The 112,905-nt window shown below is 70.4% G+C and carries 110 protein-coding genes, 1 pseudogene and 1 riboswitch (1 of these 112 cut by a window edge); of the genes and pseudogenes, 32 read left to right on the top strand and 79 right to left on the bottom strand.

Annotated features, from left to right (window positions below):
- Positions 1–177 precede the first annotated feature (177 nt).
- Positions 178–1,017, top strand: a complete 840-nt coding sequence (locus ACIOHP_RS34240; protein WP_401893575.1) for a phosphatase PAP2 family protein — start codon at positions 178–180, stop codon at positions 1,015–1,017.
- Here the strand turns inward: ACIOHP_RS34240 and ACIOHP_RS34235 are convergent.
- From ACIOHP_RS34235 to dnaA, 3 genes and pseudogenes are all read right to left on the bottom strand, one after another.
- The gene (locus ACIOHP_RS34235) at positions 956–2,749 is read right to left on the bottom strand and encodes a chitinase (RefSeq protein ID WP_401893516.1); all 1,794 of its coding nucleotides are present in this window, start codon (positions 2,747–2,749) and stop codon (positions 956–958) included. The genes ACIOHP_RS34240 and ACIOHP_RS34235 overlap by 62 nt on opposite strands.
- A gap of 89 nt (positions 2,750–2,838) precedes the next feature.
- A complete protein-coding gene (locus tag ACIOHP_RS34230; protein WP_361490282.1) occupies positions 2,839–3,291 on the bottom strand; it encodes a hypothetical protein in 453 nt (150 codons plus the stop codon).
- Positions 3,292–3,398: 107 nt separating this feature from the next.
- Positions 3,399–4,637 (bottom strand): annotated as a pseudogene (gene dnaA / locus ACIOHP_RS34225) (chromosomal replication initiator protein DnaA); the annotation flags it as partial.
- 717 nt (positions 4,638–5,354) lie between these two features.
- Here dnaA and ACIOHP_RS34220 point away from each other — a divergent pair.
- Positions 5,355–5,579, top strand: coding sequence for a hypothetical protein (locus ACIOHP_RS34220; protein ID WP_266887408.1), 225 nt, complete (start codon positions 5,355–5,357; stop codon positions 5,577–5,579).
- Here the strand turns inward: ACIOHP_RS34220 and ACIOHP_RS34215 are convergent, their stop codons facing one another.
- From ACIOHP_RS34215 to ACIOHP_RS34190, 6 genes are read right to left on the bottom strand one after another with little or no spacing between them, the layout of a single operon-like run.
- Positions 5,580–7,007, bottom strand: a complete 1,428-nt coding sequence (locus tag ACIOHP_RS34215; protein ID WP_401893515.1) for an NAD(P)/FAD-dependent oxidoreductase — start codon at positions 7,005–7,007, stop codon at positions 5,580–5,582.
- Positions 7,008–7,036: 29 nt separating this feature from the next.
- The gene (locus ACIOHP_RS34210; RefSeq protein WP_361490294.1) at positions 7,037–7,837 is read right to left on the bottom strand and encodes an ABC transporter permease; all 801 of its coding nucleotides are present in this window, start codon (positions 7,835–7,837) and stop codon (positions 7,037–7,039) included.
- Complete coding sequence (locus ACIOHP_RS34205; protein WP_361545878.1) at positions 7,838–8,767, bottom strand: ABC transporter permease; 930 nt, start codon at positions 8,765–8,767, stop codon at positions 7,838–7,840.
- Complete coding sequence (locus tag ACIOHP_RS34200; RefSeq protein ID WP_361545875.1) at positions 8,767–9,930, bottom strand: ABC transporter ATP-binding protein; 1,164 nt, start codon at positions 9,928–9,930, stop codon at positions 8,767–8,769. Before ACIOHP_RS34200 ends, ACIOHP_RS34205 begins: the two co-directional genes overlap by 1 nt.
- Positions 9,927–11,174 (bottom strand): spermidine/putrescine ABC transporter substrate-binding protein, encoded by a 1,248-nt coding sequence (locus ACIOHP_RS34195; RefSeq protein WP_361545872.1) that lies wholly within the window; start codon positions 11,172–11,174, stop codon positions 9,927–9,929. The genes ACIOHP_RS34200 and ACIOHP_RS34195 overlap by 4 nt, the downstream gene beginning before the upstream one ends.
- A gap of 54 nt (positions 11,175–11,228) precedes the next feature.
- Complete coding sequence (locus ACIOHP_RS34190) at positions 11,229–12,764, bottom strand: gamma-aminobutyraldehyde dehydrogenase (RefSeq protein WP_267014762.1); 1,536 nt, start codon at positions 12,762–12,764, stop codon at positions 11,229–11,231.
- Between the two features lie 208 nt (positions 12,765–12,972).
- Here ACIOHP_RS34190 and ACIOHP_RS34185 point away from each other — a divergent pair, with 208 nt between their 5' ends.
- A complete protein-coding gene (locus tag ACIOHP_RS34185) occupies positions 12,973–13,539 on the top strand; it encodes an NADAR family protein (protein WP_401893512.1) in 567 nt (188 codons plus the stop codon).
- Positions 13,540–14,025: 486 nt separating this feature from the next.
- On the opposite strand, the gene ACIOHP_RS34180 is transcribed toward ACIOHP_RS34185, so the two are convergent.
- Positions 14,026–14,622, bottom strand: coding sequence for a DUF4190 domain-containing protein (locus ACIOHP_RS34180; RefSeq protein WP_401893510.1), 597 nt, complete (start codon positions 14,620–14,622; stop codon positions 14,026–14,028).
- A gap of 1,499 nt (positions 14,623–16,121) precedes the next feature.
- Here ACIOHP_RS34180 and ACIOHP_RS34175 point away from each other — a divergent pair.
- Together ACIOHP_RS34175 and ACIOHP_RS34170 are read left to right on the top strand one after the other, a co-directional pair.
- Entirely contained in the window at positions 16,122–17,183 is a 1,062-nt protein-coding gene (locus ACIOHP_RS34175; RefSeq protein ID WP_361545862.1) for an adenosine deaminase, read from the top strand.
- 41 nt (positions 17,184–17,224) lie between these two features.
- Positions 17,225–17,911, top strand: a complete 687-nt coding sequence (locus tag ACIOHP_RS34170; protein ID WP_401893509.1) for a glycerophosphodiester phosphodiesterase — start codon at positions 17,225–17,227, stop codon at positions 17,909–17,911.
- Between the two features lie 8 nt (positions 17,912–17,919).
- Here the strand turns inward: ACIOHP_RS34170 and ACIOHP_RS34165 are convergent, their stop codons facing one another.
- Positions 17,920–18,513 carry an NADPH-dependent F420 reductase gene (locus ACIOHP_RS34165; protein ID WP_401893507.1) on the bottom strand — a complete coding sequence of 198 codons (594 nt, stop codon included), beginning with the start codon at positions 18,511–18,513 and terminating at the stop codon, positions 17,920–17,922.
- Between ACIOHP_RS34165 and ACIOHP_RS34160 the strand changes: the two genes are divergently transcribed.
- Complete coding sequence (locus ACIOHP_RS34160; protein WP_401893505.1) at positions 18,512–18,895, top strand: winged helix-turn-helix transcriptional regulator; 384 nt, start codon at positions 18,512–18,514, stop codon at positions 18,893–18,895. The genes ACIOHP_RS34165 and ACIOHP_RS34160 overlap by 2 nt on opposite strands.
- Here the strand turns inward: ACIOHP_RS34160 and ACIOHP_RS34155 are convergent.
- Positions 18,877–20,535, bottom strand: coding sequence for an RNA polymerase sigma factor (locus ACIOHP_RS34155; RefSeq protein ID WP_401893504.1), 1,659 nt, complete (start codon positions 20,533–20,535; stop codon positions 18,877–18,879). The two genes, ACIOHP_RS34160 and ACIOHP_RS34155, sit on opposite strands and share 19 nt — an antisense overlap.
- A gap of 278 nt (positions 20,536–20,813) precedes the next feature.
- On the opposite strand from ACIOHP_RS34155, the gene ACIOHP_RS34150 reads away from it, so the two are divergent.
- Entirely contained in the window at positions 20,814–21,965 is a 1,152-nt protein-coding gene (locus ACIOHP_RS34150; RefSeq protein ID WP_401893502.1) for a serine hydrolase domain-containing protein, read from the top strand.
- Here the strand turns inward: ACIOHP_RS34150 and ACIOHP_RS34145 are convergent.
- The 8 genes from ACIOHP_RS34145 to ACIOHP_RS34110 form a co-directional block, all read right to left on the bottom strand.
- On the bottom strand, positions 21,958–22,473 hold the full coding sequence (locus ACIOHP_RS34145) for a hypothetical protein (protein ID WP_401893500.1): 516 nt from the start codon (positions 22,471–22,473) through the stop codon (positions 21,958–21,960). The two genes, ACIOHP_RS34150 and ACIOHP_RS34145, sit on opposite strands and share 8 nt — an antisense overlap.
- 56 nt (positions 22,474–22,529) lie before the next feature.
- Complete coding sequence (locus ACIOHP_RS34140; RefSeq protein ID WP_401893499.1) at positions 22,530–22,994, bottom strand: hypothetical protein; 465 nt, start codon at positions 22,992–22,994, stop codon at positions 22,530–22,532.
- The gene (locus ACIOHP_RS34135; RefSeq protein WP_046261921.1) at positions 22,978–23,469 is read right to left on the bottom strand and encodes an RNA polymerase sigma factor; all 492 of its coding nucleotides are present in this window, start codon (positions 23,467–23,469) and stop codon (positions 22,978–22,980) included. Before ACIOHP_RS34135 ends, ACIOHP_RS34140 begins: the two co-directional genes overlap by 17 nt.
- A complete protein-coding gene (locus tag ACIOHP_RS34130; protein WP_361545838.1) occupies positions 23,466–24,077 on the bottom strand; it encodes a class F sortase in 612 nt (203 codons plus the stop codon). Before ACIOHP_RS34130 ends, ACIOHP_RS34135 begins: the two co-directional genes overlap by 4 nt.
- Entirely contained in the window at positions 24,074–24,430 is a 357-nt protein-coding gene (locus ACIOHP_RS34125) for a sortase-dependent protein (RefSeq protein WP_401893497.1), read from the bottom strand. The genes ACIOHP_RS34130 and ACIOHP_RS34125 overlap by 4 nt, the downstream gene beginning before the upstream one ends.
- A 110-nt stretch (positions 24,431–24,540) precedes the next feature.
- Positions 24,541–25,731: a spermidine/putrescine ABC transporter substrate-binding protein gene (locus tag ACIOHP_RS34120; RefSeq protein WP_401893495.1), complete on the bottom strand. Its 1,191-nt coding sequence runs from the start codon at positions 25,729–25,731 to the stop codon at positions 24,541–24,543.
- A gap of 82 nt (positions 25,732–25,813) precedes the next feature.
- On the bottom strand, positions 25,814–27,010 hold the full coding sequence (locus tag ACIOHP_RS34115) for a sensor histidine kinase (RefSeq protein WP_401893493.1): 1,197 nt from the start codon (positions 27,008–27,010) through the stop codon (positions 25,814–25,816).
- Positions 27,010–27,663, bottom strand: coding sequence for a response regulator transcription factor (locus tag ACIOHP_RS34110; protein ID WP_401893491.1), 654 nt, complete (start codon positions 27,661–27,663; stop codon positions 27,010–27,012). The genes ACIOHP_RS34115 and ACIOHP_RS34110 overlap by 1 nt, the downstream gene beginning before the upstream one ends.
- Positions 27,664–27,782: 119 nt before the next feature.
- Here ACIOHP_RS34110 and ACIOHP_RS34105 point away from each other — a divergent pair, with 119 nt between their 5' ends.
- A complete protein-coding gene (locus tag ACIOHP_RS34105) occupies positions 27,783–28,244 on the top strand; it encodes a hypothetical protein (RefSeq protein ID WP_401893490.1) in 462 nt (153 codons plus the stop codon).
- 124 nt (positions 28,245–28,368) lie between these two features.
- Here the strand turns inward: ACIOHP_RS34105 and ACIOHP_RS34100 are convergent, their stop codons facing one another.
- Positions 28,369–29,808, bottom strand: a complete 1,440-nt coding sequence (locus ACIOHP_RS34100) for a gamma-aminobutyraldehyde dehydrogenase (protein WP_351683475.1) — start codon at positions 29,806–29,808, stop codon at positions 28,369–28,371.
- Positions 29,809–29,978: 170 nt separating this feature from the next.
- Here ACIOHP_RS34100 and ACIOHP_RS34095 point away from each other — a divergent pair, with 170 nt between their 5' ends.
- The 7 genes from ACIOHP_RS34095 (at position 29,979) to ACIOHP_RS34065 (ending at position 36,731) form a co-directional block, all read left to right on the top strand.
- Positions 29,979–30,494: an Lrp/AsnC family transcriptional regulator gene (locus ACIOHP_RS34095; protein ID WP_046261928.1), complete on the top strand. Its 516-nt coding sequence runs from the start codon at positions 29,979–29,981 to the stop codon at positions 30,492–30,494.
- A gap of 19 nt (positions 30,495–30,513) precedes the next feature.
- Positions 30,514–31,878 (top strand): aspartate aminotransferase family protein, encoded by a 1,365-nt coding sequence (locus ACIOHP_RS34090; protein WP_351683478.1) that lies wholly within the window; start codon positions 30,514–30,516, stop codon positions 31,876–31,878.
- A gap of 206 nt (positions 31,879–32,084) precedes the next feature.
- A complete protein-coding gene (locus tag ACIOHP_RS34085) occupies positions 32,085–32,825 on the top strand; it encodes an ATP-binding cassette domain-containing protein (RefSeq protein WP_361545818.1) in 741 nt (246 codons plus the stop codon).
- On the top strand, positions 32,807–34,210 hold the full coding sequence (locus tag ACIOHP_RS34080; protein WP_401893488.1) for a hypothetical protein: 1,404 nt from the start codon (positions 32,807–32,809) through the stop codon (positions 34,208–34,210). Before ACIOHP_RS34085 ends, ACIOHP_RS34080 begins: the two co-directional genes overlap by 19 nt.
- A 95-nt stretch (positions 34,211–34,305) precedes the next feature.
- Positions 34,306–34,725: a VOC family protein gene (locus tag ACIOHP_RS34075; protein WP_401893486.1), complete on the top strand. Its 420-nt coding sequence runs from the start codon at positions 34,306–34,308 to the stop codon at positions 34,723–34,725.
- Positions 34,726–34,760: 35 nt separating this feature from the next.
- Positions 34,761–35,882, top strand: a complete 1,122-nt coding sequence (locus ACIOHP_RS34070; RefSeq protein WP_401893485.1) for an LOG family protein — start codon at positions 34,761–34,763, stop codon at positions 35,880–35,882.
- A 147-nt stretch (positions 35,883–36,029) separates the two neighbouring features.
- Positions 36,030–36,731, top strand: a complete 702-nt coding sequence (locus tag ACIOHP_RS34065) for an LAETG motif-containing sortase-dependent surface protein (RefSeq protein ID WP_361545806.1) — start codon at positions 36,030–36,032, stop codon at positions 36,729–36,731.
- A gap of 141 nt (positions 36,732–36,872) precedes the next feature.
- On the opposite strand, the gene ACIOHP_RS34060 is transcribed toward ACIOHP_RS34065, so the two are convergent.
- The 5 genes from ACIOHP_RS34060 to ACIOHP_RS34040 all read right to left on the bottom strand — a co-directional run bounded on the left by ACIOHP_RS34060 (position 36,873) and on the right by ACIOHP_RS34040 (position 42,512).
- Positions 36,873–37,895 (bottom strand): ABC transporter ATP-binding protein, encoded by a 1,023-nt coding sequence (locus ACIOHP_RS34060; RefSeq protein ID WP_401893483.1) that lies wholly within the window; start codon positions 37,893–37,895, stop codon positions 36,873–36,875.
- The gene (locus tag ACIOHP_RS34055; protein ID WP_401893574.1) at positions 37,895–39,496 is read right to left on the bottom strand and encodes an ABC transporter permease; all 1,602 of its coding nucleotides are present in this window, start codon (positions 39,494–39,496) and stop codon (positions 37,895–37,897) included. Before ACIOHP_RS34055 ends, ACIOHP_RS34060 begins: the two co-directional genes overlap by 1 nt.
- Positions 39,497–39,540: 44 nt before the next feature.
- Entirely contained in the window at positions 39,541–40,626 is a 1,086-nt protein-coding gene (locus tag ACIOHP_RS34050) for a thiamine ABC transporter substrate binding subunit (protein ID WP_401893481.1), read from the bottom strand.
- Between the two features lie 78 nt (positions 40,627–40,704).
- A riboswitch (TPP riboswitch) is annotated at positions 40,705–40,812 on the bottom strand.
- A gap of 23 nt (positions 40,813–40,835) precedes the next feature.
- Entirely contained in the window at positions 40,836–41,942 is a 1,107-nt protein-coding gene (rlmN, locus tag ACIOHP_RS34045) for a 23S rRNA (adenine(2503)-C(2))-methyltransferase RlmN (RefSeq protein ID WP_171146340.1), read from the bottom strand.
- 42 nt (positions 41,943–41,984) lie between these two features.
- The gene (locus ACIOHP_RS34040) at positions 41,985–42,512 is read right to left on the bottom strand and encodes an NUDIX domain-containing protein (protein WP_401893479.1); all 528 of its coding nucleotides are present in this window, start codon (positions 42,510–42,512) and stop codon (positions 41,985–41,987) included.
- 147 nt (positions 42,513–42,659) lie between these two features.
- On the opposite strand from ACIOHP_RS34040, the gene ACIOHP_RS34035 reads away from it, so the two are divergent.
- A complete protein-coding gene (locus ACIOHP_RS34035) occupies positions 42,660–43,064 on the top strand; it encodes a hypothetical protein (protein ID WP_401893477.1) in 405 nt (134 codons plus the stop codon).
- On the opposite strand, the gene ACIOHP_RS34030 is transcribed toward ACIOHP_RS34035, so the two are convergent.
- From ACIOHP_RS34030 to rpsB, 6 genes are all read right to left on the bottom strand, one after another.
- Positions 43,061–43,510, bottom strand: coding sequence for an SRPBCC family protein (locus tag ACIOHP_RS34030; RefSeq protein WP_401893476.1), 450 nt, complete (start codon positions 43,508–43,510; stop codon positions 43,061–43,063). The genes ACIOHP_RS34035 and ACIOHP_RS34030 overlap by 4 nt on opposite strands.
- A gap of 162 nt (positions 43,511–43,672) precedes the next feature.
- The gene (locus tag ACIOHP_RS34025; RefSeq protein WP_361545787.1) at positions 43,673–44,806 is read right to left on the bottom strand and encodes a phosphatidate cytidylyltransferase; all 1,134 of its coding nucleotides are present in this window, start codon (positions 44,804–44,806) and stop codon (positions 43,673–43,675) included.
- Entirely contained in the window at positions 44,806–45,363 is a 558-nt protein-coding gene (gene frr, locus ACIOHP_RS34020) for a ribosome recycling factor (RefSeq protein ID WP_266821475.1), read from the bottom strand. Before frr ends, ACIOHP_RS34025 begins: the two co-directional genes overlap by 1 nt.
- Positions 45,364–45,533: 170 nt before the next feature.
- Positions 45,534–46,292, bottom strand: a complete 759-nt coding sequence (pyrH, locus tag ACIOHP_RS34015; RefSeq protein WP_361490379.1) for a UMP kinase — start codon at positions 46,290–46,292, stop codon at positions 45,534–45,536.
- A 180-nt stretch (positions 46,293–46,472) separates the two neighbouring features.
- Positions 46,473–47,309 carry a translation elongation factor Ts gene (tsf, locus tag ACIOHP_RS34010; protein ID WP_361545783.1) on the bottom strand — a complete coding sequence of 279 codons (837 nt, stop codon included), beginning with the start codon at positions 47,307–47,309 and terminating at the stop codon, positions 46,473–46,475.
- A 96-nt stretch (positions 47,310–47,405) separates the two neighbouring features.
- Entirely contained in the window at positions 47,406–48,347 is a 942-nt protein-coding gene (gene rpsB, locus ACIOHP_RS34005; protein WP_361545780.1) for a 30S ribosomal protein S2, read from the bottom strand.
- Positions 48,348–48,591: 244 nt separating this feature from the next.
- Between rpsB and ACIOHP_RS34000 the strand changes: the two genes are divergently transcribed.
- A complete protein-coding gene (locus ACIOHP_RS34000) occupies positions 48,592–49,182 on the top strand; it encodes a murein hydrolase activator EnvC family protein (protein WP_401893474.1) in 591 nt (196 codons plus the stop codon).
- A gap of 92 nt (positions 49,183–49,274) precedes the next feature.
- Here ACIOHP_RS34000 and ACIOHP_RS33995 read toward each other — a convergent pair whose 3' ends face one another.
- The 17 genes from ACIOHP_RS33995 to ACIOHP_RS33915 all read right to left on the bottom strand — a co-directional run bounded on the left by ACIOHP_RS33995 (position 49,275) and on the right by ACIOHP_RS33915 (position 62,235).
- Positions 49,275–49,832 carry a TetR/AcrR family transcriptional regulator gene (locus ACIOHP_RS33995; RefSeq protein WP_384166414.1) on the bottom strand — a complete coding sequence of 186 codons (558 nt, stop codon included), beginning with the start codon at positions 49,830–49,832 and terminating at the stop codon, positions 49,275–49,277.
- A 93-nt stretch (positions 49,833–49,925) separates the two neighbouring features.
- Positions 49,926–50,765, bottom strand: a complete 840-nt coding sequence (gene whiG / locus ACIOHP_RS33990; protein WP_361490389.1) for an RNA polymerase sigma factor WhiG — start codon at positions 50,763–50,765, stop codon at positions 49,926–49,928.
- A gap of 283 nt (positions 50,766–51,048) precedes the next feature.
- Positions 51,049–52,212, bottom strand: coding sequence for a DNA-processing protein DprA (gene dprA, locus ACIOHP_RS33985; protein ID WP_401893472.1), 1,164 nt, complete (start codon positions 52,210–52,212; stop codon positions 51,049–51,051).
- Entirely contained in the window at positions 52,209–53,834 is a 1,626-nt protein-coding gene (locus tag ACIOHP_RS33980; protein WP_401893470.1) for a YifB family Mg chelatase-like AAA ATPase, read from the bottom strand. The genes dprA and ACIOHP_RS33980 overlap by 4 nt, the downstream gene beginning before the upstream one ends.
- Position 53,835: 1 nt before the next feature.
- The gene (locus ACIOHP_RS33975; protein WP_401893469.1) at positions 53,836–54,207 is read right to left on the bottom strand and encodes a YraN family protein; all 372 of its coding nucleotides are present in this window, start codon (positions 54,205–54,207) and stop codon (positions 53,836–53,838) included.
- Between the two features lie 107 nt (positions 54,208–54,314).
- Complete coding sequence (locus ACIOHP_RS33970; protein WP_005311352.1) at positions 54,315–54,623, bottom strand: DUF2469 domain-containing protein; 309 nt, start codon at positions 54,621–54,623, stop codon at positions 54,315–54,317.
- A 56-nt stretch (positions 54,624–54,679) separates the two neighbouring features.
- On the bottom strand, positions 54,680–55,204 hold the full coding sequence (locus ACIOHP_RS33965) for an NUDIX hydrolase (RefSeq protein ID WP_361545768.1): 525 nt from the start codon (positions 55,202–55,204) through the stop codon (positions 54,680–54,682).
- A complete protein-coding gene (gene lepB / locus ACIOHP_RS33960) occupies positions 55,194–55,973 on the bottom strand; it encodes a signal peptidase I (protein ID WP_361545766.1) in 780 nt (259 codons plus the stop codon). The genes ACIOHP_RS33965 and lepB (ACIOHP_RS33960) overlap by 11 nt, the downstream gene beginning before the upstream one ends.
- Before the next feature lie 95 nt (positions 55,974–56,068).
- Positions 56,069–57,028, bottom strand: coding sequence for a signal peptidase I (gene lepB, locus ACIOHP_RS33955; RefSeq protein WP_361545763.1), 960 nt, complete (start codon positions 57,026–57,028; stop codon positions 56,069–56,071).
- Positions 56,916–58,010: a signal peptidase I gene (gene lepB, locus ACIOHP_RS33950; protein ID WP_361545760.1), complete on the bottom strand. Its 1,095-nt coding sequence runs from the start codon at positions 58,008–58,010 to the stop codon at positions 56,916–56,918. The genes lepB (ACIOHP_RS33955) and lepB (ACIOHP_RS33950) overlap by 113 nt, the downstream gene beginning before the upstream one ends.
- Positions 58,003–58,719, bottom strand: coding sequence for a signal peptidase I (gene lepB / locus ACIOHP_RS33945; protein WP_401893466.1), 717 nt, complete (start codon positions 58,717–58,719; stop codon positions 58,003–58,005). Before lepB (ACIOHP_RS33945) ends, lepB (ACIOHP_RS33950) begins: the two co-directional genes overlap by 8 nt.
- 47 nt (positions 58,720–58,766) lie before the next feature.
- On the bottom strand, positions 58,767–59,117 hold the full coding sequence (gene rplS, locus ACIOHP_RS33940; protein WP_046258836.1) for a 50S ribosomal protein L19: 351 nt from the start codon (positions 59,115–59,117) through the stop codon (positions 58,767–58,769).
- A 133-nt stretch (positions 59,118–59,250) separates the two neighbouring features.
- Complete coding sequence (gene trmD, locus ACIOHP_RS33935; RefSeq protein ID WP_361545754.1) at positions 59,251–60,084, bottom strand: tRNA (guanosine(37)-N1)-methyltransferase TrmD; 834 nt, start codon at positions 60,082–60,084, stop codon at positions 59,251–59,253.
- Positions 60,081–60,626 (bottom strand): ribosome maturation factor RimM, encoded by a 546-nt coding sequence (gene rimM, locus ACIOHP_RS33930; RefSeq protein ID WP_361545751.1) that lies wholly within the window; start codon positions 60,624–60,626, stop codon positions 60,081–60,083. The genes trmD and rimM overlap by 4 nt, the downstream gene beginning before the upstream one ends.
- An 84-nt stretch (positions 60,627–60,710) precedes the next feature.
- Positions 60,711–60,950: an RNA-binding protein gene (locus tag ACIOHP_RS33925; RefSeq protein ID WP_005479813.1), complete on the bottom strand. Its 240-nt coding sequence runs from the start codon at positions 60,948–60,950 to the stop codon at positions 60,711–60,713.
- Between the two features lie 2 nt (positions 60,951–60,952).
- Positions 60,953–61,372 (bottom strand): 30S ribosomal protein S16, encoded by a 420-nt coding sequence (rpsP, locus tag ACIOHP_RS33920; protein ID WP_046258839.1) that lies wholly within the window; start codon positions 61,370–61,372, stop codon positions 60,953–60,955.
- A 266-nt stretch (positions 61,373–61,638) separates the two neighbouring features.
- A complete protein-coding gene (locus ACIOHP_RS33915) occupies positions 61,639–62,235 on the bottom strand; it encodes a hypothetical protein (RefSeq protein WP_046258840.1) in 597 nt (198 codons plus the stop codon).
- Positions 62,236–63,002: 767 nt separating this feature from the next.
- Here ACIOHP_RS33915 and ACIOHP_RS33910 point away from each other — a divergent pair.
- Positions 63,003–63,860: a class I SAM-dependent methyltransferase gene (locus ACIOHP_RS33910; RefSeq protein WP_401893463.1), complete on the top strand. Its 858-nt coding sequence runs from the start codon at positions 63,003–63,005 to the stop codon at positions 63,858–63,860.
- A gap of 39 nt (positions 63,861–63,899) precedes the next feature.
- On the opposite strand, the gene ftsH is transcribed toward ACIOHP_RS33910, so the two are convergent.
- The 6 genes from ftsH to ACIOHP_RS33880 form a co-directional block, all read right to left on the bottom strand.
- On the bottom strand, positions 63,900–65,837 hold the full coding sequence (gene ftsH, locus ACIOHP_RS33905) for an ATP-dependent zinc metalloprotease FtsH (RefSeq protein ID WP_401893461.1): 1,938 nt from the start codon (positions 65,835–65,837) through the stop codon (positions 63,900–63,902).
- 86 nt (positions 65,838–65,923) lie between these two features.
- Positions 65,924–67,477: a signal recognition particle protein gene (ffh, locus tag ACIOHP_RS33900; protein WP_307025387.1), complete on the bottom strand. Its 1,554-nt coding sequence runs from the start codon at positions 67,475–67,477 to the stop codon at positions 65,924–65,926.
- A 217-nt stretch (positions 67,478–67,694) separates the two neighbouring features.
- Positions 67,695–70,148 (bottom strand): [protein-PII] uridylyltransferase, encoded by a 2,454-nt coding sequence (locus ACIOHP_RS33895; protein WP_361545739.1) that lies wholly within the window; start codon positions 70,146–70,148, stop codon positions 67,695–67,697.
- Between the two features lie 25 nt (positions 70,149–70,173).
- Positions 70,174–70,512: a P-II family nitrogen regulator gene (locus ACIOHP_RS33890; protein ID WP_003997576.1), complete on the bottom strand. Its 339-nt coding sequence runs from the start codon at positions 70,510–70,512 to the stop codon at positions 70,174–70,176.
- The gene (locus ACIOHP_RS33885; RefSeq protein ID WP_401893459.1) at positions 70,509–71,846 is read right to left on the bottom strand and encodes an ammonium transporter; all 1,338 of its coding nucleotides are present in this window, start codon (positions 71,844–71,846) and stop codon (positions 70,509–70,511) included. Before ACIOHP_RS33885 ends, ACIOHP_RS33890 begins: the two co-directional genes overlap by 4 nt.
- A 313-nt stretch (positions 71,847–72,159) precedes the next feature.
- The gene (locus ACIOHP_RS33880) at positions 72,160–73,653 is read right to left on the bottom strand and encodes a hypothetical protein (RefSeq protein ID WP_361545733.1); all 1,494 of its coding nucleotides are present in this window, start codon (positions 73,651–73,653) and stop codon (positions 72,160–72,162) included.
- A gap of 434 nt (positions 73,654–74,087) precedes the next feature.
- On the opposite strand from ACIOHP_RS33880, the gene ACIOHP_RS33875 reads away from it, so the two are divergent.
- Positions 74,088–74,753, top strand: coding sequence for a bifunctional DNA primase/polymerase (locus ACIOHP_RS33875; RefSeq protein WP_266887535.1), 666 nt, complete (start codon positions 74,088–74,090; stop codon positions 74,751–74,753).
- A 104-nt stretch (positions 74,754–74,857) separates the two neighbouring features.
- Here the strand turns inward: ACIOHP_RS33875 and ftsY are convergent, their stop codons facing one another.
- Positions 74,858–76,060 carry a signal recognition particle-docking protein FtsY gene (gene ftsY / locus ACIOHP_RS33870; RefSeq protein ID WP_401893457.1) on the bottom strand — a complete coding sequence of 401 codons (1,203 nt, stop codon included), beginning with the start codon at positions 76,058–76,060 and terminating at the stop codon, positions 74,858–74,860.
- Positions 76,061–76,213: 153 nt separating this feature from the next.
- Here ftsY and ACIOHP_RS33865 point away from each other — a divergent pair, with 153 nt between their 5' ends.
- Positions 76,214–77,185, top strand: coding sequence for an LLM class flavin-dependent oxidoreductase (locus ACIOHP_RS33865; protein WP_401893455.1), 972 nt, complete (start codon positions 76,214–76,216; stop codon positions 77,183–77,185).
- Positions 77,186–77,222: 37 nt separating this feature from the next.
- A complete protein-coding gene (locus tag ACIOHP_RS33860) occupies positions 77,223–77,600 on the top strand; it encodes a hypothetical protein (RefSeq protein ID WP_401893454.1) in 378 nt (125 codons plus the stop codon).
- A gap of 108 nt (positions 77,601–77,708) precedes the next feature.
- Here the strand turns inward: ACIOHP_RS33860 and ACIOHP_RS33855 are convergent, their stop codons facing one another.
- From ACIOHP_RS33855 to ACIOHP_RS33840, 4 genes are all read right to left on the bottom strand, one after another.
- Entirely contained in the window at positions 77,709–79,124 is a 1,416-nt protein-coding gene (locus ACIOHP_RS33855; RefSeq protein ID WP_361545718.1) for a sugar porter family MFS transporter, read from the bottom strand.
- A gap of 239 nt (positions 79,125–79,363) precedes the next feature.
- Complete coding sequence (gene smc, locus ACIOHP_RS33850; protein ID WP_401893453.1) at positions 79,364–82,948, bottom strand: chromosome segregation protein SMC; 3,585 nt, start codon at positions 82,946–82,948, stop codon at positions 79,364–79,366.
- A 231-nt stretch (positions 82,949–83,179) separates the two neighbouring features.
- Positions 83,180–83,383 (bottom strand): hypothetical protein, encoded by a 204-nt coding sequence (locus tag ACIOHP_RS33845; protein ID WP_037649730.1) that lies wholly within the window; start codon positions 83,381–83,383, stop codon positions 83,180–83,182.
- Between the two features lie 382 nt (positions 83,384–83,765).
- Entirely contained in the window at positions 83,766–84,047 is a 282-nt protein-coding gene (locus ACIOHP_RS33840) for an acylphosphatase (protein ID WP_401893451.1), read from the bottom strand.
- Between the two features lie 173 nt (positions 84,048–84,220).
- Between ACIOHP_RS33840 and ACIOHP_RS33835 the strand changes: the two genes are divergently transcribed.
- Entirely contained in the window at positions 84,221–85,393 is a 1,173-nt protein-coding gene (locus tag ACIOHP_RS33835; RefSeq protein ID WP_401893450.1) for a CAP domain-containing protein, read from the top strand.
- A 73-nt stretch (positions 85,394–85,466) separates the two neighbouring features.
- On the top strand, positions 85,467–85,850 hold the full coding sequence (locus tag ACIOHP_RS33830; RefSeq protein WP_361545708.1) for a helix-turn-helix domain-containing protein: 384 nt from the start codon (positions 85,467–85,469) through the stop codon (positions 85,848–85,850).
- On the opposite strand, the gene mutM is transcribed toward ACIOHP_RS33830, so the two are convergent.
- The 8 genes from mutM to recG form a co-directional block, all read right to left on the bottom strand.
- The gene (gene mutM / locus ACIOHP_RS33825) at positions 85,823–86,683 is read right to left on the bottom strand and encodes a bifunctional DNA-formamidopyrimidine glycosylase/DNA-(apurinic or apyrimidinic site) lyase (RefSeq protein WP_361490455.1); all 861 of its coding nucleotides are present in this window, start codon (positions 86,681–86,683) and stop codon (positions 85,823–85,825) included. The genes ACIOHP_RS33830 and mutM overlap by 28 nt on opposite strands.
- A gap of 72 nt (positions 86,684–86,755) precedes the next feature.
- Positions 86,756–87,550: a ribonuclease III gene (gene rnc, locus ACIOHP_RS33820; protein WP_361490459.1), complete on the bottom strand. Its 795-nt coding sequence runs from the start codon at positions 87,548–87,550 to the stop codon at positions 86,756–86,758.
- A 19-nt stretch (positions 87,551–87,569) separates the two neighbouring features.
- The gene (gene rpmF, locus ACIOHP_RS33815) at positions 87,570–87,743 is read right to left on the bottom strand and encodes a 50S ribosomal protein L32 (protein WP_015657589.1); all 174 of its coding nucleotides are present in this window, start codon (positions 87,741–87,743) and stop codon (positions 87,570–87,572) included.
- Between the two features lie 2 nt (positions 87,744–87,745).
- On the bottom strand, positions 87,746–88,399 hold the full coding sequence (locus tag ACIOHP_RS33810) for a YceD family protein (protein WP_361490462.1): 654 nt from the start codon (positions 88,397–88,399) through the stop codon (positions 87,746–87,748).
- 132 nt (positions 88,400–88,531) lie between these two features.
- Positions 88,532–89,593, bottom strand: coding sequence for an ATP synthase F0 subunit B (locus ACIOHP_RS33805; RefSeq protein ID WP_401893447.1), 1,062 nt, complete (start codon positions 89,591–89,593; stop codon positions 88,532–88,534).
- Between the two features lie 57 nt (positions 89,594–89,650).
- On the bottom strand, positions 89,651–90,130 hold the full coding sequence (coaD, locus tag ACIOHP_RS33800) for a pantetheine-phosphate adenylyltransferase (RefSeq protein WP_361546020.1): 480 nt from the start codon (positions 90,128–90,130) through the stop codon (positions 89,651–89,653).
- Between the two features lie 26 nt (positions 90,131–90,156).
- Positions 90,157–90,747, bottom strand: coding sequence for a 16S rRNA (guanine(966)-N(2))-methyltransferase RsmD (rsmD, locus tag ACIOHP_RS33795; RefSeq protein ID WP_401893445.1), 591 nt, complete (start codon positions 90,745–90,747; stop codon positions 90,157–90,159).
- Between the two features lie 106 nt (positions 90,748–90,853).
- The gene (gene recG / locus ACIOHP_RS33790; RefSeq protein WP_401893444.1) at positions 90,854–93,052 is read right to left on the bottom strand and encodes an ATP-dependent DNA helicase RecG; all 2,199 of its coding nucleotides are present in this window, start codon (positions 93,050–93,052) and stop codon (positions 90,854–90,856) included.
- 163 nt (positions 93,053–93,215) lie between these two features.
- Here recG and ACIOHP_RS33785 point away from each other — a divergent pair, with 163 nt between their 5' ends.
- Positions 93,216–95,054 carry an HSP90 family protein gene (locus ACIOHP_RS33785; protein ID WP_401893442.1) on the top strand — a complete coding sequence of 613 codons (1,839 nt, stop codon included), beginning with the start codon at positions 93,216–93,218 and terminating at the stop codon, positions 95,052–95,054.
- Positions 95,054–98,053, top strand: coding sequence for a tetratricopeptide repeat protein (locus ACIOHP_RS33780; protein WP_401893441.1), 3,000 nt, complete (start codon positions 95,054–95,056; stop codon positions 98,051–98,053). The genes ACIOHP_RS33785 and ACIOHP_RS33780 overlap by 1 nt, the downstream gene beginning before the upstream one ends.
- A gap of 3 nt (positions 98,054–98,056) precedes the next feature.
- On the opposite strand, the gene ACIOHP_RS33775 is transcribed toward ACIOHP_RS33780, so the two are convergent.
- Entirely contained in the window at positions 98,057–99,925 is a 1,869-nt protein-coding gene (locus tag ACIOHP_RS33775; RefSeq protein ID WP_401893439.1) for a DAK2 domain-containing protein, read from the bottom strand.
- A 259-nt stretch (positions 99,926–100,184) separates the two neighbouring features.
- Here ACIOHP_RS33775 and rpmB point away from each other — a divergent pair, with 259 nt between their 5' ends.
- Positions 100,185–100,370, top strand: a complete 186-nt coding sequence (gene rpmB, locus ACIOHP_RS33770; RefSeq protein WP_003973430.1) for a 50S ribosomal protein L28 — start codon at positions 100,185–100,187, stop codon at positions 100,368–100,370.
- Positions 100,371–100,485: 115 nt separating this feature from the next.
- Here the strand turns inward: rpmB and thiD are convergent, their stop codons facing one another.
- Together thiD and ACIOHP_RS33760 are read right to left on the bottom strand one after the other, a co-directional pair.
- Positions 100,486–101,304 carry a bifunctional hydroxymethylpyrimidine kinase/phosphomethylpyrimidine kinase gene (gene thiD / locus ACIOHP_RS33765; protein ID WP_401893437.1) on the bottom strand — a complete coding sequence of 273 codons (819 nt, stop codon included), beginning with the start codon at positions 101,302–101,304 and terminating at the stop codon, positions 100,486–100,488.
- Positions 101,301–102,266: a thiamine-phosphate kinase gene (locus ACIOHP_RS33760; RefSeq protein ID WP_266887579.1), complete on the bottom strand. Its 966-nt coding sequence runs from the start codon at positions 102,264–102,266 to the stop codon at positions 101,301–101,303. The genes thiD and ACIOHP_RS33760 overlap by 4 nt, the downstream gene beginning before the upstream one ends.
- A gap of 205 nt (positions 102,267–102,471) precedes the next feature.
- Here ACIOHP_RS33760 and ACIOHP_RS33755 point away from each other — a divergent pair, with 205 nt between their 5' ends.
- Together ACIOHP_RS33755 and ACIOHP_RS33750 are read left to right on the top strand one after the other, a co-directional pair.
- The gene (locus ACIOHP_RS33755) at positions 102,472–102,705 is read left to right on the top strand and encodes an Lrp/AsnC family transcriptional regulator (RefSeq protein WP_020121007.1); all 234 of its coding nucleotides are present in this window, start codon (positions 102,472–102,474) and stop codon (positions 102,703–102,705) included.
- A gap of 20 nt (positions 102,706–102,725) precedes the next feature.
- The gene (locus ACIOHP_RS33750) at positions 102,726–103,229 is read left to right on the top strand and encodes a DUF3515 domain-containing protein (RefSeq protein WP_365402618.1); all 504 of its coding nucleotides are present in this window, start codon (positions 102,726–102,728) and stop codon (positions 103,227–103,229) included.
- A gap of 25 nt (positions 103,230–103,254) precedes the next feature.
- Here the strand turns inward: ACIOHP_RS33750 and ACIOHP_RS33745 are convergent, their stop codons facing one another.
- Genes ACIOHP_RS33745 through ACIOHP_RS33735 form a run of 3 tightly spaced genes read right to left on the bottom strand, consistent with a single transcriptional unit; the run spans position 103,255 to position 106,255 of the window.
- Positions 103,255–104,412 (bottom strand): D-alanine--D-alanine ligase family protein, encoded by a 1,158-nt coding sequence (locus ACIOHP_RS33745; protein WP_361545676.1) that lies wholly within the window; start codon positions 104,410–104,412, stop codon positions 103,255–103,257.
- Between the two features lie 59 nt (positions 104,413–104,471).
- Positions 104,472–105,482 (bottom strand): NAD(P)H-dependent glycerol-3-phosphate dehydrogenase, encoded by a 1,011-nt coding sequence (locus ACIOHP_RS33740; protein WP_401893434.1) that lies wholly within the window; start codon positions 105,480–105,482, stop codon positions 104,472–104,474.
- Positions 105,479–106,255: a lysophospholipid acyltransferase family protein gene (locus ACIOHP_RS33735; protein ID WP_361545670.1), complete on the bottom strand. Its 777-nt coding sequence runs from the start codon at positions 106,253–106,255 to the stop codon at positions 105,479–105,481. The genes ACIOHP_RS33740 and ACIOHP_RS33735 overlap by 4 nt, the downstream gene beginning before the upstream one ends.
- A gap of 154 nt (positions 106,256–106,409) precedes the next feature.
- On the opposite strand from ACIOHP_RS33735, the gene cofC reads away from it, so the two are divergent.
- Together cofC and ACIOHP_RS33725 are read left to right on the top strand one after the other, a co-directional pair.
- The gene (cofC, locus tag ACIOHP_RS33730) at positions 106,410–107,048 is read left to right on the top strand and encodes a 2-phospho-L-lactate guanylyltransferase (RefSeq protein ID WP_401893432.1); all 639 of its coding nucleotides are present in this window, start codon (positions 106,410–106,412) and stop codon (positions 107,046–107,048) included.
- 108 nt (positions 107,049–107,156) lie between these two features.
- Entirely contained in the window at positions 107,157–107,348 is a 192-nt protein-coding gene (locus ACIOHP_RS33725; RefSeq protein WP_307025440.1) for a hypothetical protein, read from the top strand.
- Positions 107,349–107,418: 70 nt separating this feature from the next.
- Here ACIOHP_RS33725 and ACIOHP_RS33720 read toward each other — a convergent pair whose 3' ends face one another.
- The 4 genes from ACIOHP_RS33720 to leuC form a co-directional block, all read right to left on the bottom strand.
- Positions 107,419–108,072: an HU family DNA-binding protein gene (locus tag ACIOHP_RS33720; RefSeq protein ID WP_351683617.1), complete on the bottom strand. Its 654-nt coding sequence runs from the start codon at positions 108,070–108,072 to the stop codon at positions 107,419–107,421.
- 136 nt (positions 108,073–108,208) lie between these two features.
- Entirely contained in the window at positions 108,209–108,439 is a 231-nt protein-coding gene (locus ACIOHP_RS33715) for a hypothetical protein (protein ID WP_046258874.1), read from the bottom strand.
- 265 nt (positions 108,440–108,704) lie between these two features.
- Positions 108,705–109,298 carry a 3-isopropylmalate dehydratase small subunit gene (gene leuD, locus ACIOHP_RS33710; protein WP_361490499.1) on the bottom strand — a complete coding sequence of 198 codons (594 nt, stop codon included), beginning with the start codon at positions 109,296–109,298 and terminating at the stop codon, positions 108,705–108,707.
- A 5-nt stretch (positions 109,299–109,303) separates the two neighbouring features.
- Entirely contained in the window at positions 109,304–110,728 is a 1,425-nt protein-coding gene (leuC, locus tag ACIOHP_RS33705) for a 3-isopropylmalate dehydratase large subunit (protein WP_401893429.1), read from the bottom strand.
- A 193-nt stretch (positions 110,729–110,921) separates the two neighbouring features.
- Here leuC and ndgR point away from each other — a divergent pair, with 193 nt between their 5' ends.
- Positions 110,922–111,638, top strand: coding sequence for an IclR family transcriptional regulator NdgR (ndgR, locus tag ACIOHP_RS33700; RefSeq protein ID WP_007384919.1), 717 nt, complete (start codon positions 110,922–110,924; stop codon positions 111,636–111,638).
- 75 nt (positions 111,639–111,713) lie between these two features.
- Here ndgR and ACIOHP_RS33695 read toward each other — a convergent pair whose 3' ends face one another.
- Positions 111,714–112,238 carry a DUF4188 domain-containing protein gene (locus ACIOHP_RS33695; RefSeq protein ID WP_401893427.1) on the bottom strand — a complete coding sequence of 175 codons (525 nt, stop codon included), beginning with the start codon at positions 112,236–112,238 and terminating at the stop codon, positions 111,714–111,716.
- An 89-nt stretch (positions 112,239–112,327) separates the two neighbouring features.
- Here ACIOHP_RS33695 and ACIOHP_RS33690 point away from each other — a divergent pair, with 89 nt between their 5' ends.
- A protein-coding gene (locus tag ACIOHP_RS33690) for a MerR family transcriptional regulator (RefSeq protein ID WP_401893425.1) crosses the window boundary here: on the top strand, positions 112,328–112,905 show its 5' portion. The gene runs 67 nt beyond the window's last position; only the first 578 of its 645 coding nucleotides appear in the window; the start codon lies at positions 112,328–112,330; its stop codon lies off the right edge, out of view.

The following is a 112,905-nucleotide window of genomic DNA, read 5'->3' as shown; positions in this document are numbered from 1 at the left end:
CGTCGCACCCGCCCCAGCCCCGGATCCACAGCGGATTCCGGCTCTGGGGCGGCCGCCGTCGGAGCGTGTGAAGAACGTGTGCGGGGTCTCTGTCAGGAAGCGATTCCGACTGTCGTAGCCCCATCGGCTGTCGTAGGTTCTACCCAGATGAGAGATACACCCCGCCCACAGGGGACTGTGGGCGACATCAGGCCGGGGCCTCCCCAGCTTCGACCTGGTCGTGCCCTCGCGCACACAACCGGAGCCTCCGGCTCCGGATCTCCTCACCGATCGGACGGTCGCCCGCCCCAAACCCCCCGGGGCGCGCGACGATCCGGTCCGGACGGCCACCCCGGAACCACCCCCCCTGTTCCGGGGTGGCCGACCTCCTTCTCCACCTTCCTTCTTCTCGGCCTTCCGGCCGTCCTCTTCGCGCTGATCACCTGGCAGATCGTCGAGGACGGCCCTTTGGTGCGCCTGGACGAACGCGTCAGCCGCGCCCTGGTCCACCCCGACCGCGCCTCGGAACTCCTCGCCGACCTCGGCAATGTCCAGGTCGCGGTCCCGGTCCTGGCCCTGGCGCTCGGATACGCGGTCTGGCGGGCCCGACGCGCCGGCACAGACCGCTGGTGGCAGCCGTCCGCCGGCGCCGCACTGCTGATGGCCCTGGTCCCCGCCCTCATCATCCCGATCAAGGAACTGACCGACCGCCCGGGCACCCCGGCCGTCCCACCGGCCACCGGCTACTACCCGTCCGGCCACACGGCCACAGCGGCCGTCGCCTACGGCGCCACGACCCTGCTCCTCCTCCCCTGGCTGCGCGCCGGACGGCTCCGCCGCACGATCGTGTTCTCGTACGGCGTCCTCGTCCTCGGCGTCTCCTACGGCCTGGTCCGCCGCGGCTACCACTGGCCACTGGACGTCGTGGCCAGCTGGTGCCTCTCCACGGTCCTGCTCACCGGTTACGTCCTGACCGTCAGCCGAAGTAGCCGTCGAACGTCCGCTGGAACTCCCAGCTCCCGTACCGGTCCCAGTTGATCGACCAGGTCATCAGGCCGCGCAGAGCGGGCCAGGTGCCATGGGTGGTGTACGAGCCGCAGTTGGTCTTCTTTGTGAGGCAGTCGAGGGTCTTGGTGACCTCGGCGGGCGGCACGTGTCCGTTGCCCGCGTTCGTGGACGCCGGCATGCCGATCGCCACCTGGTCGGGGCGCAGGGGCGGGAAGACGTTGTTCGCGTCGCCCGCGACCGGGAAGCCGGTGAGCAGCATGTCGGTCATGGCGATGTGGAAGTCGGCGCCGCCCATGGAGTGGTACTGGTTGTCGAGGCCCATGATCGGGCCCGAGTTGTAGTCCTGGACGTGCAGCAGGGTCAGGTCGTCGCGCAGCGCGTGGATCACCGGGAGATACGCGCCCGCTCTCGGGTCCTGGCCGCCCCACTTGCCGGTGCCGTAGTACTGGTGGCCGAGCTGGACGAAGAAGGTCTCGGGGGCCATCGTCAGCACGAACCGGGAGCCGTACTTCGCCTTCAGCGTCTTCAGGGCCGAGATCAGGTTGACGATGACCGGTGTTCTCGGGTTCTTGAAATCGGTGTCGTCGGCGTTCAGGGAGAGCGAGTGGCCCTCGAAGTCGATGTCCAGGCCGTCGAGTCCGTACTCGTCGATGATCTTCGACACGGAGGTGACGAAGGCATCCCGGGCCGCCGTGGTCGTCAGCTGGACCTGGCCGTTCTGGCCGCCGATGGAGATCAGCACCTTCTTGCCGGCCGCCTGCTTGGCTCTGATCGCCGCCTTGAACTCGGCGTCGCTCTCGACGTTCGGGCACTCGGTGACCGGGCAGCGGTCGAAGCGGATGTCGCCGGAGGTGACCGAGGTCGGCTCGCCGAAGGCCAGGTCGATGACGTCCCAGCTGTCGGGGACGTCGGCCAGGCGCGTGTAGCCGGAGCCGTTGGCGAAACTGGCGTGGAGGTAGCCGACCAGGGCATGGGCGGGGAGGTCGGTCGAGCCGCCGGAGCCGGCGGTGGTGGTCGCCGTGACGGGGGCCGACTTCGCGGACTCGCCGGCGTCGTTGAGCGCGGTGACCTGGAAGCTGTACGCGGTCGACGGGGAGAGCCCGGTGATCGTGGCCGATGTTCCGCTCACCGTCCGGACCCTTGCTCCGTCGCGATGGACGGCGTAGCTCGTGGCGCCCGTGACCGCCGGCCAGGACAGGGTCACGCTGGAGGGGGTGACGGTGGCGACGGTCAGGCCGGTGGGCGCGGCCGGGGGCAGGCCCGCGTCGACGCCGGGTCCTGAGAGGGAGATGTCGTCGGCGTGGTACGCGCCGGTGCCGTACCAACCGTGGGTGTAGATCGTGACCTTGGTGGTGGACGGTCCGGTGCGGAAGGTCGTGGTGAGCTGCTGCCAGTTCGGGGCGGACTGGGTCCAGGCGGTGACGTCGGTGGTGCCGGTGCCGCTCGCCCCGAGGTGGACGTAGGAGCCCCGGACGTATCCGGAGAGGGTGTAGGCGGAGTCGGGCCTCACGGTCACCGTCTGGGCGCACCGGGCGTTGTCGCTGCCCGCCGGGGTCGCCTGGAGTGCGGAGACACCACTGCGCACGGGGCTGTTCACCGTCGTACCGGCCGAACAGGTCCAGGAGTCGAGGCCTGCCTCGAAACCGCCGTTGCGTGCGAGGTCCGCGTCGGCCGCACGGGCGGCCGACGAGAGCGCGGTGATGCCGCCCGCTGCCAGCAGTGTGGCCGTGAGCGCGGCGACGAGAGGTCTGGAGCGATCCACAAGTGCCTCCGGAACTGGGGGAATTGGAGGGGTGGAGCGCGCCCAATTTGGTCCAGACCAATTCAGTTGTCAAGACCTCCCGCGGTCGGCTACCCGTCTCCCTCCGTGGCCAGACCCGCCGCCGCCTCGTGCATCGCCAGTTCGAGGAGTGCCGGGTCGGTGAGGGTGCCGGAACCGTCCGGGGGGACCAGCCAGCGGACGCCGCCTGTGGAGCGTCCCGGGTACGGCACCACGATCCAGGTGCCGACGCCGGCCGTGCGGATGCCCGTGCCGACCCAGCGTGCGGCGGTACCGGGCGGCACGAGGAAGCCCATCCGGGCGTCGCCGAAGTCGACCAGCACCGGGCCCGGCTGGTCGATGATGCGCGTGAGGACGTCGAGCGTGGGATAACCGAGCTCACCCGGCAGGATGAGCACGTCCCAGGCCTTGCCGGCGGGCAGCAGCGCGACCCCGAGGGGATTGCGCTCCCACTCCCAGCGGCAGGCGTCGGGATCCGGTGCCACCGATGCCAGCCACTCGACCGCCGTCTTCGCCCCAGTCATGAGAAGACCTCCCTGTTCCTCCGTGGACGCGGAACGCGTCCACGGAGGAGAGGCAGGTCCGGGGCGTGCATTACGCGGGTTTCACCACCCCGTTGGAGTGAACCGGATCACAGGGGGGCGGGAAGGGCGGGCCGGACCACGCTCAGGCCGCCGGCGTCCCTGATACGCGCGGTGAGTTCCGTGATCTGGTTGTAGACGGAGCGGCGCTGGGCCATCAGGTTGCGGAGCTTGTGATCCGCGTGCTCGACCGTCCCCGGGTCCCGCCCGCCGAAGACGGTGGCGATCCCCGGTGTCGACACGTCGGTGAGCTCACGACACAGGTACATGGCGATCTGGCGGGCGGTCACGATGGCGCGGCCGCGGTTCCTTCCGCGCAGGTCGTCGGAGGTGACGCCGAAGTAGTGGGCGGTCTCGTCGATGATCAGGTGCACGACGTCCTCCTCCCGCGTCGGCACACGGTCCGGGACCAGGTCCTTGAGGACCTTCTCCGCCAACGGCACGTCCATCGGCTGCCGGTTCAGCGACGCGAAGGCGCTCACGCGGATCAACGCGCCCTCGAGCTCACGGACGTTGCGCTGGATCTGCGAGGCGATGTACTCCAGGACCTCCGGCGCGGCGACGAGCCCGTCCCGTTGCGCCTTGTGTCGCAGCAGCGCGATCCGGGCCTCCTGGTCGGGGGGCTGGACATGGGTGATCAGCCCGGACTCCAGCCGGTTGCGCAGCCGGTCCCCGAGCTCGGTGAGCTGCTTGGGCGGACGGTCCGAGGACAGCACGATCTGCTTGTTCGCGGCGTGCAGCGCGTCGAAGGTGTGGAGGAACTCCTCGCGCAAGGGCTGCCGGTCAGCGAGGAACTGGATGTCGTCGAGCAGCAGGACGTCCACGCCCCGGTAGCGACGGCGGAACCGGTCTAAGCCGCGGTCGCGGCCGGCCCGGGCGAACTCGGCGCCGAACTCCTCCGCGGTCACGTAACACACGCGCTTGTCCGGGTGCAGACGGCGCGTGCGCTCCCCTATCGCGTGCAGCAGATGTGTCTTGCCGATGGCCGAAGTGCCGTAGACGAACAGCGGGTTGTACAGCTTGGCGGGGGCCTCCGCCACGGCGGTGGCGGCCGAGTGCGCGAAGCGGTTGCCCTCGCCCGCGACGAAGGCGTCGAGACGGTACCGGGGGTCGAGCCCGTGTCCGGTGGCGGGGCCGTCGTCCTGCGCCGGAGCACCGGAACCGGGGGCGGGCGGACCGTCGTCGGCCTCGGCGCTCTCCTCCTCCCACAGCTCCTCGGCCACGACCAGCTGCCGCTCCAGTTCCTCGCAGCGCCGCTCGGCCTGCGCCCGCCGGGCGTGCGCGTCCTGGAGCTGCTCGCCGAGCGCCTCCACCTCCCGCAGCAGGTTCTGCCGCTCCCTGAGCAGCGCCGTCACCTGATCCTCGTACAGCTGAAGGGACTTGTCCTTCTCGGCGATCCGGTCGTCCTGGCGGCCGTGCAGCTGACGGAGCTGCAACTCCAGGTCGGCGGCGCGGTGTTGCGCGTTCGCCAACGCCCTCTCCAGGGCTCGCACCAGGTTGGTGGACTCCATGGACCGGCGGTCGGCGTCGGCGAGCTGGTCCTCGAGGAGCTGGACCCTGCCGTACGCGGAGCCGCTCTCGGCGAGGGCTTCGCGATGCAGCCGGCGCAGCAGCTCCATGGCTTCGGGGGTGGGCGGCTGGCCCTGCTGCTCGGTCACGTCGCTGATCAGGTCGTTGACGAACTCCCAGGGCGGTACGCGGCTGCCGTTGAGGAACCGGGACACCGAACCGGCGTCCCGGTGCCGCCGGGTGGCGTATCTGCGGACGCTGAGGCCCAGTCCGCCGAACAGGCCGCGCAACGCCTCCGCGAGCGCTCGCCCCTCGTCCGGCAGATCGCCTCCCAAGGGCACGAGACTGCCCATGCCGATCCCCCTGATCTCCCTCGTACCGAGCGTTGCGACAACTGGCAACTGTGACGCGTGGCGCAACACTTCGCGTCCGGCGCAGCCTGTTGTCCCTCCCCCACGGGAGCAGCTTGGCATGAGATCGGATCAGAGAGGGCAGCAATGCACACCCCACGACGACGAACCGACCTGGTGGTCTTCCTCGCGGTCCTGGTGACCGGAGTCGTCCTTGTCCTGTCCGGGATCGAGCCGGAGGCGGTGTCCACCGTGGCGATCGGGCTGTCCACGCTGTACGCCGCGTGGCAGCGTCAGGACGCGTCGCCGGGACGGCGGGAGCCGGAGCCGCCGGCCCCGCCGGAGAGCGAGCGGGGCCGGGCCTCCGAGTGATCAGCTGTCGAAGCCGAGTCCCAGCCTGTCCATCGTCCTCAACCACAGATTGCGCCGCCCGTCGTGCGAGTCCGCCCGCGCCAGCGACCACTTGGTCAGCGCGATGCCGGTCCACGCGAACGGCTCGGGCGGGAACGGCAGCGGCTTCTTGCGGACCATCTCCAGCGAGGTCCGCTCCGTGGTCTCGCCGTCCAGCAGGTCCAGCATCACGTCCGCGCCGAACCGGGTCGCGCCGACGCCGAGTCCCGTGTAGCCGGCCGCGTAGGCCACGTTCCCGCGGTGCGCGGTGCCGAAGAACGCCGAGAAGCGCGAGCAGGTGTCGATCGCGCCGCCCCACGCGTGGGTGAAGCGGACGCCTTCGAGCTGCGGGAAGCAGGTGAAGAAGTGCTCGGCGAGCTTGGCGTACGTCTCCGGGCGGTCGTCGTACTCGGCGCGCACCCGGCCACCGTAGTGGTGGACCGCGTCGTAGCCGCCCCACAGGATGCGGTTGTCGGCGCTCAGCCGGAAGTAGTGGAACTGGTTGGCGCTGTCGCCGAGGCCCTGTCGGTTCTTCCAGCCGATCGCCGCGAGCTGCTCGCCGCTCAGCGGTTCGGTCATCAGCGCGTAGTCGTAGACCGGGACGGTGTACGACCGGACCCGCCTGACCAGGTTCGGGAAGATGTTGGTGCCGAGCGCGACCTTGCGGGCACGGACCGAGCCGTAGGGGGTGCGTACGGCCATCCCGGCGCCGTACGGCTTCAGCGTCAGGGCGGGGGTGTGCTCGTGGACGCGCACGCCGAGTTGCACACACGCCCGCTTCAGGCCCCAGGCGAGCTTCGCCGGGTTGAGCATGGCGACGCCCCGGCGGTCGTACAGGCCCGCCTTGAAAGTCGGTGAGTCGACTTGTTCCCGTACCGCCTCGGCGTCGAGGAACTCGACGCCCTCGGCGAGACCGGCGCGCTCCATCTCCTCGTACCAGTCACGCAGTTCCCGCGCCTGGTACGTCTCGGTCGCGACGTCGATCTCGCCCGTGCGCTCGAAGTCGCAGTCGAGGGAGTAGCGGGCGACCGCCTTCTCGATCTCGTCGAGATTGCGGGCGCCCAGCTCCTCCAGCCGGTGGATCTCGTCCGGCCAGCGGGTCAGCCCGTTGCCCAGACCGTGCGTGAGGGAGGCGGCGCAGAAGCCGCCGTTGCGGCCCGAGGCGGCCCAGCCCGCCTCACGGCCCTCCAGCAGGACCACGTCCCGCTGCGGGTCGCGCTCCTTGGCGAGGAGCGCGGTCCACAGTCCGCTGTAGCCACCGCCGACGACCAGCAGGTCGCAGGTCTCGGCGCCGGTGAGGGCGGGCTCGGGGTGCGGCTTGCCGGGGTCGTCCAGCCAGTACGGGACCGGCTGGGCGTCGGAAAGGGATTTCATCCGTTCACTGCCACGACTCATGGCGCTTGGGGCCATGATTTCAACTCCCTACAAGGGTTTTTCGGTTATGCCTTTTGCTTGTTACGGCGATTACTGATGACCATAGAGGTCAGGACGAGCAGTACGGCGACCAGGAACATGGCCGTACCGATCACATTGATCTGAACGGGTGTGCCGCGCTGTGCCGAACCCCAGACGAACATGGGGAAGGTGACGGTCGAACCCGCGTTGAAATTGGTGATGATGAAATCGTCGAAGGAAAGCGCGAAGGCGAGCAGCGCGCCCGCCGCGATTCCGGGGGCGGCGATCGGCAGGGTGACCCTGATGAAGGTCTGGAACGGGCCGGCGTAGAGGTCCTGGGCGGCCTGCTCCAGCCTCGGGTCCATCGACATCACCCGCGCCTTGACGGCGGTGACGACGAAGCTGAGGCAGAACATGATGTGGGCGATGAGGATCGTCCAGAAGCCCAGTTGAGCGCCCATGTTGAGGAACAGGGTGAGCAGCGAGGCGGCCATGACGACCTCGGGCATCGCCATCGGCAGGAAGATCAGCGAGTTCACGGCGCCGCGGGCGCGGAAGCGGTAGCGGACCAGCGCGAAGGCGATCATCGTGCCGAGGACGGTGGCGCCGACCGTCGCCCAGAACGCGATCTGGAGACTGAGCGACAGCGAGCCGCACATGCCGGCGACACCGCACGGGTCCTTCCAGGCGTCCAGGGAGAACTGCTGCCATTCGTAGTTGAAGCGCCCCTTCGGATTGTTGAAGGAGAACACCGTCACGACGACGTTCGGCAGCAGGAGATATCCGAGCGTCAGCAGTCCCGCGATGACGACGAATTTGCGCTTGAGCCAGTTGACGAAGGCCATTTAAACCAGATCCTCCGTTCCGGACCTGCGGATGTAGACCGTGACCATGACGAGGATGGCGGCCATCAGGATGAAGGAGAGTGCCGCGGCCGTCGGATAGTCCAGAATTCGCAGGAACTGGGACTGGATGACGTTTCCGACCATGCGGGTGTCCGTCGAGCCGAGCAGGTCCGCGTTGACGTAGTCACCGGCGGCCGGGATGAAGGTCAGCAGCGTGCCGGAGACCACACCCGGCATCGACAGCGGGAAGGTGACCTTCCGGAAGGTCGTGACCGGCTTGGCGTACAGGTCGCCCGCGGCCTCGTGGAGGCGGGTGTCGATGCGCTCCAGTGAGGTGTAGAGCGGCAGGATCATGAACGGCAGGAAGTTGTACGTCAGACCGCACACCACCGCCAGCGGCGTGGCCAGCACACGGTCGCCGGAGGTCCAGCCGAGCCAGCTGGTGACGTCCAGGACGTGCAGGGTGTTGAGGGCCCCGACGACCGGGCCGCCGTCCGCGAGGATCGTCTTCCAGGCGAGGGTGCGGATCAGGAAGCTGGTGAAGAACGGCGCGATCACCAGGATCATGATCAGGTTCCGCCAGCGGCCCGCGCGGAACGCGATCAGGTAGGCCAGCGGGTAGCCGAGGATCAGGCACAGGATCGTCGCCGAGCCCGCGTACAGGATCGAGCGCAGGTACTGCGGCCAGTACTCGGCCAACGCGTCCCAGTAGGTCGCGAAGTGCCAGGTGACCTTGTAGCCCTCCTCCAGGGAGCCCGTCTGCACGGACGTGGAGGCCTGGTAGACCATCGGCAGGGCGAAGAAGACCAGCAGCCACAGGATGCCGGGGAGCAGCAGCCAGTACGGCACGAGCCGGCCGCGTCTGCGCGGGGGCTTCTTCTCGGGCGCGGTCGGGGAGAGAGGCGGCGGCGCCTCGGTGAGGGTCGCCATCAGACCGCAGCCTCTTCCTGGATGCCCGCGTCGATGTCCTGAGCCGCGTCGAGGCCGAAGGTGTGCGCCGGGTTCCAGTGCAGGACCACGTCGGCGCCGGGCACGAGCCGGACGTCGCGGTCGATGTTCTGGGCGTAGACCTCGAACTCGGGGCAGACGGGGCTGTCGATGACGTACTGCGTGGAGACGCCGATGAAGGACGTGGCCGCGATCTTGCCGGTGATGCGGTTGCGGCCCTCGGGGATCTCGCCGGCGTCGTCGGCGTGGGTGAGGGAGATCTTCTCCGGGCGGACGCCGACCAGGACCTTGCCGCCGGTCTGCGTCGGGGCGGAACATCGCGCCTCGGGGAGCACCAGCTTGCCGCCCCCGGCCTTGAGGACGATGTCGTCACCGCTCTTGGAGTCGACCTCGGCCTCGATCAGGTTGGACGTGCCGAGGAAGTTGGCGACGAAGGTGGTGTTCGGGTTCTCGTAGAGGTCGGCGGGCGAGCCGAGCTGCTCGACGCGGCCCGCGTTCATCACGGCGACCGTGTCGGCCATGGTCATGGCCTCCTCCTGGTCGTGCGTGACATGGATGAAGGTGATGCCGACCTCGGTCTGGATGCGCTTGAGCTCCAGCTGCATCTGGCGGCGCAGCTTGAGGTCGAGGGCGCCGAGGGGCTCGTCGAGGAGGAGCACCTTGGGAGTGTTGATCAGCGCCCGGGCCACGGCGACCCGCTGCTGCTGGCCGCCGGAGAGCTGGTGCGGCTTCTTGCGGGCCTGCTCGCCGAGCTGGACGAGCTCCAGCATGTCCTCGACCTGCTTCTTCACCGACTTGATGCCACGCCGGCGCAGGCCGAAGGCGACGTTCTCGAAGATGTCGAGGTGCGGAAAGAGGGCGTAGGACTGGAAGACGGTGTTCACCGGCCGCTTGTAGGGCGGCAGGTTGGTGACGTCCTGCTCGCCGAGCGAGACGGTGCCCGTGGTGGGCTCCTCCAGCCCCGCGATCATCCGCAGGGTGGTGGTCTTTCCGCAGCCGGAGGCGCCGAGCAGGGCGAAGAAGGAGCCCTGCGGCACGGTCAGGTCCAGCGGCTGTACGGCGGTGAAGCCGTTGTCGTACGTCTTGCTGATGCCCGAAAGGCGGACGTCGCCGGTGTTGTCAGTCTTGTTCGTCACGATGGTCACGCCCCAGTCAGCTTCGCGAACTTCTCTTCGAACTCGGTCTCTTCCTTCGAGCTCAGCGAGCGGAAGGCGTGGGACTTCGCGGCCATGGCCTTGTCCGGGATGATCAGCGGGTTGTTCGCCGCATCCGGGTCGAGCTTCTCCAGCTCGGCCTTCACCCCGTCGACGGGCGTCACGTAGTTGATGTACGCGGCGAGCTCGGCGGCCGGCTTCGGCTCGTAGTAGTAGTCGATGAGCCGTTCGGCGTTCGTCTTGTGACGGGCCTTGTTGGGGATCAGGAAGTTGTCGGTCGACGTGATGTACCCGCTGTCCGGGATCAGGAAGTCGATGTCCGGGCTGTCCGCCTTCAGCTGCACGACGTCACCGGCCCAGGCGATACAGGCGGCGAAGTCGCCGCTGCTCAGGTCGGAGGTGTAGTCGTTGCCGGTGAAGCGGCGGATCTGGCCCTTGTCGACGGCCTTCTGGATGCGGGCGACGGCCGCGTCGTAGTCGTCGGCGGTGAAGTTCGCCGGGTCCTTGCCCATGTCGAGCAGGGTCATGCCGATGCTGTCGCGCATCTCCGACAGGAAGCCGACCTTGCCCTTGAGCTTGGGGTTGTCGAGCAGGTCGGAGAGGGACTTCACCTCGACGCCGTCGAGGGCCTTCTTGTTGTACGCGATGACGGTCGAGATGCCCTGCCACACGTACGAGTAGGCACGGCCGGGGTCCCAGTCGGGGTTGCGGAACTGCGCCGACAGGTTGGTGTACGCATGGGGCAGGTTCGACGGGTCCAGTTTCTGGACCCACCCGAGGCGGATCAGCCGGGCCGCGAGCCAGTCGGTGAGGACGATGATGTCGCGGCCGGTGTCCTGGCCGGCGGCGAGCTGCGGTTTGATCTTGCCGAAGAACTCGACGTTGTCGTTGATGTCCTCCGTGTACTTGACCGTGATGCCGGTCCGCTTCTTGAACTGGTCGAGCGTGGGGTGGTGCTTCTCGCTCTCGTCCACGTCGATGTACTCGGTCCAGTTGGAGAAGTTGACGACCTTCTCCTTCGCCGAGTGGTCCTCCGCGGAGACTCCGCCCTTGGTGTCGCCCGCCGCGGGGATACCGCAGCCGGTCAGGGCCCCGAGGCCGCCGACCGCGAGCGCGCCGCCCGCGGAGGCGCGCAACAGGGACCGCCGGGTCATGGCGGCCCGGCCGCCCTGGAAGCTGCGCCGCATGGCGGCCACTTGGGCCGGGCTCAGGCGGTCGGGCTCGTACTGCTCCATGCGCGTGGTGCCCTTTCGGGAGGATCGGCCGCGGGTCGGGCGGCCTGGTTACGGCTATCGGTCCCCGAAGATCGTGCGGTGCCAGTCCTTCCTGACGACCGCCGTGTTATCGAACATGACATGCTTGATCTGGGTGTACTCCTCGAACGAGTACGAGGACATGTCCTTGCCGAAGCCGGACGCCTTGTACCCGCCATGGGGCATCTCGCTGATGATCGGGATGTGGTCGTTGACCCACACACAGCCCGCCTTGATCTCACGGGTGGCGCGGTTCGCCCGGTAGACGTCGCGGCTCCAGGCGGAGGCGGCGAGCCCGTACGGGGTGTCGTTGGCGAGCCGGATCCCCTCGTCGTCGCTGTCGAAGGGCAGCACCACGAGGACGGGTCCGAAGAGCTCGGACTGGACGATCTCGCTGTCCTGGGCGGCGTCCGCGACCAGGGTGGGGCGATAGTACGCGCCGTTCTTGAGATCTCCCTGAGGAGCCTCCCCGCCGGTCACCACGCGCGCGTAGCCACGCGCACGGTCGACGAAGGCGGCGACCCGGTCCCGCTGGACGTGCGAGATGAGCGGGCCGAGATCGGTACCGGGGGCGAAGGGGTCGCCGAGCCGGACCTGAGCCATGAGCTCGGCCGTCCGCTCCACGAACGCCTCGTAGAGCGGACGTTGCACGTACGCGCGCGTGGCGGCCGTGCAGTCCTGGCCGGTGTTGATGAGCGAGCCCGCGACGGCGCCGTTGACGGCGGCGTCCAGGTCGGCGTCGTCGAAGACCACGAAGGGCGCCTTGCCGCCGAGCTCCAGGTGGATGCGCTTGACGGTGGCGGTGGCGATCTCGGCGACCCGCTTGCCGACGGCGGTGGACCCGGTGAAGGAGGTCATGGCGACGTCGGGGTGCCCGACGAGATGCTCGCCCGCTTCCTTCCCGGTCCCGGAGACGATGTTGATGACACCGTCGGGGATCCCGGCGTCGGTGGCGGCCTGCGCGAAGAGCAGCGAGGTCAGCGGGGTGAGCTCGGCGGGCTTGAGCACGATCGTGTTGCCCGCGGCGATCGCCGGGAGGACCTTCCAGGCGGCCATCTGGAGCGGGTAGTTCCAGGGCGCGATGGAGCCGACGACACCGATGGGCTCACGGCGGACGTACGAGGTGTGGTCGCCGGAGTACTCACCGGCCGACTGCCCCTGCAGATGACGGGCCGCGCCCGCGAAGAAGGCGGTGTTGTCGATGGTCCCCGGCACGTCGAACTCACGCGTCAGCTTCAGCGGCTTGCCGCACTGGAGGGACTCGGCGCGGGCGAAGTCCTCGGCGCGGTCGGCGAGCACGGCGGCGAAGCGGTGCAGCGCGTCCGAGCGCTCGCCGGGCGTGGTGGCGGCCCAGGCCGGGAAGGCCTCGCGCGCGGCGGCGACGGCCGCGTCCACGTCGGCGGTGCTCGCCAGCTCGTAGGTGTAGACCTCCTCGCCGGTCGCGGGGTCGACGACCGCGTGCGTCCGTCCTGAGGTGCCCTTGGTGAGGCGGCCCGCGATGTACTGCGCGCCGTCCGCGAAGCGCTCCTGCGCGGGGAATCGGTCCGGGGTGGCGTTGCCCGGGTTGTGCATGTCGCTCTCCTCCGCCGCCGGCCCACGTTCCCGTAGGCGGGGCGTAGCTCCAGCTCGATTTGAGTGCCGATCCTGACAGAGCAAGTGCCGTCCGACAAGGGATTCCGTTGTTGCCTTTTAGTTACGCGACGAAATCTGTCGACCGAGTGTCGAGTCGGCCTGGAAAAGCCAGGACGGAGTGTCAGTGGTGGCTGTCAGACTCGCATGCATGACGAAGATCGATTCTCGGGACACCCTGGTCAGGGCGGTCCGGACGGGGGCGAGGGTCAAGTACCTCCACTTCTGGGGACACCGCCCGCTGCCGGACGGCCGGATCGGGGCGAGCTGTCTGAGCCAGTGGTGGCCGTCACCGTTCGTGGTGGACGGAGTGACGTATGCGACCGCCGAGCACTGGATGATGGCGGGCAAGGCACGGCTGTTCGGCGACGCGGAGGCGGAGCGGCGGGTGCTGGCCGCGGAACATCCATCGGTGGCGAAGAAGGAAGGGCGGCTGGTCCGGGGCTTCGACGAGACGGCCTGGGAGCGCGAGCGCTTCGGGATCGTCGTCGAGGGCAGCATGCACAAGTTCGGCGCGGACGACGGCCTGCGGTCGTTCCTCCTAGGCACCGGAGAGCGGGTGCTGGTGGAGGCCAGTCCGGTGGACCGGGTGTGGGGGATCGGGCTCGCGGCCACGGACGAGGGGGCACTGGATCCGCAGCGGTGGCGGGGGCCGAATCTGCTGGGGTTCGCACTGATGGAGGCCCGGGATCGGTTGCGGGGCGCCGGCGGCGCGTAGGCGGAACGGGTCGGGGGGTGTCTGCGGCCGGTGAGAGCGGTAGGGGCAGGGCTGGTGAGGCCTGCGGGGAATCGACTCGCGGCGGGAGCAGGAGCGCATCCGCAAGGGTTCGCGTCGATCGAGCGCGGGTCGGTTGCGGGTGAGGGCCAGCAGCGCATTAGGCGGACCGGGTTGGACGTCTACGGTCGGCGACATCGGCAGGACTCGTGAGACCTGCCGAGAATCGGCTCGCGGCGGGGGCAGGGGCGCATCCGCGAGGGTTCGCGTCGATCGAGCGCGGGTCGGTTGCAGGCGGGGGCCGACGGCGAATAAGCGGACCGGGCTGGAGTGGGCGCCGGCCCCGGTGCGGTGGCGGGGACCGAATCTGCCGGGGTTCGCGTAAATGGGGGCACGTGTGTCTACGGATCGGTCGCGCCCAGGCTGCGGAGCCGTATGGCGGCACGACCCGACCCCCGTACCCCTTCGGGTTTCAGGTCGCGCTTCTGCCTACGTCACGACCAGCAGTACGACCATGCCGATGCCCAGTGCGATGCCCACGGCTCCGCAGATGATCCCGGCCAGGGCCTGACCGGGGTTGGTGGCCACTCCCCTGCGGGCCTTCGCGCGACCGATCGCACCGAAGATCACGCCGAGAACGCCGAGGACGATCGCCAGCGGCCAGAGGCAGAACACGAGGGCCGAGAGAATGCCGAGCACGAGCCCGGCGGTGCCCATGCCGTTACTGGGCAGGGGCTGCATGCCGGGCCAGCCGTAGTAGCCCTGCGGTGCGGCGCCCGGGTAGCCGTACCCACCGCCCGGATAGCCGTAGGGCACCTGGCCCGGGCCGTCGGGGGCGATGGGCGGCGGCGGGACGTGACTGTCCTGGGCGTAGAGGCCGGGACCGGCCGGGGCTGCGAAGGGGTTGACCGGAGGCCCGGGGTGCGGCGGGACGAAGGGGTTCGCCGAGCCGACCCCCGGCCCGCCCGGCGAAACGAAGGGCTCGGAGGAACCGGACACCAACGTCTCCGGCGGGCCGAACGGGTCGGTCCCACCGCTCGCGGGACCGGACGGCGGGGCGAACGGGTTGGCCGGGCCACCGGCCACAACTCCCGGCGAAGCCGAAGCGTCGGCGGAACCGCTCGCCGGACCCGACGGCGGGCCGAACGGGGTGGCCGGGCCACTCGCAGGCGCTCCCGGCGCCGCGAACGGGTTGGTCGCATCGCTCGCCGGACCGGACGGCGGGGCGAACGGGTTGGCCGGGCCACCGGCCACAACTCCCGGCGAAGCCGAAGCGTCGGCGGAACCGCTCGACGGCGCTCCCGGTGGTGCGAACGCGTTGGTCCCACCGCTCGCCGGACCTGACGGCGGGGCGAAGGGAGTGGCAGGGCTACCTGCCGGTGCACCCGGCGAAGCCGCAGGCTCGGCGGAATCGGACGGCGGGGCGAACGGGTTGGCCGGGGCGCTCACCGGCGCTCCCGGTGGCGCGAAGGGGTTCGCCGGGCCGCCGCCCGGTGTGGCCGGGCCGGGCGGTGCGTACGGGTTTGCCCAGGGCCCCGACGGTGGCGTGCCCTGCGGCCCCGAGGCCGAAGCGTCGGCGCCCGGTGTCGACGTGGTCGGCCGCCGGTCGTGGATGGACGGGGGTGGCCAGGAGTGCGGGTCGTTCGAAGCGAGCGTGGTCCCCGGGCCAACGGCACCCCCGGGTGCGCGCGGCAGCCCGGGAGGCGCGTCACTGGCGGCCCGCTGACCGGCGGGCGAGGAGGACGCGTCGTGGGACGGCGTTGCTGAGGCGTCCCCGGCCGACGCGGAGGAGGGAGTGTCGACGACAGGCGCCGCGTCCTCGGGCATGCCCGGACCGGACCATGAGTCACCGACCGCCGCACGGGACCCCGCGGCCCCGTCCTCTTCCGGCGCCGTCGGCGCGAACGGCACGTCCTCCGCGGAGACCGTCTGCCCAGTCGCCCCGTCACCCGCGGGCGGCGCCCAAGCCCCCCGCTCACCACGCCCCTCCACGTCCCGCTCCCCCGCCGCGCCCGCGCTACCCGCTCCCACCCCGGAAGCCGTCCCCTTGTCCAACCCCACCCGGGGAGCCGTCAGCCTGTCCCGCTCCCCTTCGGAAGCCACCGCCTCGCCCCGCTCCCCCTCGGAAGCCGACGGAGTCGACCCCTGCTCCCCCTCAGAAGCCGCAGCCTCGCCCCGCTGCCCCTCGGAAGCCGACGGAGTCGATCCCCGCGCCCCTTCGGAAGCCACCGCCTCGCCCCGCTCCCCCTCGGAAGCCGACGGAGTCGACCCCCGCGCCCCCTCAGGAGCCACCGCCTCACCCCACTGCCCCCCGGAAGCCGACGGAGTCGACCCCCGCGCCCCCTCAGAAGCCACCGCCTCGCCCCACTGCCCCCCGGAAGCCGACGGAGTCGCCCCCTGCGCCTCGCCTGCCGGCTGTCGCGCCTCGTCGGACATGGTCGGGACCCCCTCTGCCGTATGCCGTCATGCTACGACCAGCGCCCCTTCCCCCGACCGGTCGGCCTACGATGATCCCCGAGTCATCGATCAGCCGATCACCCGCGCCCGCCGCACGCCGGCCGAGGGCGCCGTTCCGGGGAGGAACCTTGACCGAGCACCTCATCGACCCCAGCGTCCCGCGCGACCTGCACGCCTTCATCGCCTCGCTGCCCAAGGCCGAACTGCACGTCCACCACGTAGGCTCCGCCTCCCCCCGGATCGTCTCCGAACTGGCCGCCCGCCACGCCGACTCCAAGGTCCCCACCGACCCCGAGGCCCTGGCCGACTACTTCACCTTCACGGACTTCGCCCACTTCGTCGACGTGTACCTGTCCGTCGTCGACCTGATCCGCACGCCGGAGGACGTACGTCTGCTGACGTACGAGGTGGCGCGCGAACTGGCCCGGCAGCAGGTGCGCTACGCCGAGCTGACCATCACCCCGTTCTCCTCGACCCGCCGCGGTATCGACGAGCGCGCCTTCATGGACGCGATCGAGGACGCCCGCAAGGCGGCGGAGGCCGAGTTCGGAACCGTGCTGCGCTGGTGCTTCGACATCCCTGGCGAGGCGGGGCTGGAGGCCGCCGAGGAGACCGTGCGGCTCGCCACCGACGACCGCCTGCGCCCCGAAGGCCTCGTCTCCTTCGGGCTCGGCGGGCCCGAGATCGGCGTACCGCGGCCGCAGTTCAAGCCGCACTTCGACCGCGCGATCGCGGCCGGCCTGCACTCGGTGCCGCACGCCGGTGAGACGACCGGCCCGGAGACGGTCTGGGACGCGCTGACCCACCTGCGCGCCGAGCGCATCGGACACGGCACCAGCTCGGCGCGGGACGAGAAGCTGCTCGCGCACCTCGCCCAGGAGCGGATCGCCCTGGAGGTGTGCCCGACCTCCAACATCGCCACGCGCGCGGTGCGCCACCTCGACGAGCACCCGATCAAGGAGTTCGTGAAGGCGGGCGTCCTGGTCACCATCAACTCCGACGACCCGCCCATGTTCGGCACCGACCTGAACAACGAGTACGCCGTCGCCGCCCGTCTCCTCGACCTCGACGAGCGCGGCCTGGCCGACCTCGCCAAGAACGCGGTCGAGGCGTCCTTCCTCGACGAGCCCGGCAAGACCCGTGTCAAGGACGAGATCGACGCGTACACCACGGCGTGGCTCGCGCCCTGACCCCACCGCGAACCGGTACCGGCCACCAGCACAATGGGCCCATGCAGAAGCTGACCGCAGTGGCCCATCGCGGCGACCCCTACCGCGTCCGTGAGAACACGCTCGACTCCCTGCGTGCCGCGCTCGAACTGGGCGCGGACGCCGTCGAGATCGACGTACGCCTCACCCGGGACGGGGTCCCCGTGCTGCTGCACGACCACACGCTGAAGCGGCTGTGGGAGCACGACCGGCCGCTCAGGTCCCTGTCGTCGGACGAGGTCCGCGGCCTCACGGACGGCAAGGTGCCGACGCTGGCCGAGGCGCTGGCGGTGGCCGAAGGGGCCCGGCTGATGCTCGACCTGCCGGGCGCCCCGGACGTGAAGGCGGCCCGCCGGATCGTCGACGTCGTACGGGAGAGCGGGGCCGAGGACCGCGTGTACTACTGCGCGGGCGCCACTGCCATGCTCGCCGTACGCGCCGCCGACCCGGCCGCCGAGATCGCCCTGACCTGGACGTCGCTGGCCCCGCCGCGCCCCGCACTGCTGGAGGCGGTCCGCCCGCGCTGGCTGAACTACCGCTTCGGGCTGGTCGACAAGGCCCTCGCCGAACGCGTCCACCGCGACGGCTACCTCGTCTCCGTCTGGACCCCCGACACGGTCCGCTCGATGCGCCGTCTCATCGCGGCGGGCGTCGACTCGATCACCACGAACCGCGTCGACGCCCTCTGCGCCCTGCGCGACGAGGACTGAGCCGCGGACTAGGCCCACGGGCGAGGGGGCGCGATGGCCTGCGCGTCCGCCCCCTCCCCCACCCACAGGCCGATCAGCAGCGCCGCCGTCGCCTCCAGCAGCCCGGCCCGTTGCAGCCCTCCGGCGTTCAGCGGTTCACAGCCGAGGTCGCGCACGAGTCGTCGTACGGCCTGCAGGGCCTCCTCGTCGTCCCCGCACAGCGGCACGGCCAGCGGGCGGCCGTCGAAGACCGGCGGGGTCAGGCGCCAGACGTCCTCGTGGCAGAGGTTGAAGGCCTTGACCACCCGTGAGGCCGGTGCGGCGGCCGCGATCCGTTCGGCGGCCGACGGGCCGCCCGCCGTGAGCAGCCGGAAGCCGGGATGGCCCACCGGGTTGGTGCAGTCGATCAGCACCCGTCCACGCAGCACCTCCTCGAGCCCCGCGACCGCTTCCACCGCCGCCTCGTAGGGCACCGCGAGCAGCACCGCGTCCGTCCCGAACCCGGCCGCTTCCCGCACCCCTCCCTGTGACCGGCTCCCGGCCACCACCTCGTGTCCCGCGCGCCGCCACCGCGTGCCCAGCGCGCCCGCCATTCCGCCCGTACCGAGAATCCCTATACGCATGTCCAGGACTGTAGAAAGCCGCTCGGGCACCATTCGGTACGTGACCTACCTCGCCGACTGCCGCGCCCGCCTCGCCTTCGACCTCCTCTCCCACACCTGGAACGCCGTGGTGCTCTGGGCGCTGCGGGACGGTCCCGTGCGCCACGGGGAGCTCCAGGACCGCATCGGCGGCATCAGCCAGAAGGTGCTCACCGAGACGCTGCGGCGGCTGGAGTTCAACGGGCTGGTCCATCGCCGCGCGTCCGGGGGAACCCGGGCCGCGTACGAACTCACCGGCCTGGGACGGACCTTGCTCGCGCCGATCGACGCCTTCGGCGCCTGGGCCTTCGAGCACGGCGACGAGGTGATGGAGGCGCAGGACCGCTACACGCGGGAGCGCTGAGGCACCCTCGCCGGATCGGCGGGTTTCTCCCGGGTGACGTACTGCGGTACCGGCGCCGTGTCCTTGCCGTCGTCGCGGACCAGGCCGTAGCGGATCGCGCCCTGCGGAGGGCCGTAGTTGACGTCCTTGTCCGCCGCCTCCCAGCTGGAAGGGAAGACGGTCAGGCCGTAGGAGGCGCCGCGTTCGTTCACGGTCAGGTCGACGCTGCCGTCGAGGTAGAAGTACTCGTTCTGCCACATCTGCTGGGCGCCGTTCGGCAGCACCGTGTATCCGGTGTCCGGGCCGCCCATGCCGGTGGTGCCGGGGCCGGTGGCGTCGTCCATGCGGCGGCCGCCACCCGAAGCGACATGGAAGAGCCTGCCCTTGAGACCGGTCCAGGTGGGCATGGTCAGGCCTCCCGACCGGTCCTGCGGGGCGATCTGCCAGCGCACCAGCACGTATCCCCGCCCGTTCAGCGTCACCGTCTCACCACGGTGCTGCATGACCGCCCTCGCGCCCCAGCTGCTGGTGACACCGGACTCGGGCCGGCGTGGCAGGTCCGCGGGCCGCGCGTTCGGGTCGGGAGCCGTGTCGACGGCGTCGACGACCGTGCCGTACAGCTCGGCCTTCCGCTGCGTGACCGAGGGGGACGGGGACAGGGACGGTGTCGCCGACGGCGAGGGGACGGCCGGGGGGCGGGCCGTACTGGCGGCCGTGGGGCTGGAGGCGGCCGCGCGCGGGGGCGGGTCTTCGGGGGTCTGTACGACGACGTAGGCGCCGCCCGCCACCATCGTCACGCCCGCCGTCACCGCGACGAAGGGCTGGGTGAGCGCGGCCATCGCCTTGGCGGACCAGCCCACGGAGGCGGCCCCCGCCGCCGCTGCCGCCGTCTTGCCGCCGAAGGCCAGGGAGAGGGTGAAGCCGACGGGGAGCGGGACGAGGGCGATACCGACGAGCAGGCGTTCCGCCGGTACGACGGCCTCGCGGGTGTCCCCGCAGTAGCCGCAGCCCCGGATGTGCCGGGCCAGCCGCTTGCGCCAGACGGAGTCGGGCCGCCCGTTCCAGCGGCCGGTCAGTTCGCGCAGGTCCGGGCAGGCACCGTCGAGGGCTCGCACGATGCCGCGCGCGTTCTCCACGCGCTCCTTGAGCCGCTGGACGCGCACCGCGGCGTGCTGTCGGCTGATACCGGCGGCGGCCGCCAGCTCGCGCCGGGTCAGCTCGCCCGCGACCTCCAGCCACCACAGCGACAGCAGCTGCCGGTCCTCGTCGTCGAGCCAGCGCACCGCCTCCGCGACCTCGCGCCGCTGCCCCTCCAGCTGGAGCCTGAGGACGGTGAGTTCGGCGAAGTCGGCGGCGTCGCGCGCGGCGGCCTCCTCCAACGGGGCGGGGGCCGTGCGGCGCCGCGCCCGGTCCCGTATCTGGCGCATGGCGATGGCCACCAGCCAGGAACGGAAGCTGTCCGGGTCGCGCAGCGAACCGAGGTTGTCGACGGCCCGCAGCATGGTCTCCTGGACGACGTCGTCGACGTCGGCGTGACCGTTGAGGGCGCGGCCGACGATGTTGTAGACCAGCGGCAGCCAGCCCGCGACCAGGTCGTCCAGCGCCTGCCGGTCACCGGCCTGCGCGGCCGCGATGGTGTCGCGCCATTGCCGCGTGTCCACGTCGTTCCGTCCCTCGGTTCGGTTCTGCACGCACCCTCTCAGGCGGCCCCGGGGTCATGGCTATGCCGGAGATCACAGCGTGGAGACGGAGTGAAGGCTTCCGGGATAACAGTTTTTCGCGCGCCGGCGCCTCCCTTAGGGGCGAGCCCGCACAACCCCCTTACCGGGCAGGGAAGTTGCTCAGGGTTCCGCCAGGGTGCGGTGCCCTCCTCGCCGACGATCCCGGCGGACGCGTACCGGCAGACGATGATCACCACACCGATCGCTTGGAGCATCAGATGCGCACCCGTACGTCTGTCCTCACCCTCTCCCTGACTCTCGCCCTGGCCGTCGGCCCGCTCGCCGCCCCCGCCTTCGCCGCGGCGCCGGCCGCCGTCGCCGAGTGCACCATGAACGCGCCGGACGCCAAGGCCCTGAGCGCCGCGCTCACCGGGCTTCCGAACGCGGACGCGACCGCCGCGCTCGTCCGGGTCGGCGGGTGCGGCGGCAGCTGGCGGGGCAGCGCGGGCGTGCACGATCTGGCGAGCGGCCGGGCGGCGGACCCGGACGCGCGGTTCCGGGCCGGGTCGACGACGAAGGTGGTGACGGCGGCGGCCGTGCTGCGCCTGGCGGCCGAGGGGTGGATCGACCTGGACAGGCCGGTTCAGCGCTATCTGCCCGGTCTGCTCGGCAAGCAGTTCCGGCCGGTCACCGTGCGGCAGCTGCTCGACCACACCAGTGGCATCCCGGCCGGCGACGGCCTCGGCGCCACCTTCGAGGAGGTGTACGCCCACCGCTTCGACACGCTCACCCCGCAGCGGGTCGCCGCGTCGGCGGGCGCGAAGGAGCCGGAGTTCTGCCCGGGGAAGCGGCAGCACTACCTCAACATCAACTACACGTTCCTCGGGCTGCTGATCGAGAAGGTGACCGGGCGGCCGTACGCCTCCGAGGCCACCCGGCTGGTGCTCGCGCCGGCCGGAATGCGGGACACCTATTTCCCGGGTACCGACCCCCGCATACGCGGCCCGCACAACCTCGGCTACCAGAGGGTGGAGCGGGCCGACGGGACCACCGAGTTCCTGGACGTCACGGAGTGGAACCAGGCGGACCGGTTCGCGGCCGGGGACATGATCTCCACGACCGCGGACCTGGAGCGGCTGATCACGGCGCTCTTCCAGGGGCGGATCGTGCCGGAGTCGCGGATGAGGGAGGTGTTCGCGGTCCCGACGGACATCACCGGCGCGAGCTACAGCGCGGGCGGCCTGCAGCGCTTCGAGACCGAGGGGACCGTCTACTGGGTCAAGTCCGGCGGCCGGTACGGCTACAACTCGGCGATCGCCGCCACCGAGGACCTGAGCCGTACCGTCGCCTACTCGGTCAACTCCACCGACGCGAAGAGCACGGACGCGAACCCGGTCGTCACCGGGATCATCATGGCCGCGGTCAAGTAGCGCGCACGGGCCGGACGTTGCCGGACGTGAGCGCCTCCAGCCGCTTGATCTTCCCGCGGACGACGTACAGGGGGATCACCCCGAACACCCCGAACGACATGTCGATCACGCTCCACCAGAACGGAATCCCCCGGATCGGCCCGCAGATCAGCGCGAGCGGAATGATCCCGGCGCAGGCGATCATCCCGAACTCGACGACCCAGATGTTGCGGACGGGGTCGCGGTACGCGCCGTAGAAGGCGACCGCGATGACCAGATGGGCGAAGGCCAGCCAGTCGGTGCCGTAGAGGAGGAAGGGGTAGTCGGTGTCGGCGGTGTCGAGGCCCTGGCGGACCCGCACGATCCAGTCCATCAGGGGGTCGGGGGTGGGCAGGTGCCGCAACAGGTCCTCGGTCCAGCGCAGTTCGTGGACGAGGGGGAAGGCCGTGGCGCCGCTGAGCACGAGACACACGACGAACAGGACCAACCAGGCGCGAATGCCCTTGAGCAGGGCGGCTCTGTCGCTCATGGCAGGAGCGTACGCCGAGAATTGAACATGTTCAAAACATCTTTCGGCGGTCGCTTCTACGGCTGCTCCGTGGGCGGCTGCTCCGTAGGCGTCGGCTCGGCGGTGGCGGTGGGCGCCGTGGACGGCAAGGCCGAGGGGGCGTCGCGACTGACGGGTACCGACGTCGGCGGCGCGGACGGCACGGCCGAAGGCTGTCCCTCCGAAGGCCGCCCGTCCGATGGAGGCAGGCTCGAGGGCGGCGCGGTCGGGGAACCGCTCGCGGGCGGCGGTGCGAGCGGGACCGCCGGGGACGCGGGGGCCTCGGACGCCGACAGCCTGAGCGGCAGCAGGACGGCGGCGGCGAGACCGCAGACCACGGCGGTTCCCGCCGCCGCGCGCAGCAGCTTGCGCCGGGTCGCGCCGCGGCGGATCGCCTCGTAGCGGCCGGCGGGCGGGCCGAGGTGGTCGGCGGGGGGCCGCAGGAGGATGGTGAGCGGGTCGTCGGGGTCGAGGTCCGGGTCGTCGTCAGGGCGCGTGATCAAGGCTTCTCCTCAGATGGGCGCGGAGCAGTTCGCGGGCCGCGTGGAGGTCGGCCTTGACGGTTCCTTCCTTGCGTCCGGTCAGCACGGACACCTCTCGGATCGGCATGTCAGCGTAGTAGTGGAGCAGGATCGGGACGCGCAGTCGCTCGGGGAGGGACTGGACGAGCAGGCGTACGGCGGGATCGGCCTGTTCGTTGTACGGGCTCACCGCGGCCTCGTTGCCGGCCCGGCGCACGGCCCTGCGCTCGCGCTCCAGCTTGCGCCAGTGATCACGGACGAGGTTCGCCGCGGTGACGTAGAGGAACCCGCGCGGTTCCTCCACCGCCGTCCAGCGCGCCCACAGCCGGGTGAAGGCCTCCGAGGCGATCTCGTGGGCCGTCTCGTCGTCGTCGACGAGCCGGCGGCACCAGCCGGCGAGGCGTGGATAGAGGGCGGCGAACAGCTCGGACGCCGCCCTCTCTCGGGACCGTTTCAACGTTCTCCTGCAGAGATGGACGCGGCGAAGACGATCACGTTGTCGCGGTACCCGGCACCGGTCCGGGGTCCGCCGCAGGTGATGAGACGCAACTCGGGCCGGTCGACGTTCCCGTACACGGCCCCGGCAGGGAAGTCGGCCTTGTCGACCGTACGGACCTCGGTGACGGCGAACGCCGCCGTGCCGCCGTTCTCCAGGCGCACCTCGACGCGGTCACCCCGGCGCAGTTCCCCCAGCCGCCGGAAGACCCCGGCCCCGTACGAGCCGACCGTGACATGGCCGAGGAGCACCGAAGGACCGGTCTGCCCCGGCGTCGGCGAGTGCTCGTACCAGCCTGCCTGGTCGTGCGCGGTGACAGGGGGCACCTGCACCGCGCCGTCCGGGGCCAGCCCCAGCCGCATGACGGGGGTGTCGACCCCGATCCCCGGTATCCGCAGCCGCACCGGGACCGAACGTCCTTGTGGAGTGGCCGCCTTGGTGGACGACGGCGTACGGGAGGGGCGCTCCTCTGTCGTGGTCTTCCCGCTCGTGGCCCCCGGGCCGCCGCACCCCGCGAGCAGCGTGGTCAGCGCCGCCGCGGTGAAGGCGCGCCTGGAGAGCGGGCTCATGCGCCGGTCGCCCGCCGACGTCGCATGAGGAGGACGGCCCCGCCGCCCAGGACGACGGCCGAGGCGGCACCCCCGCCGACCAGCACGCCCGAGCCACCGGACCCGGACGAGGCCACGCCGGTGTCGGGTGCCCCGCTGGGCACGACGGAGACCTGGTCCGAGGCCGGCGCCTCGGTCGGAGCGGCAGTCGGTTCGGCGCTGGGGACGGTGGACCCGCTCGGCGCCGCGCTCGGAGCGGTCGTGGCGCTGGGGACGGCGCTTGGGGTCGCGGTCTCGTCGGCGAACGCGGGCACCGCGCCCGCCAGTACGGCGGTGCACGCGAGGACCAGGGCACTGAGGCCGGTTCGGCGCATCAATCGCTCTCTTTCGTCGGTCCGCCCGCGGGGTGCGGGACGGATCGAGCGGAGAGACGAGGCAGCGACCGACGGGGTTGTAAAGAGATGGCAAAGCCGTGGAGGGCGGCCTACAGCCCGACGATGGCGTTCCACCGCTTCGCGAACCCCACCCGCTCCTCCGATGTGATGTCCCGCGCGATCACGAGCCGTTCACGCATCTCGTCGTCGGGGAAGATCAGCGGGTTCTCGGCGAGTTCCGCGGTGTCCTTGTCGTCGGACCCGGCGAGGATCTCCCGGGCCGCCGGGACCGGGCAGACGTAGTTGACCCACGCGGCGAGTTCCGCGGCGACCTCGGGCTCGTAGTAGTAGTCGATCAGCCGCTCGGCATTCGCCTTGTGCAGGGCGCGGTCGGGGATCATCAGGGAGTCCGACCACAGCTCGGCGCCCTCCTCGGGGACGACGAAGCGGATGTCGGGGTTGTCGGCCTGGAGCTGGATGACGTCGCCGGAGTACGCCTGGCAGGCCAGGACGTCGCCGGTGACGAGGTCCTTGGTGTAGTCGTTGCCGGTGAAGCGGCGGATCCGGCCGCTGCGGACGTGCCGCTCGACCTGGTCGCAGACCTCGTCGAAGTCGGCCGCCTCCCACTTCCCGATGTCGACGCCGTTGCCCTGCATGAGCAGCGCGAACGCCTCGTCGAGGCCGGAGAGCAGGGTCACCCGGCCCTTGAGGTCGCTCGCCCAGAGGTCCTTGACACTCCGTATCTCGCGGCCCAGCCTGCGGTGGTCGTACGCGATGCCGGTGATGCCCGACTGCCACGGCACCGTGAAGGTGCGGCCCGGGTCGAAGGCGGGCGACCTCAGCAGCGGGTCCAGGTATTGCGTGACGTTGGGCTGGTCGGCCCGGTCCATCTCCTGGACCCAGCCGAGCCGGACGAACCGGGCGCACATCCAGTCGCTCATGACGATCAGATCGCGGTCGGTCTGCTGGTGGTTCATCAGCGCGGGGCTGATCTTGCCGAAGAACTCGTCGTTGTCGTTGATCTCCTCGACGTAGTCGACGGTGATGCCCGTCCTTTTCCCGAAGGCGTCCAGCGTCGGCCGCTTCGTCGAGTCGTCGTCGTCCGTGTCGATGTAGAGCGGCCAGTTCGCCCAGGCCAGCCGCTTGTCGGTGACGGACCGGTCGGGGACGGCACGGTCGCCGGCGGACACGTACGCGGCGGGCACCCCGCACCCGGCTAGGGCGCCCAGCGCCGCGCCACCGCCGAGCGTGCGCAGCAGGGAGCGGCGGGTGAGCCGGGGTTTCCGCGGTGGGAGGGCCATTCCGGCAGCATGCCGCGCCCACCTGTGGCCGGACAATCGACGCTGCGTCGAGCCGTGGAACAGGGAACGGACACCCTGTCGATCAGCCGCCGGGGAGCACGGGAGCAGACGGCGGGAGTCCGACCTCCACCGCCAGTCCCCCCTGCGGGCGGGTGGTGGCCCGCACCCGGCCACCGTGCGCGGCGACGACGGCCGCGACGATGGACATGCCGAGCCCGAGCCCGTCACGCCTGCGTACCCGTTCCGGTCCGAGGCGCCGGAACGGCTGGAACAGTCCGGCCGCCTGGTCCGCCGGGATCACCGGCCCGCTGTTCTCGATCCGCAGCCCGGGTCGGCCCATGGCGTCCACACCGGTCCACACACTCACCCAACTCCCCTCTTCCTCCGCCAGGTTGTGCCGCACGGCGTTGTCCGTGAGGTTGGCGACCAGTCGCTCGATGAGCTGCGGATCCCCGAGTACGGCCGCGGGCTCCAGCCGCGCCTCGACCCGCACCCCCGCCCCCGCCTCCGCCTGCGCTGCCGGCAACCGCTCCCGCACGATCGCCGCGAGGTCGACGAACTCCTGGCGCTCCAAGCCCCGTTGGCTACGGGCGAGGGTCAACAGGGCGTCGATCATCCGCTCCTGCTCCTCCCCCGCCGCCCGCACCCGAAGCAGCGCCGTCCGCAGCGTCTCGACGGAGGCGCCCGGGTCCGCGAGGGTCACGTCGACGACGGCCTGCTGGAGCGTGAGCGGGGTGCGCAACTCGTGCGAGGCGTTGGCGACGAAGGCCTTCTGCGCCTCGAACGCGCCCTCCAGCCGCGCGAGTACGGCGTCGATGGTGTCCGCCATCGCCTTCAGCTCGTCGTCGGGCCCCGCCACGGCGAGCCGCTCGTGCAGATTGTCGGCGGAGATACGGCGGGTGGCCGCGGTCATGGTGCGCAGGGGGTCCAGGACCCGCCCGGCCATCAGCCGGCCCAGGGCCAGGGAGAAGACGGTCATCACGGCCAGCGCCAGCGCCGACTCGATCAGCAGCTCGTGCAATTGCTCGGAGCGCTGCACCGACAGCCGCTGTTCGACGTACGACGCGACCGTGGGCGGGTCCGGCGTGCTCGGGCCCTCGGCCCGCCCGGTCAGCCGTGGTGGCGAGCCCGCGGTGAGGGACGGCTCGGAGTGGGCGACGAGCACATAGGTGAAGGCCAGCAGCACCGCTCCGGCGACGACGAACAGCGCGCTGTAGAGCAGGGTGAGCCGCCACCGGATGCTGTGCGGGCCGCGTACCCGCCAGGTCGGGAGCCGCATCAGAGCCGGTACCCGGCCCGCTCGACCGTCTCGATCAGCGGCGGCTCGCCCAGCTTCCGCCGCAGCCGGCTCACCGTGACCTTGACGGTCTGGCTGAAGGGGTCCGCGGCCTCGTCCCAGGCGCGTTCGAGCAGCTCCTCCGCGGAGACGACCCCGCCCTGCGCACCCATGAGGAGTTCGAGCACCGCGAACTCCTTTGGACTGAGCGGCAGTTGGCACCCGGACCGGGTGACGGTACGCCGGGCCGGGTCGAGCCGCAGTTCCCCGCGGACCAGGACCGGCGGCAGCGCGGGCTGCGCACGCCGCGCCAAGGCCCGTATCCGGGCGACGAGTTCGGTGAAGGCGAAGGGCTTGGGCAGATAGTCGTCGGCCCCCAGGCCCAGCCCCGACACCCGGTCGGCCACCGTCCCGGACGCCGTCAGCATCAGCACCCGCGCCCGGCTGCCGCCCTCGGCGAGCGTCCGGCAGACCTGGTCCCCGTGCACGCCGGGCAGGTCGCGGTCGAGCACGACGACGTCGTAGCCGTTGACCTGGGCGCGCTCCAGCGCGGTCGGGCCGTCGAAGGCGAGGTCGACCGCCATCCCCTCCCGGCGCAGCCCCGAGGCGACGGTCTCGGCGAGCTCTTCGTGGTCCTCGACCACCAGCACACGCATGCGGTCAGTGTCGCGGGCAGGGGGTTACACGAAGGTAAGGGCGGCCGTTCCCGTGCCGTAACCCCGCCGGCGGTTGGCTGAGGGCCGTGAGCAAGTCCCGGCTCCGACTGGAGGAACACATGTCCGCTCTGTCGCCCCGACCACGGCGGCTCGCCCTCGCCCTGGCCGCGATCACGGCTCTCACCCTCGGCACGGTCAGCGCGTCGACGGCCACCGCCTCCGATTCCACCGACGACCCGCCCCGCGCACGACCGGGCCTCGCGATCGGCTACGAGCCCACCGAGAACGCCCCGGACGACCTCAACGAGGCCAACGACGAGTTCGCCGCGTGCATGCGCGGCGAGGGCCAGACGGCCTTCCCCGACTTCCACGCGGAGAAGGACGAGGACGGAGGCATCCGCCTGCGCGTCCAGATGAAGGCCGAGAAGGACGACATCCTCGGCAAGGCCCACCGCAAGGCGCTCAAGAAGTGCGCCCCGATCCTGAAGGAGGCGGGCCTCACCCTCCCATCGAAGCTCCTGCCGGGCCACCCGGCAGGAGACGAACTCCCCAGGCTCCGCAAGCACATGGAGAAAGCCTGACCACCGAGGAGGGGGAAACGCGGTGGCCCCGAAGGGGAGTTCATCTCCCCCGCGGGGCCACTGCAACCCACCCAGGGGCGCGGGGAACTGCGCGACCAGCCCCCACACACCCGCAGACGAAGTACTACGCGTCCAGGGACGTCATCACGTGCTTGATCCGCGTGTAGTCATCGAACCCGTACCCCGACAGATCCTTGCCGTAGCCGGACTTCTTGAAGCCCCCGTGCGGCATCTCCGCCACCAGCGGAATGTGCGTGTTGATCCACACGCACCCGAAGTCCAGCTTCTTGGACATCCGCATGGCCCGCCCGTGGTCCTTCGTCCACACGGACGAGGCCAGCGCGTAGTCGACCCCGTTGGCCCACTCGACGGCCTGGTCCTCGTCCGTGAAGGACTGAACGGTGATGACGGGCCCGAAGACCTCGTTCTGCACGATCTCGTCGTCCTGCTTGAGCCCGGACACGACGGTCGGCGCGTAGAAGTACCCCTTCTCCCCGACCCGGTGCCCACCGGCCTCGACCTTCGCGTGGGCCGGCAGCCGCTCGACGAACCCGGAGACCTGCTTCAGCTGGTTCGGGTTGTTGAGCGGACCGAACAGCACGTCCTCGTCATCCGGCTGCCCGGTCTTCGTGTCGGCGGCGGCCTTCGCGAGCGCCTGCACGAACTCGTCGTGGATGCCCTCCTGCACGAGCACGCGCGTCGCGGCCGTACAGTCCTGCCCGGCGTTGAAGAAGCCCGCGACGGAGATGTCCTCGACGGCCTTGGCGATGTCGGTGTCGTCGAAGACCACGACCGGCGCCTTGCCGCCCAGCTCCAGGTGGACCCGCTTGAGGTCCTTGGACGCGGACTCGGCGACGGACATGCCCGCGCGCACGGACCCGGTGATGGAGGCCATGGCCGGGGTCGGGTGCTCGACCATGAGCCGCCCGGTGTCACGGTCGCCCGTGACCACGTTGAAGACACCCTTGGGCAGGATCGACCCGATGATCTCGGCGATGAGAACCGTCGAGGCCGGAGTGGTGTCCGACGGCTTCAGCACGACCGTGTTGCCGGCCGCGATCGCCGGCGCGAACTTCCACACGGCCATCATCATCGGGTAGTTCCACGGCGCGACCTGTGCGCAGACGCCGACCGGCTCACGGCGGACGATGGAGGTCATCCCCTCCATGTACTCACCGGCCGAACGGCCCTCGAGCATGCGGGCCGCACCGGCGAAGAACCGGATCTGGTCCACCATCGGCGGGATCTCCTCGGACCGCGTGAGCCCGATCGGCTTGCCGGTGTTCTCCACCTCGGCCGCGATCAGTTCCTCGGCGCGCTCCTCGAACGCGTCCGCGATCTTCAGGAGGGCCTTCTGCCGCTCGGCGGGGGTCGCGTCGCGCCACCCCGGGAACGCGGCGGCGGCCGCGCCCATCGCGGCGTCGACGTCCGCCTGCCCGGACAGCGGCGCGGTCGCGTACGCCTCGCCCGTCGCGGGGTTGACCACCTCGGTGGTCCGTCCGTCGGCGGCGTCCCGGAACTCACCGTCGATGTAGTTGCGCAGACGACGCAGCTCGGTGCTCACTGCCGGCCTCCTGTGTCGGGTCGAACTGTCCATTGGTTGAGACACCCACCCTAATCGCCTCACCCACGTTTTCAACACCCCTGATCGCACCGTGGCTGCGAAATCCGCAGTACTCACTCCCGTAAACAACGAATTTCATTGCTGTGGCCTTGCGAAACCATCGAGACGTCGTGCACAGTGAGGTCGTGGCCAGTCGAAGCGCAGAGCACAGGGACTCCCGCGAGTCCAGGAACGGCACTCCTCATCTGGATGCCGTCTCCCTCGCCATCATCGAACAGCTCCAGGAGGACGGCCGCCGGCCGTACGCCGCCATCGGCAAGGCCGTCGGCCTCTCCGAGGCCGCCGTGCGCCAGCGCGTCCAGAAGCTGCTCGACCAGGGCGTGATGCAGATCGTCGCCGTCACGGACCCGCTCACCGTGGGATTCCGGCGCCAGGCGATGGTCGGTATCCATGTCGAGGGCGATGTCGAGTCCGTGGCCGACGCGCTGACCTCCATGGCCGAGTGCGAGTACGTGGTGATGACCGCGGGCTCCTTCGACCTGATGGTGGAGATCGTCTGCGAGGACGACGACCACCTTCTCGAGGTCATCAACCGACGCATCCGCGCCATCCCCGGCGTGCGCTCCACCGAGAGCTTCGTCTATCTGAAGCTCAAGAAGCAGACCTACATGTGGGGAACCCGATAACCGTGAGGACCCGATAACCGTGAGCTCCAAGGACCTCAGCCAGACCGCGTACGACCACCTGTGGATGCACTTCACCCGCATGTCCTCGTACGAGAACTCCCCGGTCCCCACCATCGTCCGGGGCGAGGGCACCTACATCTACGACGACAAGGGCAAGCGCTACCTCGACGGTCTCGCGGGCCTGTTCGTGGTCCAGGCCGGCCACGGCCGCACCGAACTCGCCGAGACCGCCTTCAAGCAGGCGCAGGAGCTCGCGTTCTTCCCCGTGTGGTCGTACGCCCACCCGAAGGCCGTGGAGCTCGCGGAGCGCCTCGCGCACGAGGCGCCGGGCGACCTCAACAAGGTCTTCTTCACCACCGGTGGCGGCGAGGCGGTCGAGACCGCCTGGAAGCTCGCCAAGCAGTACTTCAAGCTCACCGGCAAGCCCACCAAGTACAAGGTCATCTCCCGCGCGGTCGCCTACCACGGCACCCCGCAGGGCGCCCTGTCCATCACCGGCCTGCCGGCCCTCAAGGCCCCCTTCGAGCCCTTGGTCCCGGGCGCGCACAAGGTCCCGAACACCAACATCTACCGCGCCCCGATCCACGGCGACGACCCCGAGGCCTACGGCCGCTGGGCCGCCGACCAGATCGAGCAGCAGATCCTCTTCGAGGGCGCGGACACGGTCGCCGCGGTCTTCCTGGAGCCGGTGCAGAACGCGGGCGGCTGCTTCCCGCCGCCGCCCGGCTACTTCCAGCGGGTGCGCGAGATCTGCGACCAGTACGACGTGCTGCTCGTCTCGGACGAGACGATCTGTGCCTTCGGCCGCCTCGGTACGACGTTCGCCTGTGACAAGTTCGACTACATCCCGGACATGATCACCTGCGCCAAGGGCATGACCTCGGGCTACTCCCCGATCGGCGCCTGTGTCATCTCCGACCGGCTGGCCGAGCCGTTCTACAAGGGCGACAACACCTTCCTGCACGGCTACACCTTCGGCGGCCACCCGGTCTCCGCGGCGGTCGGCATCGCCAACCTCGACCTGTTCGAGCGCGAGGGTCTCAACCAGCACGTGCTCGACAACGAGGGCGCCTTCCGCGCGACCCTGGAGAAGCTGTACGACCTGCCGATCGTCGGCGACGTCCGCGGCAACGGCTTCTTCTACGGCATCGAGCTCGTCAAGGACAAGACGACCAAGGAGTCCTTCACCGACGAGGAGACCGAGCGCGTCCTGTACGGCTTCCTCTCCAAGGCGCTGTACGACAACGGCCTGTACTGCCGTGCCGACGACCGCGGCGACCCGGTCGTCCAGCTCGCCCCGCCGCTGATCTCCAACCAGGAGACGTTCGACGAGATCGAGCAGATCCTGCGCGCGACGCTGACGGAGGCGTGGACCAAGCTCTGACCTTCGCGCACCGATCTTCCGTCTGGATGATCAACAACGGCCCCGGTGCCGCCCGTTCGAGTGAGAAACGGGCGCCCGGGGCCGCGTGCTGTCCGGCCTCGTGAGGCGGACTCCCTAGCGTGCCCAGTGACCGATCGGCCCTGTCTTCGTTCCCCCGCACGGGGGATCACTTGCAGGGATAACGGATCAGAACGAGGTGTACGCGTATGCAGGCCCCGCCCGACAACGACGTTCTCTGGGCGCGCGCCCTGCACTTCACCTACAAGGACGGCTCACCGGGCCTCGGCGGTGTCTCGCTCGGCGTCCAGGAGGGCGAGATCCTCGCCGTCGGCGGCCCGCGCGGCAGCGGCAAGACCACACTGCTGCACTGTCTGTCCGGACTGATCCCGGCCCAGCGCGGCGAGGTCTGGTTCAACAGCGTGCCGGTCCACACGATGGGCCCGATGACCCGTGAACGCCTGCGCCGCGACCGCTTCGGCTGGATCGACCCGGTCCCGGTCCTCGTCCCCGAGCTGAACGTCTGGGAGAACGCGGCCCTCCCGCTGATGCTCCGCGGCACCAGTCGCCGCCGCGCCAAGACCGCCGCCCTGGAGTGGCTGGAGCGCCTCGACATCGGCGACAAGACCCGCAAGCGCCCGCACGAACTGCACCAGGCGGAACGCCAACGGGTCTGCATCGCGAGGGCGTTGGCCCCGGCTCCGACGGTGTTGTTCGCGGACGAACCGACGGCCCCGCTGCACCGCGCGGACCGGGCCCACGTGCTGCGCACCCTGACCACGGCGGCCCGCTCGCACGGCATCACCGTGGTCCTGGCGACCCACGACGCCGAGACGGCGGCGCTGGCCGACCGCACGGTCTCGCTCCTGGACGGCCGCCGGGTGAACACGGTCCATCTCCCCCCGGTCGCCGAGTCGGAAGGCCGGGCCGCGTGCTCGCTCTCCGTCTGACCCGCGGTGCCAAGCCGGCCGTACAGCTGCGTCGCCTGCTGGTGGCCGCGGCGGCGGCGGGCACCGGATTCCTGCTGCTGTGCACCCTCGGCTACGCGATCAGCCATCCGGACGACCCGAGGGGTTCGTTGCTCCGCCTGGCATGGTGCCTGACGCCACTGTCGGCGACGGTCTACTTCGCGGTGGCGGTGGCCCGCACGGACCCCGGCACCCGCCCCCGACCCGGCCTCGCGGCGATCGGCCTGGGCCCCGCCCGTCTGATGGCGGTCTCGGCCGCGACCACGGCCCTGTCCTGCACGCTGGGCTCGATGCTGGCCCTGCTCTTCTTCCTCCATCTGCGGGGCGACCTGACGGGGATGCCCTTCGACGGCGCGGCGGCGGAGTTCCTGGCAGCGGACGCCTCGCTGCCGCTGCCCGCGGCCCTGACCCTGCTGGGCCTGGTCCCGGTGATCGCGTCGGTCGCGGTGGCGCTGGTGCACCGGCCGAAGGACACCCGCACGGCGGCGACCCGGCGGGCCGCACGGTCGTACGGCCGCTTCGGGGCGTACGAGCGGGCGGGGACGAGGGAGACGTTCGGCGCGTACGGACGGTTCGGCTCACGGCTGCGGCGGGGGGCCGACAGCACGGGCGAACCCGCGCAGCCCGCGGACAGTCGTGCCGCCGCGACGGCTCCCGACCCGATGAGAGACGGCACCCGGCAGGCTCGGGCGGGCGAAGCGCCTCCCGCGGCACCCCCCGCCCAGCAGGGCCGGACCGGCGACCCGGACCCCCACAACCTCCCCGAGGCCCCCCGGGAAGCACCGAAGGACCTCCCCTGGGGCATCGCGGTCCTGGCTGCGGGCCTGGCGGTGGAGGCCTACGCCGCCGAAGCCTCGAAAACCCCCCTCACCTTCCCCGGCGGTCCCACCCCCGTCCTCCTCGGCTGGCTCCTCACCGCCGTCGGCCTGACCCTCGCCGGCCCCGGCCTCACCCATCTCTGCGGCCGCCTCCTGCAAGCGGTCCGCCCGGGCGCCCTGCGCCTCCTCGCCGGCCGGGTCCTCATGGAGGAGGCGACCCGCATCGGCCGCCCCCTCGGCGTGGTCTGCGCGGTCGCCTCCGCCACGTACGCCATGACCGAACTCCGCCACCCCGGCAGCGACGCCTTCGGCCCCCTCACCACCCTGGGCGCCCTGCTGGTGACCGGCTGCACGGTGGCGACCCTGCTCACCGCGGCCGTGGAGGCGAAGCACGCCCGCGCGGACACCACCGCCGCCCTCGTGCGCCTGGGCGCCCCGGCGACGATGCTCCGCAGCGCGGCGGCCCTGCGCGCGGGCGCGGTGCTGGTCCTCTTCGTCCCCCTCACCCTCTTCGTCGCCGAGCTGGCGGCCATGCCGCTGGCCCGCTGAAACTCGTAGGAAAAGAATGACCACTCGCCGATGAGTTCCGTTCGGCGCCCGGGTCTACCCACCGAACACCACGACCCCGATGGGAGACGCCAGACATGACCTCCACCGCGTACCAGCAGATGATCTTCGTGAACCTGCCGGTCAACGACCTCGACGCCTCGAAGAAGTTCTTCACGGAGCTCGGCTACTCGATCAACCCCCAGTTCAGCGACGAGAACGCGGCCTCCGTGGTGATCAGCGACACCATCGTCGCGATGCTCCTCACCAAGCCGTTCTACTCGACCTTCACCAAGAAGGAGATCGCGGACGCCTCGACGACCAGCGAGGTGATCATCTGTCTGAGCGCCGAGAGCCGCGAGAAGGTCGACGAACTGGTCGAGAAGGCGGGCGCCGCCGGCGGCACCGTGTCGCACAAGGTCCAGGACCCCGGCTTCATGTACGGCCGCGCCTTCGACGACCCCGACGGCCACACCTGGGAGGTCGTGTGGATGGACCCGGCCGCGATCGAGGGCTGAACACCCGCCGCAGGAGCTGTGCCTAGCATGGGCGGGTGCAGACGATGCCCGCCCATGCGGCCCACCACAACGACCGCGAGATCGAGAGCCTCGACGAGTTCGACGCCACGGTCTCGACCCGCGGCACCCTCGCGGGCTTCCGCGTCCAGGCCGTCGATCTGACGGACCGCACACGGGAGTTGCTCGCCACGGACACGGCGGGCGCCGTCTTCCTCGGCTGCCCGATGCGCGAGGACGCGGCCGCCAAGGTCGGCGCGGACGGCGCGATGGTCTTCCCGCCCGTCCCGGACCTGCCGTTCAACCCGTACCGCGGCCTCCTCTACTCGCCGGACGAGCTCTTCGCCGGGCTCGGCAAGGGGTACGAGGAGACGCTCGACGCCCGTGCGTACGCCTGGTTCCAGCAGACCAAGGCCGACGGCGACATACTCGCCTCGATGCTGCGGGCGATACACGACGACGCGATCTCGGACGCGCTCGACGAACTCCTCAGGAACACACGGGTCGTGGGCGTGATGGGCGGCCACGCGATGGGCCGCGGCACGGAGGCCTACGCCGGTGCCGCACGGCTCGGCCGTGAGCTGACCCGCGCCGGCCTCACCGTCGCCACCGGAGGCGGCCCGGGCGCGATGGAGGCGGCGAACCTGGGCGCGTACGCCGCCCCCTTCGACGACGAGATGCTCACCGAGTCCCTGCGACTCCTCGCCACGGCACCGAAGTTCACGCCCTCGATCACCGACTGGGCGGCGGCCGCCTTCGAGGTGCGCACCCGCTGGCCCCGGGGCGGTACCTCCGTCGGTATCCCGACCTGGTTCTACGGCCACGAGCCGCCGAACCCCTTCGCCTCGCACATCGCCAAGTACTTCGCCAACGCCACCCGCGAGGACGGCCTGTTGGCCCGCTCCACCGCCGGTGTGGTGTTCCTCCCGGGCGCCGCCGGGACCGTACAGGAGATCTTCGACAGTGCGACGCCCAACTACTACGAGTCGCGCGGCGAGCCGACGCCGATGGTGCTCGTCGACCGGACGCACTGGACCGAAAAGCTGCCCACGTGGCCGTTGTTGCGGTCACTTGCCCGGGAGCGGTCCATGGAGTCGCGAATCGCCCTCGTTGACCGAATCGAGGAGGCTCCCGAGGCGTTGAAACGTCTTGGTGGTTAATAAGACGGCAAAGCCAATGCCCAGGATGCGTCTACACGTTGACACTACTTACGTCACGCTTATAAACCTGTGAGTCTCGTGGGGATCGTGATGTCACATCACTTCTCCCTCAACCCCCCGCATTTGCGCATCCCGTAAAGGACAAACGTGGCAGTTCTGTCCATATCCCGCCGCACCGTCGCACGTTCCGTGCGCATCCTCGGTGTCGCCTCCGCCTCGGCCGCGCTCGCACTCGGCGCCGCCGGCAATGCGCTGGCATGCAACATCAACGAGTTCTCCGCCGAAGCCAAGTGCGACGGCAAGAACGGCGTCATCACCGTCACCGACGTCGACAAGGCCGGCGTCGAGGCCACCGTCTCCGTGTACCTGGTGGAGAAGAACGCCGACGTCCGCATGGTCGGCGAGCAGACCGTGAAGGGCTCCAAGGACGGCACGACCATCACCTTCGAGGAGGACTGGGCGCCCAACGCGGAGTACCGCGTCCACGTCGTAGCCCTGCCTTACATCAAGGGCGCGGACATCAAGCCGAACCTGACGACCCCCTCCACGGCCTGCAAGCCGGAGGAGGAGTCCCCGACCCCGACGGCCACGCCGTCCCCGTCGGACTCCGCCACCCCGCCGGCCGAGGAGGAGAGCCCGACCCCGTCGGCCTCGGAGAGCGAGAGCACCGCTCCGGCGTCCTCGCCGAGCAACGCGCCGACCCCCGCGGCCGGTGACTCCAACCTCGCCGAGACCGGTGCGAACTCCAACACCGGTGTCATCGCCGGCATCGCGGCGGCCCTGGTCGCCATCGGTGGCGGCGCGGTCTTCTTCGGCATGCGTCGTCGTGGGGCGAGCAACACCCGCTGACGTCCCGTGAGCAGTACCGCTGCGGCCCGTCCCCCTCAGGGGACGGGCCGCAGTCGTGTCCGGGGACCCTCACCCGAACGTGGCCCGCTTCGGTCTGATCAAGAGTGAGCGACGCATGCCCCATGCCGTACGGGCCCCGGATCAGCCGAGCACGACGATTTCGGCGGCGTCGAACTCCACGCCGACCCGGTCCCCGACCTCCGGCGCCTCCCGCAGGGCGCACGCCGCCTCGAGGTGCGGCGCGTCCCCCTCCGGTCGCAGTCGTACGGCGACATGCGTGCCCTTGAACGTGCGGGCGGCGACCGTGCAGGGCAGCCCCTCGTCGGCGCCCACGAGCCGCACGCCCGCGGGCCGCACCAGCAGACTCCGCGGGCCCTGCGCGGCGTCCACGGGGACCGGCAGCTTGCCCCAGGGCGTGTCCGCGGCCTCTCCGCCGACCATGCCCTCCACGACGTTCTCGAAGCCGAGGAAACGGGCCACGAACTCGTCCGCGGGCCGCTGCCACACCTCAAGGGGCGTACCGGACTGGGCGATCCGCCCGTCCCGCATCACGACGACCCGGTCGGCGAGCGCGAACGCCTCGCCCTGGTCGTGGGTGACCGCGAGCACGGTGGTCCCCAACCGCCCGAACAGCTCGCGCAGTTCGACGACGAGCCGCTCCCGCAGCGAGCGGTCCAGCTGCCCCAGCGGCTCGTCCAGCATCAGCAACCGCGGCCGGGGCGCGAGGGCCCGGGCCAGCGCGACCCGCTGCTGCTCACCACCGGAGAGCGAGGCGACGGCACGCCGACCGGCGCCCGGCAGCCCGACGAGGTCGAGCAACTCCCGTACCCGCGAGCCCTGTTCACCCTTGGAAGCCCCGTGCATCCGCAGCCCGAACGCCACGTTCCCGCCCACGTCCCGCTGCGGGAACAGCTGATGATCCTGGAACATCAGCCCGACCCCCCGCCGGTGCGCGGCCACCCCCACCTGATCGCGCCCGTCCAGCGCCACCCGTCCCTCGTCCAGGTGCTGCAGCCCGGCCACCGCCCGCAGCAGCGTCGACTTCCCGCTCCCGCTGGGCCCGAGCACACACACGATCTCGTGCTCGGCGACCGCGAGGTCGACCCCGTCCAGCACCGCCCGCCCGCCGAAGCGGACCGTCGCGCCCTGAAGGCTCAGCAGCATCAGAACTCACCCGTCCGATCGGTCCGCAGCCGCTCAAGGACCAGCAGCGCCACCGCGCACACCACCATCAGAATCGTCGAAAGGGCCATCGCCTGGCCGTAGTTGAGCTCACCGGCCCGCCCCAGCAGCCGCGCCACCGCGACCGGCAGCGTCGGGTTGTCGGGCCGCGCGATGAACACGGTCGCCCCGAACTCCCCCAGCGACACGGCGAAGGCGAACCCGGCCGCGATCAGCAACGCCCGCCGTACCAGGGGCAGATCCACCTCTCGCCACACCCGCCAGGGCGACGCCCCGAGCACGGCCGCGGCCTCCCGCAGCCGGTGGTCCACGGCCCGCAGCACGGGCAGCATGGTCCGTACGACGAAGGGCACACCGACCAGCGCCTGCGCGAGCGGCACCAGGATCCACGTGGCCCGCAGATCCAGCGGCGGCTCGTCGAGGGCGATCAGGAACCCGAACCCGACGGTCACCGCGGACACCCCCAGCGGCAGCATCAGCAGCGCGTCGAAGCCCCGTACGAACCGCCCCGCGTCCCGCCGGGTCAGCGCGGCCGCGGCGAGACCGCCGATCAGCACCGCGATGGCGGTGGCGGCGAGCGCGTACGAGAGGGAGTTGCCGACCGCCTCGATCGGGGGCACCAGGAACACTCCCCCGTCGGACTTCGTCAGCGCCCGGTAGTACCCGAAGTCAGGGGCGTCGAGCGAGCGCTGCACGAGCACGGCGAGCGGCAGCAGCAGGAGGACGACGACGGTGAGCAGCACCCCGCCCAGCAGCGCCCACTGTCCCGCCCCGCGGGGCCTCCGGGCCGTCCCGGACGCGTCCACCAGCCGCAGCGCGGTCTCCCGTCGCCGTACGGTCCAGGCGTGCAGGGCGAGGATCGAGCCGACGGCCACGAACTGGATGATCGTGAGGACCGCGGCGGTGGCGAGGTCGAAGATCTCCGAGGTCTGGCGGTAGATCTCCACTTCGAGGGTGGAGAAGGTCGGTCCGCCGAGGATCTGCACCACACCGAAGGAGGTGAAGGTGAACAGGAAGACCATGAGGGCGGCGGCAGCCACGGCGGGCCCGAGCGCGGGCAGGGTCACCTTCCGCCAGGCCGCGAGGCGCGAGGCGCCCAGCATCCGCGCGGCCTCCTCCTGCCGCGGGTCGAGCTGTGACCAGAGCCCGCCGACCGTGCGGACGACGACGGCGTAGTTGAAGAAGACGTGCGCGAGCAGGATCGCCCACACGGTCGTGTCCAGCCGTACGCCCCACAGCTCGTCGAGCAGTCCCCCGCGCCCGACGAGTGCCAGGAACGCCGTCCCCACGACGACCGTGGGCAGTACGAACGGAACGGTGACGACGGCCCGCAGCACCTGCTTGCCCGGGAACTCGAAGCGCGCGAAGGCGTACGCGCCCGGCAGCGCGATCAGCAGGGTGAGCGCGGTGGAGGCGAGGGCCTGCCAGGTGGTGAACCACAGGACGTGCCGGATGTCGGACTGTGCGAGCACGTCCGTGATCCGGCCGAACTGCCACGCGCCGTCGGCCTTGAGCCCGCGCGCCACGATCGCGGCGACGGGCCAGGCGAAGAAGACCCCGAAGAACGCGACGGGCAGGGCCATGAGCCCGAGCCGCGCCACGTTCCCCTTGAGGCTCCCGCGTGGGGCTACTTCAGTACGAGCGAGGTCCACGACTTGACCCACTGGTCACGGTTGGCGGCGATCTTGGCGGGGTCCAGGGTCTCGGGGTCCTTGGCCTGCGGACCGTACTTCGTGAACTCGGCCGGAACCTGGGCGCCCTCCCGCACCGGGTACACGAACATGTTCAGCGGCATGTCGTCCTGGAACCGCTTGGTGAGCAGGAAGTCGAGGAGCGCCTTGCCGCCCTTGCCGTTCTCGGCGTTGCTCAGCAGGCCCGCGTACTCGACCTGCCGGAAGCAGGTCCCCTCGGCGACCCCGGTCGGCGCGGTCGTCGGCTTCGGGTCGGCGTAGATGACCTCGGCGGGCGGCGAGGAGGCGTACGAGACGACGAGCGGCCGGTCGGCCTTGGCCTTCTTGCCGCCGGCGGACCCCGAGAACTCCTCGTTGTAGGCCTGCTCCCAGCCGTCGACGACCTTCACGCCGTTGGCCTTGAGCTTGGTCCAGTAGCCCTCCCAGCCGCTGTCGCCGTACTTGGCGGCGGTCCCGAGGAGGAATCCCAGGCCGGGCGAGGAGGTGGAGGCGTTCTCGGTGACGAGGAGGTTCTTGTAGGCGGGCTTGACCAGGTCGTCGAACGAGGTCGGCGGGTCCAGCTCGTGCTCGGTGAAGTACGCCTTGTCGTAGTTGACGCAGATGTCGCCGGTGTCGATCGGCGTGACCCTGTGCTGGTCCTCGTCGACCCGGTACTCGGGCAGGATCAGGTCGGATCCCTTGGCCTCGTACGACTGGAAGAGCCCGTTGTCCAGGGCCCGCGACAGCAGGGTGTTGTCGACGCCGAAGAAGACGTCGCCCTGCGGGTTGTCCTTGGTCAGGATGGCCTTGTTGACGGCCTGCCCGGCGTCGCCGTCCTCGAGGACCTTGACCTTGTACCCGGACTCCTTCTCGAACGCGGCGAGGACGCTCTTGGAGACGGCCCACGAGTTGTGGCTGACGAGGGTGACGGTCTTGGAGCCGCCGCCACCACTGTCGGTGTCGCTGTCGGACGACCCGCACGCGGAGAGCGCGACGAGACCGAACCCGACGGCGAAGACCGTGGCCTTCTTGGTGATGCTCACTGGATTCCTCCTGGGGTGACCAGGAAGAGACGCGGCCCTGCCCGGAACCTCTGAGGGGCTCCGGGCAGGGCGCAACAGCTTGAGTGATGACCGAACTTCCTACCCAGAATGACCTGGGCGAGGTTCAGAGGGTCTGCGGCCCGATTGCCGCACTCTCAGCGCTGTGGCGCTCCCCTGTCGGAATATGAAGATGTACGTACGGGCTCAGGCTACCGCTCGCCCGCCGCCAGCTGACCGCAGGCCCCGTCGATCTCCTGCCCACGGGTGTCCCGAACGGTGACGGGCACCCCGTGCGCGGCGATCGCCTCGACGAAGGCCTTCTCGTCCTCGGGCCGGGAGGCGGTCCACTTGGACCCGGGAGTCGGGTTCAGCGGAATGAGGTTCACATGCACGGGCTTGCCCCTGAGCAGCCGCCCGAGCCGGTCACCACGCCAGGCCTGGTCGTTGATGTCCCGGATGAGCGCGTACTCGATGGAGAGCCGGCGCCCCGACTTCTCGACGTACTCGAACCCGGCGTCGAGGACCTCGCGCACCTTCCACCGCGTGTTCACGGGGACGAGGGTGTCGCGCAGCTCGTCGTCCGGCGCGTGCAGCGAGATCGCGAGCCGGCACTTGAAGCCCTCGTCGGCGAACCGGTGGATGGCCGGCACCAGACCGACGGTCGAGACGGTGATGCCCCGCTGCGAGATGCCGAGCCCGTCGGGGGCGGGGTCGGTGAGGGCACGGATGGACTGCACGACCCGCTTGTAGTTGGCGAGCGGCTCACCCATGCCCATGAAGACGATGTTGGAGAGCCGCGCGGGCCCGCCGGGCACGTCCCCGTCGCGCAGCGCCCGCATCCCGTCCACGATCTGATGGACGATCTCGGCGGTGGACAGATTCCGGTCGAGCCCGGCCTGCCCGGTCGCGCAGAAGGGACAGTTCATCCCGCACCCGGCCTGCGAGCTGATGCACATGGTGACCCGGTCCGGGTACCGCATCAGCACCGACTCCACGAGCGTCCCGTCGAACAGCCGCCACAGCGTCTTGCGCGTGGTCCCCTGGTCGGTCGACAGATGCCGTACGACGGTCATCAGCTCGGGAAGCAGCGCCTCCTGGAGCTTGGGCCGGGCCGCGGCCGGGATGTCGGTCCACTGCTCCGGATCGTGCGCGTACCGCGCGAAGTAGTGCTGCGAGAGCTGCTTGGCACGGAACGGCTTCTCACCGATCTCGGCCACGACATCCTTGCGCTCGGCAGGCGTGAGATCGGCAAGGTGCCGCGGCGGCTTCTTGGCTCCGCGGGGGGCGACGAAAGTGAGTTCTCCGGGCTTGGGCATGGTCATACCAGTGTCGCAGATCAACCGGAGTGCCCCAGTCGGCTACCGCCACGCCCAGAGATGGGCGGAAACCACCCCGTCGCCGGCCTCCCGCGTCCAGAAGTTCCCCGAGGCGAGACCCGGCACCTGGACCTCGACGTCGTGGAAGACGTACTCGGACGCCAGACCCGGATACGACGGCGAGGAGTCCCGGCGCAGACGCCGTTCGGACACGGCGCCCACGACGACTCCGGGGCCCTCGACTCCGAGTTCCTCGGCCACGCACCGCCGTGCCGTGTCCGCCGCTTCCTCGCCGGGCTTCATCTTCTCGGCGGGGGCTTCGTTCCTGGAGCGCCAGGTCCCGTCGGCCATCAGCTGCGCGATCTCCACGAGCTCCTTGCCGCCCTGCCGGACGCGCAGGGAGACGACGGTGACGCGACGCAACGGCGGCTCGGAGTCCAAGGTCGTCTCCCCCGCCTCGATCTCGTCCCACAGGTGCTGTACGGACTTGGTCCCACCGGTCCCCCAGGACTCCTGAGGAATCCCGTTCCGCTCCAGCCACTCCCGCAGTCGGTCCAGGCTGTCCGGCACTCGCATACTCCCCGCCCTTCACGGTGTAGTCCGCTCCACGCCTCATACGGGAGGCAGCTGCCTCGTAGCAGGGGACCCTACGGCGGAATCGTGGACGGCACACAGATCGCAGCAGCGCCCTGTGCCTTCCAGGAGGGGACCCGTTCCATGGCCGCCAACCGCCGGCGCGGACGCCGTATCGCCGCCATCGCCACCACCGTCGCCGCCGTCACCCTGACCGCCGGCCTCCTCACCGGCTGCGAGAACACCGACGACGCGCTCGACTGTCTCACCAACGCCGACACGATCGCCGACAGTCTCAAGGCGATCCACGAGGCGGGCTGGGACGCGGCGAAGGACCCGTCGAAGACCGACGATTCCATCGACACCATCGAGAAGAACCTCGACAAGATCAACGACGACACGGACGACGGCAAGGTCGACAAGGCCGTCGACGACCTGAACAAGGCCATCGAGGACTACAACCAGTCCATCCTCGACGGCGACACCGACCCGGACAGCAGCCGCATCGACGCCGCCGCGAATGAGCTCAAGGACGTCTGTAAGTCCTAGGTGGTGGGGTACTCCAGGCGCTCCTTGAGCAGCTGCTCGTCCCGCGGGAGCTCCTTGCGGACCTGCGGGCGGACGACGAGGGGAACCAGGGCCTTGCCGAGACCGTGCCCCTCGAAGTCGATCTCTATCGTCACGCGGGAGCGGCGCCCGTCGTCGAGCGACTCGATCTCGCCGTGGGTACGTGGCCTGACGGGGCCTTCGATGCCGTGCAGATCCCAGCTGTACGGCGGGTCGAGCCTGTCGAACTCGACGGTCATCGGAATCTCACGGTTCCCGATGCGCCGGGTGACCCGGACCCGGGAGCCGGCGTGGACGGGCCCCTCGTCGAGCGGCTCGGCCTTGACGGCGCTCAGCTGCCATTCCGGCAGGTGGGAGGGGTCGGTGATATACGCATAGACGTCTTCGGGACTGCGGTCGACGTCGATCACTTCACGGATGGCGGACATGACGCCCTCCTTCCAGGGCGATCCCCTTCGAGGGCTTACAGAGGAATCGTCCCACCGGACCAGCCGGTAGAACAGGACCGCCGGAACGGGAGAAGCCCCCGCCGAAGCGAGGGCTTCTCCCTGTACGGAAACGATCAGCCGGAACCGATCAGCTGGAACCGATCAGCTGGAACCGACGAACAGCACCAGCAGCAGCCACACCACCGGCGCCGTCGGCAGCAGAGAGTCCAGCCGGTCCATGATGCCGCCATGGCCCGGCAGCAGCGTGCCCATGTCCTTGATGCCCAGGTCCCGCTTGATCATCGACTCGCCGAGGTCGCCGAGCGTGGCGCTGGCGGCGACCGCGAGGCCCAGCAGCAGGCCCTGCCACCAGATGCCGTCGTCGATCAGGAAATGCATGCACAGCGCGCCCGCGACCATCGCGAACGACACCGCGCCGAGCAGTCCCTCGCGGGTCTTGCCGGGGCTGATGCGCGGCGCGAGCTTGTGCCTGCCGAAGCGCCAGCCGACGGCGTACGCCCCCGTGTCGCTGACGACCGTCAGGACCAGGAACGTCATGACACGGAACGCGCCGTCGTCCGCGGTGAGCATCATCGCGACGAACGTCGCCAGGAACGGGACGTAGAACGCCGCGAAGACCCCCGCGGTGACGTCCTTCAGATAGCCCTCGGGCGGCTCGGTCATCCGCCAGACCAGAACGGCCAGCGCGGTGAGCGCCATGGCCACCCAGGCACCCTCGGCGCCCCGGACGTAGCCGGCGACGACCATGGCCGCACCGCCGACCGCGAGCGGCACGAGGGGCGCCTTGATGCCCTTGCGCTCCTCGAGTCGGGACGTCAGCTCCCACAGTCCGACGACGACGGCGACCGCTATGACGCCGACGAAGGCGGCCTTGACGACGAACAAGGACGCGACGATCACCGCACCGAGTCCGACGCCGACCCCTATGGCCGCACCCAGGTCCCGCCCCGCGCTCTTCTTCTGCGGCGCGGGAGCCGGCTGCGGGGCGTCGGGCATGGGCTCCGGATTCTGCGGCGCCGCCGCATGGGGCTGCGCCGACGTGGTCTCGTCGCGGAACAAGGGGCCGCTCAGCCGAGCGGCCCCCCGGTCGTCATCCTGGTCGTCGCCGTATCGGGGCACGGCAGGTCCGTCAGGCACGATGGGCATGGGGCGAGTGTGCTGCGCCTCAGGCGCATCGTACGTGGGACCCGCCGGGGCAGCCCCCTGGACAGGCCCCTGGTCGGACGGCCCCCAGTACCCGGCTTGTGGCGGCGCTCCCCAGGAAGAGTCGTTCATCAGACCTCGAGAAGCTCCGCTTCCTTGTGCTTCAGAAGCTCGTCCACCTGGGCGACGTACTTGTGCGTCGCGTCGTCGAGCTCCTTCTCCGCACGGCGGCCCTCGTCCTCGCCGACCTCGCCGTCCTTGACGAGCTTGTCGATCGCGTCCTTGGCCTTGCGGCGGACCGAACGGATGGACACACGGGAGTCCTCCGCCTTGGCCTTGGCGACCTTGATGTAGTCGCGGCGGCGCTCCTCGGTCAGCTCGGGGAACACCACGCGGATGATGTTGCCGTCATTGCTCGGATTGACGCCCAGGTCGGAGTCGCGGATCGCCTGCTCGATGTTGCGCAGCGCGCTCTTGTCGAACGGGGTCACCACGGCCATGCGCGGCTCCGGCACGGAGAACGAAGCCAGCTGGTTGATCGGCGTCGGCGCACCGTAATAGTCGGCCACGATCTTGTTGAACATCGCCGGGTGCGCACGACCGGTGCGGATCGCGGCGAAGTCCTCCTTGGCGACCACGACGGCCTTCTCCATCTTCTCCTCGGCCTCGAGGAGGGTCTCTTCGATCACCACTTGCTCCTGCGTGTCTTGAGTGAGGCCCGGCTGCGGTTCCTTGGTGAGGGGCGGCGGCCGGCTGCGTCGCGTCTTCTTCCTGCACGGTTCCCGACCGGCAGGACATTGTCCATCCCCCGGTCAGGGTCCGTCCCGTCCGTCCCCCGGACGGGTTGGTTGCCGGATCGTCAGTCCCGGCTGCCCTGGTGACCCACGAGCGTGCCGATCTTCTCACCCTTGACGGCGCGGGCGATATTGCCCTCCGCCAGGAGCTCGAAGACGAGGATCGGGAGCTTGTTGTCGCGGCACAGCGTGATGGCGGTCATGTCGGCGACCTTGAGGTCGCGGGTGATGACCTCGCCGTAGCTGAGCGAGTCGAACTTGACGGCCTCGGGGTTGGCCTTCGGGTCGGAGTCGTAGACCCCGTCCACGCCGTTCTTGCCCATGAGCAGCGCCTCGGCGTCGATCTCCAGGGCGCGCTGGGCGGCGGTGGTGTCGGTGGAGAAGTACGGCATGCCCATACCGGCGCCGAAGATGACCACGCGGCCCTTCTCCAGGTGACGCACGGCGCGCAGCGGGATGTACGGCTCGGCGACCTGCCCCATGGTGATGGCGGTCTGCACACGGCTGTCGATGCCCTCCTTCTCCAGGAAGTCCTGGAGGGCGAGGCAGTTCATCACGGTGCCGAGCATGCCCATGTAGTCGGAGCGGGCGCGGTCCATGCCGCGCTGCTGGAGTTCGGCGCCGCGGAAGAAGTTGCCGCCGCCGATGACGACCGCGACCTCCGCGCCGTCGCGCACGACTGCCGCGATCTCGCGGGCGATCTTGTGCACCACGTCCGGGTCCACGCCCAGGCCCCCGCCGCCGGAGAAGGCCTCTCCGGACAGCTTCAGCAGAAACCGGCCGCTCACTTTGCCGTCGTCGCTCTTCTGGGCCTTGGTGGTCATCGGATTCTCCTCATGGTGCACATACGAAGAAGGCCATTGCCGATGGGAACTGGTTCGTATCCCATGCGCGGCAATGGCCTCCTCGTCAGATCTGCTGTCGTCCGCCACGCGCGTGCGTGGCGGCGTACCGGACGACTGTCTCCGACCCTATCGGGGTCGGACGTCGCACGCGGTACGGACTCAGATGCCGACCTTGATACGCGTGAAGCGCTTCAGGGTGACACCGGCCTCGTCCAGAACCTTCTGGACGGACTTCTTGTTGTCGAGCGCGTACGGCTGACCGAGCAGCGTGGCGTCCTTGAAGAAGCCGTTGAGGCGACCCTCGACGATCTTCGGCAGGGCGGCCTCGGGCTTGCCCTCGGCGCGGGTGGTCTCCTCGGCGACGCGGCGCTCGGACTCGACGACCTCGGCCGGCACGTCCTCCTTGGAGAGGTACTTCGGCGCGAAGGCGGCGATGTGCTGGGCGACACCCTTGGCCAGGTCGGCGTCGGCCTTGTCCAGCTCGACCAGGACACCGATCTGCGGGGGCAGGTCGGGCATGGTGCGGTGCATGTAGGAGAAGACAAAACCGTCGGCGAACTGCGCGAAGCGGTCCAGGACGATCTTCTCGCCGAGGTTGGCGTTGGCCTCGTCCACGAACGCCTGGACGGTCTTGCCGGCCTCGATCTCGGAGGCGAGCAGGGCCCCGAGGTCCGCCGGGGAGGTGGCGGCGACGTGCTCGGCGATCGCGGTGGCGACGGCCTGGAACTTCTCGCCCTTGGCGACGAAGTCCGTCTCGCACTTCAGCTCGACCAGGACACCGGAGGTGTTGTCGTCGGCGATGAGGGAGACCACGGCGCCGTTCTCGGCGGAGCGGCCCTCGCGCTTGGCGACGCCCTTCTGGCCCTTGATGCGCAGGGCCTCTACGGCCTTGTCGACATCGCCTTCGGCCTCGTCCAGGGCCTTCTTGCAGTCCATCATGCCGGCGCCGGTGAGCTCGCGGAGCTTCTTGACGTCGGCGGCGGTGTAGTTCGCCATGATTCCTGGAATCTCTCTCGAAGTCTGAAGATCTACGGGCTTGACGGCGGGGGCTGGTCGGCCCCCGCCGTCAAAAGACCCGAAGGGGTGAGGGGGTCAGGCCTGCTCGGCCTCGGCGGCCGGAGCCTCGGCCTCGGCGGGCGCCTCAGCAGCGGGCGCCTCGTCGGCGGCAGGGGCGGCCTCGGCGGCGGGGGCCTCGGCAGCAGCCTCGGCGGGCGCCTCAGCAGCGGCCGGAGCCTCGGCGGCCGGGGCCTCCTCGGCCTTCTTCTCGCCCTCGAGCAGGTCGCGCTCCCACGCGGCGAGCGGCTCGCCCGCGCCCTTGTCACCCTTGTCGCCGGTGGCGACGCCGGAGCGGGAGATGAGTCCCTCGGCGACGGCGTCGGCGATCACGCGGGTGAGCAGGGTGACGGAGCGGATCGCGTCGTCGTTGCCCGGGATCTTGTAGTCGACCTCGTCGGGGTCGCAGTTGGTGTCGAGGATGGCGACGACCGGGATGTTGAGCTTCCGGGCCTCACCGACCGCGATGTGCTCCTTCTTGGTGTCCACGATCCAGACGGCGCTGGGAACCTTGGACATCTCGCGGATACCACCGAGGGTCTTCTCGAGCTTGGCCTTCTCACGCGAGAGGACCAGGAGCTCCTTCTTGGTGAGGCCGGACGCGGCCACATCCTCGAAGTCGATCTGCTCGAGCTCCTTCAGGCGCTGCAGGCGCTTGTAGACGGTCGAGAAGTTGGTGAGCATGCCGCCCAGCCAGCGCTGGTTGACGAAGGGCATGCCGACGCGCGTCGCCTGCTCGGCGATGGCCTCCTGCGCCTGCTTCTTCGTACCGACGAACATGACCGTGCCGCCGTGGGCGACGGTCTCCTTGACGAACTCGTAGGCGCGGTCGATGTACGACAGCGACTGGAGCAGGTCGATGATGTAGATGCCGTTGCGCTCCGTGAAGATGAATCGCTTCATCTTCGGGTTCCAACGACGGGTCTGGTGACCGAAGTGGACGCCGCTTTCCAGCAGCTCCCGCATCGTGACGACGGCCATGGCCGTTCTCCTTGTTTCTCGGTTATGTCCTGACGCCCACATGCGCCGTGCCGCTAAGGACCGAGGGGCGCTGACCGGGACCGTTGCCGGCCGCCGTGTCGGGGCGTGCGAAGTCGACCCGGTGACCCGGATCGCCAGTAGAAGTGTACGGGACCCGCGGGGCACCGGGTGACGCCGCTGTCCACAACCGGGGAGCGGTCCACAGCTCCCGGCCATGATCACGGTTTTCCCGCAGGCTTCCGGCATGCGAGCGATGCGATGCGTGAGAGGGGGCGGCCGGGGGTTGCTGCTGGCCCTGGTGCTGACGGTGTCGGCCGCGGGCCCGGTGTCGGGCGACCCGGCCCCGCCTCCGCCGGCCGCCCCGGACCCTTCGGTTCCGGCCATCGGCCGCGTCTGGCCGGTGGGGGTGCGTCCCTCGGTCCTACGGGGCTGGGAGCCCCCGGCGACGGCGTACAGCAGCGGCCACCGGGGCGTGGACCTCGCGGCAGCACCGGGCACACCTGTACGAGCGGTGGCGGCGGGGCGGGTGTTGTTCGCGGGGCGGGTGGCCGGCAAGGGCGTGGTCTCGGTGGAACTCACCGGCACGGACCTGCGTACGACGTACGAACCGGTGACGGCGTCGGTCGGGAAGGGTGACGAGGTGGCGCCCGGCGAGGTGCTCGGCACAGTGGCGGCGACGGGCTCGCACTGCACGGCTCCGTGCGTGCACTGGGGCCTGCGGAAAGGGGAGGTCTACCTGGACCCGCTGGCACTGCTGCCGCCGTGGCTGCTGCACAGGGGCCCGTCGAGGCTCCTGCCGGTACTGGGGGTGCCGCTGCCTGCTTCAGTCACCTAGCCGACGGGGATCTGCGCTGCCCGCGACGGCACAGGTGGACGCTCCGCAAGCACGGGCATGTGCCCCCGCCCCCATCGCAGCCCTCACACACCTCAACCCCGAACACCCCGCAGAGCCATGGCCACAGCGGCGTCGGTGATGGCCGAAGGATCCTCCGCCGCCCCCAGCTCGATCCGCCGCACAGCAGCGTCCACGACCCCTTGCAGCAACATCGCGGCCAGCCGGGGTTCCGAGTGCCCCATCTCCCCGAGCGCCTGCCCGATCATCGCCACGAGCCCACCGTGCGCGGCCCGGATCTTCTCCCGGGCCCCCGCATCCAGCTCACTGGCCGAGATGGCCACGACAGCCCGGTGCCGCCGGTCCCCGACCAGGGCAAGCTGCCGCCGCACATACGCCTCGACCTTCGCCTCAGGCCCCTGCGCCGCGGCCATCGCCGCCGACACCTCCGCGGCCCAGACCGGGAAGTCGACCTCGCACAGCTCCTCGACCACCGCGGCCCGCGACCGGAAGTACTCGTACACGGACGACCGCGCCAGCCCCGTCCGCTCGGCGAGAGCCGGAAACGTCAGCGCCTCCGTCCCACCCTCGGACAGCAACGACCGAGCCGCGTCCAGCAGGGCGGCTCGCTGCATCGACCGGTGCTCGGCCACGGAGGCCGCTCGAATCCTTGGCACGTCGTCCACTTTACGGACGCACCACGCCCGGCGGGAGTCACTCGTCCCGAGGCGTGTCATTCGGCCAGGTCAGCGACCGAAGCTCGCCAGTTTCGCGCGCAGTTGCAGCACCGACTTGGTGTGGATCTGGCTGACCCGGCTCTCGGTCACGCCCAGCACGTTCCCGATCTCCGCGAGCGTGAGCCCCTCGTAGTAGTAGAGGGTGACCACGGTCTTCTCCCGCTCGGGCAGCGTGTTGATGGCCCGCGCCAGGAACCGTCTGAGTTCGCGGTCCTCGGCCACCTCGACCGGATTGTCGGCGGCGGTGTCCTCCAGCGTGTCCATGACGCTGAGCCCGTCCCCGCTCTCGCCCCCGACGTGCAGCAGCTCCTCCAGCGCCACCACGTTCGCCAGCGACAACTGGCTGAAGACCGCGTGGAGTTCATCCACCGCGATCCCCATCTCGGAGGCCACCTCGCCCTCGCTGGGCGTCCGCCTCAGCCGCGCCTCCAGCGTCGCGTACGCCCGCTCGACGTTGCGCGCCTTCTGCCGCACGGAGCGCGGGATCCAGTCCAGCGCCCGGAGCTCGTCGATCATCGCGCCCCGGATCCGCGTGATCGCGTACGTCTCGAACTTGATCTCCCGGCCGATGTCGAACTTCTCGATCGCGTCGATGAGCCCGAAGACCCCGGAGGACACGAAGTCGGCCTGCTCGACATTGGGCGGCAGACCCACGCTCACCCGGCCCGCCACGTACTTCACCAGCGGCGAGTAGTGCAGGATCAGCTGCTCCCGCAGCCGCTCGTCGCCCGTCCCCTTGTACGAACGCCACAGTTCGTCGAGTGTCGAGGGAGCGGGCGGCCGCACGCTACCGTCGCGGGCGGCTGGGGGGATCGCCGCCCGGTCGGACCCGGAGGTGTGCTGGGGCATTCGTCGCCTTGTGCCGTTCTGCCGTGAATGAGGTGTGCCTGGGTGAGCTGTCTGCCTGGTGTCGAGTTCGATGCCGTGGTGCCGGTCTGTGCCGGAATCCCCGTGAGCGTAGCGTGACTGGAGTGTCGCGGTGTGCGAAGTGTGTGGCGGAAGCTGTGCGCAGATACGTTCCTTTGACCGCCCCGCCGGGTCACGGCAGTAGCGCTGCGTGACCAGGCGGCGAGGTCAACTGCGGGAATTCCCAAGGCTTTCGGGGTTCCCCCGGACGGCCGAACACGCTCGGTCAGCATCGACTCCGACCGTCCCGGACGGAGATCATCGCCTGGCGTGTCAACTTCCAGCCGTCGCCGTGTCGTTCGACGTAACCAAGTGATCGGAGCTCGTACAGTCTCGCGATCGCGTCGTCCCGCGTCGTCTGCGCACCGCTCCCGACCTCGGCCGCGGTCGCCGCGCCGCGTGACGGCAGCGCGGCCAGGACCCGCCGGGCGCCCGGTGCCAGCAGATCGCGCGGCAGGACGGGGCCCCTCCGGTCCGGGGCGAGCTCTCCCATGTCACCGACCAGCTCGATGACTTCCTCGGCATCCGTGACCAGCGCCGCGTCCCCGCGCAGCAGCTCGTGCACCCCCGCGGAGAGTCCGCTGGTGGCCGGCCCGGGCACGCCCATGGTGTGCCGGCCGAGCCGCTGCGCCGCCCGCGCGGTGACGAGGGAACCGCTCCGATAGGCGGCCTCGACCACCACGGTCCCTCTGGTCAGCGCGGCGATCACCCGGTTCCGCAGCACGAACCTGCTCGGCGTCGGATGATCCCCTGGCGGCAACTCCCCGACCACCAGGCCCTGTTCCGCGATCCTGGTGATCAACTCGGTGTGCCCCGGCGGGTAGGGCCGGTCGACCCCGCAGGCCAGCACGGCGACGGTGGCCCCGCCGGCGCCGAGGGCACCGCGGTGTGCGGCGCCGTCGACCCCATAGGCTCCGCCGGACACGACGACCCACCCGCGCTCGGCGAGACCGCACGCGAGGGTGGCCGCCATGTGGGCCCCGTACTCGGTGCACGCCCGGGCGCCCACGACGGCGACCGACCTGAGCGCCCACATCCGCAGACTGGGCGCCCCACGTACCCACAGTCCCAGTGGCCGCGCGTCACCGAGGTCGTCGAGCTGCCCGGGCCACTCGGCGTCCCCGGGACACACGAACCGCACCCCGGACTCCCGCGCGACCCGCAGATCGGCATCCGGCTCGGCGACCCTCCCCCGGGCCACCAGCCCGCCCCACCGCTTCCCGGTCACCCCCGGCAGCGAGACCTCCCGCCCCTCCCGCACCCGCCGGGCCACCTCGCGCGCCCCGAACTCCCGCACCCACCGCCCGGCGACCTCGTCACCGGGCTCGACGACACGGGTGAGGAAGACACGGGCGAGGAGTTCGCCGTCCGGGTCCTGGCCTGCGGTCACGTCAGCGCTCCGATGGCCATCGGTACGCCCCTGGGGACCCCGGTGCGCAGTTGCAGCGCGAGGGCGACGTCGGTCGCGTCGGGGCGGTCGTGTCCGATCAGGTCGGCGACGGTCCAGGCGACGCGCAGGACTCGGTCGAGCCCGCGGGCCGTCAGGACGCCGCGTTCGAGGTTGCGCTCGGCCTCGTCCATCGCGCCGGGCTCCGCGTGCCAGCGGCTGCGCAGCTCACGGCCCGGCACTTCGCTGTTGGTCCGCCACGGGGTGCCGGTGAGACGGGCCGCGGCCCGCTCCCTGGCCGCCCGTACCCGGTCGGCCACGGTCGCGGTCGACTCGCCCCGGGCGTCGCGCTCGGTGAGCTGGGCCCGGGTGACGCGGTCCACCTCCACTCGCAGGTCGACCCGGTCGAGCAGCGGGCCGGAGAGCCGGGCCTGGTACCGGCGGATCGCCGAGGGCGGGCATTCGCAGAAGTCGTCGGTCTGCGAGAAGCGTCCGCAGGGGCACGGGTTGGCCGCCAGCACCATCAGGAACTTCGCCGGGAACCGCACGACACCCGCGCTGCGGGCGATCACCACATGGCCCGCCTCCAAGGGCTGCCGCAGGGCGTCCAGGGCCTGACTGCTGAACTCCGGGGTCTCGTCCAGGAAGAGGACTCCCCGGTGGGACAACGACACCGCACCGGGCCGGGCGATGCTGGGACCGCCTCCGACGAGCGCCTGCATGGTGGCCGAGTGGTGCGGGGCGCAGTAGGGCGCGACGTCGATCAGCGGTTTGCCCGGCGGCAGCAGACCCGCCACCGAGTGCACCGCCGTGACCTGGAGCGACTCCTCGCGGGTCAGCCGGGGCAGGACGGCGGGCAGCCGCTCCGCGAGCATCGTCTTGCCGGCACCGGGCGGCCCCTGGAGGAACAGATGGTGGCCGCCGGCCGCCGAGACCTCCACCGCCGTACGCGCCGAGCGCTGCCCCACGACGTCGGCCAGGTCGTGCCCGTAGTCCTGCTGCGCGGCGCCCATGCTGTGCATCCCCGTGGCGGCGCCGGTGCCCGGCACCCGCAGGCCCGCCATGAGCGGGTCGGGGCGCCCCGGCTCGTCCGGCTCCTCGTCGGGAACCGGCTCGTCGGCGAGGACCGCGATCAGCTGTCGCAGACTGCGCACGCCCAGCACGGAGACACCGGGTACCAGCGAGGCCTCGACGGCGGCGCACTCCGGCACGACGACCTGCTCATAGCCCGCGTCCGCGGCGGCCAGCACCGCCGGCAGGATGCCCCGGACCGGACGCACCCGTCCGTCGAGGCCCAGCTCTCCGATCATCACGATGTCGGCGAGCACCCGCGGGTCGATCCGCTCCGCGGCGCCGAGCACCGCACACGCGATGGCGAGATCGAAGCCCGAGCCGGCCTTCGGCACCGACGCCGGGCTGAGCCCCACCGTCAGCTTCTTCTGCGGCCACCCGCCGCCCGAGTTCACGACCGCCGCCCGAACCCGGTCCTTGCTCTCCGTAAGACTCTTATCCGGCAGCCCCACCAGCGTGAACGCCGCCACCCCGGGCTCCAGATCCGCCTGGACCTCCACGACCACGCCCTCGACGCCCACCAGCGCCACCGAGCACGTACGAGCGAATCCCATGTCAGGCCACCCCTCGCGCGTGCTCGACGACGGGTGCGCCGCGGTTCGGGAGGACGACGCCCACGAGGTCGATGCGGACGCCGCCCGGCGGTGCTCCTCCGTGGGCGTGGATCCAGCAAGCGGCGAGACCTCGCAGCCGCTCCGCTTTGTCGGGGGTCACGGCGGCCATCGGATGCTCGAAGGCACCCGTCCGGCGTGTCTTGACCTCGCAGACGACCAGGACGTCCCCGTCCCGCGCCACGATGTCGATCTCGCCCGTCCTGCCACAGCGCCAGTTGCGCTCCAGGACCGTCATCCCGGCTTCCGCCAGCCGCCGCGCGGCCAGCGCCTCACCGTACTTTCCGAGTGCACTGCGTGCCTGATGTGTGTTCATGTCGGCACCACCTCCGGCGCCAACCGTCACGCACAGCGGCCCACCAAGTTGATCTTGGTGGGCTACTCGGCGGTTGTGGAAAACTCCGTCACCCCGATGGGGCAACGTCAGCTGCCCGGAAGCTCCAGATCACTCTTGTTGAGCTCCTCGATGTTCACGTCCTTGAACGTGAGCACCCGCACCTGTTTCACGAACCGAGCCGGCCGATACATGTCCCACACCCACGCATCCGCCATCGACACCTCGAAGAACACCTCACCCTGGACCGAGTGCACCTGCATCTCGTAGTCATTGGTGAGATAGAAGCGCCGCTCGGTCTCGATCACGTACTTGAACAGACCGACGACATCGCGGTACTCCCGATAGAGCTTCAGCTCCATCTCGGTCTCGTACTTCTCGAGGTCCTCGGCGCTCATGGCATGTTCCCCTTCAGCCGTGCGGTCCCACCATTGTGCGCCAGTCCCGTCAGCCCCTAGACGATTTCGGGGTCGAGGGTCACGGGCGTGGCCGGGGGACCTTCGTCGAGCAGCCTGCGGAGCAGCCCGGCGAGTCTGGTCGGATACACCGTCTCATGTGCCTGGGTCAGTTCCTGACACGTCCACCAGCGCGCTCCGGCGACGCTGCGTCGTTCCAGCTCGGTCAGCGCCACGGCCCCGGGCACCACATCCGACGTCTTGGCCGTCCGGGCCAGGTAATACCACTCGTCCTGGTCCCACCGACGGCCCGCGAACGGGAAGGAGCACATCCGTCGCCACAGCAGCGGGCCGAGTTCCACCTCGGTGATGCCGGTCTCCTCCACGAGTTCCCGCAGAGCGGCCTGTTCACGAGTCTCGTCGCCCTCGATACCGCCGCCCGGGGTGAACCACCAGTCGTTCGTCGGATCGTCCGGCTCATGGCCGTGCAGCAGGAGGATGCGGTCGTCCGGGTCGAGCAGCACCACTCTGGCGACCTTGCGCAATCCGCCCTCGTAGGTGTCCGCCGAGGCCTCAGCGTGCACCCACGGGCTCCGTCCGGGTCCGGGATCGGCCGCGGCCCAGCAGCTTGGCGACCGGGCCGTAGGCGCCGCCGCCGAGGACGAGCACCGCACCGGCCACGATCAGGATCATGATCGTCCGCAGCGGGCCCGGCGAGGAGAGCGCACCGAGCTTCTCGAAGCCCGTCGGTTCCTTCAGCATGCCGTTCATCGGCCAGACGACGGCGTCCACGCGGGCCGTCACGGCGGACCGCGCGACCGTGCCGCTGGCGGCGTCCGTCAGATGGGCGCTGGAGTCCAGGGAGCCCTGCCGCTCGTCGCCCAGCAGGAACAGACGTCCCTCGGGGACCGTCACGGACGGGATGGTCTTCCACTCGGCCGCGCTCCCCGCGGGCAGATACGGCTCGTCGATCTGCTTGCCGTTGACGGTCAGCTTGCCGTCCGTGCAGCAGGCGACCGTGTCGCCGCCGACCGCGACCACGCGCTTGACCACGGGGGCGTTGGACACCCAGGTCTTGTCGGTGAAGACGACGACATCGCCCCGGCGTACCTCACCGCCGTCGACCCGCTGGGCCAGCACCCGGTTTCCGGCGTCGATGGTGGGCGCCATCGAGCTGGTGGGCACGGTGTACGGCCGGTAGACCACCGCTCCCCAGGCGAACCCGCCGAGGAACAGCACAAGGCCCAGCGCGACGGCCAGCCCGGACAGTCGCTGTCCGGTCCGGCTGCCCACCGGGCCCGTGTTCGTGCCTCCGCTGCGCGGGGCCGTGCGTGTCGTGCTCTCGCCACCCATGGGTCCGCACCCTACCCGGCAGTACCGGACGTGGTCAGCCCCTCACCAGCGACGAAGGTCACCCGCTCCGTAAAGGTTTCCCCTGGGTCAGCCGGTCAGCGGGTCTCGGCCGGCGCGATCCTCCGCCGGCGCCACAGCACCACCGGCACCACACCCGCGAGCGCGAGGCCCTGCGGGGCCGCCGACAGGGCGGTGGAGGCGGCGGACCGCGCGCTCAGATCCTGGTCGAAGGTGTCCGGGACCGGCAGCGTGCCCCAGCGGTTGATCGGCCAGGCCTTCACGATGGCGCGTCCGACGACCTCGTCGACCGGGACCATGCCGTGGTACTTGTCGTCCTGGTTGTACCGCGAGTCACGCGAGTTCTGGCGGTGGTCGCCCATGACCCAGATGTAGCCCTCGGGCACCTTGACCTTGAACTGGCCGCCGATGTCGTCGACCGTGCACGGGGTGTTGCCCGGGTAGACGTACGCCGACTCGCTCAGCGCCTTGCCGTTGACCTTCACCGGGCCGGTGCCCTTGCACTCGACGGTGTCGCCGCCGACGCCGATGACGCGCTTGATGAGGTCCTTCTCCTCGGCGGACGGCATCAGGCCGATCCAGCTGAGGAACGTCTGGATGGCGTTCGGGTCGGCGGTCGGCTCGCCCGCCAGCCACTGCGCGGGGTCGTGGAAGACGACGACCTCGCCGCGCTCGGGCTCGGAACCGAACCACGGGGTGAGCTTGTCGACCAGGACGCGGTCACCCTGCTGGAGGGTGTTCTGCATCGAGTCGGAGGGGATCGAGAACGCCTGCACCAGAAACGTCTTGATCAGCAGCGCCAGGACGAGCGCGATGCCGATCAGGATCGGCAGTTCCTTCCAGAAGGAGCGCTGGGTCTTCTGCTTGGGGGCCGAGTCGCCCGGCCCGTCGTCCCCGGGCTGTGTCCGCTCGTCCGCCGCGGAGTCACTCCCGGAGGTCACGGCGTCGTCCGTGGCCGGGTCGGGCGCGTCCACGGGGCGTCCGCGGTGCTCCTCGCCGTCGTGCCCGGACCGTGCGCCAACCGCCACATCCCCCACGCCAACTCCTTACTCTGTGCCGCCGCCTGCCCCATGTACGGCGCAGGCCCACCACTCCCATAACGAGCGGGAGTTCCGCAGGGCTCGGGAGCTGGATCGTTCCGTTCGGATCGTCGGAGGCAACCCTATGCGACAGTTGGGGAGCCGCAGTCGACCCGGCGGCCGAGTCGGTAATGGATGAGTATGTTTTCGGCTCGTCGAGGCTGTTCCAGTGGCCGAAGGGCCAGGCGATGACCCTCGCCCGTCCCACCACCGAGTCCTCGGAGACCGTGCCACCGTAGTCGGTGTCCTGATGCGCGCGGGAGTCCGCGGAGTTGGCCCGGTGATCGCCCATCACCCACAACCGCCCCTGCGGGACGGTGATGTCGAACTCCTGCGTCGACGGTGCGTTGCCGGGATAGAGGTAGTCGCCCTCGGTGAGCGGGACGCCGTTGACGGTGACACGCCCTTCCGCGTCACAGCACTTGACCCGGTCCCCGCCGACGCCGACGACCCGCTTGATGAGGTCCTTCTCGTTGTCGGACGGCAGCAGGCCGATGAAGGTGAGCCCCTCCTTGATCTGCTTGATGACGACGGGATCTTCCTTCTTCGTCGTCGTCTGCTCGTCCTGCAGCCAGCCGCCCGGGTCCTTGAAGACCACGACGTCCCCGCGCTGCGGCTTGGAGCCGAACCACGGGGTGAGCTTGTCGACCAGCACCCGGTCGCCGATCTGGATCGTCTGCTCCATGGAGCCGGACGGGATCACAAAGGCCTGCACGAGGAAGGTCTTCAGCACGAGCGCTATCAGCACGGCGACACCGACGAGAAGCGGTATCTCCTTGGCGGCCGAGCGCCTGCGGCGCCGCTTGACCTTGCGCTGGAGCTTGCGTCGCTCCGCGCGCGTACGACCGCCGGAGGAGCTGGAGGCGCGCCGGACACCGGTGGGCAGAAGGTTGTCGGCGGCGTCGCTGGGCACACCGCGCGGTTTGCCGCGATTACCCATCGGCACCTGCCGCGGCGGGCACCCGCGCGTAGGCGTCGGGTCGGTGCAGCCGGGTCCAGTGCGCGGTCGGCCATACGATCCAGTCGGCGCGGCCGATCACCTCGGTCACGGGGATCATGCCGCCGCCGGGCGAGCCCAGATGGTCGCGGGAGTCGCTGGACTCACCGCGGTGGTCACCGAGGACGAAGAGGGTGCCGTCGGGCACGGCGACGTCGAAGTCCACCGAGGACGGAGAGTCACCGGGATACAGGAACGACGACTCGTCGACCGACCGGCCGTTCACCTGGATCCTCCCCTCCTTGTCGCAGCAGACCACGTGGTCTCCCCCCACACCCACGACGCGCTTGATGTAGTCCGCATCCCCGAAATACCCGGTTCCGTCGAACACCACTACATCTCCGCGCTGCGGCTCGGCACCGAAACGGTACGCCAACTTATTTACGAGAACCCGGTCCCCGATCCTCAATCCGTTTTCCATGGATCCGCTGGGAATCTGGAACGGTTGCGCCACGAAAGCGTTGAGGGACAGCAAAAACAGCAGGCAGACCAACAGGGTCAGGCTGATCCGGCCACCGGGAAGCCACTGGGTGATCCACGACACCAACGCGAAACGCGACCGTCCCTCCTGACCCTCTGTGTCCGAGATCTCCTCGGATCGGGAAGGGCGGGAGGAGCGGTCGCGCTCCGTCTGCTGTGCTTCGGTGTCCATCGGGGCCAGATGCTATCCGGCCCCTCTGTGGACCCCGGAAGGCGAGATCAGTTGTCGCGCTTCTCCTTGATCTTCGCGGCCTTGCCGCGCAGCTCACGGAGGTAGTACAGCTTGGCGCGACGCACGTCACCGCGGGTCACGAGCTCGATCTTCTCGACGATCGGGGTGTGCACCGGGAAGGTGCGCTCCACGCCGACGGAGAACGAGACCTTGCGGACCGTGAAGGTCTCGCGGACACCGGCGCCCTGACGACGGATGACTACGCCCTTGAACTGCTGCACACGGGAGCGGTTGCCCTCGATGACGCGGACGTGGACGTTGACGGTGTCACCCGGGCGGAAGGCCGGGATGTCGGTGCGCAGCGACGCGCTGTCGACGGAGTCGAGCAGGTGAGACATTTCGTCTGCTTTCTTCACCCATGCCACAGGTCATAGGCGGTAGCTAGGTGTATCGGAGGATGCTGTCCGTGCCGGGGCGGGCGTCGTGTCCCCCTGTGGCAGGGGCGCACGCCGGACGACGCACAACAGCGACCTATTGTTCCACGTCGTCGACCCGACGCCAAAATCGGCCGTACGGCTCCCCTGCCGGATCGGGCGCCCAACCCAGGATGGAGAGCATCTCGCGGTCCTTCTTGTCGAAGGCCTTGGGGTCGCAGCGCTCGATGAGGTCGGGCCGGTTGGCCGTGGTGCGCTTGAGCGCCTCGTCGCGCCGCCAGCGGGCGATTTTGCCGTGGTGGCCGCTGAGCAGCGTGTCCGGGATCTCCCGGCCGCGCCACCGGGGCGGCTTGGTGTAGACGGGGCCCTCCAGGAGGTTCGCCATGGCGCCGGGCGCGAAGGAGTCGTCCCGGTGGGACTCGGCGTTGCCCAGGACACCGGGCAGCAGCCGGGCCACGGCCTCCGTGACGACGAGGACGGCCGCCTCGCCGCCGGCGAGGACGTAGTCGCCGATGGAGACCTCGTAGACGGGCATCCGGGTCGCGTACTCGTCGATGACGCGGCGGTCGATGCCCTCGTAGCGGGCGGGCGTGAAGACCAGCCAGGGCCGCTCGGAGAGCTCCACGGCGAGTTCCTGCGTGAAGGGACGGCCGCTGGGCGTGGGGACGATGAGGGCGGGCGCGTGGGAGCCCGTGTCATAGCCGTCGGCCAGCACGGAGTCCAGCGCGTCCCCCCACGGGTCGGTCTTCATGACCATGCCGGGGCCGCCGCCGTACGGGGTGTCGTCGACGGTGTTGTGGCGGTCGTACGTCCAGTCGCGCAGGTCGTGGACGTGGACGTTCAGCTGTCCACGCGCGCGTGCCTTGCCGACGAGGGAGACGTTCAGGGGTTCGAGGTACTCGGGGAAGATCGTGACGACGTCGAGCCTCATGCGCTGTCTTCCTTGGACGACGCGATCTCGGCCTGGTCGTCGATCAGCCCGGGCGGCGGGTCGATCACCGCGCGCTGCTCCTCGAGGTCGATCTCGGTGACGATCGACTCGACGAACGGGATCATCACCTCGCTGCCGTCGGGCCGCTCGACGATGAAGAGGTCCTGGGAGGGCAGGTGCGAGATCTCGGTGATCCGGCCGACCTCCACACCGTCCTTGGTCACCACGTCCAGGTCCATCAGCTGGTGGTCGTAGTACTCGTCCTCCTCCTCGGGCAGCTCCTCCGGGTCCACCTCGGCGATCAGGAGGGTGTTGCGGAGGGCCTCCGCGCCGGAGCGGTCCTTGACGCCCTCGAAGCGCAGGAGGAGGCGTCCGCTGTGGACGCGGCCGGTCTCGATGGTGAGGGGGCCGGTGGAGGCGGGGTCCGTGAGGAGTACGGCGCCGGGCCCGAGCCTGAGCTCCGGCTCGTCGGTGCGGACCTCCACGGTGACCTCGCCCTTGATGCCGTGGGCACGGCCGATGCGAGCGACTACCAGCTGCACTGTGCTTGTTCTCCTGTAGGTACGACTACGGGCCGGGGACGGCCCAGTGGCCCTCCCCGGCCCGAGCCGGTGCTGCGTTTGGCGTCAGCGGACGTGGTCCACGTCGACGAGGTCGACACGGACACCACGGCCGCCGATGGCGCCCACGACGGTACGCAGAGCGCGTGCGGTGCGGCCGTTGCGACCGATCACCTTGCCGAGGTCGTCGGGGTGGACCCGGACCTCCAGCACTCGCCCGCGACGCAGGTCGCGTGAGGCGACCTGCACATCGTCAGGGTTGTCGACGATGCCCTTCACGAGGTGCTCGAGAGCCTCCTCGAGCATGCTCAGGCCTCGGTCGACTCGGACTCGGCGGCAGCCTCGTCCTTCTTCTCAGCCTTCTTCTTCTGGGTGATGGCCTCACCCTTGCCCTCGTCGTCGCCACCGAGGGCGTCGAACACGGGGCGAGTGGCCTTCGGCTCGGCCACGAGCAGCGGAGCCGGGGCGGGAAGGCCCTTGAACTTCTGCCAGTCGCCGGTCAGCTTCAGGATGGCGAGGACGGGCTCGGTCGGCTGCGCGCCGACACCCAGCCAGTACTGCGCGCGCTCCGAGTCGACCTCGATGCGCGAGGGGTTCTGCACCGGGTGGTACAGGCCGATCTCCTCGATCGCACGGCCGTCACGACGGGTGCGGGAGTCGGCGATGACGATGCGGTAGTGAGGCGAACGGATCTTGCCCAGACGCTTCAGCTTGATCTTGACTGCCACGGGAGTGGGTTCTCCTGGATTTGACGTGGTTGGGCACGGCGAGATTGCCGCGTGGGGTTGCGGTACCCGAGTGCCCGATGGACGCGTCAGCCGGAGGCGAGAGGGTTCCTGTGCGGCTGTCGAGTACAGCTAGCCATTGTGCCATACCTGGCGGGTCGCGTCGGACGGAGCCCGCGGCGGGGCACGCCTGAAGGGCACCCGGCGGCGCAGGGTGCCCCAGACGTCGTTCCGGCACCCACGAGATGCCGGTACTCCAACGGCCGCGGTTACGCGGCCCCGAGGACCTCGGGAATCCGGAACGGCTTGCCGCACCCTCCGCAGACGATCGGCGCCTGCGCCAGGACCGACGGGACGACGCGCACATTGCGGCCGCAGTCGCAGACCGCCTTGACGCGTACGCCTCCGCCGGACGAGCCGTGCCGGGCGGCCGGGCCGCGGAAGGAGCGGGCCGTGTCGGCGGAGGTGGCCGCCGTGTGGGCCTTCAGGGCGCGCTGGAGCCGCTCGATGGTCGGGCGGTAACGGCGCTTGGCCTCGGGGTTGAGCGTGACCAGGGAGAAGCCACTGCTGGGATGCGGTTCCTCGGGGTGGTCCAGGCCCAGCTCCTCGGCGATCGCGAGGAATCTGCGGTTGTGGTAGCGGCCGGCGCGGGAGGTGTCGCGGACGCCGCGGGAGGCGGCGATCCCATGGACTGCCTCGTGGAGCAGTCGCTCGAAGGAGAGCTCGTGTCCGCACGCGGACGACGACTCTCCGATCAGGGACTCTGGCGCGGCGAGATCGGGCAGCTCGGGGTGGTACCGCTGAATGTCGGCCCACGCCTGCGCCAGCTCGGCGGCGAGAACAGGTGGTGTCTGTGTCGTGCTCACGTAATGACAACGAGCCGGGGTGCCCCAGTGTTCCGATTCCGGGGCATCCCAAATAATTTGCACGTACCCGTCAGTTGCCGCTGATGCGTCCTGACGAGGGCGGGTGCGCTGATCTGCGGAGAAGCCTCACAGCTCGTACTAAGCCGGTACGTAGGCTGATATACGCCCCGCCGCGTAGACGGTGTCCGCGCCCCGGGGCGACTGTGGTCCGTGGATGCGCAAGAGGCGTTTCGGTCGCTCTCACGCCGGAAGGGCGCTACCTCACTCAGCGCGCGGCACGACCGCGACGTTACCGGGCGCCTTGTCTCCGTCGCCAACCGACCCGCCCGCGGCGACCAGACACCGTACGATCACCACGAACCCGGCCACCTTCGCCGTGCCGCTCTCCAGGTCACGGGCTCGATCCCGATCCGTACCGGCACGTCCTGAGCGCCGGCCCCGCGGACCTTGGCCGGAACCGTCTCGTCGCCCTTGATCGCTGTTCCCAACGGACCACGTTCGCCCACCGGTTGATCAGCAGCGACCGTCTCCGCCCGCGTCCGCTCCGCCGGCCCTTACCCGCAAAACGGATGACCATGGTACGGCTCCAGGTTGCCGGGATGTGAAATCTCGCCAGGAGTCCAGGCAACCCGCAAGCCGGGCCCCACAGACCCTGGACGCGCGCTCGAGTGCGGAGTTATCTGGCATACGGGGGGAGTGCGAGCGCACGTCACGGGGGCTACGTAATCGGGCACAGCAGCAACTCTCGGCGGATTGGGGCGCTTTCGATGACACCTACGCTCGTGCGGCAGCACCTGACTCATACGGGGGAGGAGCCCCGTGTGGACCGGTGTGCACGCGCGCGTGACTGGTCCGAGATCCAGGAGCGGATGCTGGTTCCGCTCTACGAGGCCGTCTACGAGCGACTCGAAGTGGGCAGCGGCACCCGGGTGCTGGGCCTCGGCTGCGGCAGCGGACTCGCCCTGCTGATGGCGGCGTCGAGAGGGGCCGCGGTCACCGGTGTCGACTCCTCGGCCTCCGAACGACTGGCGCTGGCCCGGGAGCGGCTGCTGTCCGAGGCGTGGGGCACGCGCACGCGTGCGGAGACCCGGATCGTGGACGGTCACCCCCGGGACGCGGCCGGCGCGGAGACGCCCGCGTACACCCTGGTGACCTCTTTCGAGCCCATCGGGTGTCTCGCGGGCGACTCGGAGGGGCTCGCCGGGCTGCTCGCCGCGGCGACGCCGCTCGTCGAGCGGGGGGCGCCCGTGGTGCTCGCCGGCTGGGGTCCGCCGGAACGGTGCACCACGTCGTCCGTGCTGCGGGTGGCCACCAAGCTGGCGGATCCGCTGCGCAGCGCGGGCAGTTGGCGCCCCGCCCTTCGCGACGACCTGGAGGAGGTGGCCCAGCGGGCGGGCCTCAAGCCGGACGGTTCCGGCCGGGTCGCCTGCCCCTTCGGCTACGCCGACGTGGACAGCGCGTTGCGGGGCCTGCTCTCCACGGGCCTCTTCGACGCGGCGATCTCCGCGACGGACCAGGCGCAGGTCGACAAGGAGGTCGTGGAGGCTCTCCACCCGTACCGGCGCAGGGACGGGACGGTGTGGATGCCGAACGTCTTCCGGTACCTGATCGCGCGCGTGCCGTAGCGCTTCACCGGAGGTGCCGCGGGGTGTCGTCGTCCGGCCTCAGCCTTCCGTCTCCTTCGTCAGCCGTGCGATCCCCGCGATCCGGTACGCGTCCGCCTCCTCCAGCGTCTCGTTCACCAGCAGGGCCTGGGCGAGGGCGTCCAACTGGTCGCGGTGGTCCCGGAGTTTGCGGCAGGCCTCCTCGTAGCAGTCGTCCACGATCCGGCGCATCTCGTGCTCGATCACATCCAGGGTCTGCGGGGCCGCCGAGAGACCGTAGGCCTGCTGGGCGTCACTGGGCAGCGCGGACAGCCGGCCCACGCGCTCGCTCATCCCCCACCGTGCGACCATGCCGCGCGCGATGTTGGTGACCTGTTCGAGGTCGTTCTCCGCACCGGTGGTGATGGCGTCGTAGACGACGTGCTCCGCGGCCATGCCACCGAGTGCGCCGATGATGCGGCCGCGCAGGTACTCCTCGGTGTACGCATACCTGTCCGCGTCCGGCGTGGACAGCGTCACGCCGAGGGCCCGGCCGCGCGGCACGATGGTGATCTTGCGGACGGGGTCGGCGCCCGGTTGCAGCATGCCGAGGAGGGCGTGTCCGCTCTCGTGGTAGGCGGTGCGGCGACGCTCCCCCTCGGGCATCACCAGCGGGCGTTCGGCGCCCAGTTGGACCTTCTCCAGCGCCTCCGAGAGGTCGGCCTGCGTGACCCTCTCCTGCTTGCGCTTCACCGCCAGCAGCGCCGCCTCGTTCGCCAGGTTGGCCAGTTCGGCGCCGGTCATGCCCGGGGTCGTACGGGCGACCCGGGCCAGGTCGACGCCGTCGGCGAGCGGCATCTCGCGGGTGTGGATCTCCAGGATCGCCTCACGGCCGCCCCGGTCCGGGGGCGAGACCATGACCACCCGGTCGAAACGGCCGGGACGGGTCAGAGCCGGGTCCAGGACGTCGGCCCGGTTCGTCGCCGCGATGACGATGACGCCCTCCGAGCCGGAGAAGCCGTCCATCTCGGTGAGGATCTGGTTGAGGGTCTGCTCGCGCTCGTCATGGCCGCCCATGCCCGAGCCGCCACCGCGGGCCCGGCCGATGGTGTCGATCTCGTCGATGAAGATGATCGACGGAGCCACCTTGCGCGCCTCGGCGAACAGTTCACGCACGCGTGAAGCGCCGACACCCACGATCATCTCGATGAACTCGGACGCGGAAGCCGAGAAGAAGGGCACCCCCGCCTCACCGGCGACGGCCCGCGCGAGCAGGGTCTTCCCGGTACCGGGCGGACCCGCGAGCAGCACACCGCGGGGCATCTTCGCGCCCATCCTGCGGTAGACGTCGGGGTGCTCCAGGAAGTCGACGACGTCGTCCAGCTCGCCCTTGACCTCGTCGATGCCGGCCACGTCGGCGAAGGTGGTGCGCTGGGTGCCGGGCCGCAGGCCCACCGGCTTGGGCGGCGCCTTGCGCCCGAGCATGCCGCCCGCACCGCCCAGCCCGCCGCCGACCCGCCGGGCGAAGAAGATCCACACGGCGACCAGGAGCACGATCGGCACCAGCGAGAGCAGCAGGTTGGGCAGCAGACCGCGCTGCTGCACGACCGGTCGCGCCGTGACCGTGACGTCGTGGCTGCTCAGGTGCTGCCAGAGGGCGTCGTCGGCGAAGGCCGGGCGCTGGGTCCTGAACTTGGTGTAGTCGCCGCCGCCGTCTGGATCGTCCCGGGACTGCTTGAGCTGGCCCTGGATCGCGTCGCCCTTGGAGTAGATCTTGTCGACGTTGCCCGCGTCGACCTGTCTGCTGAACTCCGTGTAGGAGATCGTCGGCTCGTCGCCCCCGCCGAGGTAGTTCAGCCCGACGTACACCAGCAGGAAGACGATCACCGCGGTGACGGCCAGTCCCCACCAGCGGCCGCGCGGCCGCCTCCCGCCTGGGGGCCGTGGTCCGTCGTCCGGGGTGCCCTCGGTGCGCCAGGGCTGGTCGGGGGCTTTGCGCGCCGGGGCGGCATTGCTCATATCTGGACGTTACGGCAGACTCCGGGCCCCGGCACGCGCTGAGGGCGCCCTCCGGCAGGGAGGACGCCCTCGAAGTCGCACGGAACTCAGCCCATGAACTTCTTGAACTCGTCCGGCAGCTCGAAGTCCTGCGGGGCCTGCTGGCCCGGCACACCGAAGGCGTTGCCACCCTGGGCGCCCGCGGCCCGGCGCGCGGCCTCCTCGGCCTCCTGCTGCTTGCGCTTCATCGGGTTGCCGGAGCGCTGCTTGCCCTTGGCCTGCTTCGGCTGCTTCTTGGCGCGGCCGGGGCCGCCACCCATGCCCGGCATCCCGGGCATCCCCGGCATACCGCCGCCCTGGGCCATGCGGGACATCATCTTGCGGGCCTCGAAGAACCGCTCGACCAGGTTCTTGACCGCGCTGACCTCGACGCCGGAGCCCTTGGCGATACGGGCGCGGCGGGAGCCGTTGATGATCGTCGCGTCCTGGCGCTCGGCCGGGGTCATCGACTTGATGATGGCGGCCGTGCGGTCGACGTCGCGCTCGTCCAGGTTGTTGATCTGGTCCTTGATCTGGCCCATGCCGGGGAGCATGCCGAGCAGCTTGGAGATGCTGCCCATCTTCCTGACCTGTTCCATCTGGGCCAGGAAGTCGTCCAGGGTGAAGTCCTGGCCCTTCTTGGACGCCAGCTTGGAGGCCATCTTCTCGGCCTCTTCCTGACTGAACGTCTTCTCCGCCTGCTCGATCAGGGTGAGCAGGTCACCCATGTCGAGGATGCGGGAGGCCATCCGGTCAGGGTGGAAGGCGTCGAAGTCCTCGAGCTTCTCGCCGTTGGACGCGAACATGATCGGCTTGCCGGTGATCTGCCGGATCGACAGGGCCGCACCACCGCGGGCGTCGCCGTCGAGCTTGGAGAGCACCACGCCGTCGAAGCCGACGCCGTCGCGGAAGGACTCGGCGGTGTTGACCGCGTCCTGGCCGATCATCGCGTCGACGACGAAGAGGATCTCGTCGGGGGAGACGGCGTCCCTGATGTCCGCCGCCTGCTGCATCATCTCCTGGTCGATGCCGAGGCGGCCGGCGGTGTCCACGATCACGATGTCGTGGACCTTGGACTTGGCGTGCTCGATGGAGTCCTTGGCGACCTTGACCGGGTCGCCCACGCCGTTGCCGGGCTCCGGCGCGTAGACGGCCACGCCCGCGCGCTCGGCGACGACGCTGAGCTGGTTCACGGCGTTGGGACGCTGGAGGTCGGCGGCGACGAGGAGCGGCGAGTGGCCCTGCTCCTTCAGCCAGCGGCCGAGCTTGCCCGCCAGGGTGGTCTTACCGGCACCCTGCAGACCCGCGAGCATGATCACGGTGGGCGGCTGCTTGGCGAAGCGCAGTCGCCGGGTCTCACCGCCGAGGATCGTGACGAGTTCGTCGTTGACGATCTTCAGAACCTGCTGCGCCGGGTTCAGCGCCTTGGAGACATCGGAGCCGAGCGCGCGCTCCTTGACGTTCTTGATGAACGTCCGGACGACCGGCAGGGCCACGTCCGCTTCGAGAAGGGCGATGCGGATCTCGCGGGCCGTGGCGTCGATGTCCGCCTCGGACAACCTGCCCTTGCCGCGGAGATTCTTGAAAGTCGCGCTGAGGCGGTCGGAGAGGGTATCGAACACGGCGGCGTCGGTCCTCGGAGTCGGGGGCGTTTGGACTGCCCTCCAGGGTATCCGGCTCGGCAAGCAAATCGTCCCCGCCCGCACGGTTGAGCGGACGGGGACGGAAACCCCCGCGTCGGCGGAGAGCGGATCGGACGTATGGCGGCCTCGCGGAGGCGCCCCGGATCGCCCCGCGTCAGCGGGGAACACCCGGCGGCCGGGCGACGCGACCGCGAGGTCACGCCCGCAGCGTCTCCTCCAGCTTCCGCGCCACGCTCGACGCCTCCTCCCCCGGCAGCGGCGCCCCGTCGGGCCCCGTGACATAGAACGCGTCGACGGCGTTGGCGCCCAGCGTGGACACATGCGCGCTGCGCATCCGCACTCCCGCGTCCTCCAGCGCCCGCCCGATCCGGAACAGCAGCCCCGGTGCGTCCTGTGCGCGCACCTCGATCACCGTGGCCAGCCGGGACGCGGCCGGATGGACGGTCACCCGTGCCGCGGGCGCCACCACACCGCGCCTGCGCGGATACGCGGCGTCCCGCTCGGCCAGCCGCCCGGCGATGTCCAGCGAGCCGTCCAGCGCCCGCACAAGGTCCGCGCGCAGTCGCGCCGCCTGCGGCAGGGAGCCGTACTCCGCCGCCACCCGCCAGTTCAGCAGCAGCACCGAGCCCTCGACGCCGTCCGGCAGGTCCAGGGCGCGCAGCTCGGCCGTGCGGACGGTCAGGCGGTGCATGGCGAGCACGCCGGCCACGGCGGGCAGCACGCCCGCCCGGTCGGGTACGGCGATCAGCAGCTCCACACCGAGCGGCTCGGGGTCACCGGCCGGCTGTTCCTCCGCGACGGCCGGCGGCTCGGTCTGCGCGCGCAGCGACAGCACCGGGCTGCCCGTCGCGATCGCCTCGATGGCGAGCCGCTCCTGTTCGGCGGTGGGCGCGGCGGCCTCGGGTTCGTCCGGGTCGTCGCCGGCGAGCACGGCCGCGACCCGCTTGACCAGGTCGGCGACGAGCGAGCCCCGCCAGGACGACCAGGCGGCCGGCCCGGTGGCGAGCGCGTCGGCCTCCGTCAGGGCGTGCAGCAGTTCGAGGGTGCCCTGCGAACCGACCGCCTCGGCGACCGAACGGACCGTCGCCGGGTCCTCCAGGTCACGCCGGGTGGCCGTGTCCACGAGCAGCAGGTGATGGCGTACGAGGGAGGCGAGCACCGCCACGTCCTCGCGGTCGAAGCCGATCCGGCCCGCCACGTCGCGCGCGATGATCTCGCCGGCGACGGAGTGGTCACCGGGCCACCCCTTGCCGATGTCGTGCAGCAGCGCGGCGACGAGCAGCAGGTCGGGGCGGTGGACGCGCCGGGTGAACTCGGAGGCCCGCACCGCGGTCTCGATGAGATGCCGGTCGACCGTCCAGATGTGCACCGCGTTGCGCTGCGGCCGGCAGCGCACCCGCTCCCAGTCGGGGAGCAGACGTGTGATCAGCCCCTCCGCCTCCAGGGCCTCCCAGACATCGATCGTCGGGGAGCCGGAGCCGAGCAGGGTCACCAGCTGTTCGCGTGCCTCGGCGGGCCAGGGCGTGGGCAGGGGGCGCACATTGGCCGCCATGCGCCGTACGGCGTGCAACGACAGCGGCAGGCCCGCCTGCGCGGCGGCCGCGGCGGCGCGCAGCGGGAGCACGGGGTCGCGTTCGGGACGCGCGGCGCGGGCGAGCACCACCTCGCCGTCCTGCTCGACCACGCCCTCCGCCAGCGGCGACCTGTCCGACACCGGCTTGCCGCCGCCCAGCATGGCGCGCAGCCGCGGCCGCACGGCGCGCGAACGCAGCACGCGGCCCACTTCGCGCCAGGTGACATCACTGGCGTAGGCGATGACCCGCGCCGCCTCGTACACCTGCCGCAGCAGCGTGTCCGCGTCGAGCAGTCCGAGCTCGGCGGCGACCTGGTCCTGCTCCTGGAGCGCGAGCCGGTCGGTCGCGCGCCCGGTGGTGAGGTGCAGGGCGTCGCGTACGTCGAGCAGCCGGCGCCGGGCGTCGTCGAGGCCTTCGCGCGGGGCGTCGGCCAGCCAGGAGGCGGCGACGGCGCGCAGGGCGGTGGCGTCCCGCAGTCCGCCGCGGGCTTCCTTCAGGTCCGGCTCCAGCAGGTACTGGAGCTCGCCCTGGCGCTCGGCGCGCTCGGCGCACAGCTCCTGGAGTTCGGGGAGGCGCTTGGGCGCCTGGTTGCGCCAGTCGGCGAGGACGGCGGTGCGCAGTCCGGCGGTCAGGCCCAGGTCACCGGCGAGGTGACGGGCGTCCAGGAGGCCGAGTTGGACTTTGAGATCCTCCGCGGCCGTCTTGCGGGCTTCGGCGGGCGTCCGCACGGAGTGGTCGAGGGCGAGGCCCAGGTCCCAGACCGGGTACCAGAGACGGTCGGCCAGGGTCGCGACGGCGGCGGAGTCGCTGCCGTCGTGCAGCAGGAGCAGGTCCAGGTCGCTGCGCGGGGACAGCTCGCCACGGCCGTAGCCGCCGACCGCGACCAGGGAGACCCCGCGCAGTGCCTCGGCGCCCGTGTCGAAGAGCCCCGACAGCCAGTCGTCCGTCAGTTCGGCGAGGGCCGAACGGCGCGGCGGCCCGGACTGCGCCCCCTCGGTGAGGAGGCGCAGCCGGGCCGCCGCGTAGCCGCTGGGTCCCGAGTCTTCTGCTTCTTTACGCACGTCCGTACTCGACACCCAGCAGCTCCTAAATCTTCTTCTGTCAGAGCGCGTCGGGTCCGCGCTCGCCGGTCCGGACCCGTACGGCCGTCTCGACCGGCAGGGACCAGACCTTGCCGTCACCGATCTTGCCGGTGCGGGCGGCCTTGACGATGACGTCGATCAGCTGTTCGGCGTCGTCGTCCTCGGCGAGGACCTCGATGCGGATCTTGGGGACCAGGTCGACGGTGTACTCGGCACCGCGGTAGACCTCGGTGTGGCCCCGCTGACGACCGTAACCGCTCGCCTCGGTGACCGTCAGGCCGTGGACTCCGAAGGCCTGGAGGGCTTCCTTGATCTCGTCGAGCCGGTGGGGCTTGACGACTGCGGTGATGAGCTTCATGCGTCCACCTTCTTGCCCGCTCCTGCGGCGGCCGGAGCGGCCGCGGTCTTGGCGGCACCGCCACCGGCGCCGCTGAAGTCGTATGCGGTCTCGGCGTGCTCGGCCTGGTCGATACCGGCGACCTCTTCGTCCTCGGTGACCCGCATACCGATGGTCTTGTCGAGGAGGAAGGCGAGGATCGCGGAGGCGATCAGGGAGTACGCGAGGACACCGCCGACACCGGCGAGCTGCTTCCACAGCTGGTCGAACTTGTGGTCGCCGTAGAAGACACCGGCCACGTCCGACTGGCCCTTGCCGCTGGCGAAGAAGCCGATCAGGACCGAGCCGACGACACCGCCGACGAGGTGGACACCGACGACGTCGAGCGAGTCGTCGTAGCCGAACTTGTACTTCAGGCCGACGGCCATGGCGCACAGGACACCGGCGATGGCACCGACCGCGATCGCGCCGATCGGGGTGACCGCACCACCGGACGGGGTGATGGCGACCAGACCGGCGACCGCGCCGGAGGCGGCGCCCAGCGTGGTGAACGCGCCGTGGCGGATCTTCTCGTAGACGAGCCAGGCCAGCATGGCGGCGGCGGTGGCGACCTGCGTGTTGACGAACATCAGCGTGCCGACGCCGTCGTCGTTGCCGAGCCACGAACCGGCGTTGAAGCCGAACCAGCCGAACCACAGCAGACCGGCGCCGAGCATGACCAGCGGGAGGCTGTGCGGGCGCATCGGGTCCTTCTTGAATCCGACGCGCTTGCCGATGACCAGGATCACGCCGAGCGCCGCGGCACCGGCGTTGATGTGGACCGCCGTACCACCGGCGAAGTCGATCACGCCCAGCTCGAAGGCCCAGCCGCCGGTACCCCAGACCCAGTGGGCGACGGGGAAGTACACGATCGTGGCCCACAGCGCGATGAACAGCGCCCAGGCGGAGAACTTCACACGGTCGGCCAGCGCACCGCTTATCAGGGCGGGCGTGATGATCGCGAACATCAGCTGGAAGACCATGAAGGCCAGGACCGGGATGTTGTACGGGAGCCAGAGGTCGCCCTTGTCGATCCCGCTGAGGCCGACGAAGTCCGACGTCCAGCCGACGAGGCTGCCCTTGTCGGCGCCGAAGGCGACGGAGAAGCCGTACAACACCCACAGGATGGTGATGATCCCCATGCTGATGAAGCTCATCATCAGCATGTTCAGGGTGCTCTTGACGCGGACCATGCCTCCGTAGAAGAAGGCCAGACCCGGGGTCATGAGCAGCACCAGGGCGGAACAGATGAGCATGAAGCCCGTGTTGGCGGGCGACAGCTCTACGTCTGCCGCCATCGTGATGGCTGGTGCCATCGGCGTCTCCTCGTCGTTGGTACGGCCCCGTGCGGGCGAAGCCTGAGCGGATTGAGGGGTGGGCCGGTTATGCGCCATGAGATTGGCGCAGCGCGGTTTCGTTGGAAGCCCCTCGTTGTTTCGCCACCGTGACGAAGGCGCCTTACGTGTTACGCCTCGATGAACTGCCGGATGTTCGCCGAAAGGATCGTTATCGTGGCGCAACCTTCGGTGAAGGCATGAAACCGGCCGCGGTCGGCCTTCCGATGACCTGGCATGGGGGAGCCGAGTCGGGCAGTTCGGGAGGGCCGGCCGCGGCCGGGGCTCAAGGAATTCAGACTGCTTCGGCCGTCTCCGGAAGCTCGATGCCGAGCTTCTCGGTGAGATCCACAACCTCGGCCAGATCACCGAAATCGCGTACGGCCGTGTCCACCGTCTTTCGGATACGAGTGTTCACCCGCTCGGAGCGGACCTTCTTGGCGATGTACATCGCCTCCTCCGCCAGCACCGCACTCCGCTCGGGCTCGCGCTGGAGCAGGTGCACGGTGGCCATGCCGATCAGGTTGAGTGCGTACGACCGCTGGTGCTCGGCGTCCTTGGCGAAGAGATCCACGGCCCGCTGCATCAGAGGCTCGGCCAGGGACGCGTACGTGGGGCTGCGGCCGGCGACATAGGCCAGGTCACGGTAGGAGTGGGAGTTCTCGCCGTGCAGCTCGGCCTCGGAGAAGAAGCGGATCCAGTCGGGGTCCGGCTCGTCCCATTCGTCGGAGTCGGCGAAGGTGTCCTCGGCCATCCGGACGGCGCGCTTGCACTTGCCGGGCTGTCCCATGTTGGCGTACGCGCGGGCCTCCATCGCATACAGCATGGACTGGGTGCGCGGACTCGCGCAGTCCCGGCTGCCGTACTGCGCGAGGTGGATCAGCTCCAGGGCGTCGTCGGGTCGGCCGAGGTGGATCATCTGGCGGCTCATGCTGGACAGGACGTACGAGCCCAGCGGCTTGTCGCCGGCCTCCTTGGCGGCGTGCAGGGCCAGGACGAAGTACTTCTGCGCGGTGGGCTGGAGCCCGACGTCGTACGACATCCAGCCCGCGAGCTCAGCCAGTTCGGCGGCGACCTTGAACAGCTTGCGGGTGGTGGTGTCGGGCTGAGGCTCCTGGAGGAGGTCCGTGACCTCGTGCAGCTGGCCGACGACCGCCTTGCGGCGCAGCCCGCCGCCGCACTGGGCGTCCCACTGCCGGAACATCATGGTGGTGGACTCGAGGAGGTCCAGCTCGGGCTTGGAGAGCCGGCCGACCCGGCGGGCCGCGGCCGCCGACTCGGGCTCGTGGTGCGCGGCGGACGGCGAGGGCACGAGCCAGCGCTGCATGGGCTCGATGAGGGACGGGCCCGCGGACAGGGCCAGCGAGGTCCCGAGGAAGCCGCGCCGCGCCAGCATCAGGTCGCTGCGCGAGAACTCGCTGAGCAGGGCCACGGTCTGCGGGCCCGTCCAGGGCAGGTCGACCCCGGACACGGACGGTGACTGGCGGGCGGCGCGCAGGCCGAGATCCTCGACCGAGACGACACAGCCGAACCGCTCGGAGAACAGCTCCGAGAGGATCCTGGGGATGGGTTCACGGGGATTCTCGCCGTCCAGCCAGCGGCGGACGCGCGAGGTGTCGGTGGAGATGTGGTTGGCGCCCAACTGGCGGGCCCGGCGGTTGACTTGGCGGGCGAGTTCGCCCTTCGACCAGCCGCTGCGCACGAACCACGAGGTGAGCAGCTCGTTGGGGCGCTTGTCACCGTTCGCCGCGCTGCCGGCGCCCGTTCCACCTTCGCCGTTGCCGCTCACTGGAACGCCCCCATCCCTGAGACCACTTGTCGCTGAGTGCGCCAAGCCCTATCAGAATGCCGGTAAATACGGCCGCCCGTCCGGTACTTCTCACCCTTCGAACGGGATACCGACTTGCCTCCGGCATACCCACAAGTGCATGTGCCCCCAGGACTCGTGCACTCAAAGTAATCCTACGATCACCCCTCCAGCCATGGGGATCCCCGAAACGCCACCATTCGCCACCCCTTCGAATGAACTCACGGTCGCCTGCACGCGATTCACTTGACATAGGACAGCCGGGAGTGGGCGGAACGGTGCACTCAGGGGCGCACAAGGCCGGGCACACCACCTGGGGCGCATCCGGGCGCCGAGTGGACGTTCGGGAGCACCCCTCAGGTCACTTTCCGTGCACGTCTCGTAACCACCGGTGCGTCGGACCCGTTGGAGGGGGCATGGGCTTCACGATCGGCAGCAGTCGGGGCATCCGCGACATCCGGTCCTCCTCGCGTCGCCGCGGCCGCTCGTCGGAGTGCACCGCCGTGGCCGAGTTCACCGGACTCTGGGGCTGGGACGTCGTCCCGGGCGCCCGGGCCGCCGCGGGCGCCTGCTCCTGTGGCCGGGCGGACTGCCGGGCACCGGGCGCGCACCCGCTGGACTTCGCACCGGAGGTGCCCGCCGGGGCGACGCTGGACGAAGTGACGGGCGCCTGGGCCGAGTTCCCGGGCGCCTCGGTGATGCTGCCCGTCGGCCGGGCCTTCGACGTGATCGAGGTGGCGGAACCCGCCGGCCGCCGCGCCCTGGTCCGCCTGGAGCGCATGGGCCTCCCCCTCGGCCCGGTGACGGCGACCCCCGAGGGCCGCGCCCAGTTCTTCGTCGCCCCCGGCGCCGCCGCCGAACTCCCCGAACTCCTCTACCGCATGGGCTGGGACGACCCGACCTCCCTGGACCTGCGCGGCCTGGGCCCCGGCACCCACATCACGGCCCCGCCCTCGGACCGGGCAGGCCTGGGCCCGGTCGACTGGCTGCGCTCCCCCGCGCTGGACTCGGCGACGAAACCGCCGGCGGCGAGGCTGCTGCTGGGGACCCTCGCCTACGTGGCGCACCGGTCGCGGGCGTAGTGGCATGAGCAGGCGCACACGGCGAAGTGCCCGTCCCCGACTGCACCTCGGGGGCGGGCACTTCTTCCTGTGGAGGCATTCTCCCCACCGACGGCGGGTGAGTACTACTCACCGATAAGTGCATCCACGAACGCTTCCGGCTCGAAGGGCGCCAGGTCGTCCGCACCCTCACCAAGACCCACCAGCTTCACCGGCACGCCCAGCTCCCGCTGGACCGCGATCACGATGCCGCCCTTGGCGGTGCCGTCCAGTTTGGTCAGCACGATGCCGGTGATGTCGACGACCTCGGCGAAGACACGGGCCTGCACGAGGCCGTTCTGCCCGGTCGTGGCGTCCAGCACCAGCAGCACCTCGTCGAGCGGCGCCTGCTTCTCCACGACCCGCTTGACCTTGCCGAGCTCGTCCATGAGCCCGGTCTTGGTGTGGAGGCGCCCGGCGGTGTCGATCAGCACGACGTCCGCGCCGATCTGCTTGCCCTCCTTCACCGCGTCGAAGGCGATGGAGGCGGGGTCGCCGCCCTCGGGGCCCCGGACGGTATGGGCGCCGACCCGGTCGCCCCACGTCTGGAGCTGGTCGGCGGCGGCGGCACGGAAGGTGTCGGCGGCGCCGAGGACCACACTGCGGCCGTCGGCGACCAGGACCCGGGCGAGCTTGCCGGTGGTGGTGGTCTTGCCGGTGCCGTTGACACCGACGACCATCACGATGCCGGGCTTGCTGGTCTCGGGCTCGGTCCTGACCGTGCGGTCGAAGTCGGTGCCGAGCAGCTTGAGGAGCTCCTCGCGCAGCAGGCCGCGCAGCTCCTCGGGGGTTCGGGTGCCGAGCACCTTCACGCGCTCGCGCAGGCCCTCGACCAGTTCCTGGGTGGGGGCGACGCCGACGTCGGCGGTGAGGAGGATGTCCTCGATCTCCTCCCAGGTGCCCTCGTCGAGGTGCTCGCGCGACAGGAGCGTGAGCAGCCCCTTGCCGAGCGCGTTCTGGGAGCGGGAGAGGCGCGCGCGCAGGCGGACGAGCCGTCCGGCCGTGGGCTCGGGGACCTCGATCTCGGGGATTTCAAGAGCCGGCGGCTCTTCGACGGCGGCCGGGGCCGAGCCGTCCGGGAGATCCACCTCCTCTATCGTCCGGCGCGGTTCGTCGCGGGGCGTCTCGGCCTCGTCGCCGACGTGCGGCTCGGCCGGAGGGGCGGTGATGTCGGGCGCAGCGGGAGGCGGCGGGGGCAGCGGCTTCTTACGTCGGCTGCCGACGACGAGCCCGCCGAGCACACCGAGCACGACCACGGCGATGACTACAGCAAGGATGACGGTTTCCATAACCTGTCCAGTATCAGTCATGGGCCCCTGCCGGACCCAGCCTGTACTTTCCTCGGCGAGTACGGCCTCGTCCGGGCGGTCCGCGACCATGGCCATCTGACGCATCGTCAGCTAGCGTCCCCCTCCACCGTCCAGTGCATCGAGGGGGAACCCATGCCCGTCACGGTCGTACGCTTCAACCTCGTCGAACCCGGCGCCACCCCCGCCTCCCTCCGCGCCCGCTACCAGGCCGCCCTGGAGATGGCCGCGTACGCCGACGAGCACGGGATCACCACCGTGCAGACCGAGGAGCACCACGGCGTCGCCAACAACTGGCTGCCCTCGCCGTTCGCCTTCGCGGGGGCCGTCTTCGGCGCGACCCGGAAGATCGTGGTCACGGTCTCGGCGATCATCGGCCCGCTGCACGACCCGCTCCGGCTGGCCGAGGAGATCGCCGTACTGGATCTGCTGAGCGGCGGCCGCCTGGTGACGGTCGCGGGAATCGGCTACCGGCCCGAGGAGTACGCCCGGTTCGACGTGGACTGGAAGCGGCGCGGCAAGCTCCAGGACGAACTGCTGGAGACGCTGCTCAAGGCCTGGACCGGCGAGGAGTTCGAGTACCGGGGCCGTACGGTACGGGTCACCCCGCGCCCCTGCACCGAGCCGCACCCCCTGCTCCTGGTCGGCGGCTCCTCCCGGGCCGCCGCACGCCGGGCCGCCCGCCTGGGCCTGCCGTTCTTCCCCAGCGCACATCTGCCGGAGCTGGAGGCGTACTACAAGGAGCGGCTCGTCGAGTACGGCACCGAGGGCTGGACGATGATGCCCGCCGCCGAGACACCGCTGCTGCACATCGCCGAGGAGCCGGACCGGGCATGGGACACGTACGGCTCCTGCTTCCTGCACGAGGCCCGGACGTACGCCTCCTGGCAGTCCGGGGACATCCGGTCCGCCGTGAGGTCGGGAGCCACTACCGTGGACGAGCTGCGCGCCGAGGGCGTGTACCGGATCCTGACTCCGGCCGAGTGCGTGGCGCAGGGCCTCGACAACCTCGTCCTGCATCCGCTGGCGGGCGGGATGCCGCTGGAGGAGGGGTGGCGGAGTCTGCGGCTGTTCGCGCAGGAGGTGCTGCCGGCGCTGGCGAATTGACCTGCGCGGGCCTCTGGTGCGGTGATCCACTGGTCCCATGAGTCTGTGCGTGGATGTGTTCGTGCGAGACGCGAACGGCCGGTTCCGGGTTCTCGACGTCCCGGAGGGCTGCGACGACTCGGCCGGCTTCGAGAGCTGGCGCCAGGCGGTCTGGGGCTCCGACACGGCGCGCTCGCTGGGCGCCCGGTTCCTGCCCGTACTGGCCGAGCGCGACCTGTACGTCGAGGCTCACGAGGTGGTGGACTTCCTGGGCGAGGTCACACTGCTGCGGGCGAACCTCGAACGCATCGCCACCACCACATGGCGCCCCCGGGAGCTCGCCGAGCACCGGAGCCAGATCGAGCGCCGGCTGGACAACATCGAGGCGACCGCCCTGCGCGCCCAGGAGCTGGGGGCCGGCGTCCTCATCTGGTGACAAGGAGCCGCCCCGGCTCGGGCAGTGGCCGAGCCGGGGCGACGGTGAGGGGTCACGGGGAGAAGGGCAGCGGGGTTGGGCCCTTCTCCCCGGGTTCGTGCGGGCCGTTCAGCCCATCTCCTCCAGCGCCTTGCCCTTCGTCTCCTTGACGAACTTGAGGACGAACGGGATGGAGAGCGCGGCGAAGACCGTGTAGATCACGTAGGTCAGGGAGAGGTTCCAGTCCGCCAGCGACGGGAAGCTCGCGGTGATGGCCCAGTTGGCGATCCACTGCGCGGAGGCGGCCACACCCAGGGCGGCGGCGCGGATCCTGTTCGGGAACATCTCGCCGAGGAAGACCCAGACCACCACACCCCAGGACAGGGCGAAGAAGAGGACGAAGACGTGGGCGGCGATCAGGGCGGTCCAGCCCTGCGCGGCCGGCAGCTTGCCGTCGACCAGGTCGAAGGAGAAGGCCCAGGCCTCCAGGCCGAGACCGATCACCATGCCGACCGAGCCGATGAGGGCCAGCGGCTTACGGCCGACGCGGTCCACGAAGATCATGGCGATCACGGTGCCGACGATGTTGATGATCGACGTCGTGAACGAGTAGAAGAACGACTCCGTCGGGTCGACACCGACCGACTGCCACAGGGTCGAGGAGTAGTAGAACGCGACGTTGATGCCGACGAACTGCTGGAAGACCGAGAGGCCGATACCGACCCAGACGATCGGCTTGAAGAAGAAGCTGCCGCCGAGCAGGTCCTTGAAGGTGGACTTGTGCTCGCTGTTCATGGCGTGCTCGATCTCGGTGACGCGGGCGTCCAGGTCGATGTGGTCGCCCTCGACCTCCTTGAGGATCTCGCGGGCACGCTCGTGCTTGCCGACGGAGATCAGGAAGCGCGGGGACTCGGGGATCGCGAAGGAGAGCAGACCGTAGAGGACGGCCGGGATCACCATGACACCGAGCATGACCTGCCAGGCCTCGATGCCCATCAGCTTGCCGCGCTGGTCACCGCCGGCCGCGTTCAGCAGGCCCCAGTTGACCAGCTGCGAGATGGCGATGCCGATGACGATCGCGGCCTGCTGGAAGGAACCGAGGCGACCGCGGTAGGCCGGTGGGGCGACCTCCGCGATGTAGGCGGGGCCGATCACGGAGGCCATGCCGATGGCGAAGCCGCCGACGACGCGCCAGAAGGCGAGGTCCCACAGGGCGAAGGGCAGCGCCGAACCCACCGCGCTGACCGTGAAGAGGACGGCCGAGATCTGCATGCACCGGATGCGGCCGATCCGGTCCGCGATCCGGCCGGCGGTCGCGGCGCCGATGGCGCATCCGATCAGAGCGATGGCGATGACCTGGGCCAGCGCTGCGGAGCCGATGTCGTAGCGATCCCGGATGGCCTCGACCGCGCCGTTGATCACGGAACTGTCGTAGCCGAAGAGGAAGCCTCCCATCGCGGCCGCCGCCGCGATGAAGATGACGTGCCCGAGGTGCTCGGGCTGAGCCGACCTGGCTCCTGACTTGGGTGCCGCTGTGCTGGTCAAGTGAAACTCCTCGGGCCACCGGCAGCGCTGCCGGGTGGGGGGTGAGCCCTTCCAGTGGGGCATAGCTTCATGCCGCCCACCACCTGAAGGTAAAAGCAACGTTGCAGAGACTATGCCTTCAAGTTTCGAAGTCAACAGGGGGACTGCTGTGAAGTTTCTGCACCCGCGAGGTGTCGATTCATTCAAGACTTGAAGTCAGTCAGAAGCCGCAGGTCGCGATAGGTGTAGGCACCACGCGACTAGCGGAGTCGCTGCGAGATGACCTTCGACACACCGTCGCCCTGCATGGAGACGCCGTACAGCGCGTCGGCGACCTCCATCGTGCGCTTCTGGTGGGTGATGACGATCAGCTGCGAGGCTTCCTGCAGCTCCTGCATGATGCGGATCAGCCGCTGCAGGTTGGTGTCGTCGAGGGCCGCCTCGACCTCGTCCATGACATAGAACGGGCTGGGCCGGGCCTTGAAGATCGACACCAGCATCGCCACGGCCGTCAGCGACCGCTCACCGCCCGAGAGCAGGCTGAGCCGCTTCACCTTCTTGCCCGGCGGACGCGCCTCCACGTCGACGCCGGTGGTGAGCATGTTGTCGGGGTCGGTGAGGATCAGCCGCCCGTCACCGCCCGGGAACAGCCGGCTGAAGACACCCTCGAACTCCCGGGCGGTGTCCCGGAAGGCCTCGGTGAAGACCTGCTCGACGCGTTCGTCGACCTCCTTCACCACCTGAAGCAGGTCGGCGCGGGTCTTCTTCAGGTCCTCCAGCTGCTCGCTGAGGAACTTGTGCCGCTCCTCCAGCGCCGAGAACTCCTCGAGCGCGAGCGGGTTCACCTTCCCGAGCTGCTGATAGGCCCGTTCGGCGGCCTTGAGCCGCTTCTCCTGCTCGGCCCGGTGGAAGGACTTCGGCTGGTTGCGCGGATGCTCCGGGTCCTCCGGCAGCTCCTCGCCCTCGGCGGGCGGGGAGGGCGGTACGAGCTGATGGGGCCCGTACTCGGAGACGAGCCCGGCGGGTTCGACGCCCAGCTCCTCCAGCGCCTTGGTCTCCAGCTGCTCGATCCGCATGCGCTTCTCGGCGCCGAGCACCTCACCCCGGTGGACCGAGTCGGTCAGCTTGTCGAGCTCGCCCTTGAGGTCCCGGCCCGCGTTGCGGGCGGCGGCCAGCTCCTGCTCGCGACGCGCCTTCGCGGCCTCGGCGGCGGCCCGCTCCCCCTCGGCTCGCCCGAGCGACACCTCGACGTGCGCGAGAAGCTGCCGCGCACCGGAGGCGACGGCTTCGGCGACCGTGGCCTCGTGCCGCAGCCGTGCCCGCCGCTGCTCGGCACGCGCGCGTGCCTCGCGCTCGGCCCGTGCGGCGCGGTCGAGGGAGTCGGCGCGGCCGGCGAGACCCTTGACCCGCTCCTCGTGCGTCCGCACTTGAAGCCGGGCCTCCATCTCCGTCTGCCGGGCGTTGGCACCGTCGGCGGCCAGCCGGTCCCGTACGGAGGTGTCCGGCTCCTCCTCGACGGGCATCTCCTCGGCGACGGCGAGGCGTTCGGCGAGTTCTTCCACGTCCTGGAGGGCCTTGTCGAGCGATTCCTGTGCCCTCGCGGCGGCGGCGACGGACCGCTCGGCCTCGCCCGCGGCACCGCGTGCCTGTCCGGCCAGCCGGCCGAGCTGCTGGGCCACGGTCGACTTCTCCCGGTCGGCGGCGCGGCGTCGCTCGCTGAGCTCCTCGACCAGCGCGGTGCGTTCCTTCCGCCGCTCCTGGGCCTCGTGCTGGGCCTCGCTCAACTCCTCGCAGCGGACGGCGAGTTCTTCCAGCTCGGCTGCCGCCTCGTCGACGGATGCCTGTACTTCGAGGAGGCTGGGGGCGCCCGCGGAGCCGCCGTGGGCGAAGTGGGCGCCGAGGAGGTCGCCTTCGGCGGTGACGGCGGTCAGGTCGGGGTGGGCATAGACGAGGTCCTCGGCGTCTTCGAGGGTGCCGACGACGACGATGCCGCGCAGGAGCCGTCGTACGGCCGGCATGAGATCCGATGGGCCGCGGACGAAATCCGCCGCGCGAGGTCGTGTGGCGTCCGCGGGTTCGTCGTGGCCGGTCGCGCCGTTCCCCGCGCCCCTGAGGGGCGCCTCAGGCACCCCGGTCAGCAGGAGCGATGCCCTCCCACCGTCCTGCTTGCGCAGCAATCGGATCGCGTCCGCCGCCGCCGACGGTGATGTCACCGCCAGTGCGTCCGCCGCCGCTCCGAAAGCCGCCGCCAGTGCCACCTCGTAGCCCGGTGTCACCGTCAGCAGCTCTGCCGCCGGGCCCAGCAGGCCGGTGAGGCGATCCTTCGCGCCCAGCAGTATTCCCGTGCCGTCCTTCCTGCGCAGCCCCAACGCGAGCGCCTCGTGCCGGGCCTGTGTCGCCGCCCGCTTCCGCTCCGCCGCCGTGGCCGCTTCCCGGGCTGCCGTCAGCGCGGCCTCCGCCTCGGCCAGCGCCGCTTTCGCCGCATCGTGCTGTTCCGCCAGTTCGGCGTCGCCCGCGTCGAGCCCGTCGACCTCCGCCTTGAGCGCCTCGTACTCCTCCTGCGCGGCGAAGGCCCGTTCCTGGGCCTCGTCCCGGGTGGCGGCCAGCCGGTCGATCTCGGCCTGGGCCGAGGCGGCGCGCGAACGGGCCGCGTTGACCTGCCCGTTCAGCCGGGCCAGCCCCTCGCGGCGGTCGGCGATGGCGCGGGCGACGTCCTTCAGGCGCCGTTCTTCCTGGACGAGTTCGCGTTCCAGTTCGGCGCGGTGCGTGACCGTGTCCTCCAGGGCGTGCTCGGCCGCCTCCAGGGCCGCTTCGAGCTCGGCCTCCTGCTCACGGATCCGGGCGGCCTCGCGCTCCATGTCCTCGGGATCACGGCCACGCCGTTCCTCCGGTGGCGCCGAGGTCGCGCTCTTCACGCGCGCGTCGGCGAGCGAGACCGTGCCGCGCACCCGCTCGGCGAGCTGGGAGAGCTCGTACCAGGTCTGCTGGGCCCGCTGGAGCCGCGGCGTCAGCTGCCGCACCTCGTCCTCCAGGAGAGCCTCCCGTTGCAGGGCCTTCCTCAGCTCCTGCTCGGCGGCCTCCTTGCGCTCCTTCAGGGCGGCCTCGTCGGCGATCTCGGACTTGAGCGCCTGGCGCAGCCGTACGAGATCGTCGGCCAGGAGCCGCAGGCGGGCGTCGCGCAGATCCGCCTGGATCACCGCGGCCCTCCGTGCGACCGCCGCCTGGCGGCCCAGCGGCTTGAGCTGTCTGCGCAGTTCGTCCGTGAGGTCCTGCACGCGCGCGAGGTTGGCCTGCATCGCGTCCAGCTTCCGCAGCGCCTTCTCCTTGCGCTTGCGGTGCTTCAACACACCCGCGGCCTCTTCGATGAAGGCCCTGCGGCCCATCGGATCCGCGTGCAGGACCGAGTCGAGCTGGCCCTGGCCGACGATGACATGCATCTCGCGGCCGATGCCGGAGTCGGAGAGCAGCTCCTGGATGTCCAGCAGACGGCAGGTGTCGCCGTTGATCTGGTACTCGCTGCCGCCGTTGCGGAACATGATCCGCGTGATGGTGACCTCGGCGTACTCGATGGGCAGTGCCCCGTCGGAGTTGTCGATGGTCAGGGACACCTCGGCGCGGCCCAGCGGGGGCCGCCCGGTGGTGCCGGCGAAGATGACGTCCTCCATCTTGCCGCCGCGCAGCGACTTGGCGCCCTGCTCGCCCATGACCCAGCTGAGGGCGTCGACGACATTGGACTTGCCCGAGCCGTTCGGTCCGACGACACACGTGATACCCGGCTCGAACCGGAGCGTGGTCGCCGAGGCGAACGACTTGAACCCGCGGAGGGTCAGGGCCTTGAGGTGCACGCCGCTGGACTCTACCTTCCGGGGTTGTCTCACTCCATGAACGCGCTGTCCCCCGCGGTTTCACCAATGAACGTGCAGGGCACATCAGACGTTAAAGAGAGCGGGAAGGTGCGGTACGCGGGGGAAAGAAAGAAGGGACGCCGAAGCGTCCCTTGCAAACTCGAACTCTGACAACTTAGCGGTTGATCCGGGCGGCCCAACCACTGCGTGTGTCGTGATGCGATGCAGTGATCAGGTGAGCGCAGGCTCCGCCTGGTGTGCGTCGATGCTCTCCAGAAGCGAGTCGTGAGAAGCGGCAGCCGCGAGCGCGTCGTTCTCGGCCTGAATCCGTACGAGCTCGGATTCGAGGTCTTGGACGCGCTGCTGGAGCCGTCGCATCTCGGCAATGAGTCGCGGGTCGGAGCCGCCGACGTAACCGAGAAGCGCCTTTGCCATGATGGATGGTCCTCCACACTGAGTGACCGACCGAAGCGGTGTGGGTCGTGAGGGATTCGCACCCGCGATGCTTGGCACTGTTGAGTTTGTGCTGCCGTTCATCCATGCCAAACAGCTAAGGTGCGCGGGGTGCATTCAGCGTCTCACCAAAAAGTTTGACGGTCAACACGATCACGCCCTGTATTGGCGGCAACCCGGGGGCACGCGGCCTTGAAACGGCGGCGCGGCGACTCCTGCGGGGCCCTGAGGGCGTAGCGATCATCCTTAAGTGCGGAGCCTCCCAGGAAATGCCGTTCTTGGCAACCACCAGGGCCTTTCTGCTTCAGGCAGGTGCCAGTGGCATGTCCCTCGGGTCCCACCTGGCCCGCTTTACAGAACCGGCTCAGCTGATGGCGAAGCCGTCGTAGCCCCCGCGGGGTGTGTCCCAGATCTCGGTGACACCGTCCACGCGCCCGGGCGTGTCCTCGCCCTGGAGCCAGTCGAGGAGTCCTTCGCAGTGCCCTCTCGGGCCCTCCGCGACCACTTGGACCCGTCCGTCGCCCAAATTGAGAGCAAAACCACTCAACCCACCGAGTTCGAGGGCCTTGGCCCGCGTGAACCAGCGGAAACCCACACCTTGGACACGTCCTCGCACCCAGGCGACCAGTCGCACATCCTCGCTCATAGACGCAACCTAACCAACCAATGTCTCTCTGGGCTCTCCCTCCCCTGGCGCCATGCGGTACCGTCCCCTGCCAATGAATCTCATACGAAACTCACTCGATCGTGTGAGTTTTGTGAGTTCGGTCCGACCGCTGGGGACGAGTCGGCCACAAAGGACGAGGAAGGCCAGGACACATGGGACGCCACCGACGCTCCGCCGCCGGCCGCGCCGCCACGGGCCGCGCCACGGGGGTCACGGAAACAGACGGCTCGTACACGAGCGGCTACGACCCGCAGCACTCGTACGACTACGACCCGCAGCACTCTTACGGCTTGGACCAGCAGTTCTCGTACGACTTCGACGCCGACGCCCGGGGCCACCACACGAGCGAGTACCCCACGGTGGGCATCGCGCCCTATCTGAACCCCGAGGCGCACTCCCGCAGCAACACCTACCTGTACGCGACGGACGACGAGTACGCGCAGGCCACGGGCACCACGAGCACCACGCTGTTCCCCAGCGAGGGCTTCTCGCCGGGTGACGGCCCGCGGAGCGGCGGGGGTTCGCGCCGTCGCCGCAAGAAGAGGGTCGTGACGCCGGTCAGGACCGGTCTGCTCGGGGTCTCCGCGGCGGTCGCGATCGGCACGGTCGCGGTGGCCACGGGTGTGGTGCCCGGCCTCGACAACTACAAGCTCGGCGGCGGCAACGCCGACAACGTGCAGGCCGCGGACACCCCGACCAACTCCGCGACCGAGCAGGGCGGCACCTCCGGCAGCGCCGACGAGGGCCGGGACGACGAGGCGGCCAGCCGCGCCGGCGAGCGCTCGGCCTCCCCCACGCCGTCCGCCTCCCCCTCGACGGCCGCGCCGACCAAGACGCCGTCGAAGAAACCGACGGCCACGCCCAGCGAGAAGAAGCCGAAGACGACTCCCTCTCGCGCGGCCACGAAGGCACCGGCAGCCACCAAGGCCCCGGCGGTGGTCTCCGCGGAGGTCCAGGCCGAGGCCGAGGTGCTGAAGCTCGTGAACGAGGAGCGGGCGAAGGTGGGCTGCAGCCCGGTGGCCGCGAACAGCGCGCTGGGCAAGCTCGCCGAGGACTTCAGCGACGCGATGGCCGCCGAGGGCTTCTTCGACCACACCGACCCCAGCGGCCAGACCCCCTGGGACCGGGCCGAGGCAGCCGGCATCACCAGCCTCGGCGGCGAGAACATAGCCCGGGGCCAGACCGACGCGGCCGCGGTGATGGAGGCCTGGATGAACAGCCCGGGCCACAAGGCGAACATCCTGAACTGCGACTTCCAGACGCTGGGGGTCGGTGTGCACTTCGGGTCGGGTGGCCCGTGGTGGACGCAGGACTTCGGCTACTGACCGAAAAAAGGGAGCACTAACTCATGGTTAGTGCTCCCTTTTCGTTAGCGCTGCGCTCCCGTACCCTGAGTGCATGGACACCACGCTCGACATCTCCTACGACGTGTTCGCCAAGGCCTGTCCCTCGCGCAACACGCTGGAGCATGTGACGGGACGCTGGGGCGGGCTGACGCTCTGCGCCCTCCACGAGGGCTCCCTGCGCTTCAACGAGCTGCGCCGCCGTGTGGACGGCGTGAGCGAGAAGATGCTCTCCCAGACCTTGCAGGCACTGGAGCGCGACGGCCTGGTGCACCGCGAGGCCCAGCCGACCAACCCGCCCCGCGTGGACTATGAACTGACCCCGCTCGGACACGGCGTCGCCGAGCGACTGGTCGGCCTCATCGAGTTCGTGGAGGGCCGCATGGACGACGTGCTCGCGGCCCGTCAGCACTACGACGAGACGCGCGGCGCCCGCTGACACTTCGGGCAGAAGTAGCTGGACCGGTTCATCCAGGACGCTCGCCGCATCGGCGTACCGCACCGCTTGCACGGCAGTCCCTCGCGGCCGTACGCGTCGAGCGAGCGGTCGAAGTAGCCTGACTCACCATTGACGTTGACGTACAGGCTGTCGAAACTCGTGCCGCCCACCGCGAGCGCCGCGTTCATCACATCCCGGACGTGGCCCAGGAGTTCGGCCGTCCGCGGGCGCGTGAATCCCGCGGTCGGACGCTCGTAGTGGACGCGGGCGCGCCAAAGCGCCTCGTCCGCATAGATGTTGCCCACCCCGCTGATCAACGACTGGTCGAGCAGGGCCCGTTTGATGGTGCTGCGCTTACGGCGCAGGGCCTGGTGGAACGCCTCGTCGTCGAAGAGCGGGTCCAGGGGATCGCGGGCGATGTGCGCGATGACGTCGGGCAGACCGTCCTCGGTGTTGTCGTGCAACGACAGACCGCCGAAGGTGCGTTGGTCGACGAAGCGGAGTTCCGTACCGAGGCCGTCGGCGAAGCGGACGCGAATGCGCAGATGCTTCTCGTCCGGGGTCTCGTGCGGCTGGACCAGCAGCTGGCCGCTCATGCCGAGGTGCGCCAGGACCGACTGGTGGGTGTCCTCCAGCGGCAGCCACAGATACTTGCCGCGACGGCTGGGCACACCGATGCGATGCCCCTTGAGACGGTGGGTGAAGTCGTCGGCGCCGGCGATGTGACGGCGTACCGCACGCGGGTGCAGCACCTCGGCCTCGGCGACGGCACGGTGGGCGACCCACCGCTCCAGACCTCGCCGTACGACCTCGACCTCGGGCAACTCGGGCATGGGATCCCCCGGTGTATGAGCCGAGCGCCCGCCCCGGTGCGGGACGGGCGCTCTGGGTATCGCGCTGTGCGGTCAGGCGGAGGCGGGCGCCTCGTCGGCGCCGGCGTCGGCCTCGGCGGCCTTCGCCGCCGCAGCCTTGGCTCGCTCGTCCGCCGCGGCCCGGATGGACCGCCATGCGGACTCGGCGGCCTGCTGCTCCGCCTCCTTCTTGCTGCGGCCGGTGCCGGTGCCGTACGAGACGCCTCCGACGCGGGCGGCAGCAGTGAAGGTCTTCTCGTGGTCGGGGCCGGTCTCCGAGACCTGGTACTCGGGCACACCGAGGCCTTCGGTCGCGGTGAGCTCCTGGAGACTGGTCTTCCAGTCCAGGCCGGCACCGAGGTTGGAGGACTTCTCGATCAGTGGGTCGAAAAGCCGGTGGACGAGTTCGCCCGCCGCGTCCAGACCCTGGTCGAGATAGACCGCGCCGATCACCGCTTCGAGGGTGTCGGCAAGGATGGATGCCTTGTCCCGGCCGCCCGTACCCTCTTCACCACGGCCGAGCCGGATGAAGGAGCCCAGGTCGAGCCCACGGCCCACCTCCGCCAGCGCACGAGAGTTGACCACCGCGGCCCGCAACTTGGCCAGCTGGCCTTCGGGCAGGTCGGGGTGGGTGCGGTACAGCGTGTCCGTGACCACGAGGCCGAGCACGGAGTCCCCGAGGAACTCCAGGCGCTCGTTGGTGGGCAGACCGCCGTTCTCGTACGCGTAGGACCGGTGGGTCAGCGCACGCACCAGAAGGGCGGACTCGAGTTTGTACCCGAGCCGCCCTTCCAACAGCGTGTGGGACGAGGCCGTGTTGTCCGCAGAATTCTTCTTCGGAGTGGACACAGTGCCTCTCACCAGCCGCTCAGACCTCGAGGACCTGGCGCTTGTTGTACGTGCCGCAAGACGGGCACGCGATGTGCTGCTGCTTGGGCTCGTGGCAGCGCTCGCACGCAACCAGAGGGGTGACCGCAGCCTTCCACTGCGACCGGCGGTGGCGCGTGTTGCTGCGCGACATCTTCCGCTTCGGAACAGCCACGGCTACTTCTCCTGCTTCTCGTTGGCGCGCGCCGGTCGAGGCGCTTCGCCACTGATCTCGTCCTTCTCGCCATCTTCGAGTGAACCGGCGAGTCCCTGCAGTGCCGCCCAACGGATGTCGACGGCGTCATGGTGGTGGGCCGGGTCGTCCGCCAGCCGCGCTCCGCACTCGGAGCACAGGCCGGGGCAGTCGTCCTGGCACACCGGCTGCATCGGCAGGGCAAGCACCACCGCGTCACGCAGCACGGGTTCGAGGTCGAACAAGCCGTCCTCGATGAAGAGCCTGTCCTCGTCTTCCTCGGCGTCGTCGGCCGGCTCCGCCTTGGGGCGGCCCCGGTCGTCGGCGTCAGGGTACGAGAACATCTCCTGGAAGTCCGCTGCGAGCTCCAGCTCAAGCGGCTCCAGACACCTTACGCACTCCCCCTCGGCCAGTGCATGGGCGGTGCCTGTGACAAGCACCCCTTCCATGACCGACTCGAGCCGGAGGTCGAGCTTCACCGGGGCGCCTTCCGGCACTCCGATCACTCCCGCGATCCCGAGATCCTTGGGAGCGTCGATCTCACGGGTCAGGCGCTGCAGCGCACCGGGCCGCCGCCCCAGCTCGTGCGTGTCGAACACGAGAGGCTTGCGGTGGTCGAGGCGGGCGTTCAGAGCCATTCCTGCTTTCGATCTACGAGCTCAGAGGGACGCTGCCCTTCGGTGTTCCCGGGCAGCGCTGATCGCGGACGTACACGCGACCGAAGAGCCAGGATACTGGACCTTTCCCTCACGGCCCAATCCGGTGGTTTCTTACTGGCCGCGACCCTGCTCGTAGGCCCTGAGCTGCTCCGGCGTGATCATGCCGGTGTCGAAGAGGCTGGTCTCGTCGAGGGCGTACGACTGCTGGGCCTGCTGCTGGTCCTGGTGCTGGCCCTGCTGGGTCTGTCCGGCGTCGTAGGCGGCCTGCTGGGCGTCGTAGCCCTGGTAGGCGTAGGGATCGGCCTGCTGGTAGCCGTAGGCGTCCTGCTGCTGGGCGTAGGCCTGCTGCTGTGGGTAGCCGCCGCCGTAGGTGTCCGTCTGCTGGTAGCCGTAGGCCGGCTGCGGGTCGTACTGCGGCTGGACGGGCTGCTCGGCGGCGGCCCGGTTGTCCTGCTCGGCGAGGGCCGCGAGGTCGGCGAGGTAGTCGGCGTCGCTGGAGTGCTGGACGGTGGTGTTGTCGTCGGCGAGGGAGCCGAGGTCGTCCGTGGCGATCCGGCCGTGCAGCTTCTGGCGGCCCTTACCGACCGCCTCCAGGGTCTTGGTGAGGACCGCCTCGAAGGCACCGAGCTTGGTGTCGACGTAGGTGTCGGCGTCCCGGCGCAGGGTCTCGGGGTCATGGCTGCGCTCGGGGGCGTCCTCGTCCTCGTAGCCCTGCTCGTCGAGGCCCGGGCCGGTGCCGAGGAGCTTCTCGCGGCCGCGGCCGACGGAGCCGATGGTCTTGGTGAGGACGACCTCGAAGTTGGCGAGCTTGGAGTCGACGTAGTCGTCGGCCTCCGCGCGGACGTCCTCGGCCTCCCGGCGGGCCTCGGCGAGGATGCGGTCGGCCTCGGTCTGGGAGCGGCGGGCGACCTCGGTGTCGGAGATCAGCGAGCCGCGCTCGGCGTGCGCGGTCGAGATGATCCGCTCGGCCTCCTGACGGGCCTGCTCGACCATCTGCTCACGGCCGCCGATCAGCTCCTGGGCCTGGGCGAGGGAGTCGGGCAGGGCCGCCCGCACCTCCTCCAGCATCGCGAGCAGCTCGGCGCGGTTGACCACGCACGAGGCCGACATGGGCATCGACCGGGCGCCGGAGACCGCGGCGACGATCTCGTCGAGCTTCTTCTGCACGTCCACCTGTGCTCGCCACTCTCTACAGCTGTGTTGGAGACGGACGGGACGACTGTAGCCCCATCAGTCCTTGCGCAGGCGCTCGTTGAGCGCCTCCAGGACCAGCGGCGGCACCAGGTGGGCGATGTCTCCGCCCCAGGTGGCGACCTCCTTGACGAGCGAGGAGGAGAGGAAGCTGTAGGTGGGGTTGGTCGGCACGAAGAGCGTCTCGACGCCGGACAGGCCGTTGTTCATCTGGGCCATCTGCAGCTCGTAGTCGAAGTCGCTGACCGCGCGCAGGCCCTTGACGATGGCCGGGATGTCGCGCTGCTTGCAGTAGTCGACGAGGAGGCCGTGGAAGGCCTCCACCTTGACATTGCCGTATTCGGCGGTGACCTGGCGGATCAGGTCGATCCGCTCCTCGACCTCGAACAGGCCCTTCTTGGACTTGTTGATCATGACCGCGACATAGACCTCGTCATACAGACGGGAGGCGCGGGAAATGATGTCGAGATGTCCGTTGGTGATCGGGTCGAACGACCCGGGACAGACGGCGCGGCGCACTTGAGATCCCTCGCTCTCCGGTCCGGTCATCGTGCGTCTTCGCACGTAGAGGCGGCGCGACCGTACCAAAAGGTTCCTTCGCCGTAGCGACGGGACCGGAGCGCTTCGAAGCCGTCCGGCCAGTGGAACTCTCCGCCTCTGGTGCTGCGCTCCACGGTGACCAGGGCTTCGGCCGTGAGCCAGCCCTGGGTGCGGAGTGTGAGCAGAATCTCCCGAAGATCGTCGTCCGAGACGGCGTACGGGGGGTCGAGAAAGACGATGTCGTACGGGTCCGGCGGCGCCGGCGACTGGATGATCTGTTCTGCTTTGCCCGCCCTCACCTCGGCGCCGGGGAGACCGAGAGACTTCACGTTCTCGCGGATCGTGCGGGCCGCTCGGGCGTCGGCCTCGACGAGGAGGGTGTGGCCTGCGCCACGGGAGAGGGCCTCCAGGCCCACGGCGCCTGATCCCGCGTACAGGTCCAGGACGCGTTCCCCTTGGAGAGGGCGGCCTCCGAGCAGGGACTGCCAGGTGGAGAAGAGACCTTCGCGTGCGCGATCGGAGGTGGGGCGGGTTCCGGTCCCTGGCGGGACGGCCAGTCGACGTCCGCCGGCTGCGCCGGCGATCACGCGGGTCATCTTCGGTCCTTGCTCGTGGGCGGCTTCAGGTATCAGTGTGGCTGGTCGCGCCCGCGCGGCGGTAGCCGCATATGGATTACAGCCCCGCGCCCCCAGGGGGTCTTCCTCACCCCTTTTCCAAGTACTGCTCCCTTTCCTCGTCCAAGAGGGCGTCCAGGGCTGTGCGCAGGCCTGGGAGGTGGGTGAGTTCCGGATCCGCCGCCACCACTGCCGCCGCCTCTTCCCTGGCTTCGGCGATGATCTCCTCGTCCTCGATGACGGCCAGCATGCGCAGGCTGGTGCGGGCGCCGGACTGGGCCTGGCCGAGGACGTCGCCCTCCCGGCGCTGTTCCAGGTCGATACGGGAGAGCTCGAAGCCGTCGAGGGTGGCGGCGACGGCGTTGAGTCGCTGGCGGGCGGGACTGGCCTCGGGCATCTCGGTGACCAGGAGACAGAGGCCGGCCGCCGAGCCGCGGCCCACGCGGCCGCGGAGCTGGTGGAGCTGGGAGACACCGAACCTGTCGGCGTCCATGATCACCATGGCGGTGGCGTTCGGGACGTTGACGCCGACCTCGATGACCGTGGTGGCGACCAGGACGTGGGTCTCGCCGGCGGCGAAGCGGCGCATGACCGCGTCCTTGTCGTCAGGGTGCATCCGCCCGTGCAGGACCTCCACGCGCAGGCCCTGCAACGGCCCCTTGGCCAGCTGGTCCGCCACCTCGAGAACGGCCAGCGGCGGGCGCTTCTCGGCTTCGTCCTCGGGGGACTTCTTCTTTTTCGGGTCCACTTCCTCGTCGCCGATGCGGGGGCAGACGACGTACCCCTGGTGGCCGTTCTCGACCTCTTCCCGCACCCGTTCCCAGGCCCGGGCCAGGAAGTGGGGCTTGTCGGCGGCCGGGACCACATGGCTGGCGATCGGGGAGCGGCCCGCCGGGAGCTGGTCCAGGACCGAGGTCTCCAGGTCGCCGAAGACCGTCATGGCGACCGTGCGCGGGATGGGGGTGGCGGTCATGACGAGGAGGTGGGGCGGCTGTTTGCCCTTGCCGCGCAGGGCGTCGCGCTGTTCCACGCCGAAGCGGTGCTGTTCGTCCACGACGACGAGTCCGAGGTCGTGGAACTGCACCTTGTCCTCGATCAACGCGTGCGTACCGATGACGATCCCGGCGTCCGCGGTGACGAGGTCGAGCAGTGCCTGACGACGGGCGGCCATGCCCATCGAGCCGGTCAGGAGCACCACCTTCGTGGCGTGTTCGGACCCGCCCAGCATTCCGCCCTCGGCCAGATCGCCCATCATCTCGACGATCGAGCGGTGGTGCTGCTGGGCGAGGACCTCGGTGGGGGCGAGCATGGCGGCCTGACCGCCGGCGTCGACCACGGCGAGCATGGCGCGCAGGGCCACCATTGTCTTTCCCGATCCGACCTCTCCCTGGAGCAGCCGGTGCATCGGGTGCTCCGTGGCCAGGTCGTCGAAGATCTCCTTGGAGACCTTCTGCTGGCCCTCGGTGAGGGTGAAGGGGAGGCGGGCGTCGAAGGCGCTCAGGAGGCCGTCCGGCTTGGGTCTGCGGGCCACCGCGGGGAGTTGGGCGTCGGCGTGGCGGCGGCGGGCGAGGGCGACCTGGAGGACGAAGGCCTCGTCCCACTTGAGGCGGGAGCGGGCGTCCTCGATGTCGGCCTTGGTGTGCGGCCGGTGGATCTTGAGGAGGGCCTCGGGGAGGGGGACCAGGCCACGGCCGTCACGGAGGGAGTCCGGGAGGGGGTCCACCGCCTCCTGGGCGCTGGGGAGGACCGTCTGGATCGCCTTGCCGATCTTCCAGGACTCCAGCTTGGCCGTGGCGGGGTAGATGGGGATCAGGGCACCGGCCCAGGCCTCCACCGTCTCCTCCGCGTCTCCTCGCAGCAACTCATAGGCAGGGTGCGCCAGTTGGAGGCGGCGGTTGAAGACCGAGACCTTGCCCGCGAACAGCGCGCGGGTGCCCGGCAGGAGCTCCTTGTGGGGTTTGTGGACACCGGCACCGAAGAAGACCAGCTGGAGGCGGCCGCTGCCGTCGGTGATGGTCACCTCCAGCCGCTGGCCCTTGCCCCGGGGCGCCTTGGCCGAGGCGAAGGTGTGCAGCCGGGCGTCGGCGACCTGGGCGACCACGGTGACGTGCTCGTCCATGGGGAGGTCGGCCAGGTGGGTGAGCTGGCCCCGCTCCTCGTATCTGCGCGGGTAGTGGTGCAGGAGGTCGCCGACGGTGTGCAGGCCGAGATGCTCGGCCATCACCTTCGCGGTGGGTGGGCCGAGCACCTTTTTCAGTGGTTCTTCGAGTGCGGGCACGAGATCCATTGCACACCACCCCACTGACATTGCCGTATACGTCTCGCGAAACCCCTGGTCAGACGGGCTGTTCCGGCTCTAGGATGGCGCGCTCCGGCCATCCCGCGGTCACCGCCCCACCGGGACCGCCCAACCCCGCGCCGAAGACCTCCCCACCCTCGGCGTTGCAGCGATGGACTCCCAGACCTCACAGTCATCCCAGGCATCCCCGTCACCTCATACGTTCCAGGTCGACCTGCGTGGCCTGGTGGACCTGCTGTCCCATCACCTCTACTCCAGTCCGAAGGTCTATCTGCGCGAGCTGCTGCAGAACGCCGTGGACGCCATCACCGCCCGGCGCGCCGAGCAGCCCGACGCCCCGGCCAGGGTGCGGCTCCACGCCCAGGAGGGCACCCTGCGGGTCGAGGACTCCGGCGTGGGGCTCACCGAGGCGGATGTGCACACCCTGTTGGCGACCATCGGCCGCAGCTCGAAGCGGGCCGGCGGACTGCAGGACGGGCTCCAGGAGGTCCGCTCCGACTTCCTCGGCCAGTTCGGCATCGGTCTGCTCGCCTGTTTCGTGGTGGCCGAGCGGATCCGGGTCGTCAGCCGCAGTGCCCGTACGCCCGAGGCGGCGCCCGTGGAGTGGACGGCGAGCGACGACGGTTCGTACACCGTGCGGACGTTGCCGCACGAGGCCCGCCCAGAGCCCGGTACCACTGTGCATCTGACGGCCCGGCCGGGAGCCGGGGAGTGGCTCACCCCCGAGCGGGTCCTCACGCTGGCGCGGGACTTCGGCTCGCTGCTGCCGTACGACGTGCGGGTGGGCGACGAGGCGGTCACCGACCTGCCGGCGCCCTGGGACCGGCCCTACCCCTCCCCCGCCACCCGAAGGGTGGCCCTGGCGCGGCACTGTCACGACCTCTTCGGGTTCACCCCGCTGGACTCGATCGAGCTGACCGTGCCGCTCGCCGGGGTCCGCGGGGTGGCGTACGTGCTGCCCGCGGCGGTCAGTCCGGCCACGCGCGCGACGCATCGCGTCCACCTCAAGGGCATGCTGCTGACCGAGCGCGCCGAACAGCTGCTGCCGGACTGGGCGTTCTTCGTGCGCTGCGTCCTGGACACGGACAGTCTGCGGCCGACGGCCTCGCGCGAGGCGCTGTACGAGGACGAGACGCTGGCGGCCGTGCGGGAGGCGCTGGGCGAGAGGATCCGGTCCTGGCTGACGGCGCTGGCCGCCGGTGATCCGGAGCGACTGGCGGCCTTCCTCTCCGTGCACCACCTGGGCGTGAAGTCGCTGGCCCGGCACGACAAGGACATGCTGCGCACGATGCTGCCGTGGCTGCCCTTCGAGACGACCGACGGACAGCTGTCCCTGGAGGAGTTCGCACAGCGGCACCCCGTCGTGCACTTCACACGGACCGTGGAGGAGTACCGGCAGGTCGCGCCGATCGCGTCCGCGCAGGGCGTGGGGGTGGTCAACGGCGGTTACACGTACGACAGCGACCTGGTCGAGGCGCTGCCGTCGGTGCGGCCGGGGACGGTGGTCGCCGAGCTGGACACCGACACCGTGACCGCGCACCTGGACGCGGTCGACCCCGCCGACGAACTGGCACTGTCCGGCTTCCTGGCGGCCGCGCGGGCCCGACTCGATCCGCTCGGCTGTGACGTCGTCCTGCGCGCGTTCCGCCCGCTCTCCGTGCCCGCACTGCATCTGGACGACCGGTCCGCCCGGCACGAGCAGGCACGCGCGGAGGCCGAGGCGCAGGCCGACGACCTGTGGGCGGGCATCCTCGGCTCGCTGCGCGGCAGCGCGCCACGCGCGCGTCTGGTGCTCAACCACCTCAATCCGCTGATCCGGAGGATCAGTTCACTCGGCGACCCGGAGCTGATCGGCACCGCGACGGAGTCCCTGTACGGACAGGCGCTGCTGATGGCGCAGCGGCCGCTCAGGCCCGCGGACTCGGCGTTGCTGAACCGGGCCTTCATGGGTCTTCTGGAGTGGGCCACGAACGGCGAGGAGGGTCGCTGATGGGCGAGATCACGGACTTCGACAGCCTGCGCCGGGCGATGGCCGAGAACGGCGAGCAGCCGGAGGGTCCCGCCCGCAACGCGCGCGCGGAGCAGCTGCTGGCGGCGGCCGAGAAGCTGAACGTCCCGCTCGCCGTGATCGAGGCGCTCGGACACCAGCTGAAGGTCTACAACTACAGCTCCGAGAAGGACAAGATGTTCGTCCCCTTCGCGCGTCTGCTGCGCATGTGGGACGAACGGCCCGAGGACTTCGACGAGTACGAGACCCACACCCTGCACTGGGTCTTCAAGTGGGTGTCGTCCGGCATGCTCGACCAGCCGCACGTGCCGCTCGCCTCCATCGAGAAGTGGCTCGGCGAGATGGAGCACCGCTATCGGCTCGCCGGGCACTCCGAACGAGCCGTGCGCAGCGCCGAGTTCAACGTCGCCGCGCACATCGGGGACCTGCCGCGCGCGGAACGGGCGTACGCCGCGTGGCTCGCCGCCGACCGGGACCGCATGGCCGACTGCCCCGCGTGCGAGCTGCACGGGCAGGGCTGGTGGCAGAGTGAGCGGAGCCGGGACGCGGAGGCGCTGGAGCTGTGGACGCCGGTCCTGGAGGGCGAGCTCAGTTGCGCGCACGAGCCGCACACCTCCCTCGCGGCCTCCCTGCTGCCCCTGCTGCGCCTCGGCCGCCTCGAGGAGGCGCGCGCGAACCATCTGCGGGGTTTCCGGCTCGTACGGGCCATGGAGAGCATGCGCGGCGCCTACGCGGACCACGTCGAGTTCTGTGCCCTGAGCGGCAACGAGGCGCGCGGTCTGGAGCTGCTCGCGGAGCGGCCCGCGTACTTCACGGACACCGGGCATCCGCGCAGCGGGCTGGAGTTCCTGAGCGTGGTGGCGCTGCTCATGGACCGACTGACCGGGCTCGGCCTCGGCGACCGTCAGGTGCCGGGACCGGCCGGCCGTTCGTGGACGGCCCGTGAACTCGCCACGCACGCGCGTGCGGAGGCCCTCGACCTGGCCGGCCGCTTCGACGCGCGCAACGGCACGGCACACGTCAGTGAGCGGGCACGCGCGCGTATGGCGCAGGAGCCGCTGGTGGAGCGATTGCCGCTGGGGGTGCGGTCGGCGAGGGCGGCCGCCCCTGCGGCCGCCTCCCCGGAGGCCGCGGAACCGGATCCGGCGGCTCTGATCGCCGAGGCGCGGCGGCTGTCGGACGGTCTGCGGCCGAACGCCGTCGAGGCGTGGGTGGCGGTCTCACGGGCGGCGCAGGACGTCGAACTGGACCCGCGCGACCGGGCGGAGATCGCCGACCACCAGGCCATGGACCTCGGCCCCGAGGGCATCGAGCTGTTCGAGCGTGCCGCCGAGCTGTACACCGAGGCCGGCGACCCGGGCGAGGCGCTGGCCGCACGCGCGCGTGGGGCGTTCGTCCGCACACTCGCGGGCGACACGGACGCGGCGCTCACGGCGATCTCCGGCCCGTACGACGAGATCCTCGCGCTCTACGCCGAGGACGGCACCGGCGTACGTCAGACGGCGTCGGTGCTGATGGCGCGGGCACGGATTCTGATGCGGCGGGTGCAGGAGGCCGGGGAGGCACCGGAGGGGGCCGGTGACCCGACGACTGTCGAGGCCCCGGGCGGTAGCCCGACGGCGGCCGGGGTCTCAACCCGCCGCCCCTCCCTGGCCTCCCTACGAGCCGACGCCGACGCCGCCGTACGGGAGGTGCTCGCGCTCGTCGACGGGCGGGCCGGGGACGATGTGCAGCTCGGGTCGCGGGCCGCCGAGGCGTGGGCGATGTTCGCGGAGCTGGCCGTCGGCGCCGGGGAGCTGAGGACCGGGGCGGACCTGTTCCGGCATGCCGCGGAAGGGTTCGTGGGGGCCGGGCTGCCGTGGTTCGCCGTGGAGTCGGAGGCCCGGCTGGCACAGCTCGCCCACCATATGGGCGACGTCGCGGAGGCCGAGCGGGCGCTACGGGCCGCGTTGGAGCACGGCGGGCCGTATCTGGAGGCGGTCGGACGGGCCCAGCTGCATCTCCAGCTCGCCGAGGTGCTGGGCGGCAGAGGGCTGGTCGAGGAGGCCGCCGAACATGCCCTGGAGGCGGCGCACTGGGCCGACGGGGCCGGTGAGGGGCCGGCGCTGGGCGCGTGGGCGCGGCAGCTGCTCGGCGGGTTCCTGCTGCGGCAGGGGCGGTGGGCCGAGGCCGCGGAGGTGCTGGAGTCGGCGCTGCCCGACCTGGCCCCCGAGACGCATGGCGACGGCGCGGTCGTCCAGGTGCAGTGGTGGCTCGGCGACTGTCTGAGCGAACTCGGCGAGCACCGCGCGGCGGCCGAACGGCGGCTCCAGGCGGCCGAGATCGCCAGGCTCTGGCCCGAGCAGCACGACCACGCGACGCTCGCCCATCTCGCCGCCGAGTCCCTCGGCCATGCCGGGCTGTCCGCCGAGGCGGACCAGGCCTACGCCCGCGCGGGTGAGCTGTGGCGCTCGCTCGACGACGTCCACGGCCTGGTCCGTGCCCTGCGCGCCCGCGCGTGGCTCGCGCTGGACACGGAGGACGGTCAGGGCGACGCCAAGGAGCTGATGGCGGACGCGGTCCGGGAGTGCGAGGAGGCGCTGGGTGCGGACGCCGCCGACGAGGAGGCCCGGCAGCGGCTCGTCGCCGAGCTCGGGCACACGCACCGGCAGTTCGGCGACCTGCTCGCCCGTTCCGCCGCCGAGGACGACGATGACGACTCCATCCGGGCCGCGATGGAGGACGCCCTGTCCCAGGTGACGGAGGCCATCGTGGTGTTCGCCTCGCTCGGCGACGACGCCCTGCACAGCCGTACCGGCGCCGAGCTCGCCGCGGGCTGGCTGGAGGCCGACCTGAGCCGTCCCGACCGGGCGGCGGCACGCGCGCGTGCCGTGCTGGCGGCGTACCGGGGATACGAGGCGTACGGCGAGAGCGATACCGACGAGACGGTGGCGGCCCGGCGGGCGGAGGCGCGGCAGATGCTCGACGTCCTGGAGGACTAGCGGCTACTCGACCCCGATGAGCAGCAGGGCGCCTTGGCGTCCGCCCCGGTAGACCACCGTGTCGACGCCGAGGTATCCCTCACGCACGCGTGCTTCGAGGTGGTCGGCGATGGACTCGGGTGCCTCGTCGCCGAGGACGAGGGTGACGAGTTCGCCGCCTGCCGAGAGCATGCGGTCCAGGACGGTCTCGGCGGCGGCGGTGACGTCCGAGCCGATGACGGACACGTCGCCGTCGATGAGGCCGAGCACGTCGCCGGCCTGGCAGATGCCGGCCATGGTCCAGGACTGCCGCTCGGCGAGGGCGACCTCGGCGTAGCGGGTCGCGCCGGCCGCCGAGGTCATCGACACGACGTCCTCGTCGAAGCGGCGCTCGGGCTCGTGCACGGCGAGCGCCGCGATGCCCTGGACGGCGGAGCGGGTCGGGATGAGGGCGACGCGGATGCCCTCCGCGCGGGCCTGTTCGGCCGCCGCGGCGGCGGTGTGGCGCAGGTCGGCGTCGTTGGGCAGCAGGACGACCTCGCGCGCGTGGGCCCGTCGTACGGCTTCGACCATCTCCCCACTGGCGGGCGGCTCTCCGGGCCGCGCGAGCACGGTCGTCGCGCCGGCCTCGCTGTAGAGCCCGGCCAGGCCCTCGCCGGGCACGACGGCGACGACGGCCCGCTGCACCCGCTCCCGCGGCGGCCGCTCACCGCCCCGCGTGTGCACGTCGCCGAGGCCGAAGTGGGTGATCCGGATCCGGTAGGGCCGTCCGGCCTCGACTCCCGCCTCCACCGCGGCACCCGCGTCGTCGACATGCACATGGACGTTCCACAGCCCGTCGCCGCCCACCACGACGAGCGAGTCCCCGAGACCGTCGAGCCGCATCCGCAGCCGGTCCACGGCGTCGTCCTCGGCCTCCAGGAGATAGATCACCTCGAAGGCGGGCCCGCCCTGTTCAACGGGGCTGTCGGCGCACTCGTCGACGTCACCGGGGCCCACCGCCCCCGCCGCATGGGCATCGGCCCGAGCCGCCGAGCCGGAGTCGAGGGGCAGGGAGCCTCCGCGCGGATCGCCGGAAGCCACGGAAGCAACGCCTCCAGGCGCCGCGACACCGTCAGCCGTCTCCGCGCCACCGGTGTCCACGCGCGCGTGGAAGGTCCCCGAGCCCTCGTGGCCCACCCTCGGGAGCCGCCCCGGGACCGCCCCGGGCGCCTCCCCCGTGAACGTCTCCACCAGCGCCCCGAGCACCGCCACCAGTCCCCGCCCCCCGGCGTCGACCACCCCGGCGCGCTCCAGCACGGCCAGCTGGCCGGGAGTGGCCGCGAGAGCCTCCCGTGCCCCTTCGTAGGCGGCCCGGGCGACCGCCCCGCAGCCGCCGTCGGTCGTCCCGGCCGCGTCGGCCGCCGCCGAGGCGACCGAGAGGACCGTGCCCTCGACCGGATGGGCCACGGCCCGGCGGGCGGAGTCGGCGGCGTGCCGGAAGGCGAGCCGCAGGCCGGTCCCGTCGGTGTGAGCTGTGTCGCTGTCGGCGGCGAGCACCTGGGCCATGCCGCGCAGCAGCTGCGCGAGGATCGTGCCGGAGTTGCCCCGGGCGCCTATGAGGGCACCGTGCGCCATCGCGCGCGCCGCGTCGGCCGGCGACGGCTTCCCGGCACCGCCCGAGCCGCCCGGGTGGCCTCCGGGGCCGACCTCGTGGCCCTCGAAGACGGCCTCGACGGCCGCGACGGCGGACTCCATGGTCAGGTACAGGTTCGTGCCGGTGTCCCCGTCGGCGACGGGATAGACATTGATCGCGTCGATCTCCTCGCGCGCCCGCCCCAGCGCCGTCAGCGCGAGGCCGCACCAGGTGCGTACCGCGAGAGCATCGAAGAATGTCTGCGGCACCTGCGCCACCTGCGCCTCCCTGAGCTGCCCGGACGTGGACGCAGCGTAGACCCCGGAGAGGTGTCCGCCGGAAGAGGGCCTGGAGCAGGCCCATGAGCAGCCATGGTAGTTTCGTTGTACTGGCGCAGTCGTTGTATGCTGCTCCGGTTGCCCGATCTCATCGGGCCTTTTTCCCCCGGCAGCGCCACTCAGATCTCTGATCCTACGATCTCGATCCCGGCACGCCGGGATCTATCCGTAAGTGCATCTGAAGTCTTTGGAGTGACCCGTGGCTGCCAACTGCGACGTCTGCGGCAAGGGGCCGGGCTTCGGCAACAACATCTCGCACTCGCACCGCCGTACGTCCCGTCGCTGGAACCCGAACATCCAGCGCGTCCGTACCGTGGTCAGCGGGACGCCGAAGCGCGTGAACGCTTGCACCTCGTGCATCAAGGCCGGCAAGGTCTCGCGCTGACGCACAGTTAAGCGCGCGGCCACTGCTGGTTCGCTGTGAGTAGCCGGTCCACCGTGAGGTGGGTCGGCTTCTTGCTGTGCCCGAAAAACGGCCGCCGGCCGGAAGGCCACGGCCATCAGGCCGAGGCAGTGCCCGGCCCTGCCGGAGGTCCGAGGGCCCACCCGTGATCCACGGGCCCGATACCCCCGCCCAGCTCGAACCCGCCCCGGATCGCCCCGGTGACGTACTCCTTCGCCGCCGCCACCGCGTCCGGCACGGACCGCCCCTTGGCGAGGTGCGAGGCGATCGCCGAGGCGAGCGTGCAGCCCGTGCCGTGCGTGTGCCGGTTGTCGTAGCGGGGCGAGCGCAGCCAGTGCTCCTGCGAGCCGTCGGTGAGCAGATCGACGGCGTCGCCGGTGAGATGGCCGCCCTTGACGAGGGCCCACTTCGGTCCGTACGACAGGACGGCGGCCGCGGCCCGGCGCAGGTCGTCCTCGGTCTCCACCCGTACGCCGGTGAGCTGCGCCACCTCGTCGAGGTTCGGGGTCGCGACCGTGGCGACCGGCAGCAGCTTCGTCCGCACGGAGTCCAGCGCGGACGCGGCCAGCAGCGAGTCGCCGTGCTTGGAGATGCCGACCGGGTCGACGACGGCCGGGGCGTCCGTGCCGCCGATCAATTCGGCCACCGCCTCGACGAGTTCCGCCGAGGCCAGCATGCCGGTCTTCACGGCCTGTACGCCGATGTCGTCGACGACACTGCGGTACTGGGCCCGCACCGCCGCCACCGGCAGCTCCCAAGCCCCCTGCACGCCGACGGAGTTCTGCGCGGTGACGGCCGTGACGACGCTCATGCCGTGCACGCCGAGCGCGAGCATCGTCTTCAGGTCGGCCTGGATCCCGGCGCCTCCGCCGGAGTCGGAGCCCGCGACCGTCAGCACCGTCGGCGGCGCGCTCACGACTCGATGTCCCCGAAGTGGTCCCAGCCGCCCTTGCTGGTCCAGGGCGCCCCGTCGACCGTCACCTGGGGCAGCGCCGAGGGGTTGAGGACCTCGCCGATGACCTTCCAGCGGGCCGGCAGCTTCACGTCCGGCGGGAAGGTCGCCACGATCGCGTGGTCCTCTCCCCCGGTGAGCACCCACTGCATGGGGTCGACGCCGACGGCCTGCCCGATGTCGTTCATCTGGGACGGGATGTCGATCGCGCCGGAACGGATGTCGATACGGACCTTGCTGGCCTCGGCGATGTGCCCGAGGTCGGCGATCAGCCCGTCGCTCACGTCGCACATCGCGGTCGCGCCGAGTCCCGCGGCCGCGGGACCCGCGTGGTACGGCGGTTCGGGACGCCGGTGCGCCTCCACGAAGGCGCGCGGCGAGCGGAAGCCGCGGGAGAGCACCGCGAACCCGGCCGCGGACCAGCCCAGCCAGCCGGTCACCGCGACGAGGTCGCCGGGCTGTGCGCCGCCGCGCGTCACGGGCTCCTGGTTGCGCAGATCGCCGAGCGCGGTGATGGAGACCATGATCGTGTCTCCTCGTACGACATCCCCGCCCACCACCGACGCGCCCGCCACCTGGCACTCGTCCCGCAGCCCGTCCATCAGCTCGCTCGCCCAGGTGACCGGGAGTTCGGCCGGCACGACCAGACCGAGCAGGAGAGCCGTCGGTACGGCGCCCATGGCGGCGATGTCCGCGAGGTTCTGCGCGGCGGCCTTGCGGCCCACGTCGTAAGCCGTGGACCAGTCGCGGCGGAAGTGCCGTCCCTCCAGGAGGATGTCGGTGCTCGCCACGACCCGGCGGTCGGGAGCGGCCACCACCGCGGCGTCGTCGCCGGGGCCCACCCGGACCGCCGGGGTGGTGGTGAGACGGGAGGTGAGCTCCCTGATGAGCCCGAACTCCCCGAGCTCACCAACAGTGCCCTTCATTGACCTTTCGCCCCTTCTGTCCCTTGTTGTGCCCGGTCGCGCATGACCAGTGTCCTCGATACGGTCGAAGAGACCGTCAACTTCTGTCATGCCTGCCCCCGGCGCGGAGGCCGCCTGCCCCGCAGGTCTCCCCGCGGCGAGCGGCGACGCGATACCGTGGCGTTCCTTTTCCCCACATGATCCTCGTGGCCGCCCTGGAGGTTCCGTGGTACAGGCGTACATCCTGATCCAGACGGAGGTCGGCAAAGCGTCGACCGTCGCCGAGACGATCAGCAAGATTCCTGGGGTGATCCAGGCCGAGGACGTGACAGGACCTTATGACGTGATCGTGCGGGCACAGGCCGACACCGTGGACGACCTGGGCCGCTTGGTGGTCGCGAAGGTCCAGCAAGTGGACGGCATCACTCGCACACTGACCTGCCCGGTCGTCCATCTGTAGCCCCCGTCTACCCTTGGCCGGTGAACTTCTTCCGTCACCGGCACCGCACTGTCCTCGGGCTGCCCGCCCTGGCCCTGCTGATCGTCACCACAGGGTGCTCCTCAGCAGACGACAGTGACTCGGTGACGGTTCCCAGCCCCACGGCGAAGGTCGCGAAGCTGTGCCGAAACCTGGACAGTGTCCTGCCGGACAAGGTCGACGGTCTCGACCGGCATGATCCCGAGCCCGCGTCCGCGCTGACGGCGGGCTGGGGAAGCCCGGCGATCATACTGCGCTGCGGTGTCGTCCGGCCGCCGAAGATGGTCGACCCCAAGGTCGCGACCGGAAGCGACCCCAAGGCGATAGCGGGCGAGGTGAACGGCGTCGAGTGGCTCATGGAGAAGCAGGACGACGGATCGACCCGCTTCACCACGGCCAACCGCCAGGCGTACGTCGAGGTGACGGTGCCCGGGGGGCGGGACACCGCGGGGATGCTGACCGACATGGCTTCGTCGGTCAAGAAGGCGATCCCCTTCGGGAAGTGAGCGCCACGGCTTCCCGGAGGGGTTGCTAGCGCAGGCCCGTGGAACGCCGGAGCGCCGCCTGGATCAGCAGGTCCACCAGCTCCGGGTAGCTGATCCCGGTCGCCTGCCACATCTGCGGGTACATCGAGATCGGGGTGAAGCCCGGCATCGTGTTGATCTCGTTGATGACGAACTCCCCGTCCTCCGTGAGGAAGAAGTCCGCGCGCACCAGGCCCTCGCAGGACGCCGCGTCGAAGGCCGCCACGGCGAGGCGCTGGACCTCCGCCGTCTCCTCGGGGGTCAGCGGGGCCGGGACGAGACCCGGAGTGGAGTCGATGTACTTGGCCTCGAAGTCGTAGTACGCGTGCGCGTCCGGCGGCGGGATCTCCGCGGGGACCGAGGCCCGCGGGCCGTCCTCGAACTCCAGGACACCGCACTCGATCTCACGGCCGCGCAGCGCCGCCTCGACGAGGATCTTCGGGTCGTGCCGCTGGGCCTCGGCGATCGCCTCGTCCAGCCCGGACGGGTCGTCGACCTTGGTGATGCCGATCGACGAACCCGCGCGCGCGGGCTTCACGAACAGCGGCCAGCCGTGCTCGCCGGCCAGGTCGACGATCTTCCTGCGGGCGGCCGGCTCGTCCTGCTCCCACTCGCGGGGCCGAATCACCACGTACGGGCCGACCTTGAGCCCGAAGGAGGTGAACACCCGCTTCATGTACTCCTTGTCCTGGCCGACGGCCGAGGCGAGCACGCCCGAGCCGACGTAGGGGACACCGGAGAGCTCCAGCAGGCCCTGGAGGGTGCCGTCCTCGCCGTAGGGGCCGTGCAGAACGGGGAAGACGATGTCGACCTCGCCGAGCGCCTTGGGCACCGATCCCGGCTCGCTGTAGACGACTTCGCGGTTCGCGGGGTCGACGGGGAGCACCACGCCGCCCTCGCGCGACTCGGCGAGTTCCTCGACGCTGGGCGTCCGGCGCTCGGCGATCGCCATCCGGTCCGGCTCGTCGGCGGTGAGGGCCCAGCGGCCGTCCTGGGTGATGCCGATCGGCAGGACGTCGTACTTCGTCCGGTCGATGGACTTGAGGACGGCGCCGGCCGTGACCACGGAGATCCCGTGTTCGGAGCTGCGCCCGCCGAACACGACGGCCACGCGCGGCTTGCGAGGCGGCTGCTCAGGGCTCTGGGGGAGGTTCTCGGTGCTCATATCGCGTTGAGAGTACCCGTTGGTAGAGCCCCGATACAGCGTGGCTCAGGGGGCGTCGCTCAGCGTCGTTCCGGCTTCGCGCTGCGCGACATCAGCTCCTTGACGGCGACCACCGGGGGCTTGCCCTCGTGCACGATGGCGACGACCGTCTCGGTGATCGGCATGTCGACGCCATGCCTGCGCGCCAGATCCAGCACGGATTCACAGGACTTGACGCCCTCGGCGGTCTGCTTGGTGACCGCGATGGTCTCCTGCAGGGTCATGCCCTTGCCGAGGTTGGTGCCGAAGGTGTGGTTGCGGGACAGCGGCGAGGAGCAGGTCGCCACCAGGTCGCCCAGACCGGCGAGTCCGGAGAACGTCAGCGGGTCGGCGCCCATCGCCAGCCCCAGGCGCATCGTCTCGGCGAGGCCGCGCGTGATGAGCGAGCCCTTGGTGTTGTCGCCGAGCCCCATGCCGTCCGCGATGCCGACGGCGAGCCCGATGACGTTCTTCACGGCGCCGCCCAGCTCGCAACCGATCACGTCCGTCTCGGTGTACGGCCTGAAGTACGGCGTGTGGCAAGCCGACTGGAGCCGCCGGGCCACCGTCTCGTCCGCGCACGCGACCACCGCGGCGGCCGGCATGCGGGCCGCGATCTCGCGGGCGAGGTTGGGTCCGGTGACCACCGCGATGCGGTTCGGGCCCACCTTGGCGACGTCCTCGATGACCTCGCTCATCCGCATGGCGGAGCCGAGTTCGACGCCCTTCATGAGGGAGACGAGGACCGTGTCGGGCGCGAGCAGCGGCACCCACTCGGCGAGGTTGCCGCGCAACGTCTGCGAGGGGACGGCGAGTACGGTGAAGTCGGCGTCGCGCGCGGCCGCCGCGGCGTCCGCCGTCGCCCGTAGATTTTCCGGGAGTTCGACGCCGGGCAGGTAGTCCGGGTTGGTGTGCGTGGAGTTGACCGCTTCCGCGAGTTCGGCGCGGCGGCCCCACAGGGTGACCTCGCAGCCCGCGTCGGCCAGCACCATGCCGAAGGCGGTGCCCCACGATCCGGTGCCGAAGACGGCCGCCTTGACCGGCTTGCTCACGTGCTCTGCCCCTCTTCCTGCTCGACCTTCGGCTGAGTCTGCGCGGAGGTCCTGCGCCGCTGCTCGATCCGCTCCTGGCGCGGGTCGTAAGGTGACTCGGGCGCCCTCTCGCCGCGGATCTCCTCCAGCTGGCGGGTGACCGCGGCCATGATGACCTCGGTCGCCTCCTTGAGGAGTTCCGGGCTCATCTCCTTGTCGTAGAAGCGCGCCAGGTCCACGGGGGGACCCGCGAGGACGTGCGAGGTCTTGCGGGGACGGAGGTTGAGCTTCTTGGCGTACGGCGGCAGCAGTTCGTTGGCGCCCCACTGCGCGACCGGGATCACCGGGCACTTGGTCTGCAGGGCCACGCGCGCCGCGCCGGTCTTGCCGGTCATGGGCCACTGGGCGGGGTCCCGGGTGATGGTGCCCTCGGGATAGAAGGCCACGCACTCACCGCGTTCCACGGCGTCGATCGCGGCCCGGAAGGCGCTCAGCGCGTCGGTTGTCTCGCGATAGACGGGGATCTGTCCGGTGCCGCGCATGAAGGCGCCGATGAATCCCTTCTTGAAAAGACCGCTCTTCGCGAGGAATCGCGGAACGCGGCCGGTGTTGTACTGAAAGTGTGCGTAGGCGAAGGGATCGACGTGCGAATTGTGGTTCACCGCGGTGATAAATCCGCCGTCAGCCGGAATGTTCTCCATTCCGCGCCAGTCCCGCTTGATCAGAACCACCAGAGGCGGTTTGGCGATCACCGCTGCAAGGCGGTACCAGAAGCCGATTCTGCGGCGGGGCACGCGGACACCTTCCTCTAGGGCCTGAGGGCCGGACAAGTGTCGCCCCAGGCCGCCCGTCTGTCGAGAACACCGTACGCCTAGCGGCGTCGGCCGCCAGATGGCCCAGGTGACGGCTGAGTGACAATGCTCGCGACAAGAGAGGGACGGAACGCCCGTGCAGTGGATCTTGGTCATACCCCTGAAGCCCCTGGCGCGCGCCAAGAGCAGGCTCTCGGACACCGCCGCCGACGCGTTGCGTCCGGGCCTGGCCCTCGCCTTCGCCCAGGACACGGTGGCAGCCGCGCTGGCCAGCCCTGCCGTCGGGGATGTGGCGGTCGTCACGGACGACTCCCTGGCGGCGCGGGAGCTGATCGCCCTGGGCGCCCGCATCATCCCGGACGAGCCGCGCGGGGGCCTGAACGCGGCATTGGCGCACGGGGCCGCGACCGTACGTGCCCGGCGCCCCGAAAGCGCCGTGGCAGCCCTGAATGCCGATGTGCCGGCACTGCGCCCCTGGGAATTGGCCCGGGTACTGGATGCGGCCGCCGAATTCCCCCGCGCTTTTCTCCCGGATGCGGCCGCGATCGGCACGACCTTGCTGGCCGCCGCCGAGGGCCAGGAATTGCGACCGGCTTTCGGCACGGATTCCCGGGCCCGGCATAGCGCGTCGGGGGCGGTGGAGCTGTGTCTCGCCGGAGTGGATTCCGTACGACAGGACGTGGACACCGGCGAGGACCTGCGAGCGGCGCTGGCACTGGGGGTGGGCCCAAGGACGGCGGTGGCAACGGCGGGACTATTGATCCGGGGCCAGTAGGAGCGCCCCGAAGGGGCGCGGGGCCGTATCGATGTGCGGCTCCGCCGCGCGGGCGCGACCAGCCACGACGCAACCCGCACCCGACCACCAGCCACTACCCTGACGACCATGCAGGCCACCGCTTACACGTACGACGCCGACACCCGCACCGGCAGCGTGCTGCTGGACGACGGCACCCCCGTCCCCTTCGACGCCCCGGCGTTCGACGCAGGCGGTCTCAGGCTCCTGCGCCCCGGGCAGCGGGTGCGTATCGAACTGGAGGACTCCAAGGTCACCCTCGTGACCCTCCAGACCTTCTGAACCCCCTGAACACGCCGCGGGCCGGACTCCGACACGGAGTCCGGCCCGGCGCGTGAGTACCCTTGCGCCCCTACCGCTTGCGGGCGGTGGTCTTCTTGGCGGTGGTCGTGCGAGCCGTCGACTTCTTGGCGGGGGCCTTCTTGGCCGTCGCCTTCTTCGCCGGGGCCTTCTTGGCCGTCGCCTTCTTGGCGGTGGTCTTCTTCGCGGCGGTGGTCTTGGCGGCGCCCGTGGTCTTCTTGGCCGTCGTCTTCTTCGCCGTGGTCTTCTTCGCGGTCGCCGTGGTCTTCTTGGCGGTCGTCTTCTTCGCCGTGGTCTTCTTCGCGGCGGCCGTCGCCTTCTTCGCCGGGGCGGCCTTCTTCGCGGCGGCCTTCTTGACCGTCGCCGAAGACCCGCCGGTCAGGCTGCCCTTGGGCGCCTTCTTGACCGCGACGTCGTTCTTCGGGAGCTTCTTCGTGCCGCTCACCAGGTCCTTGAAGCCCTGGCCGGCACGGAAGCGCGGAACGGAGGTCTTCTTGACCCGAACCCGCTCGCCCGTCTGGGGATTGCGGGCGTAACGAGCCGGACGGTCGACCTTCTCGAACGAACCGAAGCCGGTGACCGAGACCCGGTCCCCCGCCACGGTCGCGCGGACGATGGCGTCCAGGACCGCGTCGACCGCGTCGGCGGCCTGCTGACGGCCACCGACCTTGTCGGCAATCGCTTCTACGAGCTGCGCCTTGTTCACGTCTTCCCCTTCGGAGACATTGCCCGAACGAAACGTTCAGGCTTTTTCGCACGTTAGGCAGATATATACCGCAAATCAAACACGAAACGGGCTTATCACCCTTGTGCCGCAACGGGTTCGGCTGTCTCGGACTTGTTCAGCGTTCCTCTTCGGGGAATCGACCCGCGTCGAGGTCCGCCGTGAAGGCCTCCAGACGCCTTGCCGCATCGGCGAGATCGTGCTTGGCCGCGGCCGTAATGACCAGCAGCTTCCGGGTCAGCGCCATCCGTACGCCCTCCGGGACTTGCAGTGCGCGCACTCTTGTGTGCGCTTCCTTGAGTTGGTCCGCGACTGCCGCATAGAGCTTGAGTTGGCCGTCGTGTTCCATGCACAGATTGTGCCATCTGGGGCGAGTTGTCGCCTGCTCAGGGTGCAACTGCCGCCTCAAACGGCCTTCCGGGCGCTTGCGGAAGCCGCGGCTGTACAACTCGCGTACCCCGGCAACACCCCTCCTAACGTGGGAAGTTGAGGACGGTCACGAGCGCGGGCAGGGCCGTTCGGGTGCAGACGCAGCCGTACCCCCGATCGGGCTGATCGGGGGTACGGCGGGGGTATTGCGGTGGCCGAAAGTCGACCTGTTGGACGCCTCGGGATCAGACCTCGATCGTCCGCGGCTTGTACGAGGGCCGCTTGGCCTCGTAGGTGGCGATGTCTTCCTCGTTCTGGAGGGTGATGGAGATGTCGTCCAGCCCGTTCAGCAGCCGCCAGCGGGAGTTCTCGTCCAGCTCGAAGCTCGCGGTGATGCCCTCGGCGCGCACCTCGCGGGCCTCCAGGTCGACCGTGACCTCGGCCTGCGGGTCCTTCTCGGTGAGCTCCTGGAGCGCGTCCACGATCTTCTGGTCCAGAACCACCGTGAGCAGGCCGTTCTTGAGCGAGTTGCCGCGGAAGATGTCGGCGAACCGGGAGGAGATGACGGCCTTGAAGCCGTAGTTCTGCAGTGCCCACACGGCGTGCTCACGGGAGGAGCCGGTGCCGAAGTCGGGGCCGGCGACCAGGACGGTCGCACCCTCGCGCTCAGGCTGGTTGAGGATGAATTTCCCGTCCTTGCGCCAGGCCTCGAACAGACCGTCCTCGAACCCGTCCCTGGTCACCTTCTTGAGCCAGTGAGCAGGGATGATCTGGTCGGTGTCGACGTTGGAGCGGCGCAGCGGGACGGCCCGGCCGGTGTGCGTGGTGAATGCTTCCATGACTCTCAGACTCCAGCGGGCACAGGGGCGTCGGACAGGTCGGCGGGCGAGGCCAGGTGGCCCAGCACGGCGGTCGCGGCGGCGACCTGCGGCGAGACCAGGTGCGTACGGCCGCCCTTGCCCTGCCTGCCCTCGAAGTTGCGGTTGGAGGTGGACGCGGAGCGCTCACCGGGGGCCAGCTGGTCCGGGTTCATGCCCAGACACATCGAGCAGCCCGCGTGCCGCCATTCGGCGCCGGCGTCCTTGAAGACGACGTCCAGGCCCTCGGAGACGGCCTGCAGACCGACCCGCGCGGAGCCGGGGACGACCAGCATCCGTACGCCGTCGGCGACTTTGCGGCCCTTGACGAGCTCGGCGGCGGCGCGCAGGTCCTCGATACGGCCGTTGGTGCACGAACCTACGAAGACGGTGTCCACCTTGATGGAGCGCAGCGGCTGTCCGGCCTCCAACCCCATGTATTCCAGGGCCTTTTCGGCGGCGTGGCGCTCCGAAGCGTCTTCGTACGAAGCGGGATCGGGGACGTTCGCCGAAAGCGGCGCACCCTGGCCGGGGTTGGTGCCCCAGGTGACGAACGGCGACAGCTCGTCGGCCTTGATGACGACCTCGGCGTCGAACTCCGCGTCCTCGTCCGACTTCAGCGTCTTCCAGTACGCGACGGCCGCGTCCCAGTCCTTGCCCTTGGGGGCGTGCACACGGCCCTCGAGGTAGTCGAAGGTGGTCTGGTCGGGGGCGATCATGCCCGCGCGGGCGCCGGCCTCGATCGACATGTTGCAGATGGTCATCCGGGCCTCCATCGAGAGCTTCTCGATGGCGGAGCCGCGGTACTCCAGGACGTAGCCCTGGCCGCCGCCGGTGCCGATCCGCGCGATGATCGCCAGGATCAGGTCCTTGGCGGTGACGCCCTCGGGCAGTTCGCCGTCGACCGTGATGGCCATGGTCTTCGGACGGACCAGCGGCAGCGTCTGGGTGGCCAGCACATGCTCCACCTGGGAGGTGCCGATGCCGAACGCCAGACCGCCGAAGGCGCCGTGCGTGGAGGTGTGGGAGTCGCCGCAGACGACCGTCATGCCGGGCTGGGTCAGACCCAGCTGCGGGCCCACCACGTGGACGACACCCTGCTCGACGTCGCCCAGCGAGTGCAGGCGCACACCGAAGTCGGCGGCGTTCTTGCGCAGCGTCTCCAGCTGGACCCGGGAGACCGGGTCGGCGATGGGCTTGTCGATGTCGAGGGTCGGGGTGTTGTGATCCTCGGTGGCGATGGTCAGGTCGAGCCTGCGCACCGGGCGACCGCTCTTGCGAAGGCCGTCGAAGGCCTGCGGGCTGGTCACTTCGTGCAGCAGGTGCAGATCGATGAAGAGGAGGTCGGGCTCGCCCTCGGCGCGCCGGACGACATGGTCGTCCCAGACCTTCTCCGCGAGTGTCCTACCCATCGCTTTCCCTCCGGCCGGCAAATGGTGCGCCGGCCCAACTAGAGATCTTCAGGAAGCGGCGCCCGCACCCCCTGGTTTCCCGGGCAGCCGCCACCAGGCCCGTTGGTCCGCGGGCCCGCTGTGTATCCAAGGGTTGCGCGTCTCACGAAAAAAGGAACTTGCGTTTCACAGAGTGAGACGTGAGTATCGTTTCATGGACAACAGTAGCGGCGTCGGCGTTCTGGACAAGGCAGCCCTTGTCCTCAGCGCCCTGGAGTCCGGTCCGGCCACCCTCGCAGGTCTTGTGGCGGCCACCGGACTGGCACGACCCACGGCCCACCGGCTGGCCGTGGCCTTGGAACACCACCGTATGGTGGCGCGCGACATGCAGGGTCGTTTCATTCTCGGCCCCCGGCTGGCGGAGCTGGCCGCGGCCGCGGGCGAGGACCGCCTCCTCGCCACCGCGGGCCCGGTGCTCACGCATCTCCGTGACATCACGGGCGAGAGCGCGCAGCTCTACCGCCGCCAGGGCGACATGCGCATCTGCGTCGCCGCGGCCGAGCGGCTGTCCGGACTCCGGGACACCGTCCCGGTCGGCTCGACGCTCACGATGAAGGCCGGCTCCTCGGCCCAGATCCTGATGGCCTGGGAGGAGCCCGAGCGCCTCCACCGCGGCCTGCAGGGCGCCCGTTTCACGGCCACCGCGCTCTCGGGCGTACGACGCCGGGGCTGGGCCCAGTCCATCGGTGAGCGCGAGCCGGGCGTGGCCTCCGTCTCCGCGCCCGTCCGCGGCCCCTCCAACCGAGTCGTGGCCGCCGTCTCGGTCTCCGGCCCCATCGAGCGCCTGACGCGCCACCCGGGCCGTATGCACGCCCAGGCGGTCATCGACGCCGCCGCCCGCCTCTCCGAGGCCCTGCGCCGCACCGGCTGACGAACCCGGGACATGACAGCGGGGAGGGCCTGCCCCAACGCCGCGGCAGGCCCTCCCCGTCCCCCGATCCCCCCGTCACTTGGCTTCTTCGGCCACCTTCGCCTTCGCCGACCGGTGCGCGAAGCGGTCCTTGCCGGTACGCCCCCGCCGCTCCAGCGGCACCTGACCGTGCGCCGCCGCGAGTCCGAAGGCCGGCATGTCGGCGTAGATCGACTCGTAGGACCCCTCGGGCACGACATAGGTCTCGTGCCACAGCCCGACGTGCTGCCTGGCCTTCCCCGCCTTCTCCTTGCGGTTGATGATCGCCCACGCCCGGCGGTGGAACATGTCCGGTGCCTGCGCGTAGGCGTAGAGCTTCTCCTTGGACTCCCAGTACTGGACGACGTAGTACGTCCGCGGGCCGGCCGTCAGCAGGACATGGCCGAGCAGTCCCCGCTCCGGCGCCCTCCCCAGCTCGCGCAGCATCCTCGGCATGGCCAGGAGCACCGGGAACCAGTGGTGCACGGCCCAGAAGTGGTTGATGCGCATGCCGATCAGCAGGACGACCACATCGCCCTCGGCGTCGGCGGTGGTGCGGCCCGGTATGGGCTTGGCGAACATGACGAGCCCCCGTTTCCCCTGTCGGATAGCGGCACTATCCTTCTGAGTGATGCTTGGATAGTGGCACTACCCAATGAAGGGCGCAAGACATGCGGCTGGCCGAACTGAGCGAGCGCAGTGGGGTGTCCACGGCGACGATCAAGTACTACCTGCGCGAAGGGCTGTTGGCCCCCGGCCGCCAGATCAACACGACGACGGCCGAGTACGACGAGGAGCACCTGCGCCGGCTGAGGCTGATCCGCGCGATGATCCAGGTCGGCCGGGTGCCGGTGGCGACGGTCCGGGAGGTGCTGGGGCATGTCGACGACGATTCACTGCCCCGCGCGATGCGTCTGGGCGCGGCGGTGTGGGCCATGCCGCAGGTGCCGGAGCCGGACGCGGACGACGAGTTCGTACGGGGGGCGCGGGCATCGATGGAGGAGCTGCTCCACACGCTGGGGTGGTCCAACGCCCAGGCCCTGACGACGATCTCGCCCTCGTTCCGCTCCCTCGTGGTGGCGACGGCCGCACTGCGCCGCCTGGGCTACGACTGGGATCCCGAAACCCTCGTGCCCTATGCCCGGCTCATGCGCCAAGTGGCCGAGCTGGACATGGAGTTCATGGAGTCGCATGTCTCGGAGGCCGAGAAGGCGGAGGTCGCGGTGCTGGGTGTGGTGCTCGTCGAGCC

The organism is Streptomyces sp. NPDC087859 (genome assembly GCF_044742595.1).
Taxonomy (GTDB): Bacteria; Actinomycetota; Actinomycetes; order Streptomycetales; family Streptomycetaceae; genus Streptomyces; species Streptomyces canus_F.
Note: the sequence above shows the minus strand (reverse complement) of the source record. Positions and strands in the feature narration are given on the sequence as shown.

Bases quoted from the DNA above. Each gene is read 5' to 3' on its own strand.
- pyrH (WP_361490379.1), bottom strand. From the start codon at position 46,292: ATGACCACCAAGGCCCAGAAGAGCGACGACGGCAAAGTGAGCGGCCGG.
- ACIOHP_RS34160 (WP_401893505.1), top strand. From the start codon at position 18,512: ATGTCCAGGACTGTAGAAAGCCGCTCGGGCACCATTCGGTACGTGACC.
- ACIOHP_RS34165 (WP_401893507.1), bottom strand. From the start codon at position 18,513: ATGCGTATAGGGATTCTCGGTACGGGCGGAATGGCGGGCGCGCTGGGC.
- ACIOHP_RS34125 (WP_401893497.1), bottom strand. From the start codon at position 24,430: ATGCGCCGAACCGGCCTCAGTGCCCTGGTCCTCGCGTGCACCGCCGTA.
- ACIOHP_RS33695 (WP_401893427.1), bottom strand. From the start codon at position 112,238: ATGTTCGCCAAGCCCATACCGGGCCGCACCACCGCCGACGCCGAGGGC.
- ACIOHP_RS34025 (WP_361545787.1), bottom strand. From the start codon at position 44,806: ATGAACGACTCTTCCTGGGGAGCGCCGCCACAAGCCGGGTACTGGGGG.
- rplS (WP_046258836.1), bottom strand. From the start codon at position 59,117: ATGTCTCACCTGCTCGACTCCGTCGACAGCGCGTCGCTGCGCACCGAC.
- ACIOHP_RS33860 (WP_401893454.1), top strand. From the start codon at position 77,223: ATGAGTCTGTGCGTGGATGTGTTCGTGCGAGACGCGAACGGCCGGTTC.
- ACIOHP_RS34150 (WP_401893502.1), top strand. From the start codon at position 20,814: ATGCGCACCCGTACGTCTGTCCTCACCCTCTCCCTGACTCTCGCCCTG.
- ACIOHP_RS33975 (WP_401893469.1), bottom strand. From the start codon at position 54,207: ATGAACACACATCAGGCACGCAGTGCACTCGGAAAGTACGGTGAGGCG.
- ACIOHP_RS33890 (WP_003997576.1), bottom strand. From the start codon at position 70,512: ATGAAGCTCATCACCGCAGTCGTCAAGCCCCACCGGCTCGACGAGATC.
- lepB (WP_361545760.1), bottom strand. From the start codon at position 58,010: ATGGGTAATCGCGGCAAACCGCGCGGTGTGCCCAGCGACGCCGCCGAC.
- ACIOHP_RS34035 (WP_401893477.1), top strand. From the start codon at position 42,660: ATGGCCGCCAACCGCCGGCGCGGACGCCGTATCGCCGCCATCGCCACC.
- ACIOHP_RS33925 (WP_005479813.1), bottom strand. From the start codon at position 60,950: ATGCTCGAGGAGGCTCTCGAGCACCTCGTGAAGGGCATCGTCGACAAC.
- ACIOHP_RS33780 (WP_401893441.1), top strand. From the start codon at position 95,054: ATGGGCGAGATCACGGACTTCGACAGCCTGCGCCGGGCGATGGCCGAG.
- ACIOHP_RS33845 (WP_037649730.1), bottom strand. From the start codon at position 83,383: ATGGCAAAGGCGCTTCTCGGTTACGTCGGCGGCTCCGACCCGCGACTC.
- ACIOHP_RS33865 (WP_401893455.1), top strand. From the start codon at position 76,214: ATGCCCGTCACGGTCGTACGCTTCAACCTCGTCGAACCCGGCGCCACC.
- ACIOHP_RS33785 (WP_401893442.1), top strand. From the start codon at position 93,216: ATGGACTCCCAGACCTCACAGTCATCCCAGGCATCCCCGTCACCTCAT.
- lepB (WP_401893466.1), bottom strand. From the start codon at position 58,719: ATGGACACCGAAGCACAGCAGACGGAGCGCGACCGCTCCTCCCGCCCT.
- rsmD (WP_401893445.1), bottom strand. From the start codon at position 90,747: ATGACCCGCGTGATCGCCGGCGCAGCCGGCGGACGTCGACTGGCCGTC.
- ACIOHP_RS34195 (WP_361545872.1), bottom strand. From the start codon at position 11,174: ATGGAGCAGTACGAGCCCGACCGCCTGAGCCCGGCCCAAGTGGCCGCC.
- ACIOHP_RS34215 (WP_401893515.1), bottom strand. From the start codon at position 7,007: ATGGCCCCAAGCGCCATGAGTCGTGGCAGTGAACGGATGAAATCCCTT.
- ACIOHP_RS33810 (WP_361490462.1), bottom strand. From the start codon at position 88,399: ATGGCTCTGAACGCCCGCCTCGACCACCGCAAGCCTCTCGTGTTCGAC.
- ACIOHP_RS34205 (WP_361545878.1), bottom strand. From the start codon at position 8,767: ATGGCGACCCTCACCGAGGCGCCGCCGCCTCTCTCCCCGACCGCGCCC.
- ACIOHP_RS33980 (WP_401893470.1), bottom strand. From the start codon at position 53,834: ATGGGATTCGCTCGTACGTGCTCGGTGGCGCTGGTGGGCGTCGAGGGC.
- ACIOHP_RS33830 (WP_361545708.1), top strand. From the start codon at position 85,467: ATGGACACCACGCTCGACATCTCCTACGACGTGTTCGCCAAGGCCTGT.
- ACIOHP_RS34055 (WP_401893574.1), bottom strand. From the start codon at position 39,496: ATGGCCCTGCCCGTCGCGTTCTTCGGGGTCTTCTTCGCCTGGCCCGTC.
- leuD (WP_361490499.1), bottom strand. From the start codon at position 109,298: ATGGAAGCATTCACCACGCACACCGGCCGGGCCGTCCCGCTGCGCCGC.
- ACIOHP_RS33715 (WP_046258874.1), bottom strand. From the start codon at position 108,439: ATGGAACACGACGGCCAACTCAAGCTCTATGCGGCAGTCGCGGACCAA.
- ACIOHP_RS34210 (WP_361490294.1), bottom strand. From the start codon at position 7,837: ATGGCCTTCGTCAACTGGCTCAAGCGCAAATTCGTCGTCATCGCGGGA.
- whiG (WP_361490389.1), bottom strand. From the start codon at position 50,765: ATGCCCCAGCACACCTCCGGGTCCGACCGGGCGGCGATCCCCCCAGCC.
- ACIOHP_RS34220 (WP_266887408.1), top strand. From the start codon at position 5,355: ATGCACACCCCACGACGACGAACCGACCTGGTGGTCTTCCTCGCGGTC.
- ACIOHP_RS34185 (WP_401893512.1), top strand. From the start codon at position 12,973: ATGACGAAGATCGATTCTCGGGACACCCTGGTCAGGGCGGTCCGGACG.
- ACIOHP_RS34000 (WP_401893474.1), top strand. From the start codon at position 48,592: ATGCGAGCGATGCGATGCGTGAGAGGGGGCGGCCGGGGGTTGCTGCTG.
- ACIOHP_RS34110 (WP_401893491.1), bottom strand. From the start codon at position 27,663: ATGCGTGTGCTGGTGGTCGAGGACCACGAAGAGCTCGCCGAGACCGTC.
- ACIOHP_RS33875 (WP_266887535.1), top strand. From the start codon at position 74,088: ATGGGCTTCACGATCGGCAGCAGTCGGGGCATCCGCGACATCCGGTCC.
- ACIOHP_RS33885 (WP_401893459.1), bottom strand. From the start codon at position 71,846: ATGGCACCAGCCATCACGATGGCGGCAGACGTAGAGCTGTCGCCCGCC.
- ACIOHP_RS34030 (WP_401893476.1), bottom strand. From the start codon at position 43,510: ATGTCCGCCATCCGTGAAGTGATCGACGTCGACCGCAGTCCCGAAGAC.
- ACIOHP_RS33970 (WP_005311352.1), bottom strand. From the start codon at position 54,623: ATGAGCGCCGAGGACCTCGAGAAGTACGAGACCGAGATGGAGCTGAAG.
- ACIOHP_RS33745 (WP_361545676.1), bottom strand. From the start codon at position 104,412: ATGAGCACCGAGAACCTCCCCCAGAGCCCTGAGCAGCCGCCTCGCAAG.
- ACIOHP_RS33835 (WP_401893450.1), top strand. From the start codon at position 84,221: ATGGGACGCCACCGACGCTCCGCCGCCGGCCGCGCCGCCACGGGCCGC.
- ACIOHP_RS34105 (WP_401893490.1), top strand. From the start codon at position 27,783: ATGTCCGCTCTGTCGCCCCGACCACGGCGGCTCGCCCTCGCCCTGGCC.
- ACIOHP_RS33760 (WP_266887579.1), bottom strand. From the start codon at position 102,266: ATGAAGGGCACTGTTGGTGAGCTCGGGGAGTTCGGGCTCATCAGGGAG.
- leuC (WP_401893429.1), bottom strand. From the start codon at position 110,728: ATGGGTAGGACACTCGCGGAGAAGGTCTGGGACGACCATGTCGTCCGG.
- lepB (WP_361545766.1), bottom strand. From the start codon at position 55,973: ATGGGTGGCGAGAGCACGACACGCACGGCCCCGCGCAGCGGAGGCACG.
- ftsH (WP_401893461.1), bottom strand. From the start codon at position 65,837: ATGAGCAATGCCGCCCCGGCGCGCAAAGCCCCCGACCAGCCCTGGCGC.
- ftsY (WP_401893457.1), bottom strand. From the start codon at position 76,060: ATGGAAACCGTCATCCTTGCTGTAGTCATCGCCGTGGTCGTGCTCGGT.
- tsf (WP_361545783.1), bottom strand. From the start codon at position 47,309: ATGGCGAACTACACCGCCGCCGACGTCAAGAAGCTCCGCGAGCTCACC.
- ACIOHP_RS33910 (WP_401893463.1), top strand. From the start codon at position 63,003: ATGACACCTACGCTCGTGCGGCAGCACCTGACTCATACGGGGGAGGAG.
- ACIOHP_RS34115 (WP_401893493.1), bottom strand. From the start codon at position 27,010: ATGCGGCTCCCGACCTGGCGGGTACGCGGCCCGCACAGCATCCGGTGG.
- ACIOHP_RS34060 (WP_401893483.1), bottom strand. From the start codon at position 37,895: ATGCTGCTGAGCCTTCAGGGCGCGACGGTCCGCTTCGGCGGGCGGGCG.
- rpsB (WP_361545780.1), bottom strand. From the start codon at position 48,347: ATGGCCGTCGTCACGATGCGGGAGCTGCTGGAAAGCGGCGTCCACTTC.
- ACIOHP_RS34120 (WP_401893495.1), bottom strand. From the start codon at position 25,731: ATGGCCCTCCCACCGCGGAAACCCCGGCTCACCCGCCGCTCCCTGCTG.
- ACIOHP_RS34145 (WP_401893500.1), bottom strand. From the start codon at position 22,473: ATGAGCGACAGAGCCGCCCTGCTCAAGGGCATTCGCGCCTGGTTGGTC.
- ACIOHP_RS34230 (WP_361490282.1), bottom strand. From the start codon at position 3,291: ATGACTGGGGCGAAGACGGCGGTCGAGTGGCTGGCATCGGTGGCACCG.
- rlmN (WP_171146340.1), bottom strand. From the start codon at position 41,942: ATGCCCAAGCCCGGAGAACTCACTTTCGTCGCCCCCCGCGGAGCCAAG.
- ACIOHP_RS34130 (WP_361545838.1), bottom strand. From the start codon at position 24,077: ATGAGCCCGCTCTCCAGGCGCGCCTTCACCGCGGCGGCGCTGACCACG.
- ACIOHP_RS34190 (WP_267014762.1), bottom strand. From the start codon at position 12,764: ATGCACAACCCGGGCAACGCCACCCCGGACCGATTCCCCGCGCAGGAG.
- trmD (WP_361545754.1), bottom strand. From the start codon at position 60,084: ATGAGGCTCGACGTCGTCACGATCTTCCCCGAGTACCTCGAACCCCTG.
- recG (WP_401893444.1), bottom strand. From the start codon at position 93,052: ATGGATCTCGTGCCCGCACTCGAAGAACCACTGAAAAAGGTGCTCGGC.
- ACIOHP_RS34085 (WP_361545818.1), top strand. From the start codon at position 32,085: ATGCAGGCCCCGCCCGACAACGACGTTCTCTGGGCGCGCGCCCTGCAC.
- ACIOHP_RS33725 (WP_307025440.1), top strand. From the start codon at position 107,157: ATGCAGGCCACCGCTTACACGTACGACGCCGACACCCGCACCGGCAGC.
- ACIOHP_RS34170 (WP_401893509.1), top strand. From the start codon at position 17,225: ATGCAGAAGCTGACCGCAGTGGCCCATCGCGGCGACCCCTACCGCGTC.
- ndgR (WP_007384919.1), top strand. From the start codon at position 110,922: ATGGACAACAGTAGCGGCGTCGGCGTTCTGGACAAGGCAGCCCTTGTC.
- mutM (WP_361490455.1), bottom strand. From the start codon at position 86,683: ATGCCCGAGTTGCCCGAGGTCGAGGTCGTACGGCGAGGTCTGGAGCGG.
- ACIOHP_RS34075 (WP_401893486.1), top strand. From the start codon at position 34,306: ATGACCTCCACCGCGTACCAGCAGATGATCTTCGTGAACCTGCCGGTC.
- ACIOHP_RS33840 (WP_401893451.1), bottom strand. From the start codon at position 84,047: ATGAGCGAGGATGTGCGACTGGTCGCCTGGGTGCGAGGACGTGTCCAA.